Below are 105,990 nucleotides of genomic sequence, written 5' to 3'. Positions count from 1 at the left end.
CAAATACTGGTCCCCCGTCAACCGCGTCGACAACGCATACGGAGACCGAAACCTCGTCTGCACATGCCCTCCAATGGACGCATACAAAGACGCAGCAGAGTAAAAAAACACCCCCGCCGGGAAACCGGCGGGGGACGACCCCAAGAATGGCAGGTGGAGGAACGATGAAACATTATGTCCTCGGAAACGACCAAGCACGGCCGGCCAACAGAGCGTTTGAACGAACGCGGTATATCGACGTTTTTCTGAATGATACCAAGGCAAAAGCGTCGGCTGAAATGATTGCCGAGTTTTTCGACGCTTTGAACGATCTGGTCGAAGACCACATCTACGTCGTGAATGTCCGCACTGCTGCGGCAGGCGCTGCGGGCGACCCTCTGCATTGGGCGGGTCGTACGGCGATATTCTGGGGGGACATCCACAAAGCCTGGCCTTGCGGCGCGGCAGACAAAGCCCGGATATCGCAGATTTTGAACCTGGCGTCGCGGTCCATACTGGTCGGCGGGGCGGTGCTGTTGTTGGCACAGACCGGGCGGGCCGGTGAAACAACCGCCGCCATCCACCCGAACTTTGCGGCAGCGGCACAGGAAATCGGCCTTGCTGACTGCCAAACAGGCACGCATAGATCCCCCGACAACCGCGTGCACAGCGCCGCGACCAAGCTGAGCGCGCTGCGGCTGTTGGCCGACTGCGTGGCGCTGGATCACGGCGAGCATCTGGCCGATACCCTGCGCGGCTATATCGGCCTGACCGAGCCGGACCGTACCTGTTCCAGCCAGCTTGCCGCCCGCCTGATCCAACGGTCCGGAGCCGATCCTATGGTGCGGCAGGCGATCGGAGCAATGCTGGAAAATGTTGAAGATCCGTTGAAGATCTCAGATCTGTCTCAGACTGTTGGCGCATCCACCCGCCAGCTGCAGCGGCGGTTTCTGGGCAAGACAGGCGTCAAGCTTCTGATCACGTATCGAGAGCTTCGGCTGGAGCGTGCCCACAGCCTGCTGCGACACACCAACATGCCGCAATCCGAGATTGCCACGGCCACCGGATTTTCATCCGCCGCTGCCTTGGGACGGGCGTTTCGGGCGCAGTATAACCTGACCACGACAGACGTCCGAAACCGGCGGTTTGCCGGGGAATTATCGGATCGCCGACCTCGTTAGGGCACAAGGCGGTTTTCTGCATGTCTGCACGAAATCTGCACAACTGGTGCGGATTATCTGCAGGCCGCGCGTTCACGCTTGGGGAAACCCGAGCAGGAGAACGACATGCCCAAAGAACTCATCATCCGTGGATTGCCCCGGTCGCTTGCCCATGACGGCTGGTGGCTGGCCAGCGAAAGCGGCCCATCGATTGACCAGGTGCCCCCTTCGGCACCACCGGGCAACATACTGGACCATATCCACCGATTTCCCCGATTTGCCGCATTGATCCTTCTTGTTCTGCTGGGGGATTTTCTGTTCTGGGGATACTGTCCCGGGCTTTCGTTGGCCCTCTTTGTATGGGGTATCTTTGCGGCGGTCAGTTTCGAAAGCCCGCTCCGCAACAAACAGTGGACCTCTGCCGGAGTGCTGCTGCTGGCCACCCTGCCGGTTCTGGAACATGTGCAGCTTCTGTCGCTGATCTTCCTCACCGTCGGGCTGCTTTGTGCTGTGGTCCTGCTGCGCATACCGACCGAGATCAAGACACGCGAAAGCCTGCCATGGCTGGCAAACGCTGTCCTGAGTCTGATCAAGCGTCTTCCGACCGCCGGTATCGTGACCTTAACGGCCCACATCCGGGACTGGCGCACTCGGGCCGCCTCTCACAGCTCTTCCAGCGGAACTTCGGTACGCACGTTCCTCCGCAACTGGGCGTTTCCGCTGGGCGGCGTAATGGTCCTCAGCGCCCTGCTGATCAGCGCGAACCCCGTGCTTGAACATATGCTGGTACGAGTGTTTCGGGTGGATTTCGATCTGTTCGTACTGCTGCGACGTGCAATGTTCTGGATCGGACTGGCCCTTTTGATCTGGCCGGTCCTGACCGCCCCCGCTCCGGACGAGGCGACCGCGCTGACCTTACCCGGCTGGAATGTTCCGCGTTTTCTGAATGCCGGGTCGGTCTTTCGAGCGCTGGTTCTGTTCAACCTCATGCTGGTCCTGCAAAGCGTACTGGATTTCTCGATCCTGTTCGGCGGCGCGTCCCTGCCCGACGGGATGAGCTATGCCACCTATGCACACCGCGGCGCCTACCCTCTGCTGGCGACCGCCTTGCTGGCCGGAGGTTTTGCGCTGGCGGCGCGTCCGTTTTCGGAACAAAACCCGGCCTTGAAATCCCTGCTGCTGCTGTGGCTGGCGCAAAACGTGCTGCTGACCCTGTCGGCCGCGTTCCGGCTGGACCTGTATATCGACTCCTATGGCCTGACCTATCTGCGCGTTTATGCGGTTATCTGGATGGGGCTGGTCGCAATCGGTCTGGCGATGGTGGCATGGCAGGTGCAGCGGGGCCGGTCCTCGGCGTGGTTGATGCTGCGGGTCGCCGCTCTGGGCGCGGGGACGCTCTATACCTGCGCATTCATCAATTTCGCAGCCCTGATTGCAACGGATACACTCTCGCGTGCGTCGGACTCGGACAACACGAGCCCTACAGACTGGCTCTATCTGTGCAGCCTTGGGCATACCGCGGCCAAAACGATATCGACGCAGGTGGCGCTGCAACCGATCCCGCATATCCCGGACTGGGCGCAAAGTTGTGTGCATCCCGACCCAACCAATCCGAACTGGCGCGAATGGGACTTTCGCACCGCGCGCGTGAATGGCTATCTTGCAGCAAACACGCAAAGCGAGGCGCAATGAAAATCCTGTTGGTTGACGATGACCCCCGCCTGCGCGAGCTGGTAAGTCTGGCGCTGGAGCGGGCGGGATTTCAGGTGGTCACCGCCAGCGACGGCCAGATCGCGGTGACCCACGCCACCCGCGAAGCACCGGACCTGATCGTGCTGGATATCGGCCTGCCCGAGATGGACGGGTTCGAGGTCTGCCGCCGCATCCGCGCCCGGTCCGAGGTGCCAATCTTGTTCCTGACCGCACGGGATGATGAGATTGACCGGATACTGGGTCTGGAAATGGGTGCCGATGATTACGTCACCAAACCCTTCAGCCCGCGAGAGCTTGTGGCGCGGGTGCGGGCAATCCTGAAACGCTCGGCCGGGCAGCGTCCTAACGCGATCCTGAGCCATGGTCGGATCACGCTGGACCCCGGCGCGCATATTTGCAGGCTGGATGAGGCCACGGTGCCGCTGACCGCGACCGAGTTCACCTTGCTGGCCACGCTGATCGAGCGTCCCAGCCAGGTACACAGCCGGGCGCAGCTGATACAGGCGGTCTGGGGCGCACTGTCTCAGGTTTCGGACCGCACGTTGGACAGCCACCTCAGAAACCTGCGGGGCAAGCTGGCGCAGGCGGGCTGCTCGGGCGTGATCGAAACCGTGCACGGCGTCGGCATCCGCATTCAGGGCGCCGCGCAATGAGGCGCAAGTGGCGTCCGGGCCTTGGGTTCGTACTGGGTGGAGCCCTGTGCGGCACATTACTGCTGTCGCTGACCGGGCTGGTGGCGTTTCGCTATCTGGGGCCGGAGCTGGGCTATCGGAATGCCGCCGTTTTACTGGCACTGATCATAACCGCTGCCACCGCTGTTCTGGGCTGGCTGCTGGTCCGGCTGTTGCTACGGCCGATCTTTGCGCTGGAACGGTTTGCCACTCAGGTCGTTCGGCACCCCGCCGACCCCCTGTCGCCGCCTGCGCGGTTCGGCACCCGTGAACTTGGCACAACCGCCCAAAGCGTCATCGACATGGCCGAAACCCTGCGCAACCGCGAGACAACGATCCGCAGTTTCTCGGACCATGTCACGCATGAGCTGAAAACCCCCGTGGCGACCCTCCGCGCAGCGACGGAACTGCTGCGCGATGACGAATCCCTCTCGACCGAGAACCTGCGTCTGGTCGATCAGATCGCCAGTGCGGGCGTGCAGATGGAGCATCAGATCGACGCCATGCGGCAGGTCGCCCGCGCGCGCGAGTCGCGTCATGACGGGGTGACCTCGTTGAACGAGTTACAGGACGGGCTGAGCAGCGACTTCCCCGGCCTCGACCTGCGGATCGACGGTGGTGATGTGACCATCCCGATTGGCCCCAAAGGTCTGCAAGTCGTGCTGCGGCAACTGCTGAGCAACGCGTCGGAGCATGGCGCGCAGGTCGTGAAACTGTCCGCCGCGCCAGACGAGACGCAGATTGCCCTGACGGTGTGCGATGATGGGCAAGGCATCTCTGCCGGAAACGCGGCCCGCGTGTTTGACCCGTTTTTCACCACGAAACGCGATCAGGGCGGGACCGGCATGGGGCTGGCCATCGTCCGCAACACGCTGCGCGCGCATGGCGGAGATATTGCCCTGCTGCCCGCCACCAACGGCGCGGCCTTTTCGATCTGGTTCGAGCTCAGATAGGCCGGGGCCGTTTTGCGCCCTAACTCCGGCGGCCTCGCATCTGTTCCGCGTTCAGCACGATGGGGAATTCATCGCGCACCCGTGCGTCCTCGGCCCCGAAATAGTTGGGGAAATGCGCGCCCAGAATAGCCTGCGCCTTGTCGTGCGCACGCTGCAACAGATCGACCTTGCCCCCGCTCTCCCACGTATCGGTGCGTTCGCGGTCCATAAGCTGAGGGTATAGGAATTCCGAGTTCATAAAGCTCAGCGTATGCGGGTTGCCCAGAAAATGACCCGGGTCGATGGCGCATTTGTGGATCACGTCAACGGCCATGGTTTCGTCGGTCACCTCGATGCCGCGCAGGGACCGCAGGATCATGCCGCCAGCCTCATCGTCGATGACCATGCTTTCGAAACTGCACCCCATCAGACTGCCCAGCATACCACCGAACTCGCACACCCGATTGGCCCCGGCATGGGCGGCCAGCGAAAAGGTCAGCGCCTTTTCCAACCCATATTGCGCATCGGGTAGCTTGGCGTCGGTCATTCCCGCCCCGACCGAGGTCGGCAGGCCGTAGAAATTGCCCATCTGTACGGCGGCGGCCCCGATCAAGGCCTGCTCGCCGCCGCCACCGGTAAACGACCCGCTGCGCAGATCGGTGATGAAGGGCCAGGCCGCAAAGCTGACCGGGCAGCCCGGTGTGATCAGGTTGGCAATGGCGACGCAGGCCAGTGTTTCCGCCACCGCCTGAACCAGCGTTCCGGCCAGTGTCGCGGGTGCGGTGGCCCCGGCCTGCGGCGGGACGGCCAGATCGACGGTCAGGCCCAGCTTGGCAGTGTCGATCAGGATCTCCATATTCTCGCGCCCTATGCGCAGGGGCGACACGATCGGACAGCCCCCAAACACCACCGAAGGCTTTTTCAGAAACGACCCCTCACCGCCCGAGGCCAGATCGAACATGCGGATGGCCTGCGGAATGTGGCTGCGGTTCCGGAAGGCCAGACAGGCCGGTTTCTGGCTGGCCGACAGCATGGCGTAGATCATGTTCATGTCATGGGTGAAATCGTCGGTCACATCGGTGGCCAGCACCGTGGCCCCCAGCATGTGGATATTGTCCAGCTTATCGACCAGCCGGGTGAAATCGTAGATATCGCACAGCGTGGACGGGCGATAGGATTTGGTCTGCGCGTCAAAAGTTGTGACGGCGGTGCCGGAGTTGGCGAAATACACGCTTTGCGCCGTGCAGTGCATATCATCCTTGCCCGCGCGTTCACCCCGCGCGTGGACATAGTATTCCCGCGCGGCGTTGGACAGCAAATCTTCGGTCAGCGCGCGCGGAAAGCACAGGCGGTTGTGGTCGCTCAGAACCGCGCCTTTCGGCAGCACCAGATCCAGTAGTTCCGGGAACGGATCGGCAAGTCCCGTTTGCTCCAGCACGGTCAGGGCAGCGTGATGGATGGCCTGCATATCGGCCTGAGACAGAGGGCGATAGCGGCCACCGGGCAGCCCGCCGTGAACCGCCTCGTTTCCGGTGCTGGTCTGCTGTTGCGCGATGCGTGCCGCGCGGCCGCCGCCGCGACGGCGGGTTTTGGGAGCAATGGTCTGGGTCATGGTGCCTCCTCTCGCAGATCGGTGATTTCCCGGCGGAACCAGTCCTGTTCGGCAGCCTCCTTGGGCCGCTCAAAGTCACGCGCGGCACGGTGGCCGTCGAATACCGCATCGGCAATCAGGCCCGGCGCGGCGGCATCCCCGATCAGTTCAAGCGTTTTCAGCCCCTTGCCCCGCAATTGATCAAAAAGGGTGGTGTTGCGCTGCCGTTCGGTCACCAGCACGGTCGCCGCACATTCAACCCGCGACACCCGCCCTGAATAGACGCAGGCCGTGGTCACACAGTCGGGTGCAATGCGGCCCAATGTTTGGTTGCAGCGAATATCCACGCCCAGTTCGATCAGCCGCGCCTGAATGCGGTGTTGCTCCAACGTATAGGCCGAGAAACTCGACACCGTGCTTTCCGGGGTCACGAAGACAACCTCGCATCCCAGCTGCACCAGCTTTTCGGCGATCACTCCGGCCAGATAGATATGGTCATCGTCATAGACCACCACCCGGCCCTCGGGCTCGGACCCGGCCATGATGTAGTCAGGCGTGTAGACAAAAGCCGACGGGTCGATCAGCGGCGGTGCGCGGCGCGTATTGCGCCCCATGCCGTCGGCACGCCATGCGGCTCCGGTTGCCAGAAACACATGTTCGATGCCCAGTTCGATCACCTGATCCGCATCCAGCGCGCTTTCCGCGAACATCTGCACATTGGCGCGCTGGTGCAGGTCGTTCAGCCGGTAATCGGCCACCCGGCCCCAGGCGGCCAGCCCCGGCAACCGGCTTTCCCGCAACACCCGCCCGCCAAAGTCCATCGCGCCTTCAGCCAGAGTGACCTCGTATCCGCGCCGCGCCAGTTGCATGGCGCATTCCAGCCCGGCGGGGCCACTACCGACGACCAGTGTCTGTGTCGCCTGCCCCCGGGCGGCGATGCGTTCGGGATGCCAGCCGCGCCGCCATTCCTCGCCGATGGTCGGGTTCTGCGTGCAGCGGATCGGAATGCCCAAACCGTCCGAGGCGGCACAGATGTTGCAGCCGATGCATTCGCGGATTTCATCAATGCGGCCCTCTTCGATCTTGCGCGGGATGAAAGGGTCGGCGATCGACGGGCGGGCCGCGCCGATCAGGTCCACGATCCCCTTGCGCAGCATCGACAGCATCATGTCCGGCGAGGTCAGCCGCCCGACCCCCACAACCGGCTTGTCGGTCACCTGTTTGACGTAAGACAGATAGTCATTCTGATATCCGTCCTGCGGCTGGAACCGGGTGGTCGCGGAATCATTGGCCCAGTCCGAGACGTTCACGTCCCAGATATCCGGCAGATCGGCCAGCAGTTCGACCACGGCCCGGCCTTCCTCGGCCGCCTGCATCCCGTCGGGGCCGAGCATCTCATCTATGCCGAACCGGAAGGCCACGGCACAGGCGTCACCCACGGCATCGCGGGTGTCTTCCAGCAGTTCACGGGTCAGGCGCACACGGTTTTCAAGCGATCCGCCATATTCGTCGCTGCGCGTATTCAGATGGGGCAACATGAACTGCTGGGCCAGAGTCATCCCGTGGCCAGCATAAACGTAGATGATATCGAAGCCGGCCTCTTTGGCGCGCAGGGCCGTCTCACGATGCCAGCGCCGCAGCGCGCGAATATCGGCCTTGTCCAGCGCCCTACCCTGTTTCGGCTGGCAGGCAGAGACCGCCATGTCCGAGGGCGCAAGTACCGGCGCGCGGGACAGCAGGTTGGTTGCATGTCTGCCGTTGTGGACCAGTTGAACAGCCGCCAAGGCACCATGTTCATGCACCGCGTCGGTCATCAGCCGCAGCGCGGGGATATCGCGGGCATCCCACAGACGCCCCTCGGCAAAGGGGGCCAGGTCCGAGGTCGGGTGGATCTCGGTCTCTTGCGTGGAAACGACGCCCCAGCCGCCTTCGGCCTTCATCCCACGCAGGGCGGCCTCGGCCCGGGGGCGCACATGGCCCAGCCCAGTGCAATGGGGAACCTGATAGAAGCGGTTCTTCGCAGTAACGGGCCCCAGGCGAATGGGCTCAAAAAGTGGTGCGTAACTTTGAACGTCCGCCATGACGCGCCCCTTTCCTACGTTTCTCCGGGAATGCCCGAGACCTCCGATCCTTTCGCCCCGCATGGGGCAGTCCATGCAAAGTTACGCAATCTTCATGAAGCGCGCCCCGGCGGATAGATTAAGAAAACCTCAGACGGGCTTAACGTTCCGAGGGGCTTTCATCATCGCGCGCACGCCGCAGGTCGTTGATCATGGCCTTGGCCAGCGCGACACACATCAGCAGCAGGACGACACTGAAGGGCAGCGCGCCGATGATCATCGAATTGGTCAGCGCCTCAAGCCCTCCGCCGCCCGCAATCAACAATGTCCCGATCACCAGTGTCAGCAGGCCGCCCCACAGGATGCGATGCGTGACCCCGGTTTCCTCGGCCCCGCCGGACATGATCGTGTTCATCACCAGAATTCCGGAATCCGCCGAGGTCACCAGAAAGGTCATCGTCAGCACCACGCACATAAAGCTGACGATCACCAGCATATGGCCCGAGATCATCTGGCTGAGGGTCACGAACAATGTGGCCGTGGTCGAGGCCGACAGGATCGCGCCATTGGCGTCTCCGTTCAGTTCAAGATCAATGGCCGAACCGCCCAGAATGGTCATCCACGCGAAACAGACCAGCGACGGCGCGATCACTGCGCCCAGGATGAACTCGCGCACCGTGCGCCCGCGTGAGATGCGCGCCAGAAAAAGCCCGACAAAAGGGGAAAAGGCGATCCACCATGCCCAGTAGAACGTGGTCCAACCCGATTGCCAGCCGAACAACCGCCCCGGTGTTCCGGCCTCATAAGCGGCATGTTTCGCGGTGTCAGGCAAGGCGGCTGTTTCACCGCTCAGCCCGGCCAGAAAACTGTCGCGCGTGCCCCAAGCGTCGGTTGCAGCGGGAAACAGTTCGGCCACGAAAGGGGCGGCCTCGGGGGGCAGGGCCGAGGCAAACTCGGCCTCGGACATCGGGCCATAGGCCTGCAGGCTGAGCGGGACGAAATTGATGATGTAATCCACCAATGCCTGCCCATAGGTCGTCAGTGCAAAGGCAAATGAGCCAAAGACGATAAACACCGCCAGCAGGACCAGCGACAGGATCAGATTGAGGTTCGACAGGTATTTCACCCCGCGCCCCACACCCGAGACCGCCGACAGGGTCGACATCACCATCACAGTCGCAAGCGCCACGATCAGACCTGCGGTGGAGGGTTTCATCACCCCGTCCATCAACCAGTCCGCGCTGGTGATCAGAAACGCCCCATCCACCAGCTGCGACACCCCGTAGCCGATGGTCACTGCCACCCCGAGGATCGTGGCCACAACGCCCAGAATGTCGATCACATGCCCCGCCACACCGTTGGAATATTCCCCCAGCAAAGGCGTCAGCGCGGTGCGGATCGTCAACGGCATATCGCGAGTATAGGCGTAATAGGCCAGGCTCAGCCCCGTCACCACATAGATCGCCCAGGCGTGAAACCCGGTGTGCAGGAACGTGTATCGATAGGCCCCCGTGATCGCCTCTTGGCTTTTGGCTTCGACCTCGCCCGAAACGGTCAGCGGATTGGTTTCCCACAGGCCCAGCGGTTCGGCGGTGGCATAGACCATCAGGCCGACACCCAGCCCTGCCCCGAACATCATCGAAAACCATGAGAAGTTGGTGAATTCCGGCCGTTCGTCATCACCCCCCAACCGCATCCGACCGGTTGCCGGAATGATCGCTATGACGATCAGAAAAAAGGCAAACAGTGCGACCGACAGATCGTAGAAAATGTTGAACTCGCTCAGCAGCCCCGATTTCCACGACCGCAGGGTGTCATTGGCGCTGAGCGGCCAGACCAGCGCCCAAAGCACCAGCAGCGACACGGCGATCTTGCTGACCAGCGCAATCGGCAGGTTGTAGCCCTTGTAAAACCCGCTGTCTTGCCGTTCGATTTTCAGGTCCGTAAAGGGGTCTTGCAGCGACATCTTGCTTGGGCCCGCCTCGGTTCCGGTGCCGTTCAGCATCCGGCAAACCCTGCAATACTGCAACAATTTTCAGGTCTTGCGGCGAACCGGTCCCAGAGTGACCAACCATTCGCGCAGGCTCTGGAACGCTGCATACAGCACCGGAATCATCAGCAGCCCCAGCGTACTGTCGAGGATCATACCGAACAAAACCGGATAACCGACAGAAACCCGCGCTGCCGCCCCTGCCCCGCTGGACAACACCAGAGGCAGAACGCCCACGATGAAACACAGGCCGGTCATGGTGACGGGCCGGAACCGGATTTCCGCCGCTATCAGGGCCGCGTCACGGATGCTGGCGCCGCCTTCGCGTTGCTGATTGGCAAACTCGACCACCATGATCGCCTTTTTCGCCGCCAGCCCGATCAGCAGCACCATCCCGACCTGCGCAAAGATATTGCTGTTCAGAAACGGCAGCATCACCAACGGGATCAGCGCGCCCAACAGCGCAAAGACAGCCGAGGTGATGATAGAAAACGGCAGAATCCAGCTTTCATACAGCACCACAAGAAACAGGTAGGCCAGCACCAGTGCCGACAGCATGATGTAAGGGACAAGCCCCTGCGCTTTTACCTCTTGCTGCGTGACGCCAGACCAGTCGATCCGGAAGCCATCCGGCAGGGTGTTGTCGGCAATCGCCTGCATGGCGATGATGCCGTCTCCGGAACTGACCCCATCCGCCAGCTGCGCACTGACCGAAGCCGCCGTGAACAGGTTGTAGCGCGGCACCGTATCCGGCGCGAGAACCGGTTCGTTGCTGACAAAGTTGCGCAGGGGTAGAGACTCTCCGGCGCTGTTTTTGACATAGATGTTGTCCACATCGTCCAGCGTCTGGCGGAATTCGGCATCGGCCGAGATCACCACCCAATAGACACGTTCGTTCAGGATGAAGTTGTCCACGAAATACGAGCTGAGATTGGCCTGCAACGCGGTGAAGATATCGGCCACGCTGACGCCCAGCGTCTCGGCCCGGTCGCGGTCGACGGACAGTTTGAATTGCGGGCTTTGGGCCGAGAAATTGCCATGCGCGCGGGAAAATTCGGGCGCGGCGTTCAGGGCGGTGACAAAACCGTTCATCACCGCATCCAACTGCGCCCCATCACCGTTGCTTAGATCCAGCAGTTCAACCGAAATCCCCCCGGTCGAGCCCAACCCGTGAATGGTGGGGAACGGAAAGACGTAGGACACCCCTTCGGGCAGCGCGGCCAGATGATGTTCAAGGTTGTGCATGATCGCGGACCATTGCTGATCCGGGCTGGTGCGCTGATCCCAAGGGGTCAGCGTGACGATGACCATGCCCGCGTTCGAGCGCCCCCCGGCCAGCATGGAATGGCCGGAGACAACGGTGATGTCCTCGACCCCCGGTGTCTGTTCGATCAGCGCGCCCGCCTTGTCCATGAACGCCTGCGTGCGTTGCAGCGAGGCCCCGTCGGGCAGCTCCATCGACGCCATCAGAACGCCGTTATCCTCCTGCGGGATCAGGCCGGTGGGGACGGTTTTGAACAGGTACATCGTCAGACCCACAGCACCGGCAAACACAAGCAACGACACCGCCATATAGCGCAGCATCAGCGACACAAGGCGCAGGTACTGACGCCGCACCCACACGATCACTGTTGGTACAACGGCCAGCGGCCCGATGGGTTTGCTGTCGGTCCTCAGCATCATCGCGCAGAGCACAGGGGCCAAGGTCAAAGCGTTCACGGCCGACAGGACAAAGGCAAAGATGATCGTCAGCGCGAACTGGAAATAGATCGTGCCTGTCACGCCGGGGAAAAAGCACACCGGAACAAACACGGCCGCCAGAACAAAGGTCGTGGCGATGATCGGCCGGTTGACCTGCGACATCGCCTTCAGCGTTGCCACGCGTGGCTCCAACCCCTCGTCCCGCAGGATACGTTCTGCGTTTTCGATAATGATGATCGCGTCATCCACCACCAGCGTAATCGCCAGAACCAACGCGAACAGGGTGATCATGTTGGCGCTGAACCCGATGGCATAGATCAGCGCTACCGCGCCCAGCAGCGACACCGGTATGGCAATGGCTGGAACAATGGTGGCGCGCAGGCTGGCCAGAAACAGGAAGGTCACGCCGATCACCAACCCCGCCGTCAGGGCCAGCGTGGTCATGATATCGCGGATCGACACGCGCACCGCGTCAGTGACGTCATAGGTGATCTCGTACGAGACACCTTCGGGGAACTTCGCCGACAACTCCCTCAGCAGCGCGCTCAGGGTGTCGGATATCTCAAGCGCGTTGGCGGTGCTTTCCTGATAAACCGCAACAGTGGCCGAGTCCTTGCCGTTCAGCTTGGTCGATCCGGAATAGGTCGCCGCGCCCAACTCGATCCGGGCGATATCCTCCAGCCGGGTGACAGATCCGCTGGGGTCCGAGGCGACGATGATCCGCCCGAACTCCTCGGCCTCGCGCAGCAGGCCTTCGGCGCGTAATTTGAACTGGAAATCCGTCTGCCCGTCGGCAAAAGGGGGCGCCCCGACCTGACCGGCGGCGGCGATAACGTTTTGATCCTTGATCGCGTCGGCCACCTCGGCAGCGGTGATGTTCAACGCCGCCATGCGGACCGGGTTGATCCAGACCCGCATGCTGTATTCCAACTGACCGAATTGCGACACAGAACCCACGCCCGGCAGCCTCTGCAGCGGGTCATGCAGGAAATCGGCGGCGAAATTGCTCAGGTACAGCTCATCCCGCGATCCGTCGGGCGAGGTCAGGTTGATCACCATGATCATGTTGCCCGACCGCTTGGTCACCTCGACCCCCTGCTGCAACACAGCCGAGGGCAATTCGGAACTGGCCAGCGCGATACGGTTCTGCACCTCAACAGCCGCCACGTCGGGATCGGTACCCAGCTCAAAGGACACGTTCAGCATATAGCTGCCGCTATTCGAGCTTTTGGAGGACAGGGACAACATGCCCGGAATGCCGTTCACGCGTTCTTCGATGGGGGTGGCGACGGATTCCAGAATGACCTGCGCGTCCGCCCCCGGGTAAGAGGTATCGACGTAGATTTGCGGCGGCGTGATGTGGGGGTATTCGGTGATTGGGATCAGACGCACGCAGACCGCACCAAACAGCACCATGAGGATTGCGATGACAGCAGCGAAATGCGGCCTGTTAATGAAATAGCGCGCGATCAAACCGGCCTATCCCTGACTGTCGACCGCTTTCACGACCAGCCCGTCATGTATTTTCTGAAGCCCCTGAACCACCACCCGGTCGCCCTCGGACAGCCCGGATGTGACCTGCGTGCGGGTCGCGGTCTGGGTGCCGATCTCGATATCCTTCCGGTGGACCTTGCTGTCGCCGTCGACCGCGAACACAAAATACCCCTGTTTGTCGAACTGCACCGCATTGCGCGGCACGGTCAGCACCTTGGGGTCTTCGGACCCCGTCAGGCTGACGGTCACAAACTGACCGGGGATCAGCAATCCGTCAGGGTTGGCGAAACTGGCGCGCAGCTCAATCGTGTCGGTGTCCTGACTGACGCTGTCGCCGACAAAGATCACTTTGCCGGGGGTGGGATAGGTCTCACCATCCGCCAGCTTGATGTCTGTCGTCAGCTTGATGTCACCCGGCGTGATCCGCCCTTTGCGCCGTTCGCGCAGCAGAACCGGCTCACTGACGTAAAAGCTGACCAGAATAGGATCAACGCTGGTGACGGTTGCCAGAACGCCGGTATCCGAGCCCACCAGATTACCCGCATCCACTGTCGACAACCCGATACGTCCGTCAAGCGGGCTGAGGATTTCGGTGTAGTCCAGATCAATCTGCGCTATCTTCAGATCGGCCTGCGCCTCATCCACAGCGGCCTGTCCTGCGGCGTAGGTCGCCAAAGCCGTGTCCAGAACAGCCTGTGGAATATCGCCCTTGTCGAATAACTCCTGCTGCCGGGCCAACGCAGCCTTGTCCAACTGCGCACTGGCCTGCGCACTTTTCAGCGCCGCTTGCGCGCTGGCCGCACTGGCCGCGTATTTCTTCTTCTCGATCCGGAACAGCATGTCACCTTTGGCAACCGTTCCACCTTCGGTAAAGCTGACCTCTTCCAAAAACCCCTCGACCCGGGCCTGCAGATCAACGCTTTGATCCGCCACGACACGACCGACAAACTGATCCTGTTTCCGCAGGTCCTGCAGCTTCACCTGAGCGACTATCACACTGGGCGCCGCGTCGGACTGGGCCGCTGCCGGGTCGGGCAGAAACAGGGGGATCAATGCGCAAACAAACAGGGCAGAAGGTTTCATGAGACCCTCGGGAGCTTGTAATACCTTAACTATCCTCGCATCCCCGCACTGGCGCAACGGTTTTCTGGGCGCGTCCACTTGCGCATTTTCCTGCCATATCAAACCCTTTGACGCAGGGCTTGCCAGTTGCCGGTTCTTGCGATTTTCTGGCGCCGCGCACCAACCAAAAGGGCCGACCCCGCATGAAGCTCGAATTCCACCACATCAACTTTGTGTCCGAGGATGTCGACCGGCTGCACCGGTTCTACACGCAGGTCCTTGGGCTGGATGATATCCCGATTGAGAACTTCCCTCGCCCCGACGAGACCGACGACAAAGGCTACGGCGGCAAGATCCGGTTCGCGACCGATGGCGGGATGCAGATGCATCTGGCCGAAAGAAACCTCGACGTCGCGTTCAAACATGGCGAGACGATCAACCCGGTCGAACGCGGCCATATCGCCTTTCGCACCGACGATATTGAGGCGTTCAAGACACTGCTGGACGACAACGGCATTCCCTATTCGGACTATGGCACCGCCTTCGCCAAAGAATGGCACCAGCTGTTCTTCCACGACCCCGAGGGCAATATCATCGAGGTCCATCAGGCGGTATGAATAACGTCGGAGGCACGTATTGAAACAGGCCGTACTGGTTGTCGATGTTCAACCCAGCTTTGATCCGCCGGATTGGTTGATCGAGCGCAGCCAGTTACTGGCGTCGCATTTCCCGTCCATCGCCACGGTCGAACGCCATGACGAGGCGAAAGTTCCCTTTTTTCGGCAACTGGGATGGAAGCCCCGATCGGTCGATGACAGCCTTGTTCAGGCCGACCGCACCGTGCTGAAATACGGTTACGGCCCACCTCCGGAGGTGATCGACCAGTTCCACGCCTGGAAGGTTGACCGGGTTCTGGTCTGCGGCATTCAGGCCGATACCTGCGTTCTGGCTGCGGGATTCGCCCTGTTTGACGCGGGCCTGCAACCGGCCATAATTGCGGATACGGTCGTCGGATCTTCGCTGGATCGCAGCGGCGCGTTGGGCGTGGACCTCTGGCGGCATCATTTTGGCCAGGTGATTGAGAAGCACTCGGATATTTTGTGACGGCGCAATCCCTGTCCGCATTGGAGAGGAAAGCCCATTATGACCTCGAAATACATTCCTGTAACTACGGCCATTTCCCTTGTTCTGGCCGGTGGTCTCGCACCAGCGCATGCAGAAAGCTTTTCACTGACCGGCCAGTATGAGGGCATGTATGCCTGCGACAGCACCACCGGCGGCGTGCCGTCAAGCTGGTCCGACCCGATGCGCGCCGGAATTGTTCAGGACGGGGACCGCATTTCCATCGACCTGCTTTACACCGACAAACAAGAGCTTGGGGCCGAGTATTCCCTTTATACCGGTTCGGTTGCTCTGGCGCCTGATGGTAAGCTGGTCAGCGGGTATTTTGAATCCTGCGGCGGCACCTTTCCATCAAAGGAACTCGCCCGGTTGTTCCCCGCCGCCACGGATACGCCGTTCAGCTTTTCCGTTACCAGTGTCTGGGCCTCGGATCAGGTGCCAAACCTTCCCGGCCTGACTGTTCAAACCTGCACATGGAGCCTCAAACGGGTGTCCACGGACACCCTCAAAGTCAGACCATGTGAGGCGCCCGAACGGTAAGCGTAAAACCCAACCTGGACCTATTTGTTAAGTCCAGATGTTTAAATTGGATCCAAAGTGCCCATATAGCGCCCAATCTTGCAACTTAACCGCGCCTGATCCGGAGCATCCAATCCCCGGCAGGCCCCAGTCAAACAGGATGGTCCCGATGAATTTTATTCTACGCGGTAGCCTGGTTACTCAGATCATCATCGGCCTTGTGGCCGGTGCCCTTCTTGCCACCTTCTGGCCTGCCGCTGGCTCGGCTGCCGGTCTGCTGGGTGACTTCTTTGTCGACGCGCTGAAAGCCGTCGCGCCCGTGCTGGTGCTGATCCTGGTCTGCGCAGCAATCACCAACCACAAGAAAGATAGCCAGGCCCGCATGGGGCCTGTGGTTCTGCTGTATATTCTCGGCACTTTCGCGGCCGCACTGATTGCGGTGGTGGCCAGCTTCATGTTCCCGGTCACTCTGCATCTGACTGGAACCCCCCACCTGATGGATGCCCCGGACGGTCTGGCCGAAGTGGTAAAGAACATCCTGCTGAAAATCGTGGACAACCCGGTGAATGCGCTGGCGCAGGCCAACTATATCGGCATTCTGGCCTGGGCCGTCGGCCTTGGGCTGGTGTTCCGCCATGCAAGCGACTCGACCAAAACGCTGATGTCGGATCTGGATGGCGCGATCACCAAGATCGTGGCTGCCATCATCCGCGTGGCCCCCATCGGTATCTTTGGCATCGTGGCCTCGACCATTGCCGAGACCGGCTTTGAAACGCTTGCCAGTTATGGTCACCTGCTGTTGGTCTTGATTGGATGTATGGCTTTCATGGCGCTGGTCGTGAACCCGCTGATCGTGTTCCTGCGCATCCGCAAGAACCCCTATCCGCTGGTCTTCACCTGCCTCAGAGAATCCGGCATCACCGCGTTCTTCATGCGCAGCTCGGCCGCCAACATTCCGGTCAACATGGAACTGTGCCGCCGCATGAATCTGGATGAGGAGACCTACTCGGTCACCATTCCCATTGGCGCCACGATCAACATGGCCGGTGCCGCGATCACCATCACGGTGATGACGCTGGCAACCGTGCACACCATGGGTATTCAGGTCGATTTCCTGTCAGCCCTGTTCCTGAGCGTCATCGCATCGATTGCCGCAACCGGGGCCTCGGGCGTGGCCGGAGGGTCTCTGTTGCTGATCCCGATGGCGGCCAGCCTGTTCGGCATCGACAACGCAACCGCAATGCAGGTGGTCAGCATCGGCTTTATCATCGGCGTCCTGCAGGATTCCGCGGAAACCGGTCTGAACTCGTCCACCGATGTTCTGTTCACCGCAGCTGGTTCGTACAAGCGCGGTGATCCGTACCCACGTAAACTGCCGATGGAAGAAGTCGCCGCTTAAGCGACCTCTCCGCCCCTAAACCTTCCCACAGCCGCGCGGCTTGACTGCGCGGCTGTGACCCCTGCGCTGCACCGCAACATTCCTGGAAATCGGCAGAAATGCAGGTCCGTAGAATTCTTGGCGCAAATATCATAATGTTTCAATGTGAGGTCACCCTGCGGCGTCGGCAGCAAGGTGCGTCTGACAAGGGGGGGAACATAAAATGAAATTGAACTGGTTGATTGCGCTTTCGACGGGCCTTGCGGCTGTACCGGCTGTGGCACAGGAAAATCCCATTCAACACGACGCGGAGTTTTATATTCTTCAGGCCCAACATGGTGAGCAATGGGCACAGGATGACGCCGCCGTCAATGAGGCTTTGGCTGCGTTTCGCGACAGCAACGGGGGCAGGCCTCCGAACATCGTCAGTGTGCTGATTGACGACATGGGGTTCGGCGACATGGGCATCCCCGAGTTGAACGCCGTGCGGGGATACGAGACACCAAACATCAACGACTTCTCGGATCAGGCCATGCGGATGGTGCGGATGTATACCGAACCCTCCTGTACGCCGACCCGTGTGGCGCAGATGACGGGGAGGCTGCCGGTGCGGATGGGCATGGGCGACACCACCGTCGATATTGCCGGCTTTGGCTTGCCTGGGGACGAGGTGACGCTGGCCGAAGTACTGAAACAGGCTGGATATGCCACCAGCCATGTGGGCAAGTGGCATATGGGCGACATCGCCGAAAGCTGGGCCATGAATCAGGGCTTTGATTACGCCCAGCACGCCATCCATCAGCAAGGCCAGCTGACCATCTTCAACGACGATGCGATCAAGGAACAGGTCGCGGTCGCGATCCGGGACTATGATCAAAAATACACGCTGGACGGCTGGTTCCGTCCGGACTCAGCCGCGATGATGACCGTGATCGAGGGCGAAACCGGCAGCCCGATCCGCGAAATTCGCATGGAACCCGGCGAGCGCTGGAACGCCGCCAAATATGACGAGATGAACCAGGCCTTTCAGGACAAGACGCTGCAGGAACTGGACCGTCTCGCGGGCGGAGACACGCCGTTCTTCCTGCAATACTGGCCGATGATCCCGCTGGATAACACCCGCGCGGGGCGCTCTGGACCGGAAAGCGTAAACGGTGGTCTCTACGTGGACAAGATGCAGCTGTTGGATGAATGGCTGGGCGATCTGTTCGCGCGGATGGACGATCTGGGGCTGGTGGACAACACCGTGGTTGTCGTCATGGGGGACAATGGCCATTTCACCAAATACGCGCCGCAATCGGGGTTCACGCCCCTGATCTACGCGGGCGGCAAGGGCGACACGACCGAAGGCGGCATCCGCGTCGACGCCTTCATCCGCTGGCCCGGCATGATCGAGGCCGACGGGCTGTTGAACAGCATCATCCATGTCTCGGACCTTTACACGACATTGTCACGCTTTGCCGGAGCGGATCAGTACATCCCGCGCGACCGGCTGGTAGATGGCGTGGATCAGTCCGCTGCCCTGCTGTTCGCAGATGAAACCAAGGCACGGCGCGACCACGTCATCGTCTATTCGGTGAACAAACCCGAGGCGATCGTGAAAGACCAGCTTAAGCTGAAACTGCCCGGACCCGGCGAAAGCGCAATTCTGGCAAAGTTCTTTGACCTCTACCGGGACACGCGTGAAGAATATTCGGTCTCGACCGAGGTCGGCGCATGGGGCGGACAGGAATTTGCACGGATTCTGGGCCGCCACATGGCGCGCAAAGAGAAATTCCCCGACACCACCCCCGCCTATGGCGTGCCCTATGAGGGGATCGAGAACATCCGCCCCGAAACTCAACAGGCGGTCGAGGCGTTCATGATCAAACGCGCCTCACCGCAGCAATAAAAACCGGATCAGGAGGTGCATATGGTCGGCAATATACTCTTCGCTCTTGGCCTAGTTGTCTCGCTTGGGATCGGGTTCGTCTATTTCCGTGATCTGGGTGACATCTCGCAGATGCTGCTGAAGGTGAAACGCCAGAACATGGTGCGTTTCATCCGGCATGAATACCGGCTAATCGGGATCGGACTTGGCGCGTTTGCAATCGCCACTCTGGCACATTTCATTCTGGGTGGTGGGCCGCTCTGGCTGTGGATCATATCCGCGCTTTTGGTGCTGTTTCTGTATGGGTTTCCCTATGTCTGGGTGCATCTGGGCCTGCGCAACCAGATGAATGATGCCGCCTTCTTTCCCATCAGCGAGGCGCAGAAGCATGTCGGCCCCACTGCGCCGGTCATCGTGATCGACAATAACGGCCACGCCCGCGCGCACCCCGATGCGCAGATCATGCGGCCTCATCTGGCGGGCGACGCGGACGGGCTGGGCGGACAGGACGTGGTCATGACCTATTGCGCGATGGCCAATCTCGGGCAGGGCTACGCCCCACGGATCGAAGGCAAACGGCTGGATCTCGAAGTGCTGGCCCAGCACGGCAACAATCTGATCCTGCGTGACAATGAAACCGGTGAGCCGATCCAGCACATCTATGGCTTCCGCGAGGCCGACCGCGACCCGAATGCCGACGGCCCCGCCTGCCCCATACGTCCCGAGGCGCAGATGAAACCCTGGCCAACTTACAGAATGACCTTCCGCGGGTTCCAAAAGGCCTTCCCCGAGGGTGAGGTGTTTCTGAACATGCCGTCGACCAACCCTCTGTTAAGGCTGTTGGATATGGTGACCGAGATCACCTTTGGCTGGGGCATCGGTCGCCAGCATCAGGAAGACGCACCGGTGATGGACAACATGGACCGCTCGGACGACCGGTTGCCGAACAAGACCCATGTCTGGGGGATCACCATCGGCAAAGACGCCGCCTGCTGGACCGATGACTTCGTCGTCGACAACAACTGGATCGTCAATGCCACCGTCGGCGGGCGCGATGTCGTTGTCAGCCTGGACCCGAAATACGAAAGCCTTGGGGTCTGGTACAATGACAGCGGCAAGCCCGTTGCCCGTTGCGATTTCTGGGGCCAGTCGGATCAGGGCCAACTACAACGGGTGGAAACACTGCGCGCTGGCGTCTTTTGGCATGTCTGGTCCGAGTTTTTTCCGAACACTGACATCAATCGTGTTGGCACGCGCACGGAAACACCTGATACCGTGGCGGCGTAGCCCCGCAGGATTCGAACAATTCGGCAATAACAACAGGGAGGGGCGGAATGGCACTAACTCAAAGGTTGAAGGGCTGCGCGGCGGCGGCCCTGCTTGCGTCAGTGGCACCGATGGCTTTGGCGCAGCAATCCGACTGGTCCTATGAGGCCACGATCTATCTGTTCATGCCCGAGACCGAGACCAGCTTTCAAACCCCGTCCGGCACGCTTGACGCGACGCTCAGCTTTTCCGACGCGCTGGAGAATCTGGATTTTGCCTTCATGGGCGCGCTGGCCGCAACAAACGGTCAATGGAGCGTGCTGGCCGACTATAATTACACAAACCTGACCTTTGGAAATACCGCGCCCGGCCCGGCGGGCTCAGAGCTGGAAACCTCGGTCAAGACGCAGTTTCTTACTGCTTTGTTGGGATACCGGGTGCGCAATGACCCGTCCGTAAAGGTTGATCTGGCGGGCGGCTTCAGGTGGTACAGCACCGACACGGACTTCACCCTGACCCCGGGCGCAGCGCCATCGCAGACCAGTTCTGCCGACGCCAGCTGGTTCGATCCGGTGGTGGGGGTCCGCGCCCGGTTCACCCTGTCCGATGCATGGACCAGCACGGCCTATGTGGATTACGGAGGGTTTCGCAGCGGCAGTCAGACCTGGTCTGTCCTGCTGACGGCCGATTACGCCATCAACGACAGATGGCTGCTGCGCGGCGGGTATCGCTATATCTCGTTCGATCACGACATTGACGGCAACGACTACACATTCGATCAATCCGGGCCTGTGCTGGGCGCCACCTACAGGTTCTGAAAGGGATGATCAGACCCCCACGTATTTCTCGGAAACCTCCGGGGTCAGTTCAGCCATTGCACCGGACCAGACCGTGCGGCCCCGTTCCAGAATGACTGCGCGGTCAGACACCGCCGCCAGTTCTTTCAGCGATTTATCGATCAACAGGATTGCCACATTCGTCTCTTGCTTGAGACGATGAAGAGCGGCCCAGATCTCCTGCCGGACAATAGGGGCAAGGCCCTCGGTGGCCTCGTCCAGTATCAGCAGGCGTGGGTTGGTCATCAGCGCCCGGCCAATCGCCAGCATCTGTTGTTCGCCCCCTGACAGCGAGGCGGCGCGCTGGCCCTTCCGCTCGCCCAACCGGGGGAACAGCTCGGTCACGCGGCGCAGAGTCCAGTCGCCGGGCCGTGCCGCCGCAATCAGGTTTTCGCGCACAGTCAGATCAGCAAAACAGCGGCGGCCTTCGGGCACCAGCCCCACCCCCTTGCGGGCCACCTTGTGGCTGGGCAGCGCGTGCAGGTCCTGCCCGTCCAGCTTCAGCGCGCCCTGCGACCGGATCATCCGGCAAATCGCTTTTACCGTGGTCGATTTGCCCATGCCGTTACGCCCCATCAGGGCGGTCACTTCGCCCTGTGCCACCTGCAGGTCGACGCCGAACAGCGCCTGACTGTCGCCATAACTGGCAGTCAGGTTTTCAAGCCGCAGCAGGGTCATGCCTCATCCCCCAAATAGGCATCACGCACCTCGGGGCTGTGGCGGATTTCATCGGCCGTACCGGTGGCGATGACCTTGCCGTAAACCAGCACACTGATCCGATCGGCCAGAGCGAAAACCGCATCCATGTCATGCTCCACCAGCAGGATCGGCGCTTTCTGACGCAATCCGTCCAGAAACCCGGTCAGCCGTTTCGAGCCTTCGGCGCCAAGCCCCGCCATCGGCTCGTCCATGACAAAGGCTTTGGGCGATAGGGTCAGGGTCACCGCCACCTCCAATTGCCGCCGTTGGCCGTGGCTAAGGTTGGCGCAGCGCGTGTCACGTTCATCGCTGAGGCCCACACGTTCCAGCGCAGCCTCGGCCCGGTCGCGCAGTTCAGGCCGTTTCAGGGCGGGCCGCCAAAACCGCCACGCCATGCGTTCCGCACCCATTGCACCCAGCACCACGTTCTCCAGCACCGTATCCTCCATACAAAGCTGAGAAATCTGGAAAGTGCGCCCCAGCCCGGCCTGCGCCCGTGCCTGAGTAGAATAGCCCGAGACATCCTGACCATTCAGCAGAACCTGCCCTGAATCGGGGACCAGCCCGCCGCATATCTGCTGAATCAATGTCGACTTGCCCGCGCCGTTCGGGCCTATGATGGCATGAATTTCTCCGGGCCTCAGCTCAATGGACACGCCATCGGTAGCCTTGAGCGCCCCAAAGCTCTTGTTCAGGTCCAAAGTGGCAAGAACGGGATCAGACATGCGCGCCTTCCTTCCCGGTCAGCAGGCCAATCAGACCACCGCGGGCGAACAGTACGATGCACAACAGGGCCACACCCAGATAGACGTGCCAGAAATCGGTAAGTTCACCCAGAAAGTGCTCCAGCGCGACAAAAACGCAGGCCCCGATCACCGGCCCCATCAGGCGCCCCACCCCGCCGATGATGATCAACACGATCAACTCTCCGGACAGCTGCCAACTGAACATTGAGGGCGAGACAAAGCGGTTCAGGTCGGCAAACAACGCCCCCGCCAGCCCGGTGATCGCGCCCGAGATCACAAAGGCCAGCAGCTTCAACCGCGTCGGGTTCAGTCCTACGGTTTCGACCCGCATGGCTGTCTGCCGCGACGCATTCAGCGCCAGCCCAAAGGGTGAGGCCTGCAACCGCGCAAACAAAAACAGCACGACGCAGAGTAACGTGAAGCACACAGCGTAGAACTGGATCGGCACCAGCGTATTCAGGCCGGGAAAACCGTTGCGGACATAGATCGACAGCCCGTCCTCTCCGCCATATTGCGACCAGGAGATGGCGAAGTAGAAAAACATCTGGCCAAAGGCGAGCGTGATCATGATGAAGTACACGCCGGACGTCCGCAGGGACAACAACCCGATAAAAAACGCCACCAGCGCTGACAGGATCATCGCCACCAGCCAGATCACCGGCATGGACTTGGTGCCGTCGGTTGCAAACAGCCCCAGATCAAGCGCCGTATAGGTCTGCGCGTGATAGGCGAGGATGCCCATCGCGTAACCTCCGATCCCGAAGAACACGGCGTGGCCAAAGCTGACCATGCCACCAATCCCGAGGATGATGTTCAGCCCCACCGCCGCCAGCGCAAGGATCACCGCCCGCGTCACCAGCGTGATCGTGAACGGCTGATCCGCCACAACCGCCCAAAGCGGCAACGCCAGCAAGCCCGCGATCACCAGCGCGTTCAGATACCTTTCATTCAACCTCATGCGCGTGCTCCGAACAGGCCGGTTGGCCGCCAGATCAGCACCAGCCCCATCAGCACGTAAATCCCCATAGACGCCAGCGCCGAGCCGGTTTTCTGCGCCGCGCCATTGTCCATGAACAGCTTGAACATCTCGGGCAGGAACACTCCGCCCAGCGTGTCCGTTAACCCGACCAAAAGCGCGCCGATGAAGGCTCCGCGTACCGAGCCGATGCCGCCGATAACGATGACCACGAAGGCGAGGATCAAAACCGGCTCTCCCATCCCCACCTGGACCGACTGGATCGCGCCGACCAAGGCACCCGCCAGCCCGGCCAGTGCCGCGCCCAGCGCAAAGACCAGCGTGTAGAGCTTCGAGATATCGACACCCAGCGCCGCGATCATTTCCCGGTCATTTTCCCCGGCGCGTATCTGGATGCCCAGTCGGGTGCGCTCGATCAACGCCCACAGCCCCACGGCCACGGCCAGCCCGATGCCGATCAGGGTCAGGCGATAGAGCGGGTATTCGATGCCACCGGGCAAAGTAACCGGCCCCGACAGCGCGTCAGGAATGTCCAGAAACAGCGGGAAAGACCCGAAAACCCAGCGCGTACCCTCGGAGAAGATCAGGATCAGGGCAAAGGTCGCCAGCACCTGATCCAGATGCGGCGCGTTATACAACCGTCGGATCACCACCATCTCGACAATCGCGCCAGCGAGCGCCGCAGCAGCGAGCGCGGCAACCAAAGCCAACAGGAAAGACCCTGTGGCCCCCGCCACGGCAGCGGCGGCAAAGGCCCCCACCATATACAGCGAGCCATGCGCGAGGTTGATCAGCCCCATTACGCCGAAAATCAGCGTCAGGCCAGCCGCCATCAGGAACAGCATAACGCCGAACTGCAGCCCGTTGAGGATCTGCTCGATAATCAGGATCGAGGACATGGAAACTCCGGTGATCTGCCCGCCCCGTTGGCCGGGGCAGGCAGAAGGTCGTTACATTTTACACTCGACCCCGTAGGCGTCAAAGTGTTCTTCCAGCGCGACGCCGATGATCTTATTGGTGAAGACATCGCCTTCCTTGATCACTTCGCGGGCATAGATGGTCTGAACAGGGTGATGGTTCGGGCCGAACTTGAAATCGCCGCGGGTGCTGTCGAATTCGGCCAGACGCAGCGCGTTGCGGAAGGCCCTCGCATCTGAAGGATCGGCCTTGTCCAGCGCAGACAGCAGCAGATTGGCAGTATCGAACCCCTGGCTGGCGTAGAGCGAGGGCAGACGACCATATTCGGCCTGGAAACTTTCCACAAACGCCGCGTTGGTCGGGTTGTCGATGTCCTTGTTCCATTGCGAGGTGTTCACCACACCCATCGCCGCATCGCCAACCGCCTGCAGAATGCCCTGATCAAAGCTGAAGGCCGGGCCGATCACGGGCTTGTCGATGCCACTGTCGGCATATTGCTTCAGGAAGGAAATCCCCATGCCACCGGGCAGGAAGAAGAACACGCTGTCCGCGTCGCTGGCCCGGATTTGCGCGATCTCGGCGGCATAGTCGGTCTGTCCCAGTTCGGTATAGACCTCACCGGCCAGATCGCCCTCAAAGAAGCGCTTGTAGCCGGTCAGCGCATCCACACCCGCCGGGTAGTTCGGCGCCAGAATGAAGCTGTTCTTGTAGCCTGCGCCGTTGGCATAGGCGCCTGCGGCCTCGTGCAAGTTGTCGTTCTGCCAGGCGACGTTGAAGTAGTTTTTGTGACAGCCTTTTCCGGCCAGCGGCGACGGGCCCGCGTTGGGCGACAGGTAAAACACATTCTGGTTCACAGCAGCCGGCACAACCGCCATCGCCAGGTTGGACCAGATGATGCCGGTCATCACATCAACCCGTTCGGACTGGATCATCTTGTCGGACAGTTGCACGGCGATGTCCGGCTTGCGCTGGTCATCCTCGATCACGACCTCGATATCATCCCGGCCCGATTGCGCGATGGCCAGCATGAACCCGTCACGCACGTCGATACCCAGCCCGGCACCGCCACCAGACAGCGTGGTGATCATCCCAACCTTGACCTCGGCCAAAGCGCCGGTTGCGCACAGCGCGGAAACCGCAGCGGCTGCTAGAAACTTCTTCATCTTCATCTCCCTTCGCTGGTCTTTTCGACGCAACTTTTGCCCGCCGTCACGGCGTTTAGTCTATTTCTTTGACTGAGCGGCCTTTTCCCCAGGTCAATCGTCCAAACAATCACCGATCACACCCCCGCCGTCGAGGGCGATTTCGACCTGAACCGCTGAATTTTCCCAAAAAATGAGCCGCCTCAGAAGGCCAGAGTGATCATGATGGCGTAGTTGTCGGCCAGCATCTCGGCATCTGCTCGGTTGAACTTGACCGACGGCAGAGCCTGCATGTCGATCTGCGCCGTCCCGTCGAAGAACTTCGCCAGATCGACGATCAGGTGCAGCTCGGGGTCGTCACTGGCGAGAACGTCCGGCGGCAACATGAATTCGACCTCGCGGGCATTTTCCGAGAACCCGACATGATAAACCAGCGGGACTACGTCATCCCCCTGTTTCAGCGCACCTTCCACGACCACGAATTTATACCCGACCTCCCAGTTCCACGCCATCTGGCTGTTGGGGTCCAGATCCCCCCGCACCTCGATCGAGCCATTCGCTTCAGGATCAACCCCGATCAGGAAGTGCACGGTGTCGACGGATTTCAGGGGCACCTCGGGCAGCGTGATCGAATGCGTTCTATCCTCATTGTCAAAACGCAACAGGTGATAGCTGTCCGGTTCCGCATAGGCTTCATCACCCTGCCCCAGTGAAAGATTGCTGAGGTAGAACCTGAAATCCCGAACCCTGAACTGCCCGTCCCCACCCGGGTTGTCATAGACAAACTGATCATAGACCAGAGGCTGGTCCCCCATTTGCGCGTGAAAGGTCAGTGTAACTGGCGTGGTTTTCTGCCGACCGAAGCCCAGAATGAACCATCCGGTGATCAGGGCCGCAGCGGCCAATAGTCCAAGGATCGCTCTCATCAGGAACCTCCGTCAAACGGGTCGGAAAACTTCGGGTTGGTCAGAAATGCCTCATCCGTCAGCGTGTGCAGAAAGGCGATGATCGCCTGCATTTCCTCGGGTGTCATGCGCAGGCCGACTGTGTCCTGCCCAGCCTCGGGCGCGTTGTCTGCCTCTAGGATCAAGGGGCTGAGCGTATCGCTGACCACGATGCCGTCATTGTAGTGGTTCATGACGTCCTCAAGCGTCTCGAACCGGCCGTCATGCATGTAGGGCGCGGTGACAGCGATGTTGCGCAGGGTCGGTACCTTGAAAAACCCCTTATGCGCCGGGTTTCCGGTGACGGCCATCAACCCGTCGGGCAGGGTATCGTCCGGGTCCAGACCGTTGTTTGAGAACCCGTCCAGCGCATCGCGGAATCCGGACGTCAGAAACTGGCTGTGGCAGTCGATGCAATTGCCGCCCCGTAGCGAAACCTTGGTATCGGGATGCGCCATGAACAGTTTACGCCCGTGCTCCTCCTGCGCGGTCAGGCGGGTTTCGCCGCGCAGGTACCTGTCATATTTCGACTCGGACGAAACCAGCATCCGCATGAAGGTGGCCAGCGCCTTGGCCGTGTTTTCCGGCGTGACCGCACCATAGGCTTGGCGGAACATCCGGCGATAGGTGCCGGACGCCTCAAGCTCGGTCATCAGGGCGTCGATATCCTGCCCCATCTCATCCGGGTGCTGGATCGGCAGCAACGCCTGTTCCTCAAGAGAAGTCACGCGGCCATCCCAGAAAAACCGCTCTTGCCCCCACAGAAGGTTGGCAAGGCTCATGGCGCTGAAATCCAGCTCTCCACCTGACAAGGACGGCGATCTCGCGCGCCCGTCTGTAAAGGCCAGCGCCTGCACGTGACAGGTGGCGCAAGACACCTGATTGTTGCCCGACAGGATCGGGTCATAGAACAGGTGCCGGCCCAGCGCGAAGGCCTCTTCGGTCAGCGGATTGTCGAGCGGAACGGCAAAGCGACCGAACACAAACGGTGCCGAGAAATCGGCGATCGGCGTTGCCACCGGGTCGCGCGTGCGATCCCAGACGACCCACCCCGCCACGGCAAGCCCTGCAGTGGCGAGGATCAAAAGCACCCAGCGCATAACCCCCTCCGGGCCGCTAATGGTGATGGACAAAGCCCGAGCCGAACAGGCCTTCCAGGTTCTCAATCCCCTTGTTGTAGCGATCCTTGATATTGACCGTGGCCAGACGCTCACCTGTCTCAAGATCGTGGACCGAGATCGTATGGCTGTTCAGACCTGCAATGAAATCCACATCCGTCGGGTCATTGTCAGCGCCATTGCCCAGGTTCAGCAGATTGTTCTGCACTGCGATCAGATCACGCCCCGAAGCCGAGGTGAAAAAGATCATGTGATGCGCGCCCGGATCGGCCACGATATCCGGCCCGCTGGATACCAGCTCGGGCAAAGACGCCAGATCATAGCGTTTCACCACGCCGGGCAAAGCATGTGAGATGAACAGCTCGTCTTCGGTGCCGTAGAATTCCAGTGGCACGGCGGTGTCATTGGCAACGCCGCTATAGATCACTTCGGCCTCGCCAAAGGTCTTGGAACTGGCATCATAGGGTACTTTCCATGTCTCGAAGCCAAACATCGTGTTGGCCAGAATGGCCGGTTCGATATCCGGGTGCATGTCGGGGCGCGCAAACAGCACTTCGACCGGAGAAGACGGGAAGTTCAGCGGCTTTTCCTTCTCGACGGTGATGTTTTCGATGGGCTCCAGCGTGTTCAGATCAATGATCGTCAGCACATTGCCAACACCGGTGGCTAGGTCCGGATGAACCGTCGACGTCACCACCATACGGTCGTCAAAAGCCGAGATGCCGTGCGGATACATAATGTATGGCGCGCCCTCGCCGACCTGACTTTTGCGCGCCTCGATAACCTTGACGACCTCGTTGGTTTGCGCGTCGAACACACCCACCGAGCCACCATCATCCCCTCCGGTTCCGCCCAGGAAGGTCACGAACATATATTCCTGCCCGTTCGAGTTTGTCCACATGATGTCTTCACCAACCATCTGCCCCTGCGTGTCCAGACAGGTAAAGCCGGACATCACCGGCGCACCGCCCGCATCGCGGGACAGCCCGACCTCGGCCAGGCTGCAGGACGGATCCAGCCCCGTAGCATAAAGCCGGCCGCTGGGGCTGTAATAAAGATGGTGCAGCGGATGCACCATCTCGGGCTGTTCTACTTCACTGAGGATCTCTCCGAACTGTTCCGATTCCGGGTCCAGTTCGATGATTGCAATGCTGTGGCTGGTGTCCAGCGTCGGCAGCCCGCGCAAAAGCACCATGCCCTGACTTTCCTCGCGATCCTGTGCCAGCGCCGGAGACAGGCCCGCCAGTATCAGGCCCGTGGCGATCAGAATACTTTGTTTTAAATGAATGAGTTTCATGACTTACCCCCTTTTGATGAAACTGCGTGACAATTCAGAATGGGATGCGCCGCGCTCATCGTCTTATCATATTCCGGGTTTTGCACCAAACCTGCGCCTCCCCCGAATGAAGTGTTGACGGAGGGGGCTTTCCTCACCCAATGTCATGGCCATCAGATGACGGAGAACTGAAGCAGTGACTGCCAACCTTCGACAACCGATGATGCGTCGCGAAACCGGGTGCGATCTGGTCGCCTGACCCGCGGGGAACAGTCCGTTTTCACCTGACCCGCCTTCGGGTCTGTTCCACCTTTTCAGGCTGATACCTCTATGAATCAAACAGTTGGATTGCGCATGGCGATCGACATCGGCGGTACGTTCACCGATACCGTCCTGCTGGACTGCGCGTCTCGGGTGGTGGCGACCACCAAAACCTCTACCACGCCGCACCGCCCCGCCCTTGGCGCAGTTGCGGGCGCCACGCATGTGCTGAAGGCCGCTGGCGCCGACTGGCGTCAGGTGACCGGGTTCATCCACGGCACCACTCTGGCCACCAATGCGCTGATCGAGCGTCGCGGGGCCGCCACGGCCACGATCACCACGCGCGGGTTCCGCGACATTCTCGAAATCGCGTACGAGCGGCGCTACAGCCAGTATGCGATCGATCTGGTCAAACCCGACCTGATCGTGCCGCGCACCCATTCGCTGACCATCGGCGGACGCATGGACGCCAACGGACAAGAGCTGGAACCGCTGGACGAGGCTGGTATCGGCCCCCTGGTGGCCGAACTGCGGGCGCTCGAGGTCGAGGCCGTCGCCATCTGCCTGCTGCACTCTTATGCCAACCCGGCGCATGAGCTGGCGTTGCGCGACCTGCTGGCGCAGCACATGCCAGACCTGGTCATCTCGCTCAGCCACGAGGTCAGCCCCGAAGCGCGCGAGTTCGACCGGCTTTGCACCACAATTGCAAACGCCTATGTGCAGCCCTTGATGGCTGGCTACCTGCAGGACTTCGAGGCCCGCTTCCGGCAAATGGGGCTGGCCTGCCCGATCCTGATGATGACGGCGGGGGGTGGCATGACCACGCTGGACACAGCCGCCCGGCTGCCGATCCGTCTGGTGGAATCCGGCCCCGCCGGAGGTGCTGTTCTGGCCGCCCGCATCGCCGAGGCAACTGGTGAGGCCGAGGTGTTGTCCTTTGACATGGGCGGCACCACAGTCAAGCTGTGCCTGATCGACGACTATCGCCCGCAGACCGCGCGCAAGTTCGAAATCTCGCGGGCCGAGCGTTTCATCAAGGGATCAGGGATGCCGGTGCGCATCCCGGTGATCGAGATGATCGAGATCGGAGCGGGCGGCGGCTCGATCGCCAGCGTTGATCGTCTGGGCCGCATTCAGGTCGGTCCGCACAGCGCGGGATCAGACCCCGGCCCCGCGGCCTTTGGCAAGGGTGGCGACAAGCCGACGGTCACCGATGCTGACCTGACGCTGGGCCTGATCGAGCCGGGGCGTTTCGCCGAAGGGCGGCTGCGGATCGATCCGGATGCCGCCACACAAGCAATGGCGCAGGATGTCGGCGATCCCCTTGGCCTCAGCCCCGATCAGGCCGCCTTCGCGGTTAGTGAGATTGTTGACGAAAGCATGGCCAGCGCAGGCCGGATGCATGCGGTCGAATCCGGCAAGGACCTAAGCAACCGGCTGATGATCGCGTTTGGCGGCAACGGCCCGCTGCACGCCACGCGCGTGGCCCGACGCGCCGGGATGCGGCGAGTTCTGATCCCGCGTGACCCAGGAGTGGGCTCGGCGGTCGGCTTCCTGTTCGCGCCCGTATCCTATGAGGTCATCCGATCACGCTATGCCCGGTTGGACGGTCTGGACATCAAGGGCCTGAACCGGTTCTTCGACGCCATGCAGACTGAGGCGGAACAGGTCGTCCGTGCCGGAGCACCCGAAGGCGCGCTGCTGCAGCGCCGCGTCGCCTATATGCGGTATCACGGGCAAGGGCACGAGATCGAAATCCGCCTGCCCGACCGTGCTTTGGCCGCCTCGGACCTTGACGCGCTACGAAAGGCATTTGAAGCGGAATACAGTCGCCAATTCAGCCGGATCGTGCCCGGCATGACCATAGAAATCCTGAACTGGGGGCTGTCAGTCTCATCGCCCGCCCCCGCACATGAGGCCTATCCTGACGCTCCGGCGGAACACACCGCAACCGCAACCGAACACCGGCAAATCCTCTGCGACGTCACCGGCGCCTGGCGTCCGGCGGGCGTATTCAACCGCTCGGACCTGACGCCCGGAGTGGCCCTCAGCGGTCCGGTTCTGATCGTCGAGGCCCAGACAACCACATTCGTCAGCGCCGATTTCAGCGCCAGCGTCGACGGCCAGGGCAATATCTGGCTGACACGGCAAGAGGAGACCCAGCCATGATCCAGTCAGATACACGCCTGCAGGTGATGTGGAACCGGCTACTGGCCGTGGTTGAGGAACAGGGGCAGGCGCTGATCCGCGCTGCTTTCAGCCCGATCGTGCGTGAATGCGGTGATATCTCGGCCGGGATATTCGATGCGCAAGGCCGGATGCTGGCACAGGCCGTCACCGGCACGCCCGGGCATATCAACACCATGGCCGAGGCGGTCAAAACCCTGCATGGGCGCTTTGCCCAGAGCGAGATGAAACCCGGCGACATCTACATGACCAACGACCCGTGGATCGCCTCGGGGCACCTGAACGACTTTCTGCTGATGATGCCGGTGTTCTATCAGGACACGGTGATCGGCTACACCGCCTGCACGTCGCATCTGGTCGATCTGGGTGGGCTGGGTATGGGGCCTGAGGGATCGGATATCTATGACGAAGGCCTGCTGATCCCACCCTGCAAACTGGTCAGTCAGGGCGCGGTCAACGCGCTGCTGCTGGACATCGTCAAAGCCAACTCGCGCGAGCCAATCGCCAACGAAGGCGACATCTATGCCCTGATCGCCTGTTGCGAGGCCGGATTCATCCGGGTGGTGCTGATGATGCAGGAGTTTGGCATCACCAATCTGAATGGGCTGGCGGATTACATCATCGATACCTCTCGGCGCGGTACCCTTGAGGCCATCGCCGCCCTGCCCAAGGGCACGTGGCGGCACGTGCTGAAGGTCGACGGCTATGATGAAGAGATCGAGCTGCACGCCGCCCTCACCATCGCAGACGACCATTTGCTGCTGAATTTCGACGGCACTGCGCCCTGCGTCGGCAAAGGGATCAACGTGCCTCTGAACTATGCCACGGCCTATTCCGTCTTTGCCCTGCGCTGCATCATCGGGGCGGATATTCCGAACAATGCGGGCTCGCTCGACCCGTTCCGGGTGACCGCCCCCGTGGGCTGTATCCTGAACGCACAGCCCCCGGCCCCGGTGGCGATGCGGCACACGCTGGGACAGATGACACCCGATCTGGTCTATGGCTGCCTGTCGCAGGCCCTGCCCGACAGGGTCCCGGCCGAGGGGGCCTCGTGCATGTACGACCTGCCTCTGCGCCATGCACCCGAGGCGGTTGACCGGGACGATGACCTGTTTGCTCTGGAACTTGTGTTCAACGGCGGCACCGGCGCCCGGCCCCGGCTGGATGGCCTGTCGGCCACGGCATTTCCCAGCGGCGTCTGGGGCAGTCAGGTCGAAACCACCGAGGCCGTCGCCCCGGTGTTGTTTCATCGCCGTGAATTGCGGTCGGATTCCGGCGGTGCCGGGCGTCTGCGGGGCGGTCTGGGGCAGCAAATTGAACTGAGCGCCTCAAAAGATCAGGACCTGATGCTGTTTCTGTCGGTCGAGCGGATCAAGAACCCCGCCAAGGGCCGTGACGGCGGGTTGGACGGTGCGCCCGGACGTATCACCGTGCAGCCCGGCAACCGCCAACTGCCCGGCAAAGGTGAGGTTCGGATCAAAGCCGGTGAAACACTGATGTTCGAAACACCGGGCGGAGGCGGGTTTGGCCCGCCCGAGGAACGCTCGGACGACGCGGTACAGAACGACCTTCGCGCGGGCCTGATCAGTCAGGACATGGCCCGAACCCAATACCGGAGGCAAACATGACCCGCCCGCACCCGCACATTGCGCGCATGTCGCCTTATGCACTTGCCGACCTTGCAGCGCCTGAAGGCAAACCCCTTATCTCGCTGTCACAAAACGAAAGCCTGCGCCCGCCCAGCCCCAGAGCGATTGAGGCAGCGGCGCAGGCCCTGGGGACGTCGATGCTGTATCCCAATCCGGACTGGACGGACCTGCGCAACGCCCTGGCGGACCTGCACGGGATTGATGCGGACGGGATTTTGTGCGGCAACGGATCGCTTGACCTGATCGGCTGCCTTTCCCGCGTGTTTTCGGGGCCGGAGCGGGCGGTGCTGGCCCCGGCTCATGCCTACCCGTTCTTTCAGACGGCGGCGCGCATGGCCGATGCGCGGTTCGATACCGCTCGGGAAATGGATGTCACCGTCAGTGTTGATGCTCTTTTGGCATCGGTCCAGCCGGACACCGGGATCGTCTTTGTCGCGAACCCGGGCAACCCGACCGGCACGCGCATCGCCAAAGCCGAGCTCGTCCGATTGAGGCAAAGTTTGCGGCCCGACATCTTGCTGGTAATCGACGAGGCCTATGGTGAATTCTCAGACCATCTGGGCGAGCGGTGTTTCGACATGGTCGCGGCTGGCAACACGGTCGTTCTGCGCACCTTTTCCAAGGCCTACGGCATGGCCGGGTTCCGCGTCGGTTGGGGGCTGTTCCCGCCGGTCATTGCCGAAGAGATGCGCAAGGTGATGAACCCGAACAACATCCCCGCCAGCGCTCAAATCGCCGCCGCAGCGGCGGTGCGAGACGACGCCTATATGCGTGAGACTTGCGAGATGACGGCTGCTCTGCGCGATCAGGCAGCCAACGGCATGAGGGACGCAGGATTCGTCCCCTACCCCAGTTTCACCAACTTCCTGCTGTTGAACATGGGTAGCCCCGAGGCGGCAGCAAGTGCCGACCGAAAGCTGCGTTCCGAAGGCGTCTTCCTTCGCCCGCAGGGCGGCGCGGGCCTGCCTCATACCCTGCGCATGACCGTCGGACCACAGGACGCAATGGACGCGGCAATAGAAATCCTGACGCAATGGAAACAGGAGGAGCAGGTATGAGCACATCCAGAGGCCGCGCCCGGTTCGGGGTTCTTGTCCCTTTCACCAACACCAACCTCGAACCCGATCTGGCGCTGATTGCCCCTCCGGGCATTTCGCTGCATGTGGCCCGGATGGGCGGCTATGACGAAGACGAAATCCCGGACGAGGTCCAGATGCACGATCTGGGGGCCGCCGATCTGGATGAACCCCTGCGCCTGTTGATGGGGGCAAAGCCGGACGTGGTCTTCTATGGATGCACCTCGGCCACCCTGACCCACGGTCCGGAATTCGACCGCAAACTGGCCGCACGGATCAGCGCCGCAAGCGGGGCCAAAACGGTCACTGCGGCCGGGGCTTTGGTTCATGCTCTGACCACGCTGGGCGCCCGGCGCATCGGGTTTGCCTCGCCCTATGTGCCCGCGATTAACGATATGGCGATTGGCTTTCTGTCCGAGCTGGGGTTTGAGACCACTCAGCGCTCAGAGGTGACCGAGGCACTGGACAACGAAGGCCAGGGCGCGTTGGACCCCGAGGCGGTCTTTGAACTGGGCCGTGCGGCGGATCACCCCGAGGCCGACGCGCTGGTTCTGTCCTGTACCGACATGCGCAGCGTCGAGGCTCTGGCCCGCTTGGAAGACGCGGTCGGCAAACCCGTGATCAGCTCAAACCAGGCAATGCTGTTTCAGGCACTGCAGCTTTTGGACATCAAAGAGCCTATCACCGGGTTCGGTCAGCTATTGGAACATGCGCGTTAAAACGTCCGCGAAGGCGCGGAAGAAGCATCATTTCTGCGCCTTGATTTCCTCACGCCTGAACGGCCTTCATGAACCGATCACGGATCACCACCGGGTCCATCGTGATTGGCGGCATCTTGGCGTTGCCGCTTTCGCACTTGCTGACGATGATGGTCATCTGCCTGGCATCCAACGCCTCTTGCAGCACGCGCCCGGTGTCTTCGGCGGGACATTCGATCACGTGGTCACAGCCCGCAGCCTCGGCCATCTTCGCCAGCGAGGTTTTCCGCCCCGCATAGGTCGGCTGGTCCCCGGTCGACCCGTAAGAGCCGTTGTCGATGATCAACAGGATGTAATTGTCGGCCACGTTGTTCGCGATGGTCGGCAGCGTGCCCAGGTTGGTCAGAATGGATCCATCCCCATCGATCACGATTACCGGTTTCGGCTGCGACAGCGCCAAGCCCAGCCCGATAGACGAGGCCAGACCCATCGTACCCAGCATATAGAAATTGGTCGGTTGATCGTCGATAGCGTGCAGCTCCTGGCTGGGGATACCGATATTGCAGACGACCAGTTGATCACGCAGGATCGGGGCGATTTCCTTCAGGATTTCAGAACGGATCATTGGTCGCCATAGCCTCCCCAGAAATTGGCGTCGGTCAGAATGGCAACCGGCTTGTTGCACATGAAGGTGTATTTCAGGATCGCGTCCAGCTCGGCCACATCCGACTGATGGTGGAAGTGGTAGGTCGGGATGTTCAGCTGCGCCAGCAGGGCCTTGGTGTGCACGGCCATTTCCACCTGACAGGCGATGGGTTCGCGCAACTCTCCACGATAGGAAATCAGCATGGGCAGCGGCATCCGGTAATATTGGATCAGCGTCGCCAGCGTGTTGATCGTCACACCGATGGCAGTGTTCTGCATGATGATGGCGGGGCGTTTACCGCCCATCCATGCCCCCGCACACAGCCCCATGCCCTCGTCTTCCTTGTTCGAGGGGATGTGATAGATACCATCGCGCTTGTCGATTTCCTCGATAACCCCGGCCAGCTGCTTGCACGGCACAGTGGTGACAAACGAGATATCGTTTGCGACCAGATCATCCGTGATCTTCTTGTCTATGTTCATATCCGGTCTGTCCGTCCTGCTTGGGGCGCCTGGGGCGCGATTGTGGGTTCAGATCCTGCGATGCACATGCACGGCACAGCCGGCATGGCGGACCACACGCGATGCGGTCGAGCCCAGGAAATAGTCGCTGAGGCCCGGCTTGTGCGAGCCGATGACGATGCAGTCAAAGCCGTTGTAGTTGGCATAATCGATGATGGTCCGGGCGGTATGGCCCTTGACGATCTCGGGCTGAATGCCCTCCAGCTCCTCGGTCTTTTTACGCAGCAAATTGGTCGCCGCACGAAACCCGTCAGCCACCGCGTCTTTGTCCAGATATGCACTGACCGAGCCCTGCGGCATCTCATAAACATGCAGCGCAATAATCTCGCTGTCTTCCGCCGAAAGCGCCCGGGCCACTTCCAGCGTGTGCTGCGAAATGCCGTGATCCAGCGCCATTGGAACAAGAATTTTCTTATACATGGAACCCTCCGTTTCTGTCGGACCTTGGTCCACAGACGGCCGTCAAAATGGCCTGCGCGGTCTGCCGGAAATCCTCGGCCGTAAGTGTATACGGTGCCGAAAAAAGTGATTTCCCGCAAGGCAGTGCGGCGCATTTTCGGCTCTGAGCCTCCCGCATCGACGGATCAAGCGGCATCCGGGATTCACCCATCTGCGCGCAGGTCGAACTGCTCATCCGGGAAATACTTGGCCAGACGCACATCCGCGGCACGGGCGTGACCTTCCATCCCCTCAAGCCGGGAAATGCGCGCGGTTGCAACGGCGACGAGCTTTGATCCTTCGCGCGTGGCCCGCTGCCAGGTGACGATCTTCATGTATTTGTGCACACTCAACCCCCCGGTATAGCTGGCCGCACCCGAGGTCGGCAGAACGTGGTTGGTGCCGGTGGCCTTGTCTCCGTAAGACACGGTGGTCTCTTCCCCCAGAAACAACGACCCATAACAGGTCAGCCGGTCCAGCCACCAATCCAGGTCCTCGGCCTGAACGGTCAGATGCTCGGGCGCGTATTCATCGGAACAGGCGGCCATTTCCTCGCGATCCGAACAGACGATCACCTCGGCATAATCGCGCCACGCGGCGGCGGCGTTTTCACGGTTCAGTTCGGGCAGATCGTCGATGAGTACCGGCACCAATTCCAAAACCTTCTGCGCCAATTCACGGTCATCAGTCACCAGCCAGACGGGCGAGTTATACCCGTGCTCGGCCTGACTGACCAAATCGGTGGCAACCACATGCGCATCCGCGCTGTTGTCGGCAAGGATAAGGCTGTCGGTGGGGCCTGCGATCATGTCGATGCCAACCTTGCCGTAGAGAATGCGCTTGGCCTCGGCCACAAACTGATTGCCCGGCCCCACAAGAATATTGGCGCGCGGCAGACCGAACAGGCCATAGGTCATCGCCGCCACACCCTGCACCCCGCCCATGGCCAAGATGCTGTCGGCCCCGCAGATATGCGCGGCATAGACAATCGCGGGCGCAACCCCCTCGCCCGGACGCGGCGGAGAGCAGGCGGTGATGTGGCGGCATCCGGCGACCTTGGCGGTCGTGACAGTCATGATCGCGCTGGCAGTATGGCTATAGCGCCCGCCGGGCACATAGCAGCCCGCCGCGTCCACCGGGATTGCCTTTTGGCCAGCAACGAACCCCGGAACGATTTCGGTCTGCACATCGGCCACGGTTGCCTTCTGCGTTTCGGCAAAGCGGCGCACGTTGTCATGGGCAAAGCGGATATCGGCCTTCAGCTTTTCCGGAACCTTTGCGATGGCAGCGTCGATCTCGTCCTGAGTCATCAGGACATTGCCGTCGAACCTGTCGAACTTGGCCGCGTATTCCAGCGCCTTTGCATCACCGCCTTTCTCGATATCGGCAAGGATGGTCCGGACCGTATCATGCACCTCAGAGGCATGGGATTGCGCTGTCAAAGTCGCTTTTTTCAAATAGTCACGAGGCATGGGCAGCGGTTCCTATTCTTTGGCCTTTTCCCGGATTCGGCTCATCGAGATTTGTAAGCGCTTACATCAAAAATGCAAGCGCTTACATTTCCACTTTTCTTAAGTTTCACTTGAGGTTAGGCTTTTTGGCAAAAGCAAATCTCAGGTTTGAAAATGCCGAAACTTCGATCCGCGCCCACACTGGATGATGTCGCCAAGCTGGCTGGCGTTTCGACAGCGACAGTATCGCGCTGTCTGAATGATCCCGAGCGGGTGGTTGAGGCGACGCGTCAGCGCGTTCTGTCGGCAGTGGACAGGCTGGGATACACGCCGAACTTTGCCGCGCGGGTGATGGCGGCCAAGCGATCCTGGACGATCGGCGCGATCATTCCCACCATGGAGAATGCGATCTTTGCGCGCGGCCTGCAGGCCTTTCAGGAAGAACTGCATCAGCGCGGTTACACCCTGCTGGTTTCCAGCTCGGCCTACGACCCCGACCTTGAAGCAGAGCAGATACGGACGCTGGTCGCGCGCGGTGCAGACGGGGTGCTGCTGATCGGGCATGACCGAAGCCCCAAGATTTACAAGGATCTCGCGCGCCGCAACATCCCGGTAATGATCGCATGGTCCTTTCTGGCCGAAGCGCAGATTGCCTCGGTCGGTTTTGACAATCGCGCGGCGATGGCCGAGCTGGCCAAGCGCGTGATCGGGCTGGGCCATCAACGGATCGGGGTGATTTCCGGCGTCACCGCAGGCAATGATCGCGCACGTCTGCGGGTCGAGGGTATACGGGACGCGGTCCGGCACAGCGGGCTTTCCCCGTCGAATCTGACGATCCTCGAAACCCCCTATCAGATCGAAAACGGTGCCGAGGCCTTTTCCAGACTGATGTCAAAGAACACCCGACCGACGGCCATTCTGTGCGGCAACGACGTTCTGGCCGTCGGTGCGCTGCATCGGGCGCGCGAGATGGGATTGAAGGTGCCCAAGGATGTTTCAGTCACCGGATTCGACGATATCGAGCTGGCCCACGTCGCCACGCCTGCGCTGACCACCGTGCACGTGCCCCACCGGGAAATGGGTCGCCGGGCGGCGGTGGCACTGGTCGATATGCTTGAAAGCCGGACCCCGGGCACAGGCATACGGCTGGCTACGCATATTGTTGAACGTCAATCCCTTGGCCCACCGGTCAGCGCCTAGGCGGCCTCGGCCTCCATGGTGCGGAAATCGTCCTTTAACCAAGAGTGGGCTTCACACATCGGGTCGGTGAAATGCTGGCGGATCAGCTTTGCCATCACTTTCTGGATCAGCTTCGAGGTCGTCTCGGGATACACCTCGGTCGTGAACAGGGACACTGTTCGGACAAAGTTGCGCCCCGGGAACGGAAGCGCCCGGACGCTGTCATGGAACCTCTGCGCGCGGTGGAAACAGGCGGCGGTCGTGATCGCCCAGCCGCTGCCCTCGGCGACCAGACCGATGATCGAGTGGTTGCACTCCATCTCGAACCGGTTGGGCAGGTTGTACTTGCTGCGGGTCAGTTGAATTTCGACCTGCTTGCCGATCATGAAGTCCCGCGAATAGCGCAGCAGCGGCAATTCCGCATCCGGTTTCAGCAGGTCTTCGGGTTCACCGCGGAACGTGTTGGGCAGGATCACGATAAACGGGTCGCGCATCAGCGGGTATTCGATCAGGCCGTCGGTCCGTTCCGAGGGGCGCGTGGCGACCCCGGCATCCAGCTTATGTTCCTGCAGATTGGTGAGGATCTCGTGGCTGGGGCGCGTGTAGTGGCGAAAGCTGCAACGCGGCAGAGCGTGCGCCAGAAAGCGGAACAGGTCCGGCGCGATCTGGTTGTCGAAATCGTCGATCAGGGCCAGCCGCAGGTCCGTCGCGTGCTTCCAGTTGCCGGAACGGATTTCGGCCTCGCCCCGTTTCAGCACCGTCAGCCCGTCACGGACATAGCGCGCAAACACCTCGCCCGCCGGGGTCAGCCCCATCGGGCGGCGCCCGTGGTCAACCAGATCAACGCCCAGCGCGCCCTCAAGACTGCGCAAATGGTTCGAGACTGTGCTGATCGACAGCCCCGTTTCAGACGCGACCTGCTGGATCGATCCCGATTTGGCGACCAGTCGGAAGACTTCTAGCCAGCGAAGACTCAGAGATTTGGACACCGCGCACCCGTTGTTTCGATTTCTTCGAAACAAACCAAGCAAAGATTGATGCAAACGGCAATGGCGAAGTTAGCCGGGGGATCACGCCCTGATACGTTCAAAACCCGGATCATAAGGTGAACGAGGGATAACCGTCGCGCGCACGCGCTGACCGCAGGAATCCAATTCCATTTCAGTTCCGATATCGGCCAGATCGGGTTGCACAAAGCCATGCGCCAGGTTCAGGCCCGTACGATGCCCCCAGTCGCCCGAGGTGATCGTGCCCACAACCCGTTCACCCTGCATCAACGACGCCCCGGGATGGGCAGGTTGCTGCGTGGCGTGAACTTGCAAGGCGACCAGCTTTTTGCGTGGCCCCTCGGCCTGTCGCTTCAACAAGGCATCCCGTCCGATGAAATCGCCCTTGTCCAGCTTCACAAAGCGGTCGAGGCCGGTTTCGAAGGGATCAAATTCAGTAATCAGGTCGGCTTTCCAATGCAGAAAACTCTTTTCCAAACGCATGGACTCCACCGCCCGTGCACCGAACAGTTTCAGCCCATGGGCCTCTCCGGCCTGCCGCAACGCCAGATAGGCTGCGTAGAGCGAGGCGTTGGGAACATGGATTTCATAGGCCAGCTCGCCCGAGAAACTGACGCCCATCACTGTCGCCGGCGCGATTCCGACGAAACATTCGCGCAGGCTGAGCCACGGGAAAGCCTCAGCCGACCAGTCGCCGCGCGCGCAGGCGGACAGGACATCGCGCGCCTTGGGGCCGGCCAGAACCAGAATGGTCTGGTCGTTGGTCAGGCTGCGCAGGTGCACGTCTTCGCCCTTCCGCACATGCTGGGTCAGCCAATCCATGTCGTGGAACTCGCTGGCGGCGGCGGACCCGTACCACAGCCGATGCGGACCCCGGTCGCTGGCGGGCAGGTTGGCAATGGTCGCCTCGGCCTTGACCATACCGTGATGGTTCAGCAGATAGCCCAGCCCAACACGGCCCTCACGCCGGGTGACCGTCCCGCAGACCATCCGATCCAAAAAGGTGTGCCGGTCCGCTCCAGTGATCTCAATCCGGTTGAACCCGTTCACCTCGGCCAGCCCGACGCCGTTCTGAACATTGGCGACCTCTGCCGCGACCAGATCGAATGTTTCGTCAAAACCGAAACTGAGGGACGGCGAGAAATCGGGGGTGGGCTTGATATACTCTACCCTCTCCCACCCGTTGACGACGGTGAACTCTGCGCCCTCGGCGGCCAGAACGGGGGTCAGAGGCGTCGTCTTGGCAGGCCGTCCGGCAGGGCGGTGTTCATGCGGGAAGTGAAACCGGAACTCGTTCTGATAATCTTCGACGGCCTTCAGCGCCGTCAGCTCCACATTCGCATGGCCGGTGAACCGCCGCGGGTCCAGACACCACGTGTCATAACACGCCTCACCATGCACAATCTGTTGGGCCAGCAGCCAGCCGTGGCCGCCGCCCTCGCCCAGCCCGGCGCGCAAACCGATGATACAGAACGCATTACGTTTGCCCGGGATCGGCCCGACCAGAGGCGCACCGTCGATCGTATAGGTGATCGGGCCGTTGACGACCGTGTGGACCCCGACCTCCATCAATGCGGGCATGCGGGCAAATGCGCCCTCCAACACATCGGTCACCCGGTCCAGATCATCCGGGCAAAGGGCGTTGACGAAATTCGGGTCAATCCCGTCCATACCCCATGTCTTGCAGTCCTGTTCGTAGAACCCCAGCAACAGCCCGTTCTTTTCCTGTCGGCAATAATAGTCGCTGATCGGACAGCGCAGCAGGGGCATCCTGTGACCTGCATCCCGAATGGCAGGGATCTCTTCGGTCAGGAAATACTGGTGCTCCATGGACGCGACCGGATGGTGCACCCCCATCATCGCGCCGACCTCGTTCACCCGGTACCCGCAGGCATTTACCACGATGTCACAATCGATATCGCCATGTTCGGTGTGAACGCTCCAGGTGTCATCGCTGTGCTGGGTCAATGCGACAACCGGCGTGTTGCGGTACACCTCGGCCCCGGCCTTGCGCGCCCGGCGGGCCAACGCCTGACACAGCTGCGCCGGGTCGATGTCGCCATCCATCGGATCCCACAAACCGCCGATCAGATTCTCGGTTGAGATCAGCGGATGACGGCGGGCGCATTCCTCGGCGTCGATCACCTCGAACAGCACATCCATCCCGCGCGCCATCGAGGCAAAATGGCGATACCCCTGCATCTGCGCCTCGGTATTCGCCAGACGGATTCCGCCGTCTCCGTGGTGGTAATTGATCGGATAGTCCGGGTCTTCGGCTAGTTCCTTGTACAGTTGGATCGAGTGCGATTTCAGACCGACCATCGTCTGGTTCATGCCGAAATTCGTCACCTGCGCCGCAGAATGCCATGTCGTGCCCGACGTCAGCTCGTTGCGCTCGACCAGAACCACATCTGCCCACCCCTCCTGCGTCAGGTGGTACAGCGTTGAACATCCAGCAATCCCGCCCCCGATAACAACAACTTTGGTGCGCGATTTCATTGGCTCTGCTCCCTTTGGTCCAGAACAAGTCTTGCGTAAGAACGGGTTGAACCGACAATAGGGGCAGTGACTGTATGGAAAAATCGAAACTGCTATTGAGGTTTCTGAAATTTGCAGTTCCCCTTTGCCGCGGGGCAGAGTCGCCGCTTAGTGTGCCCGAAGGGAGAGCGGGAAAGGAGCGGCATGTCCTTGGAAGGTGGCAAACGAAGCGGTCGGCGGGCGAGGCACGCCCAGCGCGCGGCCAAACCTGTGGTCGACCCCTGCCCGCCCGGCCAGAAAGGGGGGGCGTTCAAACCTCTGTCCCCAACTGAGCTTGAGCAAATCTACGACACCGCCCTACGTCTGCTCCAGACGCTGGGCATGGGCAATGTGCCTGACCGTCTGGCCGCCGACTTACGAGCGGCGGGCGCCCAGTCGGGAGAACAGGACCGGTTGGTTTTCCCACGCGAAATGGTGGAACGGTTAGTCAGGGCGGCTGCCAAGACATTCACGTTCCACGGCCGCGATGAAACCCGTTCGATCGGGGTCGGCGGTGATCGCGTCTTTTTTGGCACCGGAGGCGCGGCCGTGCAGACGCTGGACCTCGACAGCGGGTTTTACCGCCCGTCCACGCTGGTCGATCTGCATGACTTCACCCGATTGCAGGATACGCTGGCCAATGTCAGTTGGTTTACCCGCTGCTGCGTGGCGACCGATGTACCCGATGTGCGCGATCTGGACGTCAACACGGCCTATGCACTGGTGCGCAACACGACCAAACCGGTGGCCACCTCGTTCACGCTGGCCGAAAACGTCGCGCCCATTGTCGAAATGCTGGATATCGTGGCCGGGGGGCCAGGCGAGTTTGCCAAGCGGCCCTTTCTGAAGGCCCATATCAGCCCGGTGATTTCTCCGCTGCGCTATGGAGAGGATGCGGTGGACGTGGTCTATGAATGCGTTGCCCACAACATTCCCATGTCCTGCATTACCGCCGCGCAGGCCGGGGCCACGGCCCCCGCCACTCTGGCCGGGTTTCTGGCGCAGTCTCTGGCCGAAACGCTGGCCAGCCTTGTGATGGTCAACGCGATCCAGCCCGGCTTTCCGATGGTGTTTTCCAACTGGCCATTCATCGTGGACCTGCGCACCGGGTCTTTCGCCGGGGGCAGCGGAGAAACCGCCATTCTGAATGCAGCCTCGGCGCAGATTACCAACTGGCTGGGCCTACCCTCGGGCGTGGCCGCGTCGATGACCGACGCCAAAGCCATCGACGCGCAATATGGGGCCGAGAAGGCGATGACCTCTCTGGCCGCCGCGCTGGCCGGGGGCAACCTGATCTATGAAAGTTCGGGCATGACCGCATCGCTGCTGGGGGCCAGTTTCGAAGCGTTTGTTCTGGACGACGAAATGCACTCTCACACCTATCGGGCCTTGCGGGGGATCGAAGTGACCCAAGAGAATCTGGGCTTTGACGCGATCTGTCAGTCGGTTCTGGGGGACGGCCATTTCCTTGGCAGCACTCATACATATGAGGCGATGGAGCGGGACTATTTCTACCCTTCCCTCGCCGACAGGAACGAGCCGCGCACATGGGAAGAGGAAGGCGCAACCGACGCCTGGTCTGCCGCGCGTGCAAAGGCCAAAGAGGTTCTGGCCTCCCATCACCCCAAATACCTGACCGACGCGCAGGACGCCGAAATCCGCAAGCGTTTTCGCATCCTGATCTGAACGCGCCAACCCATTCCCAAGTCTTGAAACTGTCGCTAGGCTCGCCCCAGAGCCAGTGAGGGGGAGCACATGACCAATTCGTTTTTTCAGCCGGTCTCGGCGATGGAGCTTGCCCGGTTTGCCGGCATTCCCACCTTCATGCGACTACCCAGCATGACGCGGGACCACGACCGCATTGCCGAAGTTGAGCTGGGTCTGATCGGCATCCCGTGGGACGGCGGCACCACCAACCGCCCGGGCGCACGGCACGGGCCGCGTCAGTTGCGGGACTATTCCACGATGATCCGCGCGATGAACCCGGTGACCGGCGTTGCGCCTTTTTCCATGGTCAATTGCGCCGATCTGGGCGATGTCGCGCCGAACCCGGTGGGTATCCAGGATACGCTGGACCGGGTGACCCGTTTCTACGCCGATCTGACGGCGCGCGGTATCACCCCCCTGACCGCCGGGGGCGATCACCTGACGACCCTGCCCGTCCTGCGTGCACTGGCCAAATCCGGCCCGCTGGGACTGATCCAGTTCGACAGCCACACCGACTTGTTCGACACCTATTTCGGCGGCCACAAATTCACCCACGGCACCCCGTTTCGCCGCGCGGTCGAAGAAGGGCTGGTGGACCCCAAACGCTTTGTTCAGGTCGGCATTCGCGGCACCGCCTATAACACCGAAGACATTGAATGGGGCGAGGCACAGGGCATCCGCATCATCCGGATCGAGGAACTGTTCGACCGCGGTATCAATGACGTGATGGCCGAAGTGCGCAACATCGTTGGCACCGCGCCCACCTATTGCACCTATGACATCGACTTTGTGGACCCGACCTATGCCCCCGGCACCGGCACGCCCGAAATAGGCGGACCTAACAGCTTTCAGGCGCAGCAGGTCATTCGCCAGATGGCGGGTATCAATCTGGTCGGCGCCGATCTGGTCGAGGTCGCACCGCCCTTCGATCCCGAGGGCGGCACGGCTTGGCTGGGTATCTCTCTGATGTTCGAACTGCTCTGCGTGCTGGCGCAGGCTGTGGATGCGCGCCGCTAACTGACGTTTTCTGCAATCATCGAGATCATCTCGAACATCACCGCCGCAGCCGTCAGGGCGGTGATGTTGTTCGGGCTATCCTTGGTGGGCATCATGCAGACGACATCTCCGCCCACGATATTCAGGCCCCGCGCTGCCCGCAGAATGCCGACCGCTTCATCAATGTCGAACCCCTTTTCGCCGGGTTCCAGATTGGACACGGCGGGCGCAACCGTCGGGTCGAGGCAATCCAGATCGAAAGTGATATACACCGGACGGTCACCCAGAACCTCGCGCGTCTGCGCCACCACATCTGCAAGCCCGCGCTGCCGGAATTCGCGCATGGTGACGATGTTGTAGCCATAATCATACGACGGTTGCAGCCAATCCAGACTGCGCGGATGCCCTCTTAGACCGATCTGCATCGACCGCGTCGGATCGACCTGCCCCTGATCTGCCAGATACGCTCCCCAATGGGCCGCCGATTTCTTGGCGCCCAGAAAATGATCGACCTTGGTGAACACATCCGTATGCGCGTCCAGATGCAGGAAACTGACCGGTCCTCCACCCGCCAGCTTGCCGTTACCCAGCGCCTGCACGATCCCGCCCGTGATTGAGTGATCGCCTCCGACAGATACCGGCCGCGCACCTGCCGCGTCGATATCCTTGTAAAAGGCGGTGATGCGTTCGATGCAGTCCTCATTGTCGTTCGCACGCGGAAACGGCACGTCGCCCACATCGGCAATTTTCGCGCTGTTCCACGGATCGATCCCGAACACCGAATGCACCCGGCGCTGCACGGCCGAGACGTGGCGCAAGGCGCGGGGACCCAGATGCTGATCCCGTTCGGTCGTGCCGTTACCGGTTGAATGAGGCACGCCCACCAGCGCGATGTCTTTCCCTTCGGGCCCCTCATTAGGGCAGCGGAACAAGGTGGGCACGCCCCACCAATAGAGATTGTCCATCATGGACTGTTCATAGCGATCGGTCATTGTCTTCCCCGGTCAAAGAAAAACGCCCCCGGCGGCAACCGGGGGCGTGTGCTTTAGATTTTCTCGTCTTCTCGCCGGAAGGCGCCCTGCACGATCCGGTCCATCACCATGGCAAGGAACAGGATGGCGAACCCGCCCAGCAGACCCGGACCCTTGGCCGCATATTGCAGCGCCTCAAGGATTTCCTTGCCCAGACCGCCGCCGCCGATCAGCGAGATGATCACAACCATCGACAGACACATCAGGATGGTCTGGTTCACGCCGGTCATGATCGATGGCAAGGCCAGCGGGATCTCCACATCCTTCAGCAACTGCCATTTGGAGGCACCGAAGGCGACCGCCGCCTCTTTGATGCTTTCCGGCACGCCACGCATCCCCAGCGCCGTCAGTCGGATCACCGGCGGCATGCCAAAGATGATCGTGGCCAGAATGCCCGGCGGGTTACCGGTGCCAAAGAAGGCGATGATCGGGATCAGATAGACGAAGGCTGGCAGCGTCTGCATCAGGTCCAGTACCGGTTCCGCCGCGCGATAAGCTCGCTTAGATTTACCGAACCAGATGCCCAGCGGGATGCCAAACACCACGCACAGCAACACCGCTGCTCCGACCAGCGCAACCGTCTCCATCGCCACATCCCAATAGCCCAGCAAGGCGATGTAAGCGAGCGAGGACGCGGTGAAGATTGCCACGCGCGGCCCCGCCGCACGCCACGCGGTCACGCAGATGACAAGCATCACCACCGGCCACGGCGACCCGATCAGAGCGATCGTCAAAGCATCCAGAACCGAGCGGACACCGGCGACAATGCCGTCAAAGACATCTCCACCAGCGGCGGCGGCGGCGTCGATCTGTGCCTCCATCCAACTGGCAAGGTTCGAGAAGATCGTGCCCTCGCCCTCACCCAGTATCAACGCGGACACCTCCGCCTCGGGGAAAGCATCCAGCATCGCCAGCGACGCGTTCACCGTGAACTTGTAGATGATCAGCGGTGCAATCGCGGCCACCAGAATCGCGCCCAGAACCGTATTGCGCGTCGACCGACCACTTTCCGTGCTGGTCGGATCGATCCGCCATTTCGAGTACTGCTTTTCATAGACCCGGTCCGCGTAGAACCCCTGAGCCAGCTTGAAGACGAGCAGCATCAGAAGTCCGGTGATCATGATCCCCGACGCCTCGGCCTGAGCCGCCTGTGCTTGCGCCAGACTGCTGTCCGCTGCCTTCTGGATGTTCTCGGCCAGACGGTTGAAACGGTCGATATCCGCTTGTTCCGTTGCGGCGGCCGCGCGCTCCAGCAACTCATTGGCGCGGGTCTGCTGCCGTTCGGCCCGATCTGCCAGATCGGCACCGGGGTTCCCCCAGGCACCACGCCCGATCTGAACCCAGGCGATGATCTCAAGGATCAGGAAGGTCCAGAACATCCCCCAGATCGCCCGTGATGCCGACCAGAACGGCCCCAACACCGCCGCCCAGATATTGAACGTATTGGGCAATGCGCTGGTGGCATCGTGGATCTTGTGAAACGCAGTGACGTAGTAGTCACCATTCGGGCCGACGAATTCGTGAATGGATTGGTCCAGCGCCTCGCGGTCGACCTCGATATCGGAGGCGGCCGTGACTTTCATTTCCATTGCTGCATCAGTCATTTTTGCCTCCCTGAATTCCGCGCAGCAGACGCGGTTTGGTCACGATACCTACGTCGCTGCCGGAATCGGTGATGACGACCGGCATGTCCGTGTTCACGGCCAGATCGATCAGCTGGTCCAGGTCCGCGCCCTCATCCGCGCGCGGAGCGCCGTCGAGCGGGCCGGAATAGCTGCCCATCGGTTCCATGATCGAATGCGCCTTTACCAGTTTCAGTTTCGAGATGCCCTGCACGAACTCACGCACATAGTCATCCGCCGGGTTCATGACGATGTCCTCGGGCGTTCCGATCTGCACGATCACCCCGTCTTTCATGATGGCGATGCGGTGACCGATGCGAATGGCCTCGTCCAGATCGTGCGTGATGAACAGCGTGGTCTTCTGCAACTGCGCCACCAGTGCCTTGAACTGATCCTGCAATTGCAGCCGGATCAGCGGATCAAGGGCCGAGAAGGGTTCATCCATCAGCAGGATTTCCGGGTCCGAGGCCAGCGCGCGGGCAATCCCCACCCGCTGCTGCATCCCGCCCGAAAGCTCCTTGGGCAGCCGGTCTTCATAGCCGGTCAGGTCCACCAGGCCCAGCGCGTGATCCGAGACCGCCCAGCGCTTGGACTTGGACACTTTGCGAATTTCCAGCGGATAAGCCACGTTATCGCGAACCGAGCGGTGCGGCATCAGCGCCATGTGCTGAAATACCATCCCGATCTGCTGTGCCCGGATGCGGCGCAGCTCGGCCTCGGATATCTGCGACACGTCGTGGCCCAGAATCTCGATCTTGCCCGAGGTCGGTTCAATCAAGCGGTTCACGTGCCGCACCAGCGTCGATTTACCCGAACCCGACAGGCCCATGATGCAGAAAATCTCGCCCCGCGGCACATCGAAGGTGGCCCCCTGGACGCCCACGACGCAATTGAATCTTTCCAGAACTTCGGGCTTTCCAATGCCTTCGTTCCGCACGGCTTCCATGGCCTCTTCGGCCCGAGCGCCAAAGATCTTCCACACATCCGTCAGTTTTACGACTGTTTCGGTCATACTTGTCCCTTTGATGCAAAACAGGCCGCCGGACATGTCCGACGGCCTGTCCGGTATTCAATTCCGGTTGGTATCAATCACTGAGACATCCAGCCCAGAACGGCATCTTCGTTGGCAGCCACCCATTCCTCGGCATAGGCTGCGGGCTCTTTGCCCTCGATGACCAGCGCATAGGTCATGGCCGAGACCGTGTCGGTGTCCAGCTTCATGTTCGCCAGCAACTGGGCAACTTCGGGGAACTCATCCTCGAGCGATTTTGCATAGTGCAGGTGCAGATAGGCCAGATCCCAGGCAACGCCGGCCTCGGATTTCTCAAGCCAGTCCGGATCGTCGGTGGGCTGCAGAACGTTCCACTTGGACGCGTCATAGGCCGGCTCTTCCAGAATCTGCATATCATGCAGGGCAAACACGTAGTGCGGCGTATAGCAGAACCCGACCCACGGGTCGCCCGCCTTGATCGCATTGTCGAGATTGGCGTAGGCCACCGTCTCGTCGATCTCGGTCAGTTCCATCACCTGATCATAGCCATAAGACTTGGCGCGGATCTTCTCGACATTGGTCGAGGCCCAACCCGGCGCCCCGATCCAAACCTCGCCCTGACCGTCGCCATTGCTGTCGAACAGCGCGGCAACATCGGGGTTGGTCAGATCTTCGATTGAACGGATATCGTTGGCATCCGCAGTCGCCTTGTCGACGCACATGCCCTGGAACGCCTCAACACCGTTGGGGTTAAAGGCAACAGTACCTTTGTCGGTGACATAGGTATCATGCAGGTTCTTCTGGTTCGGCATCCAGACTTCGGGGTGAACATGCATGGCGCCGGAATCCATCGCCTCGAACACGATCGGGTTGGTCCCGTTCTGCAGCTCGACCTCAAGCCCAAGGTTCTGTTCGATCGCCACCTTCAGAATATGCGCAGTGGCATTCACCGACGGCCAGTTCGGTACGCCGATCACGATATCTGCAGCCATCGCCGGCGCTGCGACCGCCATCGATGCGCCTCCCAAAAGCGTTGCAAGTTTTTTCATCTGATATCTCCATGTTGGTCGTTCGTGATGCTTTTTTTGTGTCCTAAATGGACGTTGGCACACCTTGCGAACATTAGCGGGAAGGCGAAACTTCCCCGTTTTCTTGGCCAGCGGCTTGCTGCGCCGGGTTGGCCAGAAAATTGAACCATGCCAGCACGCCGCCCTTCAAGAGCTACATGCGGCAATCCGTATTATGCGACATTATCGTAATTTAATTTCGCTTTTTTGCAAATAGAGGCGTCTTTTGAAACTCCGCGCCAATGCAAGAAATTAGGCCGCTCCCGCCCAAAACTGTGCCGGAATATTGTGTCGTTCTGCCAAGGGCGCACTGAAACACGGCCCGCACGTCAATGCCCGGCACTTTTGGCGGACGGAACCGCTAGGCCCATGCCAGCGGCGAGCGCTGTTTGCGATTGGGAACATGTTGAGCGATCTCTTTTATACGCCAGCACTTTGGCTTTAAATAACAGCCTAAAAACACATGAGCCTCTCCAACCGAACTGGTCCATCATTATGTTTAGGAAACGAAGGACCAAGAATGGCAAACATGCGACCGACGACACCAGCTTCACCTCTAAGCCGGAGACGGCGTTTTTTGACCGGAACCGAAATCAAAACTTCATGGCGGGTCTTTGCGATATCAATCGCAGCCAAAACAGGCTCGCCCTGCGCAATACTAGCATCGGCCATAGTCGGGGCTGAGGCCGACAGGACACATTGCTGCGACGGTCACGACTAGCTGCAATCGCAGGCTGGAACCGCATATCCGCAGGGCTTTCAATCGGACTTTGATACAACGGTCGGGATGTATCGTCCGGGTTCCGGCCACCCTCGCGCGCTCTGGGTCTTAGTGGCCATTTGACAGAACGCAAAGTCGATGCTTACCCTAAGCGCAGCGCGGTGCATGTAATCTGAATTTCCAAGATTTATCAGCGTCCTGAGACGTCTTTTGCGGCGGTGTTAAAGCCAGACTTGCAACCTGGAGAGTTTGAGATGGAATTGATCACAGAACAGCTGCGCGCCTATCCGATCATGGCGCTGTTTCTTTGTCTGGGCCTGGGATACGGCGTCGGCAAATTTCGGGTCGGCAAGTTCGAACTGGGTGGCATCGCCGGTACCCTGCTGGTGGCGGTCTTCGTGGGCCAGATCGGCGGCATCAACCTGAGCACCGATGTTCAGAACGTCTTTTTCTCGCTGTTCATCTTCATGGTCGGCTACAACGGCGGGCCGCAGTTCTTTGCAGCCCTGAACCGAACCGCCCTGACCAAGCTGCTGGCAGCGTTCATGATGACCCTTTGGGGGCTGTTCTTTGTCATCGTCGTTGCTCGATTGGCCGGGCTGGACAAGGGGCTGGCGGCCGGTCTGGCCGCCGGAGGGCTGACGCAATCGGCCATCATCGGCACCGCCGGCAACGCCATCGACCTGCTGGGACTGGCCGCAGATGAGGCCGAAAAGCTCAAGACCAACATCGCGGTTGGGTATTCGGTCACCTATATCTTCGGCTCGATCGGCCCGATCCTTGCGGTCAGCGTCATTCCGATCATTCTGCGCGTCGACCTGCGGCAAGAGGCGATCAAGCTTGCCCAAAAGCTCAGCGGTGGTGGTCGCAAGCTGGAGGAAGGCGAATTCCTTCCGATGAACCGGTTCGACGCCCGCGCCTATCAGGTGAATGCCGACGCCGCCATCGCGGGGCAAACGGTGAAAGCCATCGAAGGTGGATATGACGGCGATCTGATTGTCGAAAAGCTCCTGCAAAACGGTGCTCCGGTTGACCCAACGCCCGAAACTGTCGTCAGCGCCGGAGACGTAATTGTCGTATCCGCCTTGGTTGCAACCCTGACGCAGTTCGAAGGCACCGCAAGTGGCGAGATCGGAGAGTACCCGCCCGAACTGACTATCGTGGAAGAGCGCCGCAATGTCGTCATCACCAACCGCAAGCTGGCAGGCAAGACCCTGTCAGAGCTGCGCGACGCACTGACGGCGGATCAACGCCGCGGGGTCCATATCTCGAAGATCACGCGCATGGGGCATGATGTGCCTGTTCTGCACAACACCGAAATCCACGCGGGCGACGAGGTTTCAATCGTCGGCCACAAAGACGATCTGAACCGGGTATCAAAGGTGGCAGGCTATGTGCCGCCCGCGGCCTCGGTCACGAATTTTATCGCGCTGGGGATCGGCGTGGCTGTCGGTTACCTGATCGGCGAAATCAGCTTTGTCATCGCAGGTACAAAAGTGGCGCTTGGGTCTGGTCTTGGATGCCTCGTGACCGGGTTGATCATCGGATACATGCGTATCCGGCGGCCCAAGATCGGCGGCATCAACCGGGGGGCCGCGAATTTCCTGCAAAGCTTTGGCCTTGCGGTCTTTGTCGGGGTCGTTGGCCTGAACGCCGGCAAGCCCGCGCTGGAGGCGATACAGCAATACGGCATTACCCTGTTGTTGCTGGGTGTCGTCGTCACGCTGATGCCGATGATCGTTCAGTTCCCGATCAACTATTTCGTCCTGCGCATCAAAAACCCGGTCGAGGCCTGCGCGGTTGTAACCGGGTCCAGATCCGGCAATCCGGGTTTTGCGACGCTGCTGGAAAAAACCGGGAACGCAACCCCGACACCCGCCTTCACCATGACCTATGCGGTGGCGAACATCTTCCTGACGCTCTGGGGCCCGCTGGTCGTGGCCTTCGTGCCGTAAGCTACATCAGCAGGATCACGATGACCGAGCCCCACAGGGCCAGCAGCACATTGCCCACGGCGTAGCCGAGGCCGTAACCCAGTGTCGGAACCTGGCTTTGGGCGGCCTCCTGCACGGCAGCCAAACCGGGTGCCGAGGTCCCTGCCCCACAGCAGGTGCCAGCCAGAACGCCCTCGTTTATCCCAAACACCTTGCGGCCGACTATCACCGCCGATCCGTGGGCCAATAGCACAATCGCAACCGAGCCGAAGATCAGCGATGGCCCGCTTTCCATCACCCCCGTCACAAAGCTGGGCCCCGAAGTTATGCCGACACAGGCCACGAACACGCACAGCCCCAGCGAGTCGAAGATCCACAGTGTCGCCTCGGGCACAAAGCCAAATGTCCGGTGGACCGAGCGCAGCCACCCCGCCACCAGCCCACCCAGCAGCACCCCGACCGAGGTGCCGAGACCCAGCTCGATCGCACCGTATTTCAGCGCAGGGATGCCGATCAGCCCGCCCAGCAGGATGAAAAAGGCCACAAAGACCATGTCGGTCTTGTTGGTTTCACGGTCCAGATAGCCCAAACGCGCGGCGGCATCTTCGATATGGCTGCGGGTGCCCGATACGGTCAGCACATCGCCCTTGTGCAGGGTCACGCCACGAAAGATCGGCAGCCGCTCGCCGCTGCGCATGATACCGCGCAGATAGATGGTGCGCGCCTCGGGGCGGGCGGACAGTTCGGCAAGGGTTTGGTTGACCACCTCTTTATTGGTCACAACGATATCGTTGGTTTGCACGGGAAGATCGAGAAGCTCGGGGTCTTCAACCTCCTCCCCCAGCATGGCAGTGTGATTGATCAGATAGGACCGCACGCCCGCAATGGCGGCGATGTCGCCCTCTTGTAGAACCATATCGCGCGAGGTCGGCAGGATCTTGTCCCCGCGTCGCACCCGGTCGAAAAAGGCGCGGACATGGTCGGGAACGCGGGCCTCAAGCTCGGATATGCGACGGCCCGCGAATTCGGGATTGATACGATAGGCGCGGGCCTCAAAATCGCGGTGTTCCGACACCATCGGCGCGCCATTGTTGTCCAGCTCGGCCTCATGTTCCGCACAAGCCTCTTTCAGTGACCGGCCATAGAACCGGGGGGCCAGTTGAGTGTGGAAAAAGATCGTGGCGATAACGCCGACGAAATAGGCAACGGCGAAACCGGTGGCGATCTCACCATCGAAAATCTGCTGCGCCGCCTCGTCGGCCCCGGTTTTGGCAAAGGCGTCTATCGCCACTCCCAGCGTAGCGCTTTCGGTCACACCGCCCGCCAATAGGCCCGCCGCGATCCCGACCGACAGCCCCATCAGCGGGGCCAGCAGCGCGGCCACAACCAGCGCCACAACACACAGCAAAACGGTGACGGCAATCTGCGGCAAGGCGTGCAGGTTCAGGGATCGGAAAAATTGCGGCCCCGTCCGGTAACCGATGGAAAACAGGAACAGCAGGAAAAACGCCTGTTTCAGGTCATCCGACACTACCACCCCTGTCTGGCCGACCAGTACACCGGCCAGCAGGCAACCGGCCACCGATCCCACCGTGAACGAGCCTATGGTGATTTTTCCCAACGCATATCCAAGGGCGAGGCTGCAGAACAGGGCCAGAGCGGGATGGTGGCCAAAGATCGACCCGATCACTTCCATTTCGGCCCCTCCCCCTGCGCCGTTGTTCAGCCGTGCAACGGCAACCCTTTCGAGGCGCGATAGGCCTGCACATAGCCCACAGCCACCGCCCGCACCGCACGGCCGATCTGACGATAGGCGCTGTCATCGAGATTGGCGAAGGACACCCGTGCTGACCAATTGGGCGCATCAAAACCCGACCCGTTCAGCAGCACGATCCCGTGGTCCTGCGCCAGCTTGAACGAAATATCCAGCGGGTGGACATTTTCCTTGATCCACTCGACCACCTCTTCGCCAACATATTTGCGCAGCCAGAACTCGAAATCGATGATGCCGTAGTACCGGTCGAACAGCGGGTTGTCGGGCACGTCGATGCCCATCCCATCGACCAGCTCATCAAAACGGTGTTTCAGGATGCCCCAGCAGGATTTCTGATAACCTTTGTCCTCATCCATCAATTCGACCAGCGAGAACAGCGTCATCATTACCTGCTGCGGCAGCGACAGTCCCGCCGTATGGTTCAGCGCCACATCGCGGCTGTCGGCAACGATCCGGTCGATGAATTTGAACGAGGACGGATCCGGGGTCAGCGTCTCGTACCGCGCGTTGACGACGGCCTTGGTCTCCTCCGGGGCTTCGGCGATCATCTTGTCGAAGATGTTGTTCTCAGACACCAGAATCGCGCCCAGCCGCCAGCCGGTGCAGCCGAAATACTTGGAGTAGGAATAGACCCCGATCGTATTGTCGGGCAGGTGCCCCATCACCGACTGAAAGTTCGGAATGAACGTACCATAGACGTCATCGGTCAGGATGATCAGATCGGGACGCCGGGTTTTGACGAACTCGACCAGCCGGGCCATCACCTCGGGGCTGATCGCGACCGAGGACGGGTTGCCTGGGTTGACCAGAAACAGCGCTTTGACCTTCGGGTCGGCCAGCTGTTCAAGGTCTTCGTCGGTCAGCTGGAAATGATCTTCCTCTTCCGAGGACACATCCACCACGTTCAGCCCGTAATCTTCCAGCACCGGCATTTCCAGATAAGGCGTAAAGATCGGCGTGCCCAGCGCGATAGTGTCGCCCGCGTTCAGCAAGCGCTGGTTCTTGAGCGCCTTGAAGATATAGCACATCGCGGCGGTACCACCTTCGACCGCGTAGATGTCGAACTTTGCGTCCGGCCGATGCCCCGCGCACATCGCCCACATCACGTATTCATGGACGATGGCCTCATTGTGTTTCATGCATCGATCCGGCATCGGATAGTGGTCGCCGACGATGCCGTCGGTCAGTTCCAGCACGAAATCGTCCGGCGTGAAGCCAAATTTCTCAATCGCAAAATCCACAACGGCGGCCAGTGTATCCGCGCCCGGAGGACCGTTCCTTGCAACCGAGTCGGCGCAATAGGCCTTGAGCCGGTCATAACAGCCCGGCCCCTGCGGCATCCCCGCCAGCCCGACCTGCGGTTCATAGCGGTGACGCTGCGCTTCGGTCATGGCGAACTGCCCCAGCAGGAAGAACGCCTCGCGCGCCTTGGTGGCGATCCAGTTGGGATTGCCACGCCCGGCATTCAGATAAGGCAACGCCATCTGACGCGACTCTTTCTGAGCCAGCTTGATGAGTTCGTCTTTGATCTGAAAGGGGCTTAGGTTCTCGAACTTATGCAGGTCCAGTGTTTCTGACATGGTTACAAACCCTTGCGTTAAATCAATCGGAAGAATTCACCCGGATCGTACGCAAGGATTTGCGCTTGTGTAAACTGCGCTGTCAGAACCTGACGTAAGGGCAATTACTGCTGCGGGATCAGTTGATCCGGGCAGAGGCCGCCAGCGCACCGGCCAGGGCATTCTGAATCTCATCCGGGAAATCCCGGCCTTTTTCATGCAACCCGGCGGCAACCCAGCCCACGGTGTGCCCGCGGCTGCCGATATCATTGGCCCGCACCACCGTGGGGGAGGTGCGCTCGACACTGACCAACGCCATTGAGCGTTCGATTTCACTTTCCGTCAGAACCATTTTGACCGCGCTGAAGATATCTACCGACACCTGCAAGGTCTGATGCTCAAGCCGATGCGCGGCATCCGTCAGTAGGCGCGTGCAAAAGGCCGACAGAAAATACCAGCGGAAGATGGAAAAAACCCGATCCTGCAATTCACTTTGCATCGCAACGCCGTCATTTGCCGCACCGGCGATACGTTCAAACGCGACTTCGGCCGCTTTGGAGGCCTGGCAAATCTGCCGCTCACGTCTGGCAATAGAAATAATACGCGGCGCAAATTCCACGGCGGCTTGGTGGGATTCCAAATTCATACGCGTCCTCCAACGTTAACTCCTGATGAGGACTTGGAAACTCTCGAAATAAATCGGTTGCGATTTAACGCCATTTTTTGCAGAAATTGTCCCTTTGCTGGCATAATAAAAATGCCACAAAGCAGGCTTCAAGGCAAATACAAGTGGTCTCTGGGGCTCAATATGTGTCTGTTTGTGCAGGTTTTCCCGCCGTCTGAATTGGGACACACGCGGTGATTTGGGCCAAAACCTACATATATCTGACACGATCTTGTAATAGTTATGCCCATTTTGGCGTCTATCAAAGCTCAATCCTGCTTATCAGTTTACGAGTTTGAATTTAACGAGGGGGTACGAGCGGGACCAGGGGGTGAGCGCCTGACCAACCGGGCTCGCCGACGGTCAGAGCAGCTCCCCCCGCCGCTTACAGTCAATCGATTTTGCTTTTCTGCGCATGTGGTGTGACGCCAAAACTGGACCGGTACACGCGCGAGAAATGGCCGGGGCTTTCGAACCCGCAGGCCATGGCGACCTCGGTCACCGATGCCTCGGTCTGCAGCAGCAGTTTCTGGGCGCGCTCCAGACGCAGCTCCATGAAGTACTTCTTGGGTGAGGTGTTGAGGTATTTGCCGAACAGCCGCTCCAGCTGCCGGGTCGAGATGCCCAGATCCTCGGCAATCTGTGACGGCGACACCGGCGCTTCGATACAGCCCTGCATGATGTGGATTGCTTTGGCCAGATGGGCGTTGCGCATCCCGTTGCGCGACTGCAGCGACACCCGTTGTTTCGCCGTGGCATTGCGCACTGCATTATAGACCATCTGATCTGCCACAGCGACCGCCAGCTCCTCACCATGATCGCGCCCGATCAGGTGCAGCATCAGGTCGGCCGTCGCTGTGCCACCCGAGGCCGTGATGTGCTTTTCGTCGGCCACAAAGACGCTGCGCACAAGGTTCACTTCGGGGAACGCCTCCATGAAGGCATCATGGTATTCCCAGTGGATCGCAGCCTGCATTCCATCCAGAAAACCGGCCTCGGCCAGCAGCCAGGCGCCCGAGCACAATGCACCGATGGCAGTTCCCTTCGCCCTTTCGCGCCGCAAGGCTGCCAGCAATGCACGCGTTACATGGTTGCGCATATGGATGCCTGAAAGCACGAACAACTGATCGGTCTTCGGAAGCGTCTCCAAGCTACCATGCACCAGCGTGACCGATCCGTTGGAACAGACCGCCTGATCGCCATGTTCCGAAAGGAAGGTCCAGTCATAGAGGTCTTCTCCACTGACCAGATTTGCGATTCGCAGCGGTTCAACCGCGCAGGAAAAGGCAAGGTGCGAGAATTCCTCGATCAGAATGAATGTGATGTGGCGCGGTTGGCTCATCGGGCGTTCCGTTCAGCTTGGCGTAGTCGATGGTCTATGCTGCATGATTTTTTTATGTATACAAGTTGTATTTTCTTAGAGTACAGAATGTGCACGCAAGCTGCGATGCGATTCGCACGACCCATTTGAGGAGGGATGGATGAAAGACAATGCCAAATCCCGCAAAGCTCAACTGACCGAGCATCTGCGGGTGTCCATCCTGACCCTGCGCCTGAAGCCGGGTGCGGACCTGGACGAGGCGCATCTGTCCGATGCGTTCGGCCTCTCGCGCACACCGCTACGCGAGGTGTTCCGGCAGTTGGCGGGCGAAGGTTATCTGGACCTGCGCACCAACCGCAGCGCCCGCGTGTCCGAGATGTCCTACACGACACTGCGCGACTTTTTCCTGGCCGCGCCGATGGTCTATGGCGCGGTCCTGCGGCTGGCGGCTCAGAACGCGACCCGCGCGCAGATTGAGGATTTGAAAGAGGCGCAGCAGGCCTTCAAAGCCGCGCTGCGCACCGGATCACCCGAGGATCGGGCGATGGCCAATAACCGGTTTCACGACGTGACCGGCGCGATGTCCGGCAATGTCTACCTGCTGCCGTCGTTCAACCGGCTGCTGATCGATCACGCCCGGATCGGGATGACCTTTTACCGGCCGCAGACGGCCAAAATGTCCGAAAACCTGTCCCAAGCAAGCACCCAGCATGACGCCATCATCGCCGCCATCGAGGCGGGCGACGAGGCGGCTGCTGCGCAGCTGGCCGAGGATCACTGGAACCTGTCACGCGATCAGATCGAACTGTTCGTGATGCCTGACGCGCTGGATGTCCCGATGGGCGTCCCGCCGCTTTCGAAACCTGCATGAGGACGGAATGAACCCGATTTTCAGATTTGAAGGGATCTATACCCCTGTGGTCACGCCCTATCACGAGGATGGCAGCGTGAATTGGGACGCCCTGTCCGACGTGATCGAACACCTGATCGAGAACGGTGTGCACGGGTTGATCTCGGGTGGTTCGACCGGCGAGAACTATGCCCAGACGGTCGATGAACGGCTGGAACTGGCGCGGTTCACGCATAAGCGCCTGAAGGGACGGCTGCCGCTGGTCGTTGGCACTGGCGCGATGCTGACATCGGATTCGGTTGCACTGGCCTCTGGTGCGCGCGAGATCGGCGCGGATTCGATCCTGTTGGCCAGCCCGCCCTATTCGGTGCCAACCGACCGCGAAAACGCGTTGAACGCGCTGGCAATCGACAAGGCCGCTGACCTGCCGGTGATGCTTTATAACTACCCGCACCGAACCGGCACGATGATGGGCGAGGAATTCCTTGACCGCGTTGGCCGCAGCCGGAATTTCTGCGGCATCAAGGAAAGCTCGGGCGATATCAACCGGGTGCACCTGCTGGCCCGTGACTATCCACATATCCAACTGGGCTGTGGCATGGACGATCAGGCGCTGGAGTTCTTCGCCTGGGGCGCACCGTTCTGGGTCTGCGGCGGGTCGAACTTCCTGCCCGCCGAGCACGTGGCGCTGTATCAGGCCTGCGTGATCGAGGGCAATTTTGCCAAAGGCCGCCGGATCATGTCTGCCATGATGCCGTTGATGCGGGTGCTGGAACAGGGCGGCAAGTTCATCCAGACCATCAAACATGGCGTCACCATGAACGGGATTGACGCAGGTCTAATGCGGGCTCCGCTGAAGGGTCTGAACAAGGACGACAAGCGCGCGCTGGAACAGGTGACGCGCGTGCTGAAAAAGACAATCGCTGACATCGTGGCGGAGGGGTAAAGCATGGATCTGCTGACACAGGACGAATACAAATCCATCGCCGCGGGACTGACCCTGCCAACCGGGGCCTTTATCGACGGCGCGTTCCGTCCGGCGGTCTCGGGTGAGACCTTCGAGACGGTGAACCCCGCGACCGGCGACAAGCTGGCAGACATTGCGGCTTGCGGCGCGGCGGATGTGGACTTTGCCGTCGAAAAGGCGCGCGAGGCGTTTGACGATGGCCGCTGGTCGAAACTGCCCCCCTCAGACCGCAAGGACGTACTGATCCGGCTGTGCAAACTGATGACCCGCAACGCCCGCGAACTGGCGGTGATGGAGAGCATCGACAGCGGCAAGACCATCTATGACTGCGAAACCGTGGATGTGCCCGAGACGATCCACTGCCTGAAATGGCACGCCGAGGCGATCGACAAGATCTATGATCAGGTCTCGCCCGCCAGCGACGACCACATCGCCATGGTGGTGCGCGAGCCGATTGGCGTTGTGGGTCTGGTGCTGCCGTGGAACTTCCCGCTGCTGATGTTGGCGTGGAAGATCGGGCCAGCTCTGGCGGCGGGCTGTTCGGTGGTGGTGAAGCCGGCGGCGGAAACCACGCTGACCGCACTGCGTCTGGCCGAACTGGCAATGGAAGCGGGCCTGCCACGCGGCGTGTTGAACATCGTTCCGGGTGGTGGCGCCGAGGTGGGAGAACCCATCGGGCGGCATATGGATATCGACATGGTGTCCTTCACCGGTTCGACCGTCACCGGCAAGCGGTTCCTGACCTATTCGGCGGAAAGCAACGCCAAAGAGGTGGTGCTGGAAATGGGCGGCAAGAACCCGGCCATCGTGATGGATGACGCCGAAAACCTCGACCGTGTGGCGGCCCATGTCGTCAATGGTGCGTTCTGGAATATGGGCGAGAACTGCTCGGCCTCGTCCCGGCTGATCGTGCACAAGGACGTGAAGGCCGAATTGTTGGATCGCATCGCGCACCACGCCAAACAGTGGAATATCGGCGACCCGCTGGACCCCGAAACCCGCATGGGTGCGCTGGTCAGCGAAGGCCATTACAATAAGGTTTGCGGCTATCTGGATCAGGCCGAGAATGTGGTGATCGGTGGCAAGGCCAACAAAGGGTTCGTCGAAGCCACCGTGGTCGAAGTTCCCGGCAACGACTCCACCCTGGCGCGCGAGGAAATCTTCGGCCCGGTCCTGTCGGTGATTGAGGTTTCCGGCTTTGACGAGGCCATCAAGATCGCCAATGACACCGAATATGGTCTCTGTGCCTCGATCTTCACGGCCAACGCGAAACGCGCCATCCGGGGTGCGCGGGCTATCCGGGCGGGCACGGTGACGGTGAACAGCTTTGGCGAGGGCGACATCACCACGCCCTTCGGCGGTTACAAACAGTCGGGCTTTGGTGGCCGCGACAACTCGGTCCACGCGCATGACCAGTACACCCAGCTGAAAACCATCTGGATCGATCTGGCCGATGACGCGGATGAGGCAGTCGATTGAGCGCCTATACCGCCAGAACCCTGCCGGTCCATCGCGGGCCAGCGGCGTGGAGCGCCATCCTTGGCGCGCAGCCGCCCGCGCAGGAACTGGACGGTGACCTGACCGCTGATTTCACCATCGTAGGCGCCGGGTTCGCCGGGCTGTCGGCGGCCCGGCGCCTGACCCAACTGCAACCCGACGCCAGGATCGTCGTGCTGGAGGCCGGACGCGTGGCCGAGGGCGCAGCGGGGCGGAACTCGGGCTTCATGATCGACCTGCCTCATGATCTGGCCTCGGACGATTATGCCGGGGCGGGCGACGACAGGGTGATGATCGCACTTAACAGGCAGGCGATCGCCTTTGCCCGCGCAGCGGTCGAGCAATACGGGATCGACCCGAACTTCTTTGATCCGGCGGGCAAGGTGAATGGCGCAGCCAGCGCGGCAGGCCACGCCCATAACGTCAGCTATGCGCAACATCTGGAGACGCTGGGGGAAACCAGCGAAATGCTGGACCCGCAGCAGATGCTCGACCTGACCGGCTCGCGCCACTACCGATCCGGCCTCTACACACCTGGCACGGTCATGTTGCAGCCTGCGGGTTACATTCGCGGGTTGGCAGCCGGGCTGGTCGGGGACGGCGTGGGGCTGTACGAAAACTCGGCTGTCACCGGGTTCGAAAAACAAGGCGGCGCGTGGCAGGTGCAAACCCAGCGAGGATCGGTCAGCACCGGCGCGGTGATCCTGACGGTCAACGGCCATCTGGAAAGCTTCGGTATCGAGCGGGACCGCCTGATGCAACTGTTCCTGTTTGCCGCGATGACGCCGGAGTTGGACGCCGACGCATTGGCCCGATTGGGAGGACAGCCGCGATGGGGTGTGACCCCGTCCGATCCGATGGGTACCACGATGCGGCGGATCGACAGCGGACAGGGCGGCAATCGCGTCATCACCCGCACCTGCGCGGCGCTGCGCCCCGGCATGGCGGCGACCACACGCGATCTGGCGCGGGCCTCGCGGGTGATGCAACGCAAGTTCGACCAGCGGTTCCCGCAATTGGCGGGGATTGAGATGGAGTACCACTGGGCCGGCCACCTGTGCCTGAGCCTGAACAGCGTCTCGGTCACGCGTGAGATTGAACCGGGGGTTTATTCCGGGTGCGTCCAGAACGGGCTGGGCACCGCACGCGGAACCCTGACCGGGATCGCAGCCGCAGAACGCGCCTGCGGGCAAAGTTCGGACATCACCGGGTATTTCGAGGCCGAAGATCAACCCAAGCGCCTGCCACCGCAGCCTTTCCGCGAGATCGGCGCAAATGCCGTTCTGCGCTGGAAGGAGTGGAAGGCGCGGGACGAGTGATCAGGGCAGGCTCAGCTTGGCCATGCGTCCGCCATCGACGGTATAGATCTGCCCGGTGACAAAACTGGCCTCGTCCGAGGCGAGAAACGTAACCAGCGCCGCGACCTCCTCGGGTGCGCCGGTTCGGGCGATGGGGTGGATACGCTTGATATCCTCGCGGAACGTTTCGGGATCCGGCATCGATGCGATGAAATCCAGGTTCAGTTCAGTATCGATCCAGCCCGGCGCGACAGCGTTACAGCGGATGCCCTCGGCCCCGTGATCCACCGCCACCGCGCGGGTCAACCCGTGCAGCCCGGCCTTGGTCGCGCAATAGGCGGCGTGACCGGGATTGCTGCCCAGCCCTTCGATCGACCCGATATTGACGATGTTGCCGCCCGCCTGACGCAGATGTGGCAGCGCCGCCTTGATCAGCAGAAACGGCGCGGTGAGGTTGACCGCCAGGTTGCGCTGCCAGTCCTCAAGGCTCATCTCAACGACCGATGCCTCCTGCATCATCCCGGCATTGTTGACCAGAATGTCCAGCCGCCCTGCCCGGTCGATCACCTGATCAACCACGGCTTGCGGGCTGTCGGGATCACTGAAATCGGCCGCGATACCATCGAAATCGAGATCAGAGCCGCGCTGTGCCGTGAACACACGCGCCCCGTCCTGTTTCAACCGCGCGGCAATGGCCCGGCCAATCCCGCTGCGCCCGCCAGTGACAAGCGCGGTTTTGCCCTCAAATCGGCTCATGAGACCGGCTTCCCTCCGTTCACTTCCAACAACGCGCCGCAAACATAGCGTGCGGAATCCGAAACCAGAAACATCACCACATCGGCAATGTCCTCGGGCTCGGCGATGCGACCCAGCGGAACGGTCTGGCCCAGTTCGGCCACGGCGGTATCCGGATCGAACCCGCGCTTTTCAAAGCCCGAGCGCAGCATCGGCGTGTTCACCTCATTCGGGCAGACCGCGTTGATGCGGATGCCCTGATGGGCGTGGTCCATGCCCATGCACTGGGTCAGTGAGGCGATCGCGGCCTTGGTCATACAATAAACCGCGTGGTTCGGGCCGGGCCGCAGGCCCCAACAGGATGCGGTGTTGACGATGGCACCACCTCCGTTCGCGGCCAGGATCGGGATTGCAGCCCGGCAGATACGAAACGGGGCCTCGACATTTACGCCCAGCGACAGCGCCCAGTCCTTATCCGATGTCTCGGTGACCGAACCGCGCGAAATGACGCCTGCATTGTTGATGACGATATCCAGACCACCCAAGGCCTCGGCTGCATTGCGGGGCAGCGCATCGGCATAAGATGCGTCCAGCAGGTCCCCGGGCAGATGGGCCTCTGCCTCGATCCCCTCGGTCACACGGTCGGCCACCGCGACCCGCGCGCCCGCCCGACGCAGACGCTGCACAATGGTGGCGCCGATCCCGCCTGCAGCCCCGGTCACCAGGGCGGATTTTCCGTTCAGATCCATCTTCCCTCCGGTTGGATAAAAAACCCGCCCGATGGTCCGGGCGGGTAAGGTGCAGGGAGAATTCCTCAGTAGCTTTGGTTCAGCTCGTCGGCGGCCGGGATTTCCCGCTCGCGCCGGGCGATATAGTCCAGCAGCGCCTCATTCTTCGCCTCATCCAGCTTGGGTTCCTGATATTCGGCCAGCAATGACCGGGCGCGGTTCAGGGCGCGTTCGGTGATCTCAACGCTGCCTTCGGCCTGCCATTGTTCGATCGAGTTGTTGTCGAACAGTTCAGGCATGAAGAAGGCACTTTGAAAGTTGTCTTGCGTGTGCGGGTGGCCCAGATAATGGCCGCCGGGGCCGACATCGGGCACCGCCGCGATGGCCTGATCGAAATCGTGCCATTTCGGGCCCTCGGCCATGCGATAGGCCATGGCGCATTGCTCCGCATCGACGATGAACTTGGCGACCGAACAATGCATCCCGGCCTCGTTCCAGCCCGCGCTATGCCAGATATAGTTGGCACCGGCATGAACGACCGCCTGCAGCGTGGTGGCGGATTCGTACCCCGCCTGCGCGTCGAACGTCTTGGCCCCGCCCAATGTGTTCGAGGTCCGCCACGGCACGCCGTAATAGCGTGCCATCTGACCGATCATGAAGTTCATCAGGCTGATCTCGGGCGTGCCCGCCATCGGTGCACCGGATTTCATCGACACGGTCGACAGGTAATGGCCATAGATCGCAGGCGCCCCCTTGCGGATGACCTGCGTGTAGGCCAGCGCGCTCAGCGCCTCGGCGTTCAGTTGCGCCACCGTGGCCGGAACGCTGGCAGGCGTGTTCGCCCCGCCCAGCACGAAAGGTGAGCACAGGACCGGCTGGTTGCGGCGGCAGAAGGCGCGCATCGCACCCAGCATGGTTTCGTCCCAGACCAGCGGCGAGTTGCCGTTGCAATTGCCGGTGGTGACGGGGTGATCCTCTAGAAAATCCTCGCCGAACAGGATGGCGCACATGTCCATCACATCCTCGGCGTTCTTGGGCGAAGTGGTCATGCCCATGAACGTTTTGTCCGAGTGTTTCATCGAAGAATAGGTGATCCGCAGATGCCTCTGGCTGATCGGGTGATCATAGGGTTCGACGATGTGATGCGCACTGGAATGCAGCGCGGGCAGCATGTGGCTCAGCTTGTGGAACATCGCCAGATCGTCCAGCGTCGGGTTGCGGCGCACATCGTCCAGATCGCGCAGGAACGGCGCACCGGTCATCGGCACAAAGATCGAATGCGGCCCGCCCAGCCGTACGTTCTTTTTCGGGTCCCGTGCGTGATAGGTGAAATCGCCTGGAATCGTGGCGATCAATTCGCGCACCAGTCCGCGGTCGAGATAGACCAGTTCACCCTCGACCCTGGCGCCAACCTTTTTCCAGTCCTCCAGCGCGATGGCGTCGCGAAACTGGACGCCGACATTTTCGAGAATGTCCATCGAGGCGTTGTCGATACGTTCAACCTGACTGCCGTCCATCACCTCGCACAAGGGGATACCGCGGGTCAGGCCGGGCAGCATTTCAAAGTTCGGGGCGGTGCGCAGGGCGCGGCGGGCTGAGCGGCCACCAGCACGGGACGCGGTTCGAATGTTCACGGGCAATCCTCCAATCCTGCTTCCCAGATTGGGGGATTCGCTGACATTTCACCTCACTGATTGCGATATCTGCTTGCAGGAAGCGACACCGCTTTTGAAACAGAAAACGCCGCCCCCAAGGGGGCGGCGCCTGATTTGGTCTTTGAAGAGGTCTTACTCGGCCGCCTGTGCCTCAACCCCGTGCTTGTCGCGCAGGCTGTCGCGGAACAGCGCCTTACCCAAGGCGATGCACATCAGGCCCATCACCATGGTAAAGGGCAGCGCGCCGATGATCATCGCATTGCGCAGCGCGTCCATCGGGTTGTTTTCACCCGCCGCCAGGATCAGCGCGCCGATCACCGCCGTCAGGATAACGCCCCAGATGATGCGATGCCTGATACCGGTCTCCTGGCTGCCGCCGGACATGATGGTGTTCATCACCAGAATGCCCGAGTCCGCCGAGGTCACCAGGAAGGTCATGATCAGGATCACGCACATGACGTTCAGCATGGACAGCAGCCCGCCGTCGATCATGTAGGACAGTGTCACGAACAGCTTGTTGGTGTTCGATGCCCCGATGATCGCACCCTCTGCGGCACCGGCCAGTTCCAGATCAATCGCGGTGCCGCCCAGAACGGTCATCCAGGCAAAGCACACCAGCGCCGGAGCGAAGACGCAGCCCAGAATGAACTCGCGCACGGTGCGACCTTTGGAGATGCGCGCCAGGAACAGGCCCACGAAGGGCGAGAACGCGATCCACCAGGCCCAGTAGAACGTGGTCCAACCGGCCTGCCAGCCGAACTGACGGCCCTGCTCGCCCGCAGCATAGACTGCGGCCAGCGTTTCTTCGTCCAGCTCGGCGGCTGCACCTTCCAGCCCCTCCTTGAACCCGGCAAAGCTGCCCCAGGCATTGGTCGCGCCGCCCACAAGGTCGTTGGCATGCGCCTGCGCGGCCTCGGGCAGAGCTGCCGCGAAGGCCTCGGTCGACAGCGGGCCATAGGCACCGAAGCTGAGCGAGATGAAGTGCAGGATATAATCGACCATCGCCGTGCCATAGGTGGTCATGGCAAAGACGAACGAACCGAACACCACGAACGTCCCCAGCAGGATGATCGACAGTACCAGGTTCAGGTTCGACAGGTACTTAACGCCGCGGCCAACCCCGGATACCGCCGAGATGATCGACAGGCTCATGATTACAACCAGACCAGAGATCAGACCCACTTTGCTGGGGGTCGGCACCTCGCCGCCCAGATCCATGACCCACTCCATCCCGGTGATGGCGTATAGGCCGTCGATGAACTGGCTGACGCCATAACCGATGGTCACGGACACGCCCAGGATCGTTGCGACAACGCCCAGAACATCGACCACATGGCCGAAGAACCCGTTGACGAAACGGCCGAACAGCGGTGTCAGCGCCGAGCGGATCGTCAGCGGCATGTCACGGGTATAGGCGTAGTAGGCCAGCGACAGGCCGGTGACGACATAGATTGCCCAGGCATGGAAACCGTAGTGCAGATAGGTGAAGCGATAGGCCGATTGCAGCGCCTCGGGCGTATTGCCCTCGACCGCACCGGATACCACAACGGGGTTCGACCCCCACAGGCCCAGCGGTTCGGCCGTGGCAAATACCATCAGGCCCACGCCCAGACCGGCGCCAAACATCATCGAAAACCAGGAGAAATTCGAAAACTCGGGCTTTTCCCCGGGGGTCCCCATGATCCGGCGACCGGTGGCGGGGATGATGGCCACAATGGCCAGGAAAAAGAAGAACAGACCTACGATGACGACGTAGAAGCTGTTGAAAGTCTCAAGCAGCCTGCCGTTCAGGCTGCCCAGCGTGCTGTTGGCATTGGCGGGAAACACAAGCGCCCACAGGACCAGACCAACCATGATGGCCTTACTGATCAGCGCGATGGGAACGCTGTAATTCTCATAGAAACCGGCATCGGCCGTTTCTATCTCAACATCCGTAAATGGTTCGGGTAGCGACATGTTTTCCTCCGTGTTGACTGTATAGCTGGATTGAACTCATCTTTACGTGAGCTTCCAATCTTGATCTTGTCTTCGACCCGGTCCCCTGCGGTGCATCACCATTCCTCTGGCGGGGCAGGTCCCTGATCGTTCCATTTGGGCAAAATGGCCGAACTGCCGCCCAAACGATGCACTTGCTGGTTTTCTTGCCTATATCGACGTTTTCCGGCTGATCCCTTTGGAACCGACATATTCTGTAGATTTGCGACACTATCCCCGGACGTGATTAAAAAATACACTTTTAACGCACTGGCCTCAGGACTTTACCCGGAAAAATTCTAACACTTGGCTTAGCCTGGCTCATGCGATGCTTGATCATTGCACCCGGATCATGATTTCCGGGCGCATTTCAAAGCCACGGCGACCGATCATCCGCCCGCCGTGCGCGCCGCACAGCACCTGCACATCAGGAATGCTGTCAGGGCACAGCCCGGCCGGGTCGGGTCCGATGGCAAAACGCTGATCGAACACCCGTCCCTGACCCCAGGGCAGGCTGTTCACAAAGCCTTTCCGGCTTATAGTCTGACCGAACCATCACGGTCGCTTTGGGAGGGGCGGGCGCATGGAGCGCAGCACGGACATGTTGATCATCGGGGCCGGGTTTTCGGGGCTGATCATGGCGCTGGAGGCCCGCAAGCGCGGGATCACCGACATCGCGATCCTTGAGAAAGCGGGGGACATCGGCGGAACATGGCGTGAAAACACCTATCCCGGTGTGGCCTGCGATATTCCCTCGCATCTCTATTCCATGGCGACGCACCTGAACCCGGACTGGAGCCGCGCCTATGCGGGCGGGGCCGAGATTCAGACCTATCTGCAGAAGGTCTGCCGTGATGAGGGTCTGTATGACCTGTGCCACTTCCACCAACAGCTGAAATCTGCCCAATGGGACGGGAGCCGCTGGCAGGTGGAAACCGACGACGGGAACCGCTGGACGGCGCGCTTTCTGATCTCGGCCATCGGCGCGCTGCACCATCCCAGCATTCCCAATATCCCCGGGGCCGACAGCTTCCCCGGCCCGCGCTTCCATTCCGCCGAGTGGCACCATGACACGGACCTCGCAAACAAGCGCATCGCGGTGGTGGGAACCGGCGCCTCAGCCGTGCAGTTCGTGCCAGAAATTGCGAAAACGGCCGCGCATGTCACCATCTTCCAGCGGACGCCGCCCTATGTCCTGCCCCGCCCGGACGGGCCGATTGCGCCGTGGGTCCGCAACCTCTATCGGCGCGTTCCGGCGCTGCCCCGTCTCAGGCGCAAGCTGATCTACATGATCTTCGAATACCGCCACCGCGTATTTCGTGGCGAAGAGCGGATGGTGAATTTCGCCATGAAGATGTGGTGCCATGCGCTTGAGAAGGCGATCACCGACCCCGAAGAACGCCAACGCCTGACCCCGGACTACCGGATCGGATGCAAACGTATCCTCAGTTCGAATGACTGGTACCCGACCTTGGCACGGGACAACGTGACGGTGATTCCGCACGGGGTCGCCTCGATTGATGGCGATCAGATCATTGCGTCGGATGGCAGCCGGTTCAAAGCGGATATGCTGATCTGGGGCACCGGTTTTCATGTGACCGACATGGCCGAGCGTCTGGATATTACCGGCGCGGACGGACTGACCCTACGCGCCGCCTGGGCCGAGGGTATGCAGGCCAATCTGGGCACCGCCATCGCGGGGTTTCCGAACTTCTTCATTCTGCTGGGGCCGCATACCGGGTTGGGGCACAACTCGGTCGTACTGATGATTGAGGCCCAAGTCCGCCATATCGGCCGCGTGCTGGATCAGATGCACCGCCAAGGGCTGCACGCCATCACGCCCGACCCATCCAAACAGGCCGCCTTTACGCAAGAGATGCGAGACCGACACACAAACAGCGTCTGGCAGGCGGGCGGGTGTTCTTCCTGGTATCAGGACGACGAGGGCCGCAATACAACACTTTGGCCGGGCACCGTATCCGAGTATGAAAAGCGTATGGCCCGATCCGGGCTGGAACACTACCACCCTGCCCCACCCCAAGGCGGAGACCGCTGAGATGACTTTTTTGATTATCCTCGTTCTGATCGTTGCGTTTTTCATCGGCATGAACCTTTGGACCCGAAAACTGACCACCGATGGGCAAAGGCGAGTCCCGCAGTTGGGCGATATCATCCCCGTAAACGGCGGCAGCATTCACTATGTCGAGCGGGGTGATCCGTCGAACCAGACCATTGTCATGATCCACGGCCTGACCGGACAGTTGCAGCATTTCACCTATGCGCTGGTCGACATGCTGACCGATGACTACCACGTCATTGCAGTCGACCGGCCTGGCTGCGGGTATTCGACCCGGGACACGGCCGATCTGGGGCGCCTGCCCGAACAGGGGCGGATGATACAGGAGCTTCTGGACGCCAAGGGCATCACTGACGCGATTCTGGTCGGCCATTCGCTGGGCGGCGCGGTCTCGCTGGCGATGGCGCTGGACCGACCTGAAAAGATCAGGGCCCTGGCCCTGCTTGCGCCTCTGACTCACAAGCTGCCATCCACGCCGCAGGTCTTCAAACCGCTGGAGATTCGTACCGAGTGGCTGCGGAGCCTGATCGGCAACACTCTGGCTGTGCCGCTGGCTGCCAAAACCGCACCACACACGCTGGACGTGGTTTTTGCCCCTGAACCTGCGCCCGCCGATTTTCTCGACCGTGCGGGCGGCGCGCTGGGGCTGCGGCCGTCGGCCTTTGTCACCGGGTCGCAGGATGTTGTGGGCCTTGACGCCAGCCTAGGGGCGCAGATGGCGCGATACGGAGAACTAAGCGTGCCCGGAGGGATTCTGTACGGAACGCAGGACGCGATCCTGCCAGCGAGGACACAGGGCGATCCGATGGCGCAGTTTGGCCTGAGCAACGAACGGATCGACGGGGCGGGCCACATGATCCTGATCACCAAGACGGACACTTGCGCCGCATTCATCCGCCGGATCGCCGAAGCCGCCCGCGCCAAGCCCGAGGCGGTTTGATCGGGGTAAAAAAGAATCCGGCTATGACCGCCTTTTCCCTCTTGACCCTCTCCGGCCCCTCCCTTACATCGCCTCTCACTCATGGCGGAGTAGCTCAGTTGGTTAGAGCAGCGGAATCATAATCCGCGTGTCGGGGGTTCAAGTCCCTCCTCCGCTACCACCAATCCACAAAATTTGACCGCAGACGATCTCGTTGGTTCGCGCATCCTATAGATAGCCGCCTAACGCATTGAGTGTGGAAATGGCATTCAGCAATCCCAAATTGTCCGGAAGCTGCCGCCGCGCCATACCCATCCATTTTTAGCGCTTCAAAACCTGTTGGGCATCTACGTCAAGACGACATTGCCGTCCGATGTGAGTGCGCGACGTACCCGCTTGGCAATACTGCAATCTGCACCAGAAGCCCCGGTTCTACTCGTGCGGCACGTTGCGGCTGGCCTGCATTTGCTGAACCTCGTCGGGCCAAGTAGAGCGGATATAGGCCAGAACGTCCCATATGTCCTTGTTAGTCAGCGTGCCCGCGAAACCCGGCATGCCGCTGTTGAAGTCTTTGATGCCGCGTGCTGCCAGTGTCTGCGCGCCCCCCAGTTTGGTGTAGTCGAACAGCAGCTGGTTGTCGTGGTGCCACGTATGCCCCGTCTCGTCATGGGGCGGTGCAGGTAGAACGCCGTTTTCGTCGGGTGTGCGCCAGTTGGGCTGCCCTTCCAGATGTGCCCCGTGGCAGGACGCGCATTGGTCGGCGTACAGAGCCTGCCCATTAGTCAAATCCCGGCCGTCCAGTTCGTGGCCGGCAAATGCGCCGGTCGCGATACTGCAGGTGGCGAGGGTCAGAATGCGTTTCATGCGACCTCCACCCATGTCTTCATGCCCGCCGCCTGATGCCCCAGCATGTGACAATGCAGCAGCCATTTGCCGGGATTATCGAACACACAAACGATGTCACGGGTTCCGCCTGCATCCACAAGCGTTGTATCGCGGAATGCGCCCAAGCTAGCGTCCGCCCCGACCTCAAAGAAATGATGCCCGTGCAGATGGATGCCATGCGGGAAACGGGTGTCGTTCACCAGACGAATGCGCGCCGTTTGCCCGCGCTCGAACCTGTGAAACGGCGTATCCGTCAGGCCGGATTGCCCGTTGAACGCCCAAATATCTGTTTGCGTGCTTGCGGGGCGGCTCATCGCCCCACCTTGCATGGTAAGCGTCAGAGCCACGGCAGTGTTCATATCCGGCTGTTTCTGCTCATTTGGTGGCAGTGCGGGAATCCCGGATGGTTGCCGCACGGTATTCACCCCCTCAACCGGGATTTCACCCAGCAGGTAGGGATCGTCGCGCGTTGGAAAGACAAAGGCGATCTGACCGACTGATGTGACATCCGCAATGATATCTGCACGCTGAGCCGGTGCGAGAACCAGGTTGGAAACCACTTGCGGGCGCGGCAGGGGCATACCGTCGAAAGCAACAATTTTGCCGTCGACACCTTCAAGCTCAATCGGGAATATCCGGTCTGTCGCAACGTTGATCAACCGCAAACGCACGCGGTCACCGCGCCGAACCGGCGTACTTGGCTCTACCAGCGCGCGGGCATAATTGCCCAGCCGCCCTTGATGCGCCTGATCGTGCATGTTCTCGAAACCGTCGGCGAGCGTGCCGCTTTCGGTCATGCGCCAGTCGTCAATGATTACGATCAGATCGTGATCCACATCGGGTGGCGTTATTTCGTCAACGATGAGCGGGCCGTAGAGACCCTTGGCAACCTGTTCCCACGACCGGTTGTGCGAGTGATACCAGAACGTCCCCGCGTCGGGTGCCTGAAAGCTGTATTCGAACTCTGCGCCCGTCTCGACAACGTCCTGGGTTATTCCCGGCACGCCATCCATCGCATTGTCAATGCGCATCCCATGCCAATGCACCGCCGAGCCTTCGCCGATCCGGTTCAGGAACCGGACATCGAATGTACTACCCTGATGGGCGCGAAGCACTGGACCCGGTGTTCTGCCGTTAAAGCCAAGCATCGGGGTCGCCGGATCGCCCGCAGGCAGGATTTGTGCCGTGACCGGCTGTGCAACCAACTCTACGGATGCCGATGCAAGAGTAATGCGCGGAGCCAGCGCCGCCGCGCTTGATGTGATCAGGAAGTCTCGTCTGTTCATGGATTTCCTCAATTCGGCAGGGTCAGAACGCTGGTAAGCGTCGCGGTGGCCGCAAGCACCACCAGAATGACCGCAGTTTCGATTTCAATGGAGCGTGCCAAATGGCGCGCGGCTTTTTCGTCCCCCGCCTGCATGGCGGGAACGAGGTAGAGCTTGTTTGCGGTTGCCAGCGTCAGGACCGCGCCGACAAGTGCAAGCTTGATCAGCAGCGTTTGCCCGTATCCTGTTGTCGTCAGCGCCCATAAATCGCCCAGCAACATCCAAGCCATCAGCAGCCCCGCCAAAATCAATGCGGGAACTATAACCGAAGCTGCCTGCCCGAACCGATGCCCCAACGTGGCTGCATTGCCCAGATGTTCCGGCTGTCGCGACAAGAAATGCAGCGGACCGAGGATGCCGATCCAAAACGCAATCCCCAGCAGGTGCAGAAGCAACAGGAAACGGACGCCCGTTACCTCCAGTTCCGGGACATGCCCGATCCGGGCAAAGGACCACAGGGCGAGCATTCCACCGGCAAGTGCGATCCATTGCCCAACACGAGGGATAAACACGCCCCCGATGATTAAAACCGTCCCAATGATCCGAAACACGAGAACGTCGCCAACCGGGGTCTGCCACAACAGACCCAGCATTTCCGGATCGGTCATGCCATCGGCTCCGCCCGTCAGGGCGGCGCCGCGCAGCATGAAACCAAGGACAGAGGCAACAAGCGCAAGCCCCGCCAACAGCGCGACCTGCACACGCATCCTGTCGCTGAGGGGTGACACAATGTCAGCAAAAGCAGCTCGGATGATCAAAAGACCAGCCGCACCACCAATGCCGACATAGAGCATCAGCTTGGACAGTATTGCGCCTATTCCCCAGATATCGGGCATGGTCAATCCACTGTGAACGTGAACTCGCCCTGCATGGCGTGGCCGTCCGCACCCAGGCCCCGCCATTCGATGCGATAGGTGCCCTCACCCATGCCTTGAAGCGGCAGCCTGAACGTGCGGCCAAAACTGGTCTGATCTCCCAGATCGAGCGTGGCGGCATGAACATCCTGATGGATCATGTCAACTTTTGTCAGGCGAATATCATCTGCGAAATTGAAACTGATCTCAGAGGGCACTTCGGCAATTGTTGCGCCGTTTTCGGGTGTGGTGGTATCCACATTCGAATGGGCAAAAGCGCCTGCGGCAAGCGTGGACATCAATGCAATTGTAGCAAGCTTCTTCATTCGTAGGTTCCTCAGTCTATTCCATTGGCGCGCTGGATTTCGCGGATATAGTCGATGACCATGGCCACGTCGCCACGGGTCAGGCCTTCAACTGGCGGCATGTCGCCAAATTGCCAGTGATGGCTTCTGACGCCCACTTCGACCGCGCGTTGAAAGGACTCGTCCGCATGATGGCTGGGCTCATAGATGACATGAATCAGCGGCGGCCCGGCGCCTTCAACGCCGACCGCGTCAGTTCCGTGGCACGCGGCGCACGCGGTTTCGAATATACGTTGTCCGATGGCCGCATTTCCTTCGATAGGCGGCATTTGGATGGCCACCATCGCACCCCCCTCGGCAGGTGCCGACTGCGCGGTGTCGTCAACTGGGGCGGGGCGTAGAGTGATATAGGCAGCGACGGCTGCCACGGCGCATGCGCCGATTACGAGGTATTTTCGGTTCATGTTCTGGTCCTAACCTTGTGTAACAGAGTGGGGCCGCAAATAATTTGCAGCACACTGGAACGTGTTCACTGCCGTGAACGGCGTCGGAAATCTGTTTCAAGGATTAGGTGGCCTGTCCGGGTTGTCCGGTTCATCGAGCGTCGAGAGGCTTGTAACCTGCCATGCCAACACGACCACCGATTGGTTGAGTTTGGCATCGGAAGCCGGAGGCGCAAGCGCGATGACATTGCACAGGAACGGATTGCAACCTTCGTGCGCCGCGCTGTCTGGCTGATGCGGTGCACCTTCGCCTGGCGCGACTGAAGCATGGTCGGCATGGTGGTCGTCTGCAGACGTGTTCAGGTGATGTGCGCAATGCCCGCCATTGCAGTTCTCAAGCATCGCATGCGCGCGGTCGCCGAGCCCTGTCATCAGGACCAACAAAGCGACAAGCATTAATGCAGTTATGGTTCGAGTAAACTTCACGCCGGGAACCTATCCCGGTTTCCAATACAATACAACGCAAGCCGACACTGATGTGTCGTGCAGCATTGTTGGGCTTGGGCTGCAAACCGCCAACGCGAGAAACTGATTTGGCACGGGCTAAGACACCGGCGATGTTTGCTTGCGAGTTTATGATCCTAAGCCGCTGCCACATATCTCGACGCGTCAGGACGGATGTGGTCACTCAAAGGTTGGTAGATGACCCAAGGCACAACAGGTCAAAGGTTCTCTGGTCGTCGGTATCAACGTCTGAACTACCCCCGGCACGGGGCAGCCGCACACAACGACCACACAAACTGCTCTGGTTGCCTACAACGGCAGGTTCGGCATGGAACGCGTGACGTCATGCAACTGGACTTCGCCGGACCGCTCGATCTTTACAACCAGTTTCAAAGCGTTCGGAAACCGCTCGAAATAGGCGAAACCGATGGCGTCGATCACGTCAATCGTCTGACACTGTATCTGGTAGTCGGCCTGAAATTCGGTGTGCTGGTCCTGATCAGCAGACGGGGCGATTTCGGCCTCGGGACCAAGCCCTTCTGCCAATAGTGTGACATTGGCGGTTGCCGTGAAACAGGCCGCATCTTCGGGCAGGACAAACAATTCCAGCGGTTTGGACAGATCGGAAATTGCTCCGGCGACCAAGGCCCGATCCTCATCGGTTTGCGCCGGGCGCTCAAATCCAACGATATCCGCAGCAGGCACCACAAGCGACAAGGACAGCTCGGCCCCTGAGACCGCAATGTCCAGATGACCCGTGCCATGTTCATGCTCAATCCCCGCTTGCGTCTGCGACAGGGCGACCGCAGGGATCAGAGTCAGAGCGAGAGCTGCGCTTCTCATAAACAGGCACCACCTACCAAGGAATCACGGAGTTTATTTTAGTATGTTTCTAAATTGGCGCAATCGCGGCCCGGACCACGCGACCCCGCCAAATAAGGGGAGAGCAAGGATCAGCTTATCCGAGGATAAAACTCAGGTTGACATAGGCGACTAAATAACTCAGGTATCAGGAAGTATGCGTCGCAGAGGCGGCGCCTGTGAAATTTTACCTGACAGGAAAGTGTCGCCTTCATGACCCGATTTTTCGCCGCCACCAGCGCTCTGACCCTTGGCATCGCATCCGCATCCGTTGCCGCCGACGCCCCGTCGAAGGGTGATGTTCTGAACACCTATGCGAACATTGCCGAAGCCAAATACGATGACAGCCTGATCGCGGCCAAAGCCCTACAAGAGGCCGTGAACGCCCTGATCGCTGCGCCGTCCGACGCAACCCTGAACGCAGCTCGCGCCGCATGGGTTGCCGCACGCGTGCCTTATCAGCAGACCGAGGTCTATCGTTTCGGCAACGCCATCGTTGACGACTGGGAGGGCAAAGTGAACGCATGGCCGCTGGACGAGGGCCTGATCGACTATGTCGACGCGTCCTATGGTGGCCCGACGGATGAAAACGAGTTCGCCGCGCTGAACGTGGTCGCCAACCCCAGCTTTGAGCTGTCAGGCGAAACCATCGACGCCAGCGAGATCACCCCCGAGCTGCTGGCCGAAACCCTGCACGAAGCCGACGGAATCGAGGCAAACGTCGCCACCGGCTATCACGCCATCGAATTCCTGCTGTGGGGTCAGGACATGAACGGCCACGGTGCAGGTGCGGGCAACCGTCCGTATACCGACTATCTTCAGGGCGACGACTGCACCGGTGGCAATTGCGACCGTCGGGCGCAGTACCTGAACGCCGTGACGGAACTGCTGGTCAGCGATCTGGAATGGATGGCAGCTCAATGGGCTGAAGGGGGCGAGGCACGCGCCGCGCTGTCCGCAGATGAAACCGCAGGTGTAAGCGCCATTCTGACCGGCATGGGCTCGCTGTCCTACGGCGAGCAGGCCGGCGAACGGATGCGTCTGGGCCTGATGTTGAACGACCCCGAGGAAGAGCATGATTGCTTTTCGGACAACACCCATAACAGCCACTACTACGATGGGCTGGGCATTCAGAACGTCTATCTGGGCAGCTACACCCGTATCGACGGCACCCCGGTCAGCGGCGCGTCGCTGTCGGATCTGGTGATCGCCTCTGATCCTTCTCTGGACGCTGAAATGAAAGTCAAGCTGGCCAACACCATGCAGGCGCTGGGTCGTCTGAAATCGACCGCCGAAGCCGGTTTCGCCTATGACCAGATGCTGGAACGAGGCAATGAAGGCGGTGAACTGCTGATCATGGGCGGTGTCAACGGGCTGGTTGACCAGACCAAAACCATCGAGCGGATCGTGACCACTCTGGGTCTGGACCAGATCAGCTTTGAAGGCTCGGACAGCCTGGATAACCCCGACGCGGTCTTCCAGTAAACTCTCCTAGGCCGGAAGCGTGGGCGAACTCATGCTTCCGGCACTCTGATCACGCCAGTTTGTGACTGGACAGAAATAAAATACCTTACTAATTAAGTAGGAAACCTATCGAGCCTAGATTCGCTATGATCGTTTGTCACTGCACCAACATAACTGACCACGATATCCGCGCCGCAATCGACTGGATGCGGACGTCAGATGCTCAGGCGATCATCACCCCCGGCAAGATCTATCATGCCCTTGGGAAATCCGCGGATTGCGGCGGCTGTATGCCGCTTTTCCTAGACATGATGCGTTCCAGCGATAATCTGGAAGTCCCCATGCAACTTCGGGCGCTACGCACCGGAGCACCACAGGAGAGTGAAGATGAAGGGCGATCCCAAAGTCATAGAGTATCTCAACAAATCTCTGCGGCATGAACTGACGGCGGTCAGCCAGTATTGGCTGCACTACCGCCTGCAAGAGGACTGGGGCCTTGGCCACATGGCCAAGAAAAGCCGCGAGGAAAGCATCGAAGAGATGGGCCACGCGGACAAGCTGATCGAGCGGATCATCTTTCTGGAAGGTCACCCCAACCTGCAAAAGCTCGACCCCCTGAGAATTGGCCAGAACCCCAAGGAAACCCTGGAATGTGATCTGGCTGCCGAAAATGACGCGCGAGCCTTGTATGTCGAAGCGCGCGAATACTGCCGCGAGGCCGGTGACTATGCGTCGATGTCCCTGTTCGAGGAATTGATCCGCGACGAAGAAGGACATATCGACTTCCTCGAAACGCAGCTTGATCTGTACGAAAGGATTGGCGAAGCCAATTATGCGCAACTCAACGCATCGAAAATGGACGAGGACGAGTAACCTTGCCGTCCTGACGGTGGCCGCCCTTGCGGCCACCCAATCCCTCGCAGCCGACCTGCAGGATCTCCACCTCAATTTCGAACCCAGAACCGAAGATGAGCGCATCCGGATCGCCAACGTCATCGTGGCACCGGAAGATTTCGCCGCGCCGCAACGGTTCGAGGACCTGCCCGCCGGGGCCGCCACGGTCCGCGCCCGCACCGATGCCGATGCGTTTTCGCAACCCTCCGGCAACCTGAGCTTTGAGCAGGAGCTGGACTTCAAAGTCGGCAACGGGTTGTTCAAGAAAATCTGGGTGTCTTCGCCCGCGTCCACATTAGCCTCGGACGGGTTGGGGCCGCTTTACAACGCGCGCTCATGCCAACGCTGCCACATCAAGGACGGGCGTGGCCATACGCCCGCAGGGCCCGGCGACAATGCGACCTCCATGTTCCTGCGCGTCTCGATCCCGGGGGGTGACGGCCACGACGAGATCGAGGATTATATCACCACCCAACCCGAGCCGAACTATGGCGGCCAGATGCAGGATCTGGCCCTGCCCGGACACGCGGCGGAATACCGGCTGGACGTTACCTATGAAGATGTCGCCGTGACCCTGTCCGATGGCGAAACTGTTACCCTGCGCAAGCCGACCTATCAGGCGGCGGATCTGGGATACGGCCCGCTGCACCCCGGGGCCATGCTCAGCCCGCGGGTGGCGCCGCAGATGATCGGCCTGGGCCTGCTCGAGGCGATCCCGGTCGAGGATTTGCTGGCCAATGCCGATCCCGATGACGCGGATGGGGACGGCATTTCCGGACGCCCGAACATCGTCTGGTCAAAGGAATTCGGCGCGCCAATGATGGGCCGGTTCGGCCTCAAGGCGGGGATGCCCACGATCATGGAGCAATCGGCGGCGGCCTTTTCCGGTGATATCGGCATTTCCAGCCCGCTCTACCCTGCGGGTCATGGTGACTGCACCGACGCGCAAGCGGCTTGTGTGAACGCTCCGCATGGCGATGGCGACGACCGCGTGTTTGAAGTTGACCAGTTGGGTATGGATCTGGTGGCCTTCTACAGCCGCAATCTGGGCGTCCCGGCACGCCGGGACGTGGACGATGCGCAGGTTCTGCGCGGCAAGCAGGTGTTTCACGACACCGGCTGTGTCTCTTGCCACACGCCTGCCTTTGTCACCCATCGCATGGAAAACCGACCCGAGCATAGTTTTCAGCTGATCTGGCCCTATTCCGACCTGCTATTGCATGACATGGGCGAAGGGCTGGCCGATGGCCGTCCCGAAGCCCGCGCCACCGGGCGCGAATGGCGTACGCCGCCGCTGTGGGGGATTGGACTGACCCGGCAGGTCTCGGGCCATACCCAGTTTCTACATGACGGACGCGCGCAAACCTTGCTCGAAGCCATCCTGTGGCACGGGGGCGAGGCTCAGGCCGCCCGTGATACGGTTGTAGCGATGCCCAAACCCGACCGCGATGCCCTGATCCGTTTTCTCGAAAGCCTCTGACCCATGCGTTTGCTTGCCTTTGCTCTGGCCTTGACGTTGCCCCTTCCTGCGCTGGCGCAGGACCGGGGTCCGATCCTGACCGCTGCAGCCCAGGAACATGTCCTGCCCGGCTTCGCCGCGTTTTCAGACACAACAGGAGCACTGGCACAGGCGGCGCGAACCGATTGCGCCGCGACGTCACCCGATTTGCGCGCGGCGTATCACACTGCCTTTGACGGCTGGATTTCGGTCAGCCATCTGCGGTTTGGCCCCTCGGAAACCGGTGACCGGGCCTTCGCGCTGGCGTTCTGGCCGGATACCAAAGGGTTCACGCCCAAGGCCCTGTCCGGTCTGATCGCCGCCGAAGACGACGCCGTCGAAACCCCCGAGGCCTTTGCCGAAACCTCGATCGCCGCAAGGGGGTTCTTTGCGCTGGAACAGATGCTTTACGATCCGCGCTTTGCGGATCAGGGCAACGACGCCTATCGCTGCGCTCTGATACAGGCCATCGCCACCGATATCGACCTGAATGCCCGCGCGATGAACGACGACTGGACAAGCTTCGCAATGGCGCTGACACAACCGGGCGAAAACAGCCCCTATCGGTCCGGCGATGAAGCGATGCAAGAGCTGTACAAGGCACTGGTCACCGGTCTGGAATTCACCGGCGACACCCGCCTTGGCCGTCCGATGGGCACGTTCAACCGCCCCCGCCCCAACCGCGCCGAAGCCCGCCGCTCTGAACGATCCCTGCGCCATGTTGAGCTGTCTTTGATCGCGCTGCGCCATCTGGCGGCGCATCTGTCGGTCGATCACCCGCAGATCGCGTCTGATCTGGATGGCGCGTTCGACAAGGCCATCACCCGCGCGCAGACGCTGGATGATCCGGCACTTGCAGGTGTGGCCGATCCGCAGGGTCGGTTCCGGGTCGAGGCATTGCAGCAGTCGATCAACGATATCCGCCAGATCGCCTCGACCGAGCTTGGCCCGACACTGGGCATCAGCGCCGGGTTCAACTCCTTGGACGGGGACTGACCCATGCCAAGCCGCCGACGTTTTCTGGCCGGACTGGCCGCAAGCAGCCTGGCGCCCTTGCGCGGATGGGCCTCGGTCGGCGCGCCGGATTATCTGGCGGCGGCGTTGTTCCCGGATGGCAGCTACCGATTGGCCGGGCTAGATACGGGTGGCGATATCCTGTTCTCACTCCCCCTGCCCGCGCGCGGCCATGCGGCTGCAGCTCATCCCGTCAACGCGCAAGCGGTGGCCTTCGCGCGCCGTCCCGGCACTTTCGCGCTGGTCATTGATTGCGCCACAGGCACCGAGCTGACCCGGCTGACCGCCCCCGAAGGCCGTCATTTCTTTGGCCACGGCGTCTTCTCACCCAATGGCACACGGCTTTTCACCACCGAGAACAACTATGAAGCCGGAGAGGGCGTGATCGGCATCTGGGACACCGCCGATTACAGACGCCTGGGCGAATTCCCGTCAGGTGGCGTTGGCCCACATGACATGCGGCTGATGCCCGATGGTCAGACTCTGGTCATCGCCAATGGCGGCATCGAAACCCACCCTGACATGGGGCGTACCAAACTGAACCTGCCAACCATGCAACCGCGCCTGTCCTACCTAGACTTGAACGGGACGGTTCTGGAGCAAGTGGAACTGCCGCAGACCCTGCACAAGAACTCGATCCGGCATCTGGCCGTGCGCCAAGACGGGCTGGTAGCGTTCGCGATGCAATGGCAGGGAGACAAGGCGCAACATCCGCCGCTGCTGGGCCTGCACCGTCGCGACGAGGCGCCGCGCCTGCTGTCGGCCCCCGACGCGGACCAAAGCACCCTGCAAGGTTATGCCGGCAGCATCGCCTTTTCAGGCCCGGGCGAAACCGTTGCCATTACCTGCCCCCGTGGCGATGCCCTGCACCGGTTCAACGTGAAAAGCGGCCAGCTTGCCGGTGCTTTCCCGCTGGAAGACGTCTGCGGCTTGGGTCCCGGACCCAATGGTTTCGTCTTCACAACAGGCACCGGTATCGTCGGCGAACTGACCTCCGAAGTCCAAATTTCCGCTCGACCGGACTGCCAATGGGACAATCACCTGATCCCAATTCGCCCGGTCGCGTGAATTCGGCAAATCCAGTTACATAGATTACACTTGGACGAATCAATCTGCTGCCGTATTGGCGGGCGCTAAACTTGCACCCCTACGTTAAGGACCGACTTGATTGAAACAGACGCCCGACGCACCGCATTCCATCTACGGGGTTGAAAAATGGGGCAAAGGCCTCATCGAGGTGACAGGGGATGGCGAGATCGGTCTGCGCAATCCTTTGGCCCCCGAGGCCGATGCGATCAGCCTGCCCGGCATTCTGCACGATCTGGACGATCGGGGCATCAAGGCGCCGATGCTGTTGCGCGTAAGCTCATATCTGGAGCATGAGATCGCGCATCTGAACCAGAGCTTTCACGATGCCATCGCCCGCGTCGGCTATAAGGGCCAGTATCGTGGTGTGTTCCCGATCAAGGTGAACCAGCAGGCGCAGGTGGTCGACCGGATCGTCGAATTTGGCAAGAAATACGAATACGGGCTCGAGGCCGGGTCCAAGCCGGAACTGGTGATCGCCCTCGCCCACCGTCTGTCGCGCCAGGCCCTGATCGTTTGCAACGGCGTCAAGGATGCCGAGTTCATCCAACTGGCAATCCTCAGCCGCAAGATCGGCTTCAATACGGTCATCGTGCTGGAAAGCCCGAAAGAGGCCGACACGGTGATCGAGGTCTATAACGAGCTGGGCATCGAACCCCTGATCGGCGTGCGGGTCAAACTGACCAACCAGATCAGCGGCAAATGGGAGGAAAGCTCGGGCGACCGGTCCGCCTTTGGCATGAACACCGACCAGTTGGTCGCGACGGTGGACAAGCTGAAAGACGCGGGCTTGCTGCATTGCCTCAAGCTGCAGCACTCGCATCTTGGCTCGCAGGTGCAGGACGTCAACGACGTCCGCCGCGCCGTGGGCGAGGCCTGCCGGTACTACACCGAACTGACGCGCGAAGGCGTGCCGCTGACCCATCTGGACCTCGGCGGTGGCATGGGCGTGGACTATACCGGCGAGAAAAAGGCTGCCGAGAACTCGATCAACTACACGGTCGAGGAATACTGCGCCAACGTGGTCGAAACCGTGGCCTACGCGATGGATGAAGCCGAAGTCGCGCACCCGACATTGGTTACCGAAAGTGGGCGCGCCGTGGTGGCCACGTCGTCCATGCTGGTGTTCAACGTGCTGGAAAGCACGCTTTATGACGCGGCAACCGCCCCGGCGGTCGAAGCTGATGATCATCATATCCTTTCGGATTTGGCGGCGGTACAGGGATACCTGTCCAGCGACCGTCTGCAGGAATGCTGGAACGATGCCAATTTCTATCGCAACGAGCTGCGCGCCCTGTTCCGCCGCGGCTATGTCGACCTGCGCCAGATGGCCCGGGGTGAACGGGTTTACCTATCACTGATGGCCCGGATCAAAGCCTTGGCGGCCAGCGACGAGCTGGAAACCGACGTCGATGACCAGCTTGAGAAAGTGGCCGATATCTATCACTGCAACTTCTCGCTGTTCCAATCCCTTCCCGATGTTTGGGCCATCGACCAACTGCACCCGATCGTGCCGCTGCAGAACCTGAACCAGACACCGGACCGCCGCGCAGTTCTGTCCGACATCACCTGCGACAGCGACGGCAAGATCGACCGCTTCATCCTGGCCGATGGCGTCTCACCCAGCCTGCCGGTGCATTCCCTACCCGAAGATGAAGAATACTACATGGGTGTCTTCTTCGTCGGCGCCTATCAGGAAACGCTGGGCGATCTGCACAACCTGTTCGGCGACACCAACGTCGTCACCATCGACCTACGTGCCGATGGCGGGTTTGACCTGCTGCATGAACAAGAAGGCGACACGATCAGCCAAGTCCTCTCTTATGTCGAGTTCGACCCGCAGGACTGTGTCGCCGCCTTCCGCAAAATGGTGGACGAGGCGATCTCGACCGGTACTCTGAAAGCCAAAGACCGCAAAACCCTGATGAGCGCCTATCGCGACAGCATCAACGGTTACACCTATTACGAATAAAAAGGAGACACACCATGGGCAAAACACTGGTTGTCGGCGCAGGCGGCGTATCCCACGCAGCCGTGCACAAGATGGCGATGAATTCGGATATTTTCACCGAGATCACGCTGGCCAGCCGCACGAAATCGAAATGCGACGCCATCGCTGCGGCCGTTAAGGACCGGGTCGGAGTCGAGATCAAGACCGCCGAACTGGACGCCTACAAGGTCGAAGACACGGTCAAGCTGATCAAGGAAACCGGCGCCGAGATTCTGGTAAACCTCGCTCTGCCCTATCAGGATCTGGTGCTGATGGATGCCTGCCTTGAGGCTGGTATCCACTATCTCGACACCGCGAACTATGAACCCGAAGACGAAGCCAAGTTCGAATACCACTGGCAATGGGCCTATCAGGAACGGTTCAAAGAGGCCGGCCTGACCGCCATCCTCGGCTCGGGCTTCGATCCGGGCGTGACATCGGTGTTCGCCAAATGGCTGAAGAAACACAAGTTGGATACCATCCGCCAGATCGACGTTCTGGACGCCAATGGCGGCAGCAACGACCAGGAATTCGCCACCAACTTCAACCCGGAAATCAACTTGCGCGAAGTGCTGGCCGAGGTCCGCCACTGGGAAAACGGCGCATGGCAGCACAGCCCGGCCATGACCCACAAGGTCGAGTTCGACTTCCCCGCCATCGGCCCCAAGAACATGTACCTGATGTATCATGAGGAACTGGAGTCGCTCTCGACCCACTTCCCCGAGATTGAGCGTGCCCGTTTCTGGATGACCTTCGGCGACGCCTATATCACCCACGCCAAAGTGCTGGAAAACGTCGGCATGACCCGCATCGACCCGGTGATGCATGACGGCAAGGAAATCATCCCGATCCAGTTCCTGAAAACCCTGCTGCCCGATCCCGGCGATCTGGGCGCGGAAACCAAGGGCAAGGCCTGCATCGGCGACATCGCCACAGGTCAGGCCAAGGACGGCTCGGGCGAGAAGACCTATTATATCTATAACATCTGCGACCACGAAGAATGCTATGCCGAGGTCGGCAGCCAGGCCGTCAGTTACACCACAGGCGTCCCCGCCATGATCGGCGCGGCACAGGTGCTGAAAGGCAACTGGACCCAGCCGGGCGTGTGGAACATGGAACAGCTCGACCCCGATGACTTCATGGATATGCTGAACGAGCACGGTCTGCCGTGGCAGGTCCACGAACTCGATGGGCCAGTAAGCTTCTGATCTTCATCTTTTCCTAAATACTCCGGGGGTCCGGGGGGCTGGCCCCCCGGCCTCTCCACAAGCGGAGACGCCGGTTATGTCCGACATGATGACCACCCAAGCGGGCGACGCCGGAGCTTTCCGCAAGTTCGACCTTGCCCGCGTGCCCACCCCCTGTTTCGTGGTCGACGAACAGGCAATCGAACGCAACCTAACCACTCTTGCCGACATCGGTGCCCAATCCGGCGCGCATGTCCTCAGCGCACTCAAGGCATTTTCAATGTTCTCTCTGGCCCCGCTGGTACGCCAGCACCTCGGTGGCACCTGCGCCAGCGGCATCTACGAGGCGCGTCTGGGTCGCGAGGAATACGGCGGCGAGGTCGCAACCTTCTGCGCAGGCTACAAAGACGGTGACATGGACGAAATCCTGTCGCTGTCCGACCACATCATCTTCAACTCTCCGGCGCAAAAGGACCGGTTCCTTGCCAAAGCCCAAGCCGCCAATGTTCAGGTGGGTCTGCGCATCAACCCGGAACATTCCGAGGGTGAGATACCGAAATACGATCCCTGCGCGCCTTGCTCGCGCCTGGGTATGCCGGTCAGCCAATTGACCGCTGAGACTATGACCGGCGTGGACGGCCTGCACATGCACACGCTCTGCGAACAGGGGTTCGAACCGCTGCAGCGCACCTGGGACGCCGTCGAACCGAAACTCAAACCTTACCTGAGCCAGCTCAAATGGCTGAATTTCGGTGGCGGTCACCACATCACCCGTGACGACTACGACCGCGACGGGCTGGTAACCTTCATCAAAACCATCCGCGAGACTTACGGTATCGACGTCTATCTCGAACCCGGCGAAGCCGTCGCGCTGGACGCAGGCATTCTGGTCGGCGAAATCCTCGACCTGCCGACCAATGGCATGAACCTTGCCATCACCGATATCTCGGCCACCTGCCACATGCCCGACGTGATCGAGGCCCCCTATCGCCCCGCCCTGATGGACGAGGCCGAGGCAGGCCACACCTACCGTCTGGGCGGCCCGTCCTGTCTGGCGGGCGACGTGATCGGAGATTACACGTGGGGCAAACCGCTGGAGATCGGACAGCGGTTCGCCTTCCTCGATCAGGCGCATTATTCGATGGTCAAAACCAACACGTTTAACGGTGTTCCCCTACCCACCATCGCCCTGTGGAACAGCGAAACGGACGAACTGAAAATCATCAAGCAGTTCGGCTATGACGACTTTAAGGACAGACTCTCATGAGCATTTTCCTCGACAGTGAACTGACCGCATCTGAGCGTACCGAAGACGCCCGGTTCCGCGTGATCCCGATGCCGCTGGAGCGCACCGTGTCTTATGGATCCGGCACTGCCAAAGGCCCCGAGGCCATCATTGAGGCCAGCAACGAGCTGGAGCGCATCACGGGCCACGCTGAGCCCTGTGTCGAGGGCATCTTCACCGAAGAGCCTGTGGATTGTGACGCGTCGCTGTCCGAGATCATGGAACGCCTTGCACAACGCACCGAGGCCGCCGTCCGCGCGGGCAAAGTACCGGTGACATTGGGCGGAGAGCATTCGCTGAGCTACGGCGCGGTCATGGGGGTTGCGCGGGCACTGAACCAGCCCATCGGCATCGTACAGATCGACGCCCATGCCGACCTGCGTGACGCCTATCAGGGTGAAAAACACTCCCACGCCTCGGTCATGCATCTGCTGGCTGAGGAAGGCATCAAGCTGGCGCAATTCGGCGTGCGGGCCTTTTCCACCGAAGAGGCCAAGAGCCGTGTGAAGAACCATATCTTCCACGTGGATGCCGAGGAACTGGTCACCGGCAACATCCACGCCGTCGACCTGCCCGAGGATTTCCCTGAGTTGGTCTATGTCAGCTTTGACGTCGATGGGCTGGACCCGTCACAAATGCCCGCAACTGGCACACCGGTGCCCGGTGGGCTGGGGTACTATCAGGCGCTGCGGCTGGTCGAACACGCCCTGAAGGGCCGCAAATGCGTGGGCTTCGACGTGGTTGAACTGGCCCCGGACGGCAATGCCGCCTGGGACTTTACCGCCGCTCAGATCGTCTATCGCCTGATGGCGGCCTGTTAATCCTTGGCGGTCTCGTTCAGTTCCATATGGCCCTCGCCTTTGTTCAGGATGCGGCGCAGCATGGGTTCGAAGAACTCCAGCGGCTTGGTCGGGTAATCCGGGTCGAACGCTTTCTGATCGTATTCATGGCAGAAATAGCGGCAGTCCTCCCAATAGGGGCTGTCGCGGTACTTGTCGCGCGCGTTGCGGTCCCCGCCCAGATGGTGATTGTAGTAGTATCCCTGAAACACGCAGTGGTGCTTGAGAATCCAATAGGTCTTTTCGCTGACATAGGGTTTCATCATCGCCGCTGACAGCTCGCCGTGATTGTAGGGCGACAGGATATCGCCGGTGTCATGGATCAGCGCGGCCACCACAAGTTCCTCGTCCGCGCCATCCTCATAGGCGCGGGTCGCGGCCTGAAGGCTGTGCTGGTAGCGGTTGACAGGATAGGGCGTCCAGTCCTCGTCCAACGAGCGGATTGCGTCCAGAATCCTGTCCGGCAGAGCGGCGTTATACGCCTCTTCATATTCAATGACAGCGTCCCAGTCGGCCTTGGTGGCCTCTTCAAAACTGGTCCAGGTGGGTTTGTGGCTTTTGTCCAGCATGGCGCGGTCCTTTGGCTGATCTGCTGGTGTCAGATTAGCCCTGATCGAATACTCAAAAAAATGAATTGATTTTATCACTACGATGAAAAAATACTTTCGACATGCAACTCAAGGCAATCGAGACCTTTCTGTGCGTGGCCGAAACCGGTGGCTTTCACGCCGCCGCCCGCAAGCTGAACGTGACCCAGACGGCCGTCAGCGCGCGCATTCGCCTGATCGAAGAGGAAACCGGCAAGCCGCTGTTCACGCGCGGCGCCGGGGGAACCAGCCTGACCGATTTCGGGCGGCAGTTCCGGCCCTATGCGGAACAAATGCTGTCGCTGTGGTCCTTTGCCTCGCGCGATCTGCCCGCGCAAACTCAGAACCGGGTCGCGCTGCGTCTTGGTGCGCAGCTGAGCATCTGGGACCCGTTGCTGGTAGATCTAGCCGTGCGGTTCGAAAAGAGCCTTGGGCATCTGCTGCTGACGCTGAACTATGACCATGACCTGAATATGATAGACGCGGTCGCCACTCAGGTTCTGGACGCGGCGCTGACGCATGAACAGCCGACCGACCCGCGCATTCAGGCGCATGAGTTGAACCCCGAACGCCTGATGCTGGTTGAAACGCCGAACACGAGCGACCCGGTCTTCGTCAATCTCGAACTGGGCGAGGTTTATCAAGATCACGTACGCTCGGCGGCGCGACAGGCGGCGGGTCAGACCGTATTTCTGGGCAATTGCCTGATGGCCCTACGCTATGTTCTGCGGCGGGGCGGGACCGGGTATTTCCCGGAATATGTCATACGGGATCACCTGTCCGCGGGTGAGTTGACCCCGGTGGCCGGAGCCATCGACTTGTTGCTGCCTCTGTATCTGGTGACCCGCCGTGGCAGCACCACCAGCGCGGACATCCTGACCTGTCTGACCGACCTGCGTGCGGCGGTCTAAGCCCGCGACAGCGCGCCCGGCGCATCCCTGTACCGCCTGCGCATCAACGGCCGCCCGGCGATCAGCAGGAACAGGCACGAAATGGCGATGCCTATGATGGCCGGAAGGTACAGCAAGCCCCACATGTTCGGATCTTCGATCACAACAGGCGAAACAAAGCCGCGCACGCCCTCGAGCAAAACCAGAATGGTAAAGGCGCCCAGAATCTGAGGCCACAGACCAAAGCGTGAGAAGCTTCCCAGCATCAGGGTCGCATATCCGGCCATGGCAACGGCGACGCAAATGGCAATCCAGGAAAACCGCTGGTGAAGCTCGTCGATCAGCTCGCCTTTGGTGAACTCTTCCGAGGCGCTGATCGCATCGCGGTCCCGCATAAGCTCGATCGTTGGAATGGCCTCAAGGCTGCGCTTGGCCATATTGTTGGTGTTGGTCAGCTGGGAAATGTCATACGAGGCATCCTCGAACAGGGTCGAGGACAAGGTCAGGCCCTGCTGATCCAGACGCAGGGCAATTCCGTCCAGCATGACAAGGTGGATACCGGTGTCGTTGTTGACCAGATAGGCCGTCTTTGACGAATAGCTAACCGGGTTCACCGGATCGCGCCGGTCCGAGACAAAGACTTCGGACAGGGTGCCATCCAGATCAATCTCGCCGATATAGACCGTGACGCCGTAGGTGGGGTGCAGAAACTCGCCCTCGTTCAGCAATTGCGCTGTGACGTCACCGGCAACCTCGGCCTGGCGCTGCTCAAGTTGCTCGACCGAGGCCGGGCGCAGAAAGACGCTGATGACGGCCATCATCAACCCGGCCACCAGACCGAACAGAACGACGGCCCGCGCCAGACGCCATGGGCTTGAACCGGTGGCCAACATCACCGTCATCTCGCTTTCGCGACTGAGGCGGTTGGTGGCATAGACGGCAGCGGCAAACACCGCCATCGGCATCACCGTCCGGATCAGCGTCGGCAGGGTCAGGGCGGTGAATTCCAGAAAGACCATCGCCGACTGGCCGCCGCTGATCACGCGGTCAAACAGGCTGACGGATCGGGTGATCCAGAACACGCCGACCAGAACCAGCGTGAAAAAGCCGAACAGAATCAGCAATTGCCGCAGGAAGTATCCATCAAAGCGCGACATGTATCCCCATCCGCGTGTTCGTAATGGACGGGACCTTATGCCATTCCGGTGACAGAGGAAACCGGGATTGGCCGGATCGCGCGCACCGAAACAACAACCTGTCTGACAGCACCCGCGCAACCAGCCGCGCGGGGCTTGGTGGCTTTCCCAACGCGACCCTCAAGGTCGGGAATTTTGCAGAAACAGCAGTTCGTGTCAGAATTCAGGGATTAAACAAAATGGAGTTCATGACATGGCACTGTTTTTTTCCCGCCGCACATACAATTCCAAGAAGAAAAAGTTCACCCTCAAGCCAGCGGCAAAAACGAGATATGTCAATATTACCAAGAAGAACGCGGATGGCAGCATTCGCAAGGGCAGCATAGTCAAAAAGGCGAAATGGCTGGACATCGTGCGCCAACAGGGCGGAGACACATCCGTCTTGATCTATGTTCACGGCTTCAACACAAGCCAGAAGGACATGCTGGATCGTTTGGAGAAAATAGAATCCGGCGTCAGGTCCAACGGGTACAAAGGCGCGGTCATCGCGTTTGACTGGCCCAGCGATGGATCAATTCACACCTATGACCGGGACCGGGCCGATGCCAAGGCGGTCGCCCCCCATTTCGTTGGCGACGGTATATTGGCACTGTTGGGAATGTCTCCCAGACCCAAGGTCCACGTTGTTGCGCACTCGATGGGCGCGTTGGTCGTGCTGCGGGCCTTTTCCGATTTCGGTGATTCCGCCGGGCCGGGCAATAAGGTCTGGTCTGCGGATCAGGTCATGTTCGTTTCGGGCGATGCAGAGGCGGCCTGGTTTGAAAAAGGGGCGTGGGGGGATCTTGTACTGAAAAAACGCAGCAAGCGCTTTACCAATTACTACAGCGGCATGGACAAGGTTCTGGCACTTTCCAGCGGCATCGTGAATGGCGGGAAGCCTCGCATCGGTCGTGCCGGAATGCCCAAGCTGACGTCAAAGGGACATTGGGACCTCTTTTGCGACCATCAGTACAAGCGGGATGTCCCCAAAGGAAAACGCAACAGGACCAAATCCCATCGGTGGTGGTTCGACAGCAAGGCTTTCTACAAGGACCTTGCCCTGACGATCGACGGTCAGGACGCGAAAACGATGCCGACCCGGCATAGCACAACCATCGGAGACCAGGCTTTGCTGGCCTGACGAACAAGCAAGGTGGTCTCGGCGCGCTGAAATTGCCTGAGTTTGGGCGCTTTACAGCATCAAAGCAGGACCGGTTCACACAGCACGGAAAACCACTGCCCCTGTGCGCGCGGCTAAGTCCATAAGATTGTTTGGAATGGCAGGGGCAGCAGGGTTCGAACCCGCGACCTACGGTTTTGGAGACCGTCGCTCTACCAACTGAGCTATACCCCTAAGGTGCGCCTCAGATATGCCAGCCGCGCGACGGACTCAAGAGGCTTTTTCAGATTCCGCGCGACTAATGCACCTGACAAACAAGTTGCGCGCGGCGTTGAGTTCTATAAGACACGATTTGGTCAGCACAAAGGACCCCAACCGTGAGCATCCGCAAAAAGATCGCCGACAGCGAAGCCGTTCTGAACTGGGCCGCTCGACGGATTGCGAGCTATATCCGGATGGTCAACCGCAACACAAGCTGGCAGCGCATCGGGTACGAAGAACTGGACCAACTGGTCGAACAGGGTGAACCGGTCATCGTTGTGCTGTGGCATCAGCGGCTGGCGCAATCGCCCTATTTCTTCCCACTGGACAAGGGGCGTATCTGCTCGATCACATCCTCTGCGCGGGCAGGCAGCATGGTCGGACGCGTGCAAAAGCTGTTCGGCATGGACACGATTGCCATGGCCAGCAAACACAAAAGCAACGTTGCCGTGTCACGCGAAGTGCTGGGCAAGATGAAGCAGGGGATTTCCATCGGCATTGCCGCCGATGGCCCGCGCGGGCCGGAACGGGTGTTGTCGACGGTGCCTCTGGTTTGGGCGCGCACCTCGGGCAAACGGGTATTCGGGATCACCTTTTCCGCGCAGCATGGCAGCGAGGCGGGCACATGGGATCGCCTGCTGATGCCCCGGCCCTGGCGCAACAAGGGTGTGTTTCTGTGCCGCGAATGGACCGAAACCGTGCCGCGCAAGGCCTCGGAAGAACAGATCGAAACCCTGCGCCAAAGCCTTGAGCAGCACATGAACGATATCACCGCCGAAGCCGACCGCATGGTCGACCGCACACCGTGGTCGCCCAAGGCTTAGCCGCCCCGCAAACGCTGCATCAGGTAGACCTCGCTGCCCTCGGGAATCGGTTCGGTTAACCCGCTGGCGATCACGCGTCCGTCGATGGCAATGGACACACCCGCATCAATCGGCCCCTGCAGCTGCGGGTGCACCCGTACCAATTCCCGCAACAGTTCGCCGGTGGTTTTGGCCTGAACCTCGACCACCTGCAGGCCCCCGGTCAGAGACCGGAGGCCGGACCAGAGGTGGACCTCAACCATTGTCCTTGAGCGCCGCAAGGATGCGCGGGGGCGACATTGGCAGTTGCCGCATGCGGACACCCGCCGCGTGCGAAACCGCATTGGCAATGGCGGCCAGAGGCGGCACGATGCCCGTCTCGCCCACACCGCGCACACCAAACGGATGGCCGGGATTGGGCACTTCAACAATCACCGTGTCGATCATCGGCAGGTCGCTGGCCACCGGGATGCGATAGTCGAGGAAGATCGAATTCTGCAGGCGGCCGTCGTCGCCATAGATGTATTCCTCGTTCAGCGCCCAGCCGATGCCCTGTGCGGCACCGCCCTGGAATTGGCCTTCCACATAGGTCGGATGGATTGCCTTACCGGCATCCTGAATGACCGTATAACGGGTGACGCTGGTTTTACCGGTTTCCGGGTCAACCTCGGCATCGACGATATGGGTGCCAAAGGACACACCCGCGCCTTCGGGCGTGGCTTCGAAATGGCCCGAGATCGGACCACCGGTCGAACCCATATGTGCGGTAATGTCTGCCAGCGGGCGCGGGTCGAAGTCACCTGCATTTGGGCCCGAAGGCACCGCGCAGCCGTTTTCCCATTTCACAGCTTCGGTTGGAATGCCCCAGCTGGCCGCTGCACGTTCGCACAGTTTCTCGACAGCGTGTCTTGCCGCCTTGATGGTCGCCAGACCCGACGCGTAGGTCACGCGCGAGCCGTGGCTGACGTCGTTATAGCCCAGCGTTGCCGTGTCAGCGATGGTGACACGGATGTTCTCATAGGGAATACCCAGAACCTCGGCCGCCATCAGCGCCATCGAAGCCCGCGAGCCGCCGATATCCGGCGTGCCGACCATCAGCTGCGCCGATCCATCCTCGGACAGGGCCAGCGAAACGCTGGTCTCACCGCCATGGTTGAACCAGAAGCCGCAGGAAATCCCGCGCCCCTGCCCCGGTTTCAGCGGAGCCGAATAGTGCGGATGGGCCTTGGCGGCCTCAAGCGTTTCGACCAGACCGATGCGTTCGTAACGCGGGCCATAGCTGGCCTTGGTGCCCTCATGCGCGGCGTTTTTCAGACGGACATCGATGGGATCGAGGTCAAGCTTCTTGCACAGCTCATCAATCACCGATTCAACCGCAAAGGCCCCCATCGGTGCGCCCGGCGCGCGGTAGGCGGCCTGTTTCGGGCGGTTGGCCATGACGTCATAGCCGATCTGCTTAACATTGGTCACGTTGTACGGCGCAAAGGCGCACATGGCGGTAAAATCACCCGGCGCACCGGGAAACGCCCCACCCTGCAGACGGAAGACGCCCTGTGCGGCGGTAATGGTACCGTCCTTCTTAATCCCGATCTTGATGTCCATCGACGCCGAGGCAGTCGGACCGGTGGCCCGGAACACTTCGGACCGCGACATCACCAGTTTCACCGGACGATTGGCCTTGCGGCTGAGCGCCAGTGCGACCGGTTCGATGAACACGGTGGTCTTACCGCCGAAGCCGCCGCCGATCTCCGATGCGGTGACGCGCAGTTGCGAGGTTTCAATGCCCAGAAGCGCGGCACAGGTTTTCTGCGCGATCCAGTGGCCTTGGGTGGTGCACCACAGCTCACCCTTGCCGTCATTGCCCAGCATCCCCAGACAGGCGTGCGGTTCGATATAACCCTGATGGGTCGCCTCGGTGGCAAAGCTGTCTTCGATGACCAGATCGGCCTCGGCAAAGCCTGCCTCAACATCGCCGTGACCGCTTTCGTGGTACCGCACGACATTCGGATGCATCCCCTCGGGCACGGAATAGTCCGCAGCACCTTCGCGGATCACGGGTGCGTCGGGCGCCATCGCCTTATCCACGTCGGTGACGTGGGGCAGAACCTCGTATTCGACCTCGATCAGTTTCAGCGCGTCACGTGCTGCCAGCGCCGAGGTGGCGGCAACGGCAGCCACCGCATGCCCGTCATACAGCGCCTTTTCCCCGGCCATGACGTTTTCCAGCACGTTCCAGAACTCACCTTCCAGACCGGGCTTGAACGGCACTTCGGCAAAGTCCGCACGTGTCACGACGGCTTTGACATCCTTATGCGCCTCGGCCTTCGAGGTGTCGACTTTCACGATCCGCGCATGGGCGTGCGGCGAGCGCAGGATCGCCCCGTGCAGCATCCCCGGCGCATAAGCATCGGCGCCGAATTTGGCGCGGCCCGTGACCTTGTCCAACCCATCCGGACGATCCGGGCGGGTGCCAACGAAAGTAAACTCAGATTTGCGATCGTCGAGTGCCATTACGAAGCCTCCCGCAGCTCTTCCGCCGTTTCCATGACGGCGCGAATGATCTTGTCATACCCGGTGCAGCGGCAGAGGTTGCCTGCCAGCCAGTAACGGGTTTCCTCCTCGGTCGGGTTGGGGTTCTTTTCCAACAGCGACTTGGCCGCCACCAGAATGCCCGGGGTGCAGATACCACACTGAAGGGCGGCGTGTTCGATGAACTTCTGCTGCAGCGGATGCAGGACGTCGCCATCAGCGATGCCTTCGACGGTTTCGATGGACTTGCCGTCAGCCTCAACGCCCAGCATCAGGCAGGAACAGACAAGGCGGCCATCCACAGTGACCGAGCAGGCACCGCAATCACCGGTGCCGCAGCCCTCTTTCGATCCGGTCAGGTTCAGCTTGTCGCGCAGGCAGTCCAGCAGGGTTTCGCGCGGGTCGCACAGGTATTCGACCGCGTCACCGTTCACGGTGGTGGATACGTGGAACTTGCTCATACGTCTTCTCCCTTGGCGCGGGCATAGGCGATTTTTGCGGCGCGCTTGGCAAGAACACCAGCGACCTCGGTGCGGAATGCGATGGTGCCGCGTTTGTCGTCGATCGGGTTGCAGGCGGCCGAGGCTGCGGCGGCCAAAGCGTCTAGCGCGGCTTCATCCAGCGTGCTGCCGATGATGGCCTTGGCGCAGTCGTCAACCAGCAGAACGGTCGGGGCGACAGCACCCAGCGAGACGCGGGCCTCGGCGATGGTATCCCCCTCAAGACGCAGGTTCACACCAACGCCGACCACGGCAATGTCCATCTCGGTCCGCGGAATGAACCGCAGATAGGCGTCGCCGCCATTCTCACCCCGCGCCGGGATGTTGACAGCCGAAATCACCTCTCCCTTCGCCAGCGACGTCTTGCCGGGGCCGGTGGGGATGTTCTCTACGGCCACCTCTCGGTCTCCGTCCGGGCCAGTCACGGTTACGGTTACACCCGCCGCCACCATTGCAGGCACCGAATCCGCCGCCGGAGAGCCGTTGCACAGGTTGCCCGTCAACGTCGCGCGGCCCTGCACCTGGGTCGAGCCGATCAGGTCCATCGCTTCGACCACGCCGGGCCAGTCGCGGCCGAGCTCGGGGTGCTCGCTCATCTCGGCCCCAGTGGCGACGACGCCCAGCGTCCAACTGCCATCGGTGTTGCGGGCGATGTCGCGCACACCGTCAATTTTCTTGATGTCGATCAGCGTATCGGGCGTCACCAGTTCCGAGCGCAGTTGCACCAGAACATCCGTGCCGCCTGCCAGAAACCGTGTAGTACCCGTCGCATTTGCGGCCAGAGCCGACGCCTCGGCAAAGCTGGCGGGGCTGTGATATTCCATGAAGTTACCTCGCACCTGTTGATCAGGGTAGACTGGGGTTCGCAGGGGACGTTAGTGCAGCAGCCCCCCGGCGTCCATGGCAGGAGCGACCAATTTTCGCGTAACCGGATGTCGTTTCCCGACCTTATTTCAGAGGTCAAGCTCGATCACACCATCCGGCTGTGCCGCGCGGCTTTGACACAGGATGACTGCGTTTTCGCGTTGTTTATTGGACAGCACGAAATCGCGATGTTCGATTTCGCCGGAAACCACACCGCATTTGCAGACCCCGCAGATACCGTCCGCGCATTTCACATCCACGTGAATGCCCGCCTCGTTCAACACCTGTGCTGCATCTTTTTCTGCAGGAACCGCCAGCTCACGGCCCGATCGCATCAGCTTCAGGGTGAACGGGTGATTTTCATAGTCCGGCTGTTCGGGAACCGAGAAATACTCCAGATGCCGGGCGTCCTCGGGGAAGCCTTGCCGCTCCGCCGCCTGCGTGACGCCGTCCATATAGCGGTCCGGGCCGCAGGTGTAGACATGCCAGCCGCTCTGATAGCCGGACAGGATCACGTCCAGATCAGCGCGCGTCCCTTCGTCCGAAAAATGGTAGTGCACGTGATCCGCCCAGGGCATCGCGGCCAGATCGCTCAGATACCCCGCCCCGGCGCGGGTGCTGGCGGAATAGTGCAGTTCGAACGGTTTGCCCAAGACGTGCAGACGATGGGCAAAGGCAACCATCGGGGTGATGCCAATGCCGCCCCCCATCAGAAAGGTCTTGGTGGCGGTCTCGTCCAGTTCGAAATGGTTGATCGGTTTCGAGATGAAAACCTTGCGCCCCTCGTTGAAGATGCGGTGTAGCAGGGCCGACCCGCCGCGCCCTTCATCCTCGCGCAATACACCGATCTGATAGATCGCCCGGTCCGAAGGGTCGCCGGACATGGAATACTGCCGCAGGAATTCCGGCGCGACCAGCACGTCCAGATGCGCGCCTGCCGTCCATTCGGGCAGGGGTGCGCCATCGAGGGTCGATAATTCGTATTTGGTTACATCCGCCGTCATCTTGTCGACCTTGGTCAGTTCGACCCGCATCACCGGCGCGTCTCCGGCGATGGTATAGCGGTGGATCACAGACATATCGCCTGCGGCTTTACGGGCCTTGTATTCATCGGCCGTGACCATTGCCTGATAAGCGGCGATCCCGGCCTCGCGGTCCATCGCAAAGGGATAGGGCCAGGGGTGTGGCGCCAGATAGGCGGGGTAAACGGCCAACGTCTGGTCCTCGTATTTCAGATCCAGTTCGGTTTGCAGACCGCGCCGGTTCAGGGCGTGTTCCGAGGGGCGATAGGCCCCATCCGGCTGCAATTCGATATCCCACCACCATTTCTTGATGTCGTTCAGACCGCCATTGCCCACGGCATCATCCAGCTTTGCCAGCGCAGGCGCGGCTTGGGGGATGTTCATCGCGGCCCAACGGAACGGGCGCTCCTGGAAGATACCTTCCAGATTCCACGGACAGGTCTTCATACAACGTCCGCACATTGCGCCTCCGGGCGTTGTCACCCGGTAGGTGGCGCATTTCTGGCTGTCGGACTTCCAGATTTCATAGCCGTTGAACATCAGCTTCGGCCCGGCGGTGATCGCCCCCGACGGGCATTCGCGCGCGCATTTGTTGCAGGCTTCGCAAAAGGTCTGCAGCCCGAAATCTATCGGCTTGTCATGTGCCAACGGCATATCCGTCGTCACCGCACCGGATTTCAGGCGTGGGCCGAGATAGGGGTTCAGGATGACCTCGCCAATGCGGCTAACCTCACCCAGCCCCGATAGCAGCAGCAGCGGAGGTTGCAGCACCTCTCCATCCATCACCGTATGCGCCTTGGCCTTGTAGCCGACGTTGCGGATCTGCTGCGCGATCACCCCGCCCAGCAGGGAAAAGCGCAGATAGGCGCGCATCGACTGGGCGACGCTGATCCAGTCGTCGCCGCTGGCACCCTCCATCGTTTCATAGCCCTGATCAATGATCATGCTGATGGCCTGATCGTGGGTCGGAGCGATCTCCTCGCCCGTCGCGTCATGGGAATACCACGCCCAGTCCGGGCATCGGCTAAGGCCCACAGCATCGACGCCAAGGAAATAGGTCGCCGCCTTGATATTGGCCGCATTACGGGCAGCATCGGTTGGCAGCGTCGCGTCGGCGCTGTCGCCGTCCTGCAGCAACACGAACGCGCCCAGCGCGCGGCGTTGCGCGCAACTGGGGGCGGCCTTGCGCACATAGTACCCGCCCTTGGCCGCATCCTGCAGATGCTTGCCCATGTCGCCAAACTGCGCCCGCGCGAACATGTCGGCGCGCTTGGGCACGCGGGCGACGTTTTCCTCATCAATATAGGTGGTCGGCTCCTCAACCCGCTTGAGGTTTTCAAACGGATGCGCCCCGTCCACGTAACGTCGCCTGGCGTAAGCGTCACGGTTCATCGCATTCTTTGCGAACCCCGCACCCAGCCACCAAGCAGGCCCCTGAGTACGGAACCACGGCTGCTGCGCCATTGGTTGCAGGGGCTGATCATGGGCGATCTCCATCTCGGTGGTCACGGCGGCCAGACCGAACCGCCTGCCCAGCCACGGGGCGACGAGGTCTCCGTCCTCGACCGAGGCCAGACCCGCCGCTACCGCCAGCCTGCCCAGATCGACTTCGGATGACATTGCCGTATGCGCCCGCGCGTCAAAGCCAAGTAGGCGGATATAGTTGGCGATGACCACCGCGTTCTCGGTCGCCAACAGGCAGGCGCGATGATCCTGCGCGTCGCCGATCCACTCTGCGCCGGGTTCCCCGGGATCAGGATCGCGGTTGTGCTCGTACAGAAAGACGATGGCGTGGCGGTGCGTGCCCATCGGCCTAGGCGCGGCCTCCATGCTTTCCTTGAGGTCAGCCATGATCAGGTCGATCCCCGAGGCCAGCGTCTTGGTTTGCCGCGTTTTCAGCGCATGGGCCAGGCGGTCGATATCAGGGTTGCGACGGGGTTCGGGCAGCATCGCCTCGGGTGGCAGCGGGCCGCACCCCATCATCGAGGCATCATTGAAATAGCCAAACGCCTTGAGGTGATTGGCACGCTGTGATGGATTGGCCGGGATCTCAGAAGCCACCGGGTTCACGAACCCATCGCGGATGGCATCCATCATCGCCTGAAACTCACCCATCGCGTTGACAATGCTTTCGGGCTGATCCGGGCGATGAAAGCTGAGCGCCTGCATCGGCTTTACCGCAGACACGTCTGGTATGGACGCCTGCCGCGCCAGCCGCTCCAGCGGGTATTTGCCCATATGAACCGGCCGGTTCTTGTCCGAGAAAAAGCGGATTCCCATCGTGTGCCTCCTGATGATCAATGTCACCTAATGCGCGCTGGACTGCAAATCCATTCATGACTAGTCATAGATGGTATGAGCAAAACTGATTTCACCGATCTCGACGGCAAGGTCCTGCGCACCTTTCTGATCATCCTCGAGGAAAGCTCGGTCTCAAAAGCCGCTGACCGTCTGGGCGTGACCCAATCGGCGATCAGCCACACGCTGGCCAAGCTGCGGCAGGTGTTGGGTGATCCGCTGTTTGTGCGCTCGGGTCAGGGCCTGACACCGACCGAGCGCGCCCTGTCCCTGAAAGAGCCTGTTCAACAGGTATTGGACGGGATGCGCGCGCTGACCGATGACCGCCCATTCGACCCTCTGGCCGAAGAAATCGGCATCCAGATTGCGACCAACGACATGCCACGCGAGCTGATTTTTCCGCCGCTGCTACGCGCATTGCGGGCCGAAGGCGTCAGGCTGCGATTGGGGTTCATCCCCTCGGGCGTCCCCGATCCGGACCTGCTGCGCAGTGATCGTTGCCAACTGATGCTGACTCCGCTGCCGCCTGATGGGCCAGATATCTTTCAAAAACGTATTCTGATCAGCCCGTTGATGATCTTCTACGATGCTACGCGGCGCACTCCTCCGGTCAGTTGGCAGAGCTATTGCGAAACCGAACATGTCGAGGTGCGCTTTGCCGACGGCCGCAGCTCGCGCGCGGTGATGCGAGGCGTGGATCAGAGCCAGATCATGCCGCCCACCGTCACACTACCGCATTTCAATGCCATCCCGCCCTTTGTGAAGGGCAGCGATCTGATCTCGACCGACACGCTGCTGATGAAGCATGGGCCTTTGGCGGCATTGGACTGCGCGCCGCTGCCGTTCGGGTGTGAGCCGGTTTCGATCTACATGGTCTGGCACCAGCGCTCGACCAACGATCCGGCTCATCGCTGGCTGCGTGATCGGATCGAAGCTGTCGCCGCAGCGTTGCAGGGCTAGGTTACCGTGATCAGAACCGTGCTTTCACGAAATGGGTCAGCGCCGCGCCGATTTCAAAGTAAGCGCGCCGCAGGCCGGTCCAGGTCTCATGGTGCTCCGCAACTGCCGGGATGGGCAGCAGCAACGGATCATCCTGCAGCAGGCTTTCCGCCACAAGGCGGCCAAAAACGGTGCCCGGTCCGATGCCACGCCCGGAATACCCATGCACCGACAGAGCGTTGGGGCCGATCTGCGTGATCTTGGGAATGTGGTCCGAAGTCATGGCAATCCGCCCGTGCCATCCCTCGATCAGCGGCTGTTCGGCCAATTGCGGGAACAGCGCGGCCAGTTTGCGTCTGATCCAGGCGGTATGGGCGGCTCGACCCGCCTGCCCCAGATCACCCATGGCACCGATGATCAGGCGGCCCTCGGCGTCCATGCGGAACGAGGTCATGATCAGGCCGGTATCCCAGCACCCCTCTCCGCCCGTCAGAATACTGGCACGCAGATTGTCCGACAGCGGCGCGGTGGAGAACTGGAAGTAATAGACCGGCACAAATTCCGGGGCGGATGTCTGCAGCCCCTGATGATAGGCGTTGGTGGCCTGAATCACCGATTTCGCACGCACCGTGCCCTGATCGGTTTTCAGCGTCCAGCCACCGTCTTGGTGCTGCATGGACTGCACCGGGCTTTGGGTCGCGATACGTACCCCAGCCTGGGCAGCGGCGCGGGCAAGGCCCCGAACATAGCTGAGCGGCTGGATTGTCCCCGCGCGGGGATCGAACAGAGCGCCCCGGAACGCGGCGCTGCCAGTGCGCTGCGCTGTCTGGTAAGCGGGCAGCAACTCAACCGGAGCACCCGTGGCGGATAGCTGCGCGTGCCGGACCTGCAAATCCCGCAGCCCCCTGGCCGAATGGGCGCAATGCAGGGTTCCGTTCCGCACCGGTGCGCAGTTGATGTCATGCTTGTCGATCAGAGCAAACACATCGCCGGGGGCGGCGGCCAGCAGGTCAATCAGACGATCCCCGGCCTTGTCCCCAAGGTACTGGCGAATGTCGTCGGGCGGCAACCACAGCCCGGCATTCACAAGCCCGACATTGCGGCCCGAACCGCCATGGCCGATCTCATGCGCCTCCAGCAGGCAGACCGACGCCCCGGCCTGTGCCGCCGTCAGCGCGGCGGAACAGCCCGTATACCCGCCGCCGATCACCGCCATGTCAACGGTCACATCGCCGGTCAGAGGCAGGCTTTCGACATGCTCTGGGCAGGTTTTCAGCCAGAGGGGCTGGTTATGGTCGCTCACGCGGGGCTCCTTGAATGTGCGCGGATCATCGGGGCTGGATCAGCCGGTTGCAAGCGCCCTTTGATCGTCGCGGCCCATGGCGATCAGGAAAGGCTGCGCGTCCTGTTGTGCCTGAAACGCGGCCTTGCCGGACATGCCGTGCCAGTCGGCCAGAACCAGCGATTGCGCCACCGCACCGCCCAGAGTCGCGCCCGGACCTGTCACAATGAACAAGTCAGGCGCAAATTCACGCGCTGCGGTCTGGATCGCGCGGGTAAAGTCATAGGCCTCGGTCACCTGATGGCCCAGCGTATAATCCCAAAGCGCCTGCGTGTCCGTCGCGCCCGGCCACCAGATTTTTCCGCGCCCGTCGATCAGGGGGCGTTCGGGCTGGCCAAACATCTCGGCGCCCAACCGGGTCCGCCCTTCGGCCGCAACGGGGGCCTGCAACGCGGTGTGAAAGGCCGCGTGATTGGGAAGCCGCATCGGGAAGCGGTCCTGTATTGTGGGGTGCGCAGCCTCGAACGCCTTGAGGCCTGCCTCATTCCCCGCAAGAACCAGCATCCCACCCAGATCAATGGACAGCGCCAGATCACACCCGTCAGACGCGTTGATCCGCACAACATCGGCCAGCAAGTCAGCTTTTTGGGCGGCATTGTTTTCCCAAGTGTCACCCACAAACGGATAGACCAGTTGCCCACCGATCAATTGGTCCTGCATCAGCGTGCCCATCGTGTTCACCACGCGGAACCCGTCCTGCGGTGACAGGGCACCACCTGCGGCCAGGGCGATGTACCACCCCATCGAATTGCCGGTGACCGCGACCACGTCGATGTCTTCAGCAATAGCCTGCGCATCTGCCAGCGAGGCCGCATAGATCAGGGGTGATGCCACGTCACCTCGGGAATACCTGCTGACCGTATAACGGCTGGCGCCGTCCAGCGCGGCGACGGCCTCCTGCGCCGCCTCGGCGCGGATGGCGTCAAAGCTGTGAAACAGGTCCATCCGCTGCGCATGATGGCGGTGGAGATAGCCCAACTCGGGCTTGTTATAGGTGCCCCGCCCGGGGCAGATCACAACGGCAGTGCGGGTCATGAGCGGCCTCCGGTCAGAGCCAACGCAGCGGCGACAATGCCATCTTTCGATGGCAGCGGTGCGGCATAGGCCGGGCCCGTGGCAATAAAGCAATCCTCGGCCACGACACGCGCGGTTGGGGTATCGGGGCTTTCCTCGGCGAAGAACGTCATCAGCGCCTCGGACTGGCTGCCGGTGCGACGGCATTCGTCCACGACCAGAACATGCCTGCAGGGTTTGGTGGCCTCGCGCAGCGCGTCGACCGGCAGCGGCGCGAGCCAGCGCATGTCGATGATCCGGGTTTTCACGCCAGCGGCCTCCAATTCGGGCAGGGCCTGCCGAGACAAGTAATGTCCGTTGCCATAGGTCACGATGGCCAGATCGGTGCCATCCCCATGCACGCCAACCTCGCCCAGCGCAATCCGCCGATCCGGCGAGGGATAGGTCGTCATCCACCCGCCATCCTGCGCGCCCTGCAGGTCTCGCATCGGGTAGAGGGCAATGGGCTCCAAAAATACCACCACCCGCTGCTCTTCCCGCGCCAGCCGCACGCATTCGCGCAGCATCTGCGCTGCATCCGCCCCGGTAGAGGGGCAGGCGATGATCACCCCCGGAATATCCCGCAGCACAGCCAGAGAGTTGTCGTTGTGGAAATGCCCGCCGAACCCTTTCTGATAGCCCAGCCCCGCAATCCGCAGCACCATCGGGTTGGTGAACTGGCCGTTCGAGAAAAACGGCAGCGTCGCGGCCTCTCCCCGGATCTGATCCTCGGCATTGTGCAGATAGGCGAGGAACTGGATCTCGGGGATCGGAATGAAGCCGTTATGCCCCATCCCAACCGCCAGCCCCAGAATGGACTGTTCGTCCAGCAGAGTGTCGATCACCCGGTCCGGGCCGAACCGCTGCTGCAGTTTCTGGGTCACGCCATAGACGCCGCCTTTGCGGCCCACGTCTTCGCCCATACAGACGACTTCACCGTGCTCCAGCATCAGATCGGTCAGCGCCCAGTTGATCAGGCGGCTCATGGGATGAGGATCATCCATCGCGCGCATGTCCCCGCCAAAGGCTTTGGACCGGACCTCGGCGCTGGGGCCATTGGTGGGTTTGCAGGGACGTTTCGGCGGGATCAGGCTGGCCATCACCTCGGCGGCATTACCCAGATGCGGGCGGGTTGCCGCCTCGGCCGCGATACGATCGGTGCGGGCGCAGGTGTCTACGTAGATTTTCAGCGCTTCCGCAGGTGACAAAGCACCCGCCTGTTCCAGCAGGCGCACGCTGTGCAGCAGAGGATCGTTGGCCTCATCGGCTTCGACCTCGGACTTCGACAGATAGGTGGTCGGCACATCCGCCCCCGCATGACCATAAAGACGCACGGTTCTCAGGTGCAGGAAGGCGGGTTTGCGGCGCGTGCGCACATAATCGGCGGCCTCCTGCGCCACAGCATAGGTTTCATAGATGTCCAACCCATTGGCCTGAAAATACTTTATCCCCGGACGATGCTCCATCGACGCCTGTATCCAACCCTTGGGCGTTTTGACCGAGATACCGATCCCGTTATCTTCGCACACAAACAGCAGAGGCAGCGGCGTGGATTGCACGCTGGTCCACCCGGCGGTGTTGATCGCCCCTTGCGCGGTGGAATGGTTGGCCGAGGCATCCCCAAAGGAACACATCGCAATCCCGTCCCCGGGCAGTTCCCGATGTTCAGGATCATGCCGTCGGGCCGCACCCAGGCTATAGGCCGCACCAACGGCCTTTGGCAGATGGCTGGCGATGGTCGAGGTCTGCGGCGGGATCATCAGCGCCTTTGACCCCAACACCTTGTGCCGACCGCCTGAGGTTGGGTCTTCTTTCGAGCACGCGAAGCTCAGCAACATGTCCCAGGCGATCTGCTGGCCGGGCACCTGCTCGGCCCGGGCGATCTGAAACGCCGCGTCGCGGTAATGCAGGAACGCGATGTCGGTCGGGCGCAACGCGTGCGCCACCGCGGCCATCCCCTCATGCCCGGATGAGCCGATCGTATAGAACCCCTGCCCCGCTTTCTGCATCGCCCGGCTTGTCCGATCCAGCGCCCGGCTGAGAACCTGAGACCGGAACAGCGAAACAGCGGCGGTTTTGCTGAGACCCGACTGCGGGGTCGCACCGTCGGGAAAGTCACCTTTCGCAACTCGGGTCAGGAAATTTTCGTGAACGATCTGAGCGCGATCCATGGCCTGTTCCCCGGTCTTCATGTCTTCAGGTGGGCGATTTCATCTTGGATAGCACGCGGTTTCCTGACCGGTCACCCAAAAGAAAAGCCTGTATGTGTATCGGGCTGGCGCCCGGCAAATGCCAGTGATATTCCATTCGAAAGGTATGAGGATTCATCATATGATCGCGCCGCGCCGGTTCCTGCCCTCGATCCCCTCTTTGTTGGCGCTTGAGGCCGTCGACCGCCTTGGCAGCGCCTCGGCCGCAGCCAACGAGCTTTCCCTGACGCAAAGTGCAATCAGCCGTCAGCTCAAGTCGATGGAGGAGCAACTGGGCGTGGACCTGATCCAGCGCAGCCAGATGCGGTTGCACCTGACACCGGCGGCGAAAGAATACGTACAAGTCGCGCGCACGGCGCTGAACCAACTGGCACAGGCGTCCCTGAAACTGAAAGCAAACCCCACCGGAGGATCACTGAGCCTGTCAATCCTGCCCGCTTTCGGTATGCACTGGCTGGCCCCGCGCCTGCAGGATTTCGCGCGCCGCCACCCGGAGGTCACGGTAAACCTCAACACCCGCCTGCGGCCATTCGATTTCGACGCCGAACATTTCGACGCCGCGATCCACTTTGGCCAGCGTGACTGGGCCGGTGTGAACTACTTGCGCATCATGCGTGAAGACGTATTGCCGGTGTGTTCACCCGACCTGCTGCCCGATGACGCCGATAACATCAGCTGGCTGACAGATGCCCCCTTGCTGCACCTCGAGACGCGCCCCGACGCTTGGGAAAGATGGTTCGCCGCGCAAGGCCATGAGATCACCGGCATACGCGGCATGCTGTTCGACCAGTTCTCGACCATGGGGCAGGCAACGATTCACGGGCTGGGCGTGGCATTGCTGCCCAGCTACCTGATCGAGGCCGACTTGGCGGCGGGTCGGCTGGTGCCGGCCTGGCGCGGCCCTGGGGTGAGCCTTGGGGACTTCTATCTTGTCTGGCCGCAATCCCGCGCGGAATCCGAACCGCTCAGATCGTTTCGCGGGTGGCTGCAAGGGCAGATTGATCAGGCACCGCACCTGTAAAACAGTATTGAAAGACCCTGCGCGGCCTACGGCCTTGCGTCCTGCGGACGGCGGGGGCCAGG

General features: G+C 60.9%; 89 protein-coding genes and 2 tRNA genes. 41 read left to right on the top strand and 50 right to left on the bottom strand.

Annotation, left to right across the window (positions count from 1 at the left end):
- Positions 1-164 precede the first annotated feature (164 nt).
- The 4 genes from ACR0NT_RS17125 to ACR0NT_RS17110 all read left to right on the top strand — a co-directional run bounded on the left by ACR0NT_RS17125 (position 165) and on the right by ACR0NT_RS17110 (position 4,476).
- Positions 165-1,160, top strand: a complete 996-nt coding sequence (locus tag ACR0NT_RS17125) for a helix-turn-helix domain-containing protein (protein WP_170447774.1) — start codon at positions 165-167, stop codon at positions 1,158-1,160.
- 105 nt (positions 1,161-1,265) lie between these two features.
- Complete coding sequence (locus ACR0NT_RS17120; RefSeq protein WP_170674633.1) at positions 1,266-2,831, top strand: DUF4153 domain-containing protein; 1,566 nt, start codon at positions 1,266-1,268, stop codon at positions 2,829-2,831.
- On the top strand, positions 2,828-3,505 hold the full coding sequence (locus ACR0NT_RS17115) for a response regulator transcription factor (protein WP_170674631.1): 678 nt from the start codon (positions 2,828-2,830) through the stop codon (positions 3,503-3,505). Before ACR0NT_RS17120 ends, ACR0NT_RS17115 begins: the two co-directional genes overlap by 4 nt.
- On the top strand, positions 3,502-4,476 hold the full coding sequence (locus ACR0NT_RS17110) for a sensor histidine kinase (protein ID WP_170674628.1): 975 nt from the start codon (positions 3,502-3,504) through the stop codon (positions 4,474-4,476). The genes ACR0NT_RS17115 and ACR0NT_RS17110 overlap by 4 nt, the downstream gene beginning before the upstream one ends.
- A 19-nt stretch (positions 4,477-4,495) precedes the next feature.
- On the opposite strand, the gene ACR0NT_RS17105 is transcribed toward ACR0NT_RS17110, so the two are convergent.
- From ACR0NT_RS17105 to ACR0NT_RS17085, 5 genes are all read right to left on the bottom strand, one after another.
- Positions 4,496-6,067, bottom strand: a complete 1,572-nt coding sequence (locus ACR0NT_RS17105; RefSeq protein ID WP_170674626.1) for a trimethylamine methyltransferase family protein — start codon at positions 6,065-6,067, stop codon at positions 4,496-4,498.
- The gene (locus ACR0NT_RS17100; RefSeq protein ID WP_170674621.1) at positions 6,064-8,127 is read right to left on the bottom strand and encodes an oxidoreductase; all 2,064 of its coding nucleotides are present in this window, start codon (positions 8,125-8,127) and stop codon (positions 6,064-6,066) included. Before ACR0NT_RS17100 ends, ACR0NT_RS17105 begins: the two co-directional genes overlap by 4 nt.
- A 139-nt stretch (positions 8,128-8,266) precedes the next feature.
- Positions 8,267-10,072 (bottom strand): BCCT family transporter, encoded by a 1,806-nt coding sequence (locus ACR0NT_RS17095; RefSeq protein ID WP_170447781.1) that lies wholly within the window; start codon positions 10,070-10,072, stop codon positions 8,267-8,269.
- A 69-nt stretch (positions 10,073-10,141) separates the two neighbouring features.
- The gene (locus tag ACR0NT_RS17090) at positions 10,142-13,270 is read right to left on the bottom strand and encodes an efflux RND transporter permease subunit (protein ID WP_170674619.1); all 3,129 of its coding nucleotides are present in this window, start codon (positions 13,268-13,270) and stop codon (positions 10,142-10,144) included.
- A 6-nt stretch (positions 13,271-13,276) separates the two neighbouring features.
- Entirely contained in the window at positions 13,277-14,374 is a 1,098-nt protein-coding gene (locus ACR0NT_RS17085; RefSeq protein ID WP_170674617.1) for an efflux RND transporter periplasmic adaptor subunit, read from the bottom strand.
- Between the two features lie 182 nt (positions 14,375-14,556).
- Here ACR0NT_RS17085 and ACR0NT_RS17080 point away from each other — a divergent pair, with 182 nt between their 5' ends.
- From ACR0NT_RS17080 to ACR0NT_RS17050, 7 genes are all read left to right on the top strand, one after another.
- The gene (locus ACR0NT_RS17080; protein WP_170674615.1) at positions 14,557-14,970 is read left to right on the top strand and encodes a VOC family protein; all 414 of its coding nucleotides are present in this window, start codon (positions 14,557-14,559) and stop codon (positions 14,968-14,970) included.
- A gap of 19 nt (positions 14,971-14,989) precedes the next feature.
- A complete protein-coding gene (locus tag ACR0NT_RS17075) occupies positions 14,990-15,457 on the top strand; it encodes a cysteine hydrolase family protein (RefSeq protein ID WP_170674613.1) in 468 nt (155 codons plus the stop codon).
- A 39-nt stretch (positions 15,458-15,496) separates the two neighbouring features.
- On the top strand, positions 15,497-16,015 hold the full coding sequence (locus ACR0NT_RS17070; RefSeq protein ID WP_170447754.1) for a hypothetical protein: 519 nt from the start codon (positions 15,497-15,499) through the stop codon (positions 16,013-16,015).
- A 148-nt stretch (positions 16,016-16,163) separates the two neighbouring features.
- Entirely contained in the window at positions 16,164-17,393 is a 1,230-nt protein-coding gene (gene sstT, locus ACR0NT_RS17065) for a serine/threonine transporter SstT (protein WP_480443418.1), read from the top strand.
- Positions 17,394-17,595: 202 nt separating this feature from the next.
- Complete coding sequence (locus ACR0NT_RS17060) at positions 17,596-19,263, top strand: sulfatase-like hydrolase/transferase (protein ID WP_170674611.1); 1,668 nt, start codon at positions 17,596-17,598, stop codon at positions 19,261-19,263.
- Between the two features lie 21 nt (positions 19,264-19,284).
- Positions 19,285-20,529, top strand: a complete 1,245-nt coding sequence (locus ACR0NT_RS17055) for a DUF3179 domain-containing (seleno)protein (protein ID WP_170674609.1) — start codon at positions 19,285-19,287, stop codon at positions 20,527-20,529.
- Between the two features lie 47 nt (positions 20,530-20,576).
- Positions 20,577-21,326, top strand: a complete 750-nt coding sequence (locus ACR0NT_RS17050; protein WP_170674607.1) for a porin family protein — start codon at positions 20,577-20,579, stop codon at positions 21,324-21,326.
- Between the two features lie 9 nt (positions 21,327-21,335).
- Here ACR0NT_RS17050 and ACR0NT_RS17045 read toward each other — a convergent pair whose 3' ends face one another.
- From ACR0NT_RS17045 to ACR0NT_RS17010, 8 genes are all read right to left on the bottom strand, one after another.
- On the bottom strand, positions 21,336-22,022 hold the full coding sequence (locus tag ACR0NT_RS17045) for a branched-chain amino acid ABC transporter ATP-binding protein (RefSeq protein ID WP_170674605.1): 687 nt from the start codon (positions 22,020-22,022) through the stop codon (positions 21,336-21,338).
- Positions 22,019-22,768, bottom strand: a complete 750-nt coding sequence (locus ACR0NT_RS17040) for an ABC transporter ATP-binding protein (protein ID WP_170674604.1) — start codon at positions 22,766-22,768, stop codon at positions 22,019-22,021. The genes ACR0NT_RS17045 and ACR0NT_RS17040 overlap by 4 nt, the downstream gene beginning before the upstream one ends.
- Positions 22,761-23,747 (bottom strand): branched-chain amino acid ABC transporter permease, encoded by a 987-nt coding sequence (locus tag ACR0NT_RS17035; protein ID WP_170447740.1) that lies wholly within the window; start codon positions 23,745-23,747, stop codon positions 22,761-22,763. The genes ACR0NT_RS17040 and ACR0NT_RS17035 overlap by 8 nt, the downstream gene beginning before the upstream one ends.
- Positions 23,744-24,664 carry a branched-chain amino acid ABC transporter permease gene (locus tag ACR0NT_RS17030; RefSeq protein WP_170403178.1) on the bottom strand — a complete coding sequence of 307 codons (921 nt, stop codon included), beginning with the start codon at positions 24,662-24,664 and terminating at the stop codon, positions 23,744-23,746. The genes ACR0NT_RS17035 and ACR0NT_RS17030 overlap by 4 nt, the downstream gene beginning before the upstream one ends.
- A 51-nt stretch (positions 24,665-24,715) precedes the next feature.
- Complete coding sequence (locus tag ACR0NT_RS17025; protein ID WP_480443417.1) at positions 24,716-25,846, bottom strand: ABC transporter substrate-binding protein; 1,131 nt, start codon at positions 25,844-25,846, stop codon at positions 24,716-24,718.
- A 182-nt stretch (positions 25,847-26,028) separates the two neighbouring features.
- A complete protein-coding gene (locus ACR0NT_RS17020) occupies positions 26,029-26,751 on the bottom strand; it encodes an MbnP family protein (protein WP_170674600.1) in 723 nt (240 codons plus the stop codon).
- Positions 26,751-27,869, bottom strand: coding sequence for a cytochrome c peroxidase (locus ACR0NT_RS17015; RefSeq protein ID WP_170447732.1), 1,119 nt, complete (start codon positions 27,867-27,869; stop codon positions 26,751-26,753). Before ACR0NT_RS17015 ends, ACR0NT_RS17020 begins: the two co-directional genes overlap by 1 nt.
- Before the next feature lie 16 nt (positions 27,870-27,885).
- Positions 27,886-29,184, bottom strand: coding sequence for a hypothetical protein (locus ACR0NT_RS17010; RefSeq protein WP_170674598.1), 1,299 nt, complete (start codon positions 29,182-29,184; stop codon positions 27,886-27,888).
- A 333-nt stretch (positions 29,185-29,517) separates the two neighbouring features.
- On the opposite strand from ACR0NT_RS17010, the gene ACR0NT_RS17005 reads away from it, so the two are divergent.
- From ACR0NT_RS17005 to ACR0NT_RS16990, 4 genes are read left to right on the top strand one after another with little or no spacing between them, the layout of a single operon-like run.
- Positions 29,518-31,593, top strand: a complete 2,076-nt coding sequence (locus ACR0NT_RS17005; RefSeq protein WP_480443416.1) for a hydantoinase/oxoprolinase family protein — start codon at positions 29,518-29,520, stop codon at positions 31,591-31,593.
- Positions 31,590-33,239: a hydantoinase B/oxoprolinase family protein gene (locus tag ACR0NT_RS17000; protein ID WP_170674595.1), complete on the top strand. Its 1,650-nt coding sequence runs from the start codon at positions 31,590-31,592 to the stop codon at positions 33,237-33,239. The genes ACR0NT_RS17005 and ACR0NT_RS17000 overlap by 4 nt, the downstream gene beginning before the upstream one ends.
- A complete protein-coding gene (locus tag ACR0NT_RS16995; RefSeq protein WP_170674593.1) occupies positions 33,236-34,318 on the top strand; it encodes an aminotransferase class I/II-fold pyridoxal phosphate-dependent enzyme in 1,083 nt (360 codons plus the stop codon). The genes ACR0NT_RS17000 and ACR0NT_RS16995 overlap by 4 nt, the downstream gene beginning before the upstream one ends.
- Positions 34,315-35,055, top strand: a complete 741-nt coding sequence (locus ACR0NT_RS16990; protein ID WP_170674591.1) for an aspartate racemase/maleate isomerase family protein — start codon at positions 34,315-34,317, stop codon at positions 35,053-35,055. Before ACR0NT_RS16995 ends, ACR0NT_RS16990 begins: the two co-directional genes overlap by 4 nt.
- A gap of 49 nt (positions 35,056-35,104) precedes the next feature.
- Here ACR0NT_RS16990 and comE read toward each other — a convergent pair whose 3' ends face one another.
- The 4 genes from comE to hisD form a co-directional block, all read right to left on the bottom strand.
- Positions 35,105-35,659, bottom strand: coding sequence for a sulfopyruvate decarboxylase subunit beta (gene comE, locus ACR0NT_RS16985; RefSeq protein WP_170674589.1), 555 nt, complete (start codon positions 35,657-35,659; stop codon positions 35,105-35,107).
- Positions 35,656-36,162 (bottom strand): sulfopyruvate decarboxylase subunit alpha, encoded by a 507-nt coding sequence (gene comD, locus ACR0NT_RS16980; RefSeq protein WP_170447720.1) that lies wholly within the window; start codon positions 36,160-36,162, stop codon positions 35,656-35,658. Before comD ends, comE begins: the two co-directional genes overlap by 4 nt.
- 48 nt (positions 36,163-36,210) lie before the next feature.
- A complete protein-coding gene (locus ACR0NT_RS16975; protein WP_170447718.1) occupies positions 36,211-36,621 on the bottom strand; it encodes a universal stress protein in 411 nt (136 codons plus the stop codon).
- Positions 36,622-36,803: 182 nt separating this feature from the next.
- Positions 36,804-38,111: a histidinol dehydrogenase gene (gene hisD, locus ACR0NT_RS16970; protein ID WP_170674587.1), complete on the bottom strand. Its 1,308-nt coding sequence runs from the start codon at positions 38,109-38,111 to the stop codon at positions 36,804-36,806.
- A gap of 153 nt (positions 38,112-38,264) precedes the next feature.
- On the opposite strand from hisD, the gene ACR0NT_RS16965 reads away from it, so the two are divergent.
- A complete protein-coding gene (locus tag ACR0NT_RS16965) occupies positions 38,265-39,290 on the top strand; it encodes a LacI family DNA-binding transcriptional regulator (RefSeq protein WP_170674585.1) in 1,026 nt (341 codons plus the stop codon).
- On the opposite strand, the gene ACR0NT_RS16960 is transcribed toward ACR0NT_RS16965, so the two are convergent.
- Together ACR0NT_RS16960 and ACR0NT_RS16955 are read right to left on the bottom strand one after the other, a co-directional pair.
- A complete protein-coding gene (locus ACR0NT_RS16960; protein WP_170447712.1) occupies positions 39,287-40,258 on the bottom strand; it encodes a LysR family transcriptional regulator in 972 nt (323 codons plus the stop codon). The genes ACR0NT_RS16965 and ACR0NT_RS16960 overlap by 4 nt on opposite strands.
- Positions 40,259-40,339: 81 nt before the next feature.
- Complete coding sequence (locus ACR0NT_RS16955; protein WP_170674583.1) at positions 40,340-42,775, bottom strand: GcvT family protein; 2,436 nt, start codon at positions 42,773-42,775, stop codon at positions 40,340-40,342.
- A 183-nt stretch (positions 42,776-42,958) separates the two neighbouring features.
- On the opposite strand from ACR0NT_RS16955, the gene ACR0NT_RS16950 reads away from it, so the two are divergent.
- Together ACR0NT_RS16950 and ACR0NT_RS16945 are read left to right on the top strand one after the other, a co-directional pair.
- Positions 42,959-44,479 carry a trimethylamine methyltransferase family protein gene (locus ACR0NT_RS16950; RefSeq protein WP_170674582.1) on the top strand — a complete coding sequence of 507 codons (1,521 nt, stop codon included), beginning with the start codon at positions 42,959-42,961 and terminating at the stop codon, positions 44,477-44,479.
- 69 nt (positions 44,480-44,548) lie between these two features.
- Positions 44,549-45,517: an agmatinase gene (locus ACR0NT_RS16945; RefSeq protein WP_170447706.1), complete on the top strand. Its 969-nt coding sequence runs from the start codon at positions 44,549-44,551 to the stop codon at positions 45,515-45,517.
- Here the strand turns inward: ACR0NT_RS16945 and ACR0NT_RS16940 are convergent.
- The 4 genes from ACR0NT_RS16940 to ACR0NT_RS16925 form a co-directional block, all read right to left on the bottom strand.
- A complete protein-coding gene (locus tag ACR0NT_RS16940; protein ID WP_170447704.1) occupies positions 45,514-46,488 on the bottom strand; it encodes an arginase family protein in 975 nt (324 codons plus the stop codon). The two genes, ACR0NT_RS16945 and ACR0NT_RS16940, sit on opposite strands and share 4 nt — an antisense overlap.
- 53 nt (positions 46,489-46,541) lie before the next feature.
- Positions 46,542-48,131 carry an ABC transporter permease subunit gene (locus tag ACR0NT_RS16935; protein WP_170674580.1) on the bottom strand — a complete coding sequence of 530 codons (1,590 nt, stop codon included), beginning with the start codon at positions 48,129-48,131 and terminating at the stop codon, positions 46,542-46,544.
- Entirely contained in the window at positions 48,124-49,161 is a 1,038-nt protein-coding gene (locus ACR0NT_RS16930) for a glycine betaine/L-proline ABC transporter ATP-binding protein (protein ID WP_170447700.1), read from the bottom strand. Before ACR0NT_RS16930 ends, ACR0NT_RS16935 begins: the two co-directional genes overlap by 8 nt.
- A gap of 77 nt (positions 49,162-49,238) precedes the next feature.
- Entirely contained in the window at positions 49,239-50,189 is a 951-nt protein-coding gene (locus tag ACR0NT_RS16925) for an ABC transporter substrate-binding protein (protein WP_170447698.1), read from the bottom strand.
- 993 nt (positions 50,190-51,182) lie between these two features.
- Between ACR0NT_RS16925 and aspT (ACR0NT_RS16920) the strand changes: the two genes are divergently transcribed.
- Positions 51,183-52,883 (top strand): aspartate-alanine antiporter, encoded by a 1,701-nt coding sequence (gene aspT, locus ACR0NT_RS16920; protein ID WP_170447696.1) that lies wholly within the window; start codon positions 51,183-51,185, stop codon positions 52,881-52,883.
- A gap of 1 nt (position 52,884) precedes the next feature.
- Here aspT (ACR0NT_RS16920) and aspT (ACR0NT_RS16915) read toward each other — a convergent pair whose 3' ends face one another.
- From aspT (ACR0NT_RS16915) to ACR0NT_RS16900, 4 genes are all read right to left on the bottom strand, one after another.
- Entirely contained in the window at positions 52,885-54,558 is a 1,674-nt protein-coding gene (gene aspT, locus ACR0NT_RS16915; protein ID WP_170674578.1) for an aspartate-alanine antiporter, read from the bottom strand.
- A 26-nt stretch (positions 54,559-54,584) separates the two neighbouring features.
- On the bottom strand, positions 54,585-56,216 hold the full coding sequence (locus tag ACR0NT_RS16910; RefSeq protein ID WP_170674576.1) for a bifunctional aspartate transaminase/aspartate 4-decarboxylase: 1,632 nt from the start codon (positions 56,214-56,216) through the stop codon (positions 54,585-54,587).
- A 118-nt stretch (positions 56,217-56,334) separates the two neighbouring features.
- Positions 56,335-56,841 (bottom strand): hypothetical protein, encoded by a 507-nt coding sequence (locus tag ACR0NT_RS16905; RefSeq protein ID WP_170674574.1) that lies wholly within the window; start codon positions 56,839-56,841, stop codon positions 56,335-56,337.
- A gap of 409 nt (positions 56,842-57,250) precedes the next feature.
- A complete protein-coding gene (locus tag ACR0NT_RS16900) occupies positions 57,251-58,201 on the bottom strand; it encodes a GlxA family transcriptional regulator (RefSeq protein WP_170674572.1) in 951 nt (316 codons plus the stop codon).
- 139 nt (positions 58,202-58,340) lie between these two features.
- Between ACR0NT_RS16900 and ACR0NT_RS16895 the strand changes: the two genes are divergently transcribed.
- From ACR0NT_RS16895 to ACR0NT_RS16880, 4 genes are read left to right on the top strand one after another with little or no spacing between them, the layout of a single operon-like run.
- Positions 58,341-59,051, top strand: a complete 711-nt coding sequence (locus ACR0NT_RS16895; RefSeq protein ID WP_170674570.1) for a GntR family transcriptional regulator — start codon at positions 58,341-58,343, stop codon at positions 59,049-59,051.
- A gap of 7 nt (positions 59,052-59,058) precedes the next feature.
- Entirely contained in the window at positions 59,059-59,976 is a 918-nt protein-coding gene (locus ACR0NT_RS16890; RefSeq protein ID WP_170674568.1) for a dihydrodipicolinate synthase family protein, read from the top strand.
- A 3-nt stretch (positions 59,977-59,979) separates the two neighbouring features.
- The gene (locus tag ACR0NT_RS16885) at positions 59,980-61,476 is read left to right on the top strand and encodes an aldehyde dehydrogenase (protein WP_170674566.1); all 1,497 of its coding nucleotides are present in this window, start codon (positions 59,980-59,982) and stop codon (positions 61,474-61,476) included.
- A complete protein-coding gene (locus ACR0NT_RS16880; protein WP_170674564.1) occupies positions 61,473-62,813 on the top strand; it encodes an NAD(P)/FAD-dependent oxidoreductase in 1,341 nt (446 codons plus the stop codon). Before ACR0NT_RS16885 ends, ACR0NT_RS16880 begins: the two co-directional genes overlap by 4 nt.
- Here the strand turns inward: ACR0NT_RS16880 and ACR0NT_RS16875 are convergent, their stop codons facing one another.
- The 5 genes from ACR0NT_RS16875 to ACR0NT_RS16855 form a co-directional block, all read right to left on the bottom strand.
- Entirely contained in the window at positions 62,814-63,548 is a 735-nt protein-coding gene (locus ACR0NT_RS16875) for an SDR family oxidoreductase (RefSeq protein ID WP_170674562.1), read from the bottom strand.
- Entirely contained in the window at positions 63,545-64,276 is a 732-nt protein-coding gene (locus ACR0NT_RS16870; RefSeq protein ID WP_170674560.1) for an SDR family oxidoreductase, read from the bottom strand. Before ACR0NT_RS16870 ends, ACR0NT_RS16875 begins: the two co-directional genes overlap by 4 nt.
- A 65-nt stretch (positions 64,277-64,341) precedes the next feature.
- Positions 64,342-65,889 (bottom strand): trimethylamine methyltransferase family protein, encoded by a 1,548-nt coding sequence (locus ACR0NT_RS16865; protein ID WP_170674558.1) that lies wholly within the window; start codon positions 65,887-65,889, stop codon positions 64,342-64,344.
- Positions 65,890-66,042: 153 nt separating this feature from the next.
- Complete coding sequence (locus ACR0NT_RS16860) at positions 66,043-67,866, bottom strand: BCCT family transporter (protein WP_170674556.1); 1,824 nt, start codon at positions 67,864-67,866, stop codon at positions 66,043-66,045.
- A gap of 354 nt (positions 67,867-68,220) precedes the next feature.
- Complete coding sequence (locus ACR0NT_RS16855) at positions 68,221-68,406, bottom strand: hypothetical protein (protein WP_170447670.1); 186 nt, start codon at positions 68,404-68,406, stop codon at positions 68,221-68,223.
- Between the two features lie 61 nt (positions 68,407-68,467).
- On the opposite strand from ACR0NT_RS16855, the gene ACR0NT_RS16850 reads away from it, so the two are divergent.
- The 3 genes from ACR0NT_RS16850 to ACR0NT_RS16840 all read left to right on the top strand — a co-directional run bounded on the left by ACR0NT_RS16850 (position 68,468) and on the right by ACR0NT_RS16840 (position 71,061).
- The gene (locus ACR0NT_RS16850; RefSeq protein WP_170447668.1) at positions 68,468-69,940 is read left to right on the top strand and encodes a flavin-containing monooxygenase; all 1,473 of its coding nucleotides are present in this window, start codon (positions 68,468-68,470) and stop codon (positions 69,938-69,940) included.
- Position 69,941: 1 nt separating this feature from the next.
- Positions 69,942-70,901 (top strand): alpha/beta fold hydrolase, encoded by a 960-nt coding sequence (locus ACR0NT_RS16845; protein ID WP_170447666.1) that lies wholly within the window; start codon positions 69,942-69,944, stop codon positions 70,899-70,901.
- A gap of 83 nt (positions 70,902-70,984) precedes the next feature.
- Positions 70,985-71,061: transfer RNA gene (locus tag ACR0NT_RS16840), tRNA-Met, on the top strand.
- Positions 71,062-71,312: 251 nt separating this feature from the next.
- On the opposite strand, the gene ACR0NT_RS16835 is transcribed toward ACR0NT_RS16840, so the two are convergent.
- From ACR0NT_RS16835 to ACR0NT_RS16805, 7 genes are all read right to left on the bottom strand, one after another.
- Positions 71,313-71,744 (bottom strand): c-type cytochrome, encoded by a 432-nt coding sequence (locus tag ACR0NT_RS16835; RefSeq protein ID WP_170447664.1) that lies wholly within the window; start codon positions 71,742-71,744, stop codon positions 71,313-71,315.
- On the bottom strand, positions 71,741-73,051 hold the full coding sequence (locus ACR0NT_RS16830; protein ID WP_170674554.1) for a multicopper oxidase family protein: 1,311 nt from the start codon (positions 73,049-73,051) through the stop codon (positions 71,741-71,743). Before ACR0NT_RS16830 ends, ACR0NT_RS16835 begins: the two co-directional genes overlap by 4 nt.
- An 8-nt stretch (positions 73,052-73,059) precedes the next feature.
- A complete protein-coding gene (locus ACR0NT_RS16825) occupies positions 73,060-73,926 on the bottom strand; it encodes a CopD family protein (protein ID WP_170674552.1) in 867 nt (288 codons plus the stop codon).
- Between the two features lie 2 nt (positions 73,927-73,928).
- On the bottom strand, positions 73,929-74,270 hold the full coding sequence (locus ACR0NT_RS16820; RefSeq protein WP_170674550.1) for a copper resistance CopC family protein: 342 nt from the start codon (positions 74,268-74,270) through the stop codon (positions 73,929-73,931).
- Between the two features lie 11 nt (positions 74,271-74,281).
- Positions 74,282-74,713: a c-type cytochrome gene (locus ACR0NT_RS16815; RefSeq protein ID WP_170674548.1), complete on the bottom strand. Its 432-nt coding sequence runs from the start codon at positions 74,711-74,713 to the stop codon at positions 74,282-74,284.
- Positions 74,714-74,809: 96 nt separating this feature from the next.
- On the bottom strand, positions 74,810-75,178 hold the full coding sequence (locus tag ACR0NT_RS16810; protein ID WP_170674546.1) for a hypothetical protein: 369 nt from the start codon (positions 75,176-75,178) through the stop codon (positions 74,810-74,812).
- Between the two features lie 327 nt (positions 75,179-75,505).
- Positions 75,506-76,039 (bottom strand): ZrgA family zinc uptake protein, encoded by a 534-nt coding sequence (locus ACR0NT_RS16805; RefSeq protein ID WP_170674544.1) that lies wholly within the window; start codon positions 76,037-76,039, stop codon positions 75,506-75,508.
- Between the two features lie 231 nt (positions 76,040-76,270).
- Between ACR0NT_RS16805 and ACR0NT_RS16800 the strand changes: the two genes are divergently transcribed.
- From ACR0NT_RS16800 to speB, 10 genes are all read left to right on the top strand, one after another.
- Positions 76,271-77,542, top strand: coding sequence for an imelysin family protein (locus ACR0NT_RS16800; protein ID WP_170674542.1), 1,272 nt, complete (start codon positions 76,271-76,273; stop codon positions 77,540-77,542).
- A gap of 125 nt (positions 77,543-77,667) precedes the next feature.
- Positions 77,668-77,961, top strand: a complete 294-nt coding sequence (locus tag ACR0NT_RS16795) for a (2Fe-2S)-binding protein (RefSeq protein WP_170447647.1) — start codon at positions 77,668-77,670, stop codon at positions 77,959-77,961.
- Complete coding sequence (gene bfr / locus ACR0NT_RS16790; RefSeq protein ID WP_170447646.1) at positions 77,909-78,394, top strand: bacterioferritin; 486 nt, start codon at positions 77,909-77,911, stop codon at positions 78,392-78,394. The genes ACR0NT_RS16795 and bfr overlap by 53 nt, the downstream gene beginning before the upstream one ends.
- Entirely contained in the window at positions 78,354-79,895 is a 1,542-nt protein-coding gene (locus ACR0NT_RS16785) for a di-heme oxidoredictase family protein (protein ID WP_170674541.1), read from the top strand. The genes bfr and ACR0NT_RS16785 overlap by 41 nt, the downstream gene beginning before the upstream one ends.
- A gap of 3 nt (positions 79,896-79,898) precedes the next feature.
- Positions 79,899-80,909, top strand: coding sequence for an imelysin family protein (locus tag ACR0NT_RS16780; protein ID WP_170674539.1), 1,011 nt, complete (start codon positions 79,899-79,901; stop codon positions 80,907-80,909).
- 3 nt (positions 80,910-80,912) lie between these two features.
- Positions 80,913-81,995, top strand: coding sequence for a DUF1513 domain-containing protein (locus ACR0NT_RS16775; protein ID WP_170674537.1), 1,083 nt, complete (start codon positions 80,913-80,915; stop codon positions 81,993-81,995).
- Positions 81,996-82,095: 100 nt separating this feature from the next.
- On the top strand, positions 82,096-83,985 hold the full coding sequence (gene speA / locus ACR0NT_RS16770) for a biosynthetic arginine decarboxylase (protein ID WP_170674535.1): 1,890 nt from the start codon (positions 82,096-82,098) through the stop codon (positions 83,983-83,985).
- A gap of 14 nt (positions 83,986-83,999) precedes the next feature.
- Positions 84,000-85,211, top strand: coding sequence for a saccharopine dehydrogenase family protein (locus tag ACR0NT_RS16765; RefSeq protein WP_170674533.1), 1,212 nt, complete (start codon positions 84,000-84,002; stop codon positions 85,209-85,211).
- 76 nt (positions 85,212-85,287) lie between these two features.
- Positions 85,288-86,457 carry a carboxynorspermidine decarboxylase gene (nspC, locus tag ACR0NT_RS16760; protein WP_170447634.1) on the top strand — a complete coding sequence of 390 codons (1,170 nt, stop codon included), beginning with the start codon at positions 85,288-85,290 and terminating at the stop codon, positions 86,455-86,457.
- On the top strand, positions 86,454-87,296 hold the full coding sequence (gene speB / locus ACR0NT_RS16755; RefSeq protein WP_170447632.1) for an agmatinase: 843 nt from the start codon (positions 86,454-86,456) through the stop codon (positions 87,294-87,296). Before nspC ends, speB begins: the two co-directional genes overlap by 4 nt.
- On the opposite strand, the gene ACR0NT_RS16750 is transcribed toward speB, so the two are convergent.
- Positions 87,293-87,883: an HD domain-containing protein gene (locus ACR0NT_RS16750; RefSeq protein WP_170674531.1), complete on the bottom strand. Its 591-nt coding sequence runs from the start codon at positions 87,881-87,883 to the stop codon at positions 87,293-87,295. The genes speB and ACR0NT_RS16750 overlap by 4 nt on opposite strands.
- Before the next feature lie 101 nt (positions 87,884-87,984).
- Here ACR0NT_RS16750 and ACR0NT_RS16745 point away from each other — a divergent pair, with 101 nt between their 5' ends.
- The gene (locus tag ACR0NT_RS16745) at positions 87,985-88,812 is read left to right on the top strand and encodes a LysR family transcriptional regulator (protein ID WP_170674529.1); all 828 of its coding nucleotides are present in this window, start codon (positions 87,985-87,987) and stop codon (positions 88,810-88,812) included.
- Here the strand turns inward: ACR0NT_RS16745 and lptF are convergent.
- Entirely contained in the window at positions 88,809-89,948 is a 1,140-nt protein-coding gene (gene lptF / locus ACR0NT_RS16740; protein WP_170674528.1) for an LPS export ABC transporter permease LptF, read from the bottom strand. The two genes, ACR0NT_RS16745 and lptF, sit on opposite strands and share 4 nt — an antisense overlap.
- 232 nt (positions 89,949-90,180) lie before the next feature.
- On the opposite strand from lptF, the gene ACR0NT_RS16735 reads away from it, so the two are divergent.
- Positions 90,181-91,107, top strand: a complete 927-nt coding sequence (locus ACR0NT_RS16735) for an alpha/beta fold hydrolase (protein ID WP_170674526.1) — start codon at positions 90,181-90,183, stop codon at positions 91,105-91,107.
- Positions 91,108-91,244: 137 nt separating this feature from the next.
- On the opposite strand, the gene ACR0NT_RS16730 is transcribed toward ACR0NT_RS16735, so the two are convergent.
- Positions 91,245-91,320: transfer RNA gene (locus ACR0NT_RS16730), tRNA-Trp, on the bottom strand.
- 143 nt (positions 91,321-91,463) lie between these two features.
- On the opposite strand from ACR0NT_RS16730, the gene ACR0NT_RS16725 reads away from it, so the two are divergent.
- Positions 91,464-92,171 carry a DUF374 domain-containing protein gene (locus ACR0NT_RS16725; RefSeq protein ID WP_170674524.1) on the top strand — a complete coding sequence of 236 codons (708 nt, stop codon included), beginning with the start codon at positions 91,464-91,466 and terminating at the stop codon, positions 92,169-92,171.
- On the opposite strand, the gene ACR0NT_RS16720 is transcribed toward ACR0NT_RS16725, so the two are convergent.
- From ACR0NT_RS16720 to ACR0NT_RS16700, 5 genes are all read right to left on the bottom strand, one after another.
- Positions 92,168-92,413 carry a MoaD/ThiS family protein gene (locus ACR0NT_RS16720; protein ID WP_170447620.1) on the bottom strand — a complete coding sequence of 82 codons (246 nt, stop codon included), beginning with the start codon at positions 92,411-92,413 and terminating at the stop codon, positions 92,168-92,170. The genes ACR0NT_RS16725 and ACR0NT_RS16720 overlap by 4 nt on opposite strands.
- On the bottom strand, positions 92,406-94,661 hold the full coding sequence (locus ACR0NT_RS16715) for a xanthine dehydrogenase family protein molybdopterin-binding subunit (RefSeq protein ID WP_170674522.1): 2,256 nt from the start codon (positions 94,659-94,661) through the stop codon (positions 92,406-92,408). The genes ACR0NT_RS16720 and ACR0NT_RS16715 overlap by 8 nt, the downstream gene beginning before the upstream one ends.
- Positions 94,661-95,140, bottom strand: a complete 480-nt coding sequence (locus tag ACR0NT_RS16710) for a (2Fe-2S)-binding protein (RefSeq protein ID WP_170674520.1) — start codon at positions 95,138-95,140, stop codon at positions 94,661-94,663. The genes ACR0NT_RS16715 and ACR0NT_RS16710 overlap by 1 nt, the downstream gene beginning before the upstream one ends.
- A complete protein-coding gene (locus ACR0NT_RS16705) occupies positions 95,137-96,003 on the bottom strand; it encodes an FAD binding domain-containing protein (protein WP_170674518.1) in 867 nt (288 codons plus the stop codon). The genes ACR0NT_RS16710 and ACR0NT_RS16705 overlap by 4 nt, the downstream gene beginning before the upstream one ends.
- Before the next feature lie 129 nt (positions 96,004-96,132).
- Positions 96,133-99,345: a reductive dehalogenase gene (locus tag ACR0NT_RS16700; RefSeq protein WP_170674516.1), complete on the bottom strand. Its 3,213-nt coding sequence runs from the start codon at positions 99,343-99,345 to the stop codon at positions 96,133-96,135.
- Positions 99,346-99,420: 75 nt separating this feature from the next.
- On the opposite strand from ACR0NT_RS16700, the gene ACR0NT_RS16695 reads away from it, so the two are divergent.
- Positions 99,421-100,323, top strand: a complete 903-nt coding sequence (locus ACR0NT_RS16695) for a LysR family transcriptional regulator (RefSeq protein WP_170674514.1) — start codon at positions 99,421-99,423, stop codon at positions 100,321-100,323.
- 10 nt (positions 100,324-100,333) lie between these two features.
- On the opposite strand, the gene ACR0NT_RS16690 is transcribed toward ACR0NT_RS16695, so the two are convergent.
- The 3 genes from ACR0NT_RS16690 to ACR0NT_RS16680 are packed head-to-tail and all read right to left on the bottom strand — an operon-like array spanning position 100,334 to position 104,868.
- Entirely contained in the window at positions 100,334-101,605 is a 1,272-nt protein-coding gene (locus ACR0NT_RS16690) for an NAD(P)/FAD-dependent oxidoreductase (RefSeq protein WP_480443407.1), read from the bottom strand.
- Positions 101,606-101,644: 39 nt separating this feature from the next.
- Complete coding sequence (locus tag ACR0NT_RS16685) at positions 101,645-102,679, bottom strand: ACP S-malonyltransferase (RefSeq protein ID WP_170674512.1); 1,035 nt, start codon at positions 102,677-102,679, stop codon at positions 101,645-101,647.
- Entirely contained in the window at positions 102,676-104,868 is a 2,193-nt protein-coding gene (locus ACR0NT_RS16680; protein WP_170674510.1) for a thiamine pyrophosphate-dependent enzyme, read from the bottom strand. Before ACR0NT_RS16680 ends, ACR0NT_RS16685 begins: the two co-directional genes overlap by 4 nt.
- A gap of 160 nt (positions 104,869-105,028) precedes the next feature.
- On the opposite strand from ACR0NT_RS16680, the gene ACR0NT_RS16675 reads away from it, so the two are divergent.
- Complete coding sequence (locus tag ACR0NT_RS16675; protein WP_170447605.1) at positions 105,029-105,928, top strand: LysR substrate-binding domain-containing protein; 900 nt, start codon at positions 105,029-105,031, stop codon at positions 105,926-105,928.
- Positions 105,929-105,990 lie beyond the last annotated feature (62 nt).

The sequence above is a fragment of the Ruegeria sp. AB10 genome (assembly GCF_056542745.1).
This window is presented reverse-complemented; position numbering and strand designations above follow the sequence as displayed.

What these genes read in the sequence shown, in the direction of transcription:
- ACR0NT_RS17125 (WP_170447774.1), top strand. Translation starts at nt 165, where the DNA reads ATGAAACATTATGTCCTCGGAAACGACCAAGCACGGCCGGCCAACAGA.
- ACR0NT_RS17120 (WP_170674633.1), top strand. Translation starts at nt 1,266, where the DNA reads ATGCCCAAAGAACTCATCATCCGTGGATTGCCCCGGTCGCTTGCCCAT.
- ACR0NT_RS17115 (WP_170674631.1), top strand. Translation starts at nt 2,828, where the DNA reads ATGAAAATCCTGTTGGTTGACGATGACCCCCGCCTGCGCGAGCTGGTA.
- ACR0NT_RS17110 (WP_170674628.1), top strand. Translation starts at nt 3,502, where the DNA reads ATGAGGCGCAAGTGGCGTCCGGGCCTTGGGTTCGTACTGGGTGGAGCC.
- ACR0NT_RS17105 (WP_170674626.1), bottom strand. Translation starts at nt 6,067, where the DNA reads ATGACCCAGACCATTGCTCCCAAAACCCGCCGTCGCGGCGGCGGCCGC.
- ACR0NT_RS17100 (WP_170674621.1), bottom strand. Translation starts at nt 8,127, where the DNA reads ATGGCGGACGTTCAAAGTTACGCACCACTTTTTGAGCCCATTCGCCTG.
- ACR0NT_RS17095 (WP_170447781.1), bottom strand. Translation starts at nt 10,072, where the DNA reads ATGTCGCTGCAAGACCCCTTTACGGACCTGAAAATCGAACGGCAAGAC.
- ACR0NT_RS17085 (WP_170674617.1), bottom strand. Translation starts at nt 14,374, where the DNA reads ATGAAACCTTCTGCCCTGTTTGTTTGCGCATTGATCCCCCTGTTTCTG.
- ACR0NT_RS17080 (WP_170674615.1), top strand. Translation starts at nt 14,557, where the DNA reads ATGAAGCTCGAATTCCACCACATCAACTTTGTGTCCGAGGATGTCGAC.
- ACR0NT_RS17070 (WP_170447754.1), top strand. Translation starts at nt 15,497, where the DNA reads ATGACCTCGAAATACATTCCTGTAACTACGGCCATTTCCCTTGTTCTG.
- sstT (WP_480443418.1), top strand. Translation starts at nt 16,164, where the DNA reads ATGAATTTTATTCTACGCGGTAGCCTGGTTACTCAGATCATCATCGGC.
- ACR0NT_RS17060 (WP_170674611.1), top strand. Translation starts at nt 17,596, where the DNA reads ATGAAATTGAACTGGTTGATTGCGCTTTCGACGGGCCTTGCGGCTGTA.
- ACR0NT_RS17055 (WP_170674609.1), top strand. Translation starts at nt 19,285, where the DNA reads ATGGTCGGCAATATACTCTTCGCTCTTGGCCTAGTTGTCTCGCTTGGG.
- ACR0NT_RS17050 (WP_170674607.1), top strand. Translation starts at nt 20,577, where the DNA reads ATGGCACTAACTCAAAGGTTGAAGGGCTGCGCGGCGGCGGCCCTGCTT.
- ACR0NT_RS17045 (WP_170674605.1), bottom strand. Translation starts at nt 22,022, where the DNA reads ATGACCCTGCTGCGGCTTGAAAACCTGACTGCCAGTTATGGCGACAGT.
- ACR0NT_RS17040 (WP_170674604.1), bottom strand. Translation starts at nt 22,768, where the DNA reads ATGTCTGATCCCGTTCTTGCCACTTTGGACCTGAACAAGAGCTTTGGG.
- ACR0NT_RS17035 (WP_170447740.1), bottom strand. Translation starts at nt 23,747, where the DNA reads ATGAGGTTGAATGAAAGGTATCTGAACGCGCTGGTGATCGCGGGCTTG.
- ACR0NT_RS17030 (WP_170403178.1), bottom strand. Translation starts at nt 24,664, where the DNA reads ATGTCCTCGATCCTGATTATCGAGCAGATCCTCAACGGGCTGCAGTTC.
- ACR0NT_RS17025 (WP_480443417.1), bottom strand. Translation starts at nt 25,846, where the DNA reads ATGAAGAAGTTTCTAGCAGCCGCTGCGGTTTCCGCGCTGTGCGCAACC.
- ACR0NT_RS17020 (WP_170674600.1), bottom strand. Translation starts at nt 26,751, where the DNA reads ATGAGAGCGATCCTTGGACTATTGGCCGCTGCGGCCCTGATCACCGGA.
- ACR0NT_RS17015 (WP_170447732.1), bottom strand. Translation starts at nt 27,869, where the DNA reads ATGCGCTGGGTGCTTTTGATCCTCGCCACTGCAGGGCTTGCCGTGGCG.
- ACR0NT_RS17010 (WP_170674598.1), bottom strand. Translation starts at nt 29,184, where the DNA reads ATGAAACTCATTCATTTAAAACAAAGTATTCTGATCGCCACGGGCCTG.
- ACR0NT_RS17005 (WP_480443416.1), top strand. Translation starts at nt 29,518, where the DNA reads ATGGCGATCGACATCGGCGGTACGTTCACCGATACCGTCCTGCTGGAC.
- ACR0NT_RS17000 (WP_170674595.1), top strand. Translation starts at nt 31,590, where the DNA reads ATGATCCAGTCAGATACACGCCTGCAGGTGATGTGGAACCGGCTACTG.
- ACR0NT_RS16995 (WP_170674593.1), top strand. Translation starts at nt 33,236, where the DNA reads ATGACCCGCCCGCACCCGCACATTGCGCGCATGTCGCCTTATGCACTT.
- ACR0NT_RS16990 (WP_170674591.1), top strand. Translation starts at nt 34,315, where the DNA reads ATGAGCACATCCAGAGGCCGCGCCCGGTTCGGGGTTCTTGTCCCTTTC.
- comE (WP_170674589.1), bottom strand. Translation starts at nt 35,659, where the DNA reads ATGATCCGTTCTGAAATCCTGAAGGAAATCGCCCCGATCCTGCGTGAT.
- comD (WP_170447720.1), bottom strand. Translation starts at nt 36,162, where the DNA reads ATGAACATAGACAAGAAGATCACGGATGATCTGGTCGCAAACGATATC.
- ACR0NT_RS16975 (WP_170447718.1), bottom strand. Translation starts at nt 36,621, where the DNA reads ATGTATAAGAAAATTCTTGTTCCAATGGCGCTGGATCACGGCATTTCG.
- hisD (WP_170674587.1), bottom strand. Translation starts at nt 38,111, where the DNA reads ATGCCTCGTGACTATTTGAAAAAAGCGACTTTGACAGCGCAATCCCAT.
- ACR0NT_RS16965 (WP_170674585.1), top strand. Translation starts at nt 38,265, where the DNA reads ATGCCGAAACTTCGATCCGCGCCCACACTGGATGATGTCGCCAAGCTG.
- ACR0NT_RS16955 (WP_170674583.1), bottom strand. Translation starts at nt 42,775, where the DNA reads ATGAAATCGCGCACCAAAGTTGTTGTTATCGGGGGCGGGATTGCTGGA.
- ACR0NT_RS16950 (WP_170674582.1), top strand. Translation starts at nt 42,959, where the DNA reads ATGTCCTTGGAAGGTGGCAAACGAAGCGGTCGGCGGGCGAGGCACGCC.
- ACR0NT_RS16945 (WP_170447706.1), top strand. Translation starts at nt 44,549, where the DNA reads ATGACCAATTCGTTTTTTCAGCCGGTCTCGGCGATGGAGCTTGCCCGG.
- ACR0NT_RS16940 (WP_170447704.1), bottom strand. Translation starts at nt 46,488, where the DNA reads ATGACCGATCGCTATGAACAGTCCATGATGGACAATCTCTATTGGTGG.
- ACR0NT_RS16935 (WP_170674580.1), bottom strand. Translation starts at nt 48,131, where the DNA reads ATGACTGATGCAGCAATGGAAATGAAAGTCACGGCCGCCTCCGATATC.
- ACR0NT_RS16930 (WP_170447700.1), bottom strand. Translation starts at nt 49,161, where the DNA reads ATGACCGAAACAGTCGTAAAACTGACGGATGTGTGGAAGATCTTTGGC.
- ACR0NT_RS16925 (WP_170447698.1), bottom strand. Translation starts at nt 50,189, where the DNA reads ATGAAAAAACTTGCAACGCTTTTGGGAGGCGCATCGATGGCGGTCGCA.
- aspT (WP_170447696.1), top strand. Translation starts at nt 51,183, where the DNA reads ATGGAATTGATCACAGAACAGCTGCGCGCCTATCCGATCATGGCGCTG.
- aspT (WP_170674578.1), bottom strand. Translation starts at nt 54,558, where the DNA reads ATGGAAGTGATCGGGTCGATCTTTGGCCACCATCCCGCTCTGGCCCTG.
- ACR0NT_RS16910 (WP_170674576.1), bottom strand. Translation starts at nt 56,216, where the DNA reads ATGTCAGAAACACTGGACCTGCATAAGTTCGAGAACCTAAGCCCCTTT.
- ACR0NT_RS16905 (WP_170674574.1), bottom strand. Translation starts at nt 56,841, where the DNA reads ATGAATTTGGAATCCCACCAAGCCGCCGTGGAATTTGCGCCGCGTATT.
- ACR0NT_RS16900 (WP_170674572.1), bottom strand. Translation starts at nt 58,201, where the DNA reads ATGAGCCAACCGCGCCACATCACATTCATTCTGATCGAGGAATTCTCG.
- ACR0NT_RS16895 (WP_170674570.1), top strand. Translation starts at nt 58,341, where the DNA reads ATGAAAGACAATGCCAAATCCCGCAAAGCTCAACTGACCGAGCATCTG.
- ACR0NT_RS16890 (WP_170674568.1), top strand. Translation starts at nt 59,059, where the DNA reads ATGAACCCGATTTTCAGATTTGAAGGGATCTATACCCCTGTGGTCACG.
- ACR0NT_RS16885 (WP_170674566.1), top strand. Translation starts at nt 59,980, where the DNA reads ATGGATCTGCTGACACAGGACGAATACAAATCCATCGCCGCGGGACTG.
- ACR0NT_RS16875 (WP_170674562.1), bottom strand. Translation starts at nt 63,548, where the DNA reads ATGAGCCGATTTGAGGGCAAAACCGCGCTTGTCACTGGCGGGCGCAGC.
- ACR0NT_RS16870 (WP_170674560.1), bottom strand. Translation starts at nt 64,276, where the DNA reads ATGGATCTGAACGGAAAATCCGCCCTGGTGACCGGGGCTGCAGGCGGG.
- ACR0NT_RS16860 (WP_170674556.1), bottom strand. Translation starts at nt 67,866, where the DNA reads ATGTCGCTACCCGAACCATTTACGGATGTTGAGATAGAAACGGCCGAT.
- ACR0NT_RS16850 (WP_170447668.1), top strand. Translation starts at nt 68,468, where the DNA reads ATGGAGCGCAGCACGGACATGTTGATCATCGGGGCCGGGTTTTCGGGG.
- ACR0NT_RS16845 (WP_170447666.1), top strand. Translation starts at nt 69,942, where the DNA reads ATGACTTTTTTGATTATCCTCGTTCTGATCGTTGCGTTTTTCATCGGC.
- ACR0NT_RS16835 (WP_170447664.1), bottom strand. Translation starts at nt 71,744, where the DNA reads ATGAAACGCATTCTGACCCTCGCCACCTGCAGTATCGCGACCGGCGCA.
- ACR0NT_RS16830 (WP_170674554.1), bottom strand. Translation starts at nt 73,051, where the DNA reads ATGAACAGACGAGACTTCCTGATCACATCAAGCGCGGCGGCGCTGGCT.
- ACR0NT_RS16825 (WP_170674552.1), bottom strand. Translation starts at nt 73,926, where the DNA reads ATGCCCGATATCTGGGGAATAGGCGCAATACTGTCCAAGCTGATGCTC.
- ACR0NT_RS16820 (WP_170674550.1), bottom strand. Translation starts at nt 74,270, where the DNA reads ATGAAGAAGCTTGCTACAATTGCATTGATGTCCACGCTTGCCGCAGGC.
- ACR0NT_RS16815 (WP_170674548.1), bottom strand. Translation starts at nt 74,713, where the DNA reads ATGAACCGAAAATACCTCGTAATCGGCGCATGCGCCGTGGCAGCCGTC.
- ACR0NT_RS16805 (WP_170674544.1), bottom strand. Translation starts at nt 76,039, where the DNA reads ATGAGAAGCGCAGCTCTCGCTCTGACTCTGATCCCTGCGGTCGCCCTG.
- ACR0NT_RS16800 (WP_170674542.1), top strand. Translation starts at nt 76,271, where the DNA reads ATGACCCGATTTTTCGCCGCCACCAGCGCTCTGACCCTTGGCATCGCA.
- ACR0NT_RS16795 (WP_170447647.1), top strand. Translation starts at nt 77,668, where the DNA reads ATGATCGTTTGTCACTGCACCAACATAACTGACCACGATATCCGCGCC.
- bfr (WP_170447646.1), top strand. Translation starts at nt 77,909, where the DNA reads ATGAAGGGCGATCCCAAAGTCATAGAGTATCTCAACAAATCTCTGCGG.
- ACR0NT_RS16785 (WP_170674541.1), top strand. Translation starts at nt 78,354, where the DNA reads ATGCGCAACTCAACGCATCGAAAATGGACGAGGACGAGTAACCTTGCC.
- ACR0NT_RS16780 (WP_170674539.1), top strand. Translation starts at nt 79,899, where the DNA reads ATGCGTTTGCTTGCCTTTGCTCTGGCCTTGACGTTGCCCCTTCCTGCG.
- ACR0NT_RS16775 (WP_170674537.1), top strand. Translation starts at nt 80,913, where the DNA reads ATGCCAAGCCGCCGACGTTTTCTGGCCGGACTGGCCGCAAGCAGCCTG.
- ACR0NT_RS16765 (WP_170674533.1), top strand. Translation starts at nt 84,000, where the DNA reads ATGGGCAAAACACTGGTTGTCGGCGCAGGCGGCGTATCCCACGCAGCC.
- nspC (WP_170447634.1), top strand. Translation starts at nt 85,288, where the DNA reads ATGTCCGACATGATGACCACCCAAGCGGGCGACGCCGGAGCTTTCCGC.
- speB (WP_170447632.1), top strand. Translation starts at nt 86,454, where the DNA reads ATGAGCATTTTCCTCGACAGTGAACTGACCGCATCTGAGCGTACCGAA.
- ACR0NT_RS16750 (WP_170674531.1), bottom strand. Translation starts at nt 87,883, where the DNA reads ATGCTGGACAAAAGCCACAAACCCACCTGGACCAGTTTTGAAGAGGCC.
- ACR0NT_RS16745 (WP_170674529.1), top strand. Translation starts at nt 87,985, where the DNA reads ATGCAACTCAAGGCAATCGAGACCTTTCTGTGCGTGGCCGAAACCGGT.
- lptF (WP_170674528.1), bottom strand. Translation starts at nt 89,948, where the DNA reads ATGTCGCGCTTTGATGGATACTTCCTGCGGCAATTGCTGATTCTGTTC.
- ACR0NT_RS16735 (WP_170674526.1), top strand. Translation starts at nt 90,181, where the DNA reads ATGGCACTGTTTTTTTCCCGCCGCACATACAATTCCAAGAAGAAAAAG.
- ACR0NT_RS16720 (WP_170447620.1), bottom strand. Translation starts at nt 92,413, where the DNA reads ATGGTTGAGGTCCACCTCTGGTCCGGCCTCCGGTCTCTGACCGGGGGC.
- ACR0NT_RS16715 (WP_170674522.1), bottom strand. Translation starts at nt 94,661, where the DNA reads ATGGCACTCGACGATCGCAAATCTGAGTTTACTTTCGTTGGCACCCGC.
- ACR0NT_RS16710 (WP_170674520.1), bottom strand. Translation starts at nt 95,140, where the DNA reads ATGAGCAAGTTCCACGTATCCACCACCGTGAACGGTGACGCGGTCGAA.
- ACR0NT_RS16705 (WP_170674518.1), bottom strand. Translation starts at nt 96,003, where the DNA reads ATGGAATATCACAGCCCCGCCAGCTTTGCCGAGGCGTCGGCTCTGGCC.
- ACR0NT_RS16700 (WP_170674516.1), bottom strand. Translation starts at nt 99,345, where the DNA reads ATGGGAATCCGCTTTTTCTCGGACAAGAACCGGCCGGTTCATATGGGC.
- ACR0NT_RS16695 (WP_170674514.1), top strand. Translation starts at nt 99,421, where the DNA reads ATGAGCAAAACTGATTTCACCGATCTCGACGGCAAGGTCCTGCGCACC.
- ACR0NT_RS16685 (WP_170674512.1), bottom strand. Translation starts at nt 102,679, where the DNA reads ATGACCCGCACTGCCGTTGTGATCTGCCCCGGGCGGGGCACCTATAAC.
- ACR0NT_RS16680 (WP_170674510.1), bottom strand. Translation starts at nt 104,868, where the DNA reads ATGGATCGCGCTCAGATCGTTCACGAAAATTTCCTGACCCGAGTTGCG.
- ACR0NT_RS16675 (WP_170447605.1), top strand. Translation starts at nt 105,029, where the DNA reads ATGATCGCGCCGCGCCGGTTCCTGCCCTCGATCCCCTCTTTGTTGGCG.